At 58.4% G+C, this 85,787-nt stretch carries 80 protein-coding genes and 1 pseudogene; 47 read left to right on the forward strand and 34 right to left on the reverse strand.

The genetic code is table 11. From position 1 onward, the window contains the following. Positions 1-196 precede the first annotated feature (196 nt). Complete coding sequence (locus tag AACY31_RS21335; protein ID WP_339505052.1) at positions 197-2,986, forward strand: RHS repeat domain-containing protein; 2,790 nt, start codon at positions 197-199, stop codon at positions 2,984-2,986. Positions 2,987-3,069: 83 nt separating this feature from the next. Then, positions 3,070-3,426 carry a hypothetical protein gene (locus tag AACY31_RS21340; protein WP_339505054.1) on the forward strand — a complete coding sequence of 119 codons (357 nt, stop codon included), beginning with the start codon at positions 3,070-3,072 and terminating at the stop codon, positions 3,424-3,426. Between the two features lie 94 nt (positions 3,427-3,520). On the opposite strand, the gene AACY31_RS21345 is transcribed toward AACY31_RS21340, so the two are convergent. Further along, positions 3,521-4,228 carry an OmpA family protein gene (locus AACY31_RS21345; RefSeq protein WP_339478006.1) on the reverse strand — a complete coding sequence of 236 codons (708 nt, stop codon included), beginning with the start codon at positions 4,226-4,228 and terminating at the stop codon, positions 3,521-3,523. Between the two features lie 154 nt (positions 4,229-4,382). Further along, positions 4,383-5,558: an aspartate aminotransferase family protein gene (locus AACY31_RS21350; protein WP_339478004.1), complete on the reverse strand. Its 1,176-nt coding sequence runs from the start codon at positions 5,556-5,558 to the stop codon at positions 4,383-4,385. Between the two features lie 99 nt (positions 5,559-5,657). Between AACY31_RS21350 and AACY31_RS21355 the strand changes: the two genes are divergently transcribed. The 3 genes from AACY31_RS21355 (at position 5,658) to AACY31_RS21365 (ending at position 8,498) form a co-directional block, all read left to right on the forward strand. Next, entirely contained in the window at positions 5,658-6,575 is a 918-nt protein-coding gene (locus tag AACY31_RS21355) for a LysR family transcriptional regulator (RefSeq protein WP_339478002.1), read from the forward strand. Between the two features lie 100 nt (positions 6,576-6,675). Next, positions 6,676-7,689: a sensor domain-containing diguanylate cyclase gene (locus AACY31_RS21360; RefSeq protein ID WP_339478000.1), complete on the forward strand. Its 1,014-nt coding sequence runs from the start codon at positions 6,676-6,678 to the stop codon at positions 7,687-7,689. 104 nt (positions 7,690-7,793) lie between these two features. Further along, a complete protein-coding gene (locus AACY31_RS21365) occupies positions 7,794-8,498 on the forward strand; it encodes a hypothetical protein (RefSeq protein ID WP_339477998.1) in 705 nt (234 codons plus the stop codon). Positions 8,499-8,597: 99 nt separating this feature from the next. Here the strand turns inward: AACY31_RS21365 and cyoE are convergent, their stop codons facing one another. The 7 genes from cyoE to hmpA all read right to left on the reverse strand — a co-directional run bounded on the left by cyoE (position 8,598) and on the right by hmpA (position 16,280). After that, positions 8,598-9,485, reverse strand: a complete 888-nt coding sequence (gene cyoE, locus AACY31_RS21370) for a heme o synthase (protein WP_339477996.1) — start codon at positions 9,483-9,485, stop codon at positions 8,598-8,600. 11 nt (positions 9,486-9,496) lie between these two features. Next, positions 9,497-9,832: a cytochrome o ubiquinol oxidase subunit IV gene (gene cyoD, locus AACY31_RS21375; RefSeq protein ID WP_014340102.1), complete on the reverse strand. Its 336-nt coding sequence runs from the start codon at positions 9,830-9,832 to the stop codon at positions 9,497-9,499. Beyond that, on the reverse strand, positions 9,833-10,459 hold the full coding sequence (locus tag AACY31_RS21380; RefSeq protein WP_014340103.1) for a cytochrome o ubiquinol oxidase subunit III: 627 nt from the start codon (positions 10,457-10,459) through the stop codon (positions 9,833-9,835). It lies immediately after the preceding gene. A 3-nt stretch (positions 10,460-10,462) separates the two neighbouring features. Next, entirely contained in the window at positions 10,463-12,493 is a 2,031-nt protein-coding gene (gene cyoB / locus AACY31_RS21385) for a cytochrome o ubiquinol oxidase subunit I (RefSeq protein WP_339477991.1), read from the reverse strand. Positions 12,494-12,496: 3 nt separating this feature from the next. Continuing rightward, positions 12,497-13,444 (reverse strand): ubiquinol oxidase subunit II, encoded by a 948-nt coding sequence (cyoA, locus tag AACY31_RS21390; RefSeq protein WP_339477989.1) that lies wholly within the window; start codon positions 13,442-13,444, stop codon positions 12,497-12,499. A 775-nt stretch (positions 13,445-14,219) separates the two neighbouring features. Next, positions 14,220-14,729, reverse strand: coding sequence for a disulfide bond formation protein B (locus tag AACY31_RS21395; protein ID WP_339477987.1), 510 nt, complete (start codon positions 14,727-14,729; stop codon positions 14,220-14,222). Between the two features lie 369 nt (positions 14,730-15,098). Continuing rightward, on the reverse strand, positions 15,099-16,280 hold the full coding sequence (hmpA, locus tag AACY31_RS21400; protein WP_339477985.1) for an NO-inducible flavohemoprotein: 1,182 nt from the start codon (positions 16,278-16,280) through the stop codon (positions 15,099-15,101). A gap of 152 nt (positions 16,281-16,432) precedes the next feature. Here hmpA and norR point away from each other — a divergent pair, with 152 nt between their 5' ends. The 5 genes from norR (at position 16,433) to AACY31_RS21425 (ending at position 21,496) form a co-directional block, all read left to right on the forward strand. After that, positions 16,433-17,989, forward strand: a complete 1,557-nt coding sequence (gene norR, locus AACY31_RS21405) for a nitric oxide reductase transcriptional regulator NorR (protein WP_339492520.1) — start codon at positions 16,433-16,435, stop codon at positions 17,987-17,989. 159 nt (positions 17,990-18,148) lie between these two features. Further along, complete coding sequence (locus AACY31_RS21410; protein ID WP_339505055.1) at positions 18,149-19,051, forward strand: chemotaxis protein CheV; 903 nt, start codon at positions 18,149-18,151, stop codon at positions 19,049-19,051. 109 nt (positions 19,052-19,160) lie between these two features. Next, positions 19,161-19,487: a hypothetical protein gene (locus AACY31_RS21415; RefSeq protein WP_339477979.1), complete on the forward strand. Its 327-nt coding sequence runs from the start codon at positions 19,161-19,163 to the stop codon at positions 19,485-19,487. Between the two features lie 79 nt (positions 19,488-19,566). Beyond that, the gene (locus AACY31_RS21420) at positions 19,567-20,316 is read left to right on the forward strand and encodes a YkgJ family cysteine cluster protein (protein WP_339477977.1); all 750 of its coding nucleotides are present in this window, start codon (positions 19,567-19,569) and stop codon (positions 20,314-20,316) included. Between the two features lie 208 nt (positions 20,317-20,524). Continuing rightward, positions 20,525-21,496: a 2-hydroxyacid dehydrogenase gene (locus AACY31_RS21425; RefSeq protein WP_339477974.1), complete on the forward strand. Its 972-nt coding sequence runs from the start codon at positions 20,525-20,527 to the stop codon at positions 21,494-21,496. A 45-nt stretch (positions 21,497-21,541) separates the two neighbouring features. On the opposite strand, the gene AACY31_RS21430 is transcribed toward AACY31_RS21425, so the two are convergent. Further along, positions 21,542-22,444 (reverse strand): DMT family transporter, encoded by a 903-nt coding sequence (locus tag AACY31_RS21430; RefSeq protein ID WP_339492515.1) that lies wholly within the window; start codon positions 22,442-22,444, stop codon positions 21,542-21,544. Positions 22,445-22,581: 137 nt separating this feature from the next. On the opposite strand from AACY31_RS21430, the gene AACY31_RS21435 reads away from it, so the two are divergent. Further along, positions 22,582-23,457 (forward strand): AraC family transcriptional regulator, encoded by an 876-nt coding sequence (locus tag AACY31_RS21435; protein ID WP_339505057.1) that lies wholly within the window; start codon positions 22,582-22,584, stop codon positions 23,455-23,457. Between the two features lie 222 nt (positions 23,458-23,679). Here the strand turns inward: AACY31_RS21435 and AACY31_RS21440 are convergent, their stop codons facing one another. After that, a complete protein-coding gene (locus AACY31_RS21440; protein WP_339477967.1) occupies positions 23,680-24,090 on the reverse strand; it encodes an HPF/RaiA family ribosome-associated protein in 411 nt (136 codons plus the stop codon). Positions 24,091-24,597: 507 nt separating this feature from the next. On the opposite strand from AACY31_RS21440, the gene AACY31_RS21445 reads away from it, so the two are divergent. Then, complete coding sequence (locus tag AACY31_RS21445) at positions 24,598-24,915, forward strand: DUF3509 domain-containing protein (protein WP_339477964.1); 318 nt, start codon at positions 24,598-24,600, stop codon at positions 24,913-24,915. On the opposite strand, the gene AACY31_RS21450 is transcribed toward AACY31_RS21445, so the two are convergent. Then, positions 24,912-25,412, reverse strand: a complete 501-nt coding sequence (locus AACY31_RS21450; protein WP_047699631.1) for a phosphate-starvation-inducible protein PsiE — start codon at positions 25,410-25,412, stop codon at positions 24,912-24,914. The genes AACY31_RS21445 and AACY31_RS21450 overlap by 4 nt on opposite strands. A gap of 306 nt (positions 25,413-25,718) precedes the next feature. On the opposite strand from AACY31_RS21450, the gene AACY31_RS21455 reads away from it, so the two are divergent. Next, on the forward strand, positions 25,719-25,979 hold the full coding sequence (locus AACY31_RS21455) for a YebG family protein (protein ID WP_339477959.1): 261 nt from the start codon (positions 25,719-25,721) through the stop codon (positions 25,977-25,979). Between the two features lie 65 nt (positions 25,980-26,044). Here the strand turns inward: AACY31_RS21455 and AACY31_RS21460 are convergent, their stop codons facing one another. After that, positions 26,045-27,436, reverse strand: a complete 1,392-nt coding sequence (locus AACY31_RS21460; protein WP_058543599.1) for an aminotransferase-like domain-containing protein — start codon at positions 27,434-27,436, stop codon at positions 26,045-26,047. A gap of 342 nt (positions 27,437-27,778) precedes the next feature. Here AACY31_RS21460 and AACY31_RS21465 point away from each other — a divergent pair, with 342 nt between their 5' ends. From AACY31_RS21465 to glyA, 5 genes are all read left to right on the forward strand, one after another. After that, positions 27,779-28,984, forward strand: coding sequence for a benzoate/H(+) symporter BenE family transporter (locus AACY31_RS21465; protein ID WP_339492509.1), 1,206 nt, complete (start codon positions 27,779-27,781; stop codon positions 28,982-28,984). Then, positions 28,981-30,153 (forward strand): NAD(P)/FAD-dependent oxidoreductase, encoded by a 1,173-nt coding sequence (locus tag AACY31_RS21470; protein WP_339477950.1) that lies wholly within the window; start codon positions 28,981-28,983, stop codon positions 30,151-30,153. Before AACY31_RS21465 ends, AACY31_RS21470 begins: the two co-directional genes overlap by 4 nt. Before the next feature lie 29 nt (positions 30,154-30,182). Further along, the gene (locus tag AACY31_RS21475; protein ID WP_207280984.1) at positions 30,183-30,614 is read left to right on the forward strand and encodes a Rid family detoxifying hydrolase; all 432 of its coding nucleotides are present in this window, start codon (positions 30,183-30,185) and stop codon (positions 30,612-30,614) included. A gap of 94 nt (positions 30,615-30,708) precedes the next feature. After that, entirely contained in the window at positions 30,709-31,962 is a 1,254-nt protein-coding gene (thrC, locus tag AACY31_RS21480) for a threonine synthase (RefSeq protein ID WP_339477940.1), read from the forward strand. An 11-nt stretch (positions 31,963-31,973) separates the two neighbouring features. Further along, positions 31,974-33,212 (forward strand): serine hydroxymethyltransferase, encoded by a 1,239-nt coding sequence (gene glyA / locus AACY31_RS21485; RefSeq protein ID WP_339477938.1) that lies wholly within the window; start codon positions 31,974-31,976, stop codon positions 33,210-33,212. A 183-nt stretch (positions 33,213-33,395) separates the two neighbouring features. Here glyA and AACY31_RS21490 read toward each other — a convergent pair whose 3' ends face one another. Beyond that, positions 33,396-34,415 (reverse strand): Glu/Leu/Phe/Val dehydrogenase family protein, encoded by a 1,020-nt coding sequence (locus tag AACY31_RS21490; protein WP_339477934.1) that lies wholly within the window; start codon positions 34,413-34,415, stop codon positions 33,396-33,398. Between the two features lie 187 nt (positions 34,416-34,602). Here AACY31_RS21490 and AACY31_RS21495 point away from each other — a divergent pair, with 187 nt between their 5' ends. After that, positions 34,603-35,406 (forward strand): SirB1 family protein, encoded by an 804-nt coding sequence (locus AACY31_RS21495; protein WP_339477931.1) that lies wholly within the window; start codon positions 34,603-34,605, stop codon positions 35,404-35,406. Between the two features lie 139 nt (positions 35,407-35,545). On the opposite strand, the gene maiA is transcribed toward AACY31_RS21495, so the two are convergent. From maiA to hmgA, 3 genes are read right to left on the reverse strand one after another with little or no spacing between them, the layout of a single operon-like run. Further along, the gene (gene maiA, locus AACY31_RS21500; RefSeq protein WP_339477928.1) at positions 35,546-36,181 is read right to left on the reverse strand and encodes a maleylacetoacetate isomerase; all 636 of its coding nucleotides are present in this window, start codon (positions 36,179-36,181) and stop codon (positions 35,546-35,548) included. A 10-nt stretch (positions 36,182-36,191) separates the two neighbouring features. Continuing rightward, entirely contained in the window at positions 36,192-37,496 is a 1,305-nt protein-coding gene (gene fahA / locus AACY31_RS21505) for a fumarylacetoacetase (protein ID WP_339477925.1), read from the reverse strand. A gap of 3 nt (positions 37,497-37,499) precedes the next feature. After that, positions 37,500-38,804: a homogentisate 1,2-dioxygenase gene (hmgA, locus tag AACY31_RS21510; RefSeq protein ID WP_339477922.1), complete on the reverse strand. Its 1,305-nt coding sequence runs from the start codon at positions 38,802-38,804 to the stop codon at positions 37,500-37,502. Between the two features lie 151 nt (positions 38,805-38,955). On the opposite strand from hmgA, the gene AACY31_RS21515 reads away from it, so the two are divergent. Further along, on the forward strand, positions 38,956-39,777 hold the full coding sequence (locus AACY31_RS21515; RefSeq protein ID WP_339477919.1) for an IclR family transcriptional regulator: 822 nt from the start codon (positions 38,956-38,958) through the stop codon (positions 39,775-39,777). Here the strand turns inward: AACY31_RS21515 and AACY31_RS21520 are convergent. The 4 genes from AACY31_RS21520 to AACY31_RS21535 form a co-directional block, all read right to left on the reverse strand. After that, on the reverse strand, positions 39,742-40,443 hold the full coding sequence (locus AACY31_RS21520) for a hypothetical protein (RefSeq protein ID WP_339477917.1): 702 nt from the start codon (positions 40,441-40,443) through the stop codon (positions 39,742-39,744). The two genes, AACY31_RS21515 and AACY31_RS21520, sit on opposite strands and share 36 nt — an antisense overlap. A 129-nt stretch (positions 40,444-40,572) precedes the next feature. Further along, positions 40,573-43,125, reverse strand: a complete 2,553-nt coding sequence (locus AACY31_RS21525) for a helix-turn-helix transcriptional regulator (RefSeq protein WP_339505058.1) — start codon at positions 43,123-43,125, stop codon at positions 40,573-40,575. Positions 43,126-43,447: 322 nt separating this feature from the next. Beyond that, the gene (locus AACY31_RS21530) at positions 43,448-44,815 is read right to left on the reverse strand and encodes a DUF1329 domain-containing protein (protein WP_339477911.1); all 1,368 of its coding nucleotides are present in this window, start codon (positions 44,813-44,815) and stop codon (positions 43,448-43,450) included. Positions 44,816-44,837: 22 nt separating this feature from the next. Then, positions 44,838-46,631 carry a DUF1302 domain-containing protein gene (locus AACY31_RS21535; protein WP_339477908.1) on the reverse strand — a complete coding sequence of 598 codons (1,794 nt, stop codon included), beginning with the start codon at positions 46,629-46,631 and terminating at the stop codon, positions 44,838-44,840. A gap of 630 nt (positions 46,632-47,261) precedes the next feature. On the opposite strand from AACY31_RS21535, the gene AACY31_RS21540 reads away from it, so the two are divergent. The 4 genes from AACY31_RS21540 (at position 47,262) to AACY31_RS21555 (ending at position 50,673) form a co-directional block, all read left to right on the forward strand. After that, positions 47,262-47,708: a hypothetical protein gene (locus AACY31_RS21540; protein WP_339477906.1), complete on the forward strand. Its 447-nt coding sequence runs from the start codon at positions 47,262-47,264 to the stop codon at positions 47,706-47,708. A gap of 66 nt (positions 47,709-47,774) precedes the next feature. Next, positions 47,775-49,376, forward strand: a complete 1,602-nt coding sequence (locus tag AACY31_RS21545) for an S-type pyocin domain-containing protein (protein WP_339492504.1) — start codon at positions 47,775-47,777, stop codon at positions 49,374-49,376. Next, positions 49,373-49,639 carry a hypothetical protein gene (locus AACY31_RS21550; RefSeq protein ID WP_024616606.1) on the forward strand — a complete coding sequence of 89 codons (267 nt, stop codon included), beginning with the start codon at positions 49,373-49,375 and terminating at the stop codon, positions 49,637-49,639. The genes AACY31_RS21545 and AACY31_RS21550 overlap by 4 nt, the downstream gene beginning before the upstream one ends. 269 nt (positions 49,640-49,908) lie before the next feature. Continuing rightward, positions 49,909-50,673 (forward strand): N-acetylmuramoyl-L-alanine amidase, encoded by a 765-nt coding sequence (locus AACY31_RS21555; RefSeq protein ID WP_339478244.1) that lies wholly within the window; start codon positions 49,909-49,911, stop codon positions 50,671-50,673. Positions 50,674-50,717: 44 nt separating this feature from the next. Here AACY31_RS21555 and AACY31_RS21560 read toward each other — a convergent pair whose 3' ends face one another. The 4 genes from AACY31_RS21560 to AACY31_RS21575 all read right to left on the reverse strand — a co-directional run bounded on the left by AACY31_RS21560 (position 50,718) and on the right by AACY31_RS21575 (position 54,153). Further along, a complete protein-coding gene (locus AACY31_RS21560) occupies positions 50,718-51,629 on the reverse strand; it encodes an SDR family oxidoreductase (RefSeq protein ID WP_339477898.1) in 912 nt (303 codons plus the stop codon). A 246-nt stretch (positions 51,630-51,875) separates the two neighbouring features. After that, the gene (locus AACY31_RS21565; RefSeq protein WP_339477895.1) at positions 51,876-52,778 is read right to left on the reverse strand and encodes an alpha/beta fold hydrolase; all 903 of its coding nucleotides are present in this window, start codon (positions 52,776-52,778) and stop codon (positions 51,876-51,878) included. Next, complete coding sequence (locus AACY31_RS21570; RefSeq protein ID WP_339478243.1) at positions 52,778-53,536, reverse strand: class II aldolase/adducin family protein; 759 nt, start codon at positions 53,534-53,536, stop codon at positions 52,778-52,780. Before AACY31_RS21570 ends, AACY31_RS21565 begins: the two co-directional genes overlap by 1 nt. A 161-nt stretch (positions 53,537-53,697) precedes the next feature. After that, positions 53,698-54,153, reverse strand: a complete 456-nt coding sequence (locus AACY31_RS21575) for a flavodoxin (protein WP_339477893.1) — start codon at positions 54,151-54,153, stop codon at positions 53,698-53,700. 155 nt (positions 54,154-54,308) lie between these two features. Between AACY31_RS21575 and AACY31_RS21580 the strand changes: the two genes are divergently transcribed. Next, complete coding sequence (locus tag AACY31_RS21580) at positions 54,309-54,782, forward strand: PAS domain-containing protein (RefSeq protein WP_339492503.1); 474 nt, start codon at positions 54,309-54,311, stop codon at positions 54,780-54,782. A gap of 54 nt (positions 54,783-54,836) precedes the next feature. After that, positions 54,837-55,442, forward strand: a complete 606-nt coding sequence (locus AACY31_RS21585; protein WP_339477889.1) for a hypothetical protein — start codon at positions 54,837-54,839, stop codon at positions 55,440-55,442. Here the strand turns inward: AACY31_RS21585 and AACY31_RS21590 are convergent. Continuing rightward, on the reverse strand, positions 55,439-56,398 hold the full coding sequence (locus AACY31_RS21590) for a MerR family transcriptional regulator (protein ID WP_339477886.1): 960 nt from the start codon (positions 56,396-56,398) through the stop codon (positions 55,439-55,441). The two genes, AACY31_RS21585 and AACY31_RS21590, sit on opposite strands and share 4 nt — an antisense overlap. Before the next feature lie 222 nt (positions 56,399-56,620). Between AACY31_RS21590 and AACY31_RS21595 the strand changes: the two genes are divergently transcribed. The 8 genes from AACY31_RS21595 (at position 56,621) to AACY31_RS21630 (ending at position 62,280) form a co-directional block, all read left to right on the forward strand. Then, on the forward strand, positions 56,621-57,190 hold the full coding sequence (locus AACY31_RS21595) for an antibiotic biosynthesis monooxygenase (RefSeq protein WP_339505059.1): 570 nt from the start codon (positions 56,621-56,623) through the stop codon (positions 57,188-57,190). A gap of 209 nt (positions 57,191-57,399) precedes the next feature. Further along, positions 57,400-58,110, forward strand: coding sequence for a dihydromonapterin reductase (gene folM, locus AACY31_RS21600; RefSeq protein ID WP_339477880.1), 711 nt, complete (start codon positions 57,400-57,402; stop codon positions 58,108-58,110). Positions 58,111-58,130: 20 nt separating this feature from the next. Then, positions 58,131-58,691, forward strand: a complete 561-nt coding sequence (gene folE / locus AACY31_RS21605) for a GTP cyclohydrolase I FolE (RefSeq protein ID WP_003205453.1) — start codon at positions 58,131-58,133, stop codon at positions 58,689-58,691. Beyond that, positions 58,692-59,072 (forward strand): dihydroneopterin triphosphate 2'-epimerase, encoded by a 381-nt coding sequence (gene folX, locus AACY31_RS21610; RefSeq protein ID WP_014340149.1) that lies wholly within the window; start codon positions 58,692-58,694, stop codon positions 59,070-59,072. 97 nt (positions 59,073-59,169) lie between these two features. Continuing rightward, entirely contained in the window at positions 59,170-59,466 is a 297-nt protein-coding gene (locus tag AACY31_RS21615; RefSeq protein ID WP_003205454.1) for a DUF1244 domain-containing protein, read from the forward strand. Next, a complete protein-coding gene (locus AACY31_RS21620) occupies positions 59,459-59,797 on the forward strand; it encodes a HopJ type III effector protein (RefSeq protein ID WP_339477877.1) in 339 nt (112 codons plus the stop codon). The genes AACY31_RS21615 and AACY31_RS21620 overlap by 8 nt, the downstream gene beginning before the upstream one ends. 303 nt (positions 59,798-60,100) lie before the next feature. Further along, positions 60,101-61,351, forward strand: a complete 1,251-nt coding sequence (locus AACY31_RS21625) for a 2-aminoadipate transaminase (protein ID WP_339505061.1) — start codon at positions 60,101-60,103, stop codon at positions 61,349-61,351. A 242-nt stretch (positions 61,352-61,593) separates the two neighbouring features. Then, on the forward strand, positions 61,594-62,280 hold the full coding sequence (locus AACY31_RS21630; RefSeq protein WP_339477871.1) for a GntR family transcriptional regulator: 687 nt from the start codon (positions 61,594-61,596) through the stop codon (positions 62,278-62,280). On the opposite strand, the gene AACY31_RS21635 is transcribed toward AACY31_RS21630, so the two are convergent. Next, positions 62,262-63,338 (reverse strand): D-alanine--D-alanine ligase family protein, encoded by a 1,077-nt coding sequence (locus tag AACY31_RS21635; protein WP_339477868.1) that lies wholly within the window; start codon positions 63,336-63,338, stop codon positions 62,262-62,264. The two genes, AACY31_RS21630 and AACY31_RS21635, sit on opposite strands and share 19 nt — an antisense overlap. 110 nt (positions 63,339-63,448) lie before the next feature. Between AACY31_RS21635 and AACY31_RS21640 the strand changes: the two genes are divergently transcribed. From AACY31_RS21640 to AACY31_RS21670, 7 genes and pseudogenes are all read left to right on the forward strand, one after another. Continuing rightward, on the forward strand, positions 63,449-65,089 hold the full coding sequence (locus tag AACY31_RS21640) for a B12-binding domain/radical SAM domain-containing protein (protein WP_339477865.1): 1,641 nt from the start codon (positions 63,449-63,451) through the stop codon (positions 65,087-65,089). Further along, complete coding sequence (locus AACY31_RS21645; protein WP_339477863.1) at positions 65,076-66,254, forward strand: PLP-dependent transferase; 1,179 nt, start codon at positions 65,076-65,078, stop codon at positions 66,252-66,254. The genes AACY31_RS21640 and AACY31_RS21645 overlap by 14 nt, the downstream gene beginning before the upstream one ends. Positions 66,255-66,590: 336 nt before the next feature. Then, positions 66,591-67,469: an LPD16 domain-containing protein gene (locus tag AACY31_RS21650; protein ID WP_339477860.1), complete on the forward strand. Its 879-nt coding sequence runs from the start codon at positions 66,591-66,593 to the stop codon at positions 67,467-67,469. A gap of 9 nt (positions 67,470-67,478) precedes the next feature. Next, complete coding sequence (locus AACY31_RS21655; protein WP_339477858.1) at positions 67,479-68,642, forward strand: cysteine desulfurase family protein; 1,164 nt, start codon at positions 67,479-67,481, stop codon at positions 68,640-68,642. A gap of 4 nt (positions 68,643-68,646) precedes the next feature. Then, positions 68,647-69,579: a D-alanine--D-alanine ligase family protein gene (locus AACY31_RS21660; RefSeq protein ID WP_339505062.1), complete on the forward strand. Its 933-nt coding sequence runs from the start codon at positions 68,647-68,649 to the stop codon at positions 69,577-69,579. A 169-nt stretch (positions 69,580-69,748) separates the two neighbouring features. After that, on the forward strand, positions 69,749-70,600 hold the full coding sequence (locus AACY31_RS21665; protein ID WP_339505064.1) for a DMT family transporter: 852 nt from the start codon (positions 69,749-69,751) through the stop codon (positions 70,598-70,600). Then, positions 70,588-70,827: pseudogene (locus AACY31_RS21670) on the forward strand (aspartate aminotransferase family protein); the annotation flags it as partial. The gene AACY31_RS21665 and the pseudogene AACY31_RS21670, both read left to right, overlap by 13 nt. A 194-nt stretch (positions 70,828-71,021) precedes the next feature. Here AACY31_RS21670 and trxB read toward each other — a convergent pair. Further along, positions 71,022-71,984, reverse strand: a complete 963-nt coding sequence (gene trxB / locus AACY31_RS21675; protein WP_339477853.1) for a thioredoxin-disulfide reductase — start codon at positions 71,982-71,984, stop codon at positions 71,022-71,024. 310 nt (positions 71,985-72,294) lie between these two features. On the opposite strand from trxB, the gene cysZ reads away from it, so the two are divergent. Together cysZ and AACY31_RS21685 are read left to right on the forward strand one after the other, a co-directional pair. Continuing rightward, complete coding sequence (gene cysZ, locus AACY31_RS21680; protein WP_339477850.1) at positions 72,295-73,050, forward strand: sulfate transporter CysZ; 756 nt, start codon at positions 72,295-72,297, stop codon at positions 73,048-73,050. Positions 73,051-73,089: 39 nt separating this feature from the next. After that, positions 73,090-74,289 carry a glycosyltransferase family 4 protein gene (locus AACY31_RS21685; protein WP_339477847.1) on the forward strand — a complete coding sequence of 400 codons (1,200 nt, stop codon included), beginning with the start codon at positions 73,090-73,092 and terminating at the stop codon, positions 74,287-74,289. A gap of 118 nt (positions 74,290-74,407) precedes the next feature. Here AACY31_RS21685 and AACY31_RS21690 read toward each other — a convergent pair whose 3' ends face one another. From AACY31_RS21690 to AACY31_RS21700, 3 genes are all read right to left on the reverse strand, one after another. Then, complete coding sequence (locus AACY31_RS21690; RefSeq protein ID WP_339477845.1) at positions 74,408-75,511, reverse strand: NADH:flavin oxidoreductase; 1,104 nt, start codon at positions 75,509-75,511, stop codon at positions 74,408-74,410. A 337-nt stretch (positions 75,512-75,848) separates the two neighbouring features. Further along, a complete protein-coding gene (locus AACY31_RS21695; protein WP_339477843.1) occupies positions 75,849-76,331 on the reverse strand; it encodes a glutathione peroxidase in 483 nt (160 codons plus the stop codon). A gap of 121 nt (positions 76,332-76,452) precedes the next feature. Continuing rightward, a complete protein-coding gene (locus tag AACY31_RS21700) occupies positions 76,453-76,938 on the reverse strand; it encodes an FKBP-type peptidyl-prolyl cis-trans isomerase (protein WP_339477840.1) in 486 nt (161 codons plus the stop codon). Between AACY31_RS21700 and AACY31_RS21705 the strand changes: the two genes are divergently transcribed. The 3 genes from AACY31_RS21705 to AACY31_RS21715 are packed head-to-tail and all read left to right on the forward strand — an operon-like array spanning position 76,907 to position 80,314. Further along, a complete protein-coding gene (locus tag AACY31_RS21705; RefSeq protein ID WP_339477838.1) occupies positions 76,907-77,245 on the forward strand; it encodes a DUF3565 domain-containing protein in 339 nt (112 codons plus the stop codon). The genes AACY31_RS21700 and AACY31_RS21705 overlap by 32 nt on opposite strands. A 60-nt stretch (positions 77,246-77,305) precedes the next feature. Then, complete coding sequence (pta, locus tag AACY31_RS21710; protein ID WP_339477836.1) at positions 77,306-79,405, forward strand: phosphate acetyltransferase; 2,100 nt, start codon at positions 77,306-77,308, stop codon at positions 79,403-79,405. Continuing rightward, the gene (locus AACY31_RS21715; protein ID WP_339477833.1) at positions 79,406-80,314 is read left to right on the forward strand and encodes an acyltransferase; all 909 of its coding nucleotides are present in this window, start codon (positions 79,406-79,408) and stop codon (positions 80,312-80,314) included. Between the two features lie 92 nt (positions 80,315-80,406). Here the strand turns inward: AACY31_RS21715 and cysN are convergent, their stop codons facing one another. The 3 genes from cysN to AACY31_RS21730 all read right to left on the reverse strand — a co-directional run bounded on the left by cysN (position 80,407) and on the right by AACY31_RS21730 (position 84,261). After that, complete coding sequence (gene cysN / locus AACY31_RS21720) at positions 80,407-82,305, reverse strand: sulfate adenylyltransferase subunit CysN (protein WP_339477831.1); 1,899 nt, start codon at positions 82,303-82,305, stop codon at positions 80,407-80,409. Positions 82,306-82,314: 9 nt separating this feature from the next. Beyond that, positions 82,315-83,232, reverse strand: a complete 918-nt coding sequence (gene cysD, locus AACY31_RS21725) for a sulfate adenylyltransferase subunit CysD (RefSeq protein WP_003178041.1) — start codon at positions 83,230-83,232, stop codon at positions 82,315-82,317. Positions 83,233-83,502: 270 nt separating this feature from the next. Next, on the reverse strand, positions 83,503-84,261 hold the full coding sequence (locus tag AACY31_RS21730; RefSeq protein ID WP_339505063.1) for a Nif3-like dinuclear metal center hexameric protein: 759 nt from the start codon (positions 84,259-84,261) through the stop codon (positions 83,503-83,505). 104 nt (positions 84,262-84,365) lie between these two features. On the opposite strand from AACY31_RS21730, the gene algW reads away from it, so the two are divergent. Further along, positions 84,366-85,526, forward strand: a complete 1,161-nt coding sequence (gene algW, locus AACY31_RS21735) for a Do family serine endopeptidase AlgW (RefSeq protein WP_339477827.1) — start codon at positions 84,366-84,368, stop codon at positions 85,524-85,526. The last annotated feature ends 261 nt before the right edge of the window (positions 85,527-85,787 follow it).

Here is an 85,787-nt window from a genome sequence, read left to right on the forward strand (position 1 = left end):
GCATTGCGACCAGCAATTCTACGATCCGCTCGGGCGGCCTACGTTGACCGTGACGGCCATGGGGTATTGGCGGCGTCAGCGGTATTTGGGGTGGTATGGGATTTCGGAGGATGAGAACGATACGTTGGAAGAGTCCTCATTGGGGAATCCATCGAGTCTATTAGCTTCCTAGTTGAAGGTTAAAAGAGGTTTGAGCATGTCGAGGTTTACCGCCAGCATTCACGTCCACACACCTACCTTGGCCGTAGTGGATCCTCGCGGGCTCGATGTACGTTCAGTTGCTTACTACCGCTCCATCGAAACGGCGGCCCCCGAAGAACGAATCAACCGCAGCGCTCACGACGCAATCGGGCGCCTGGTCAAACAGTGGGATCCCAGGCTGTGGGCACTCAGTTCAAAAACCGCACCCGCCAATTCATCCAACCACTATTCGTTATCCGGCAAAGTACTGGGTTCGCTCAGCGTCGACGCCGGCGAACGTATCAGCCTGTTCGGCGACGGCGATCAGCTTGTTCAAAGCTGGGACAGCCGCGAGACTCAGCGGCGGATTGACTATGACGACCTGCTACGCCCGCTGGCCGTTTTTGAACAGGGCAAAGGCGAAGTCGCTCGCTGCACCGAGCGTTATGCATACGCCAACGCCAATGACGATTTCGCCGCCCACAACCAATGCGGGCAATTGATTCGACACGACGATCCAGCGGGCAGCCAAACCCTGGACGAATATGCCCTGACGGGCGGCGTCCTCAAGCAAACCCAGCGATTCCTGCGAGCGCTGGAACCACCGGATTGGCCATTTGGGTTGCCGGAGCGCGACGAACTCTTGGAACCCGTGGCGCAATCGGCAACCAGCGCGACGCGCTTCAACTCGCTGGGCGATGTGCTGGAGCAGATCGATGCCAAAGGCAATCGGCAACTGTTCGATTACACCGTCGATGGCCAGTTGTTCGCCAGCCATCTGCAACTGAGCGGTCAGGCCACGCCTCAAACGCTGGTCAGCGCCCTCGCCTACAACCCCTACGGCCAAGTCGAACAGGAAACCGCAGGTAACGGCGTAATCAGCACACTGAATTACCGTGCCGAGGACGGACGCCTGCTGCGATTACACGCCACCCGCAATGCCGACGAACCGCTGCAGGATCTTCGCTACGCCTACGACCCGGTGGGCAATGTGCTGAGCATCGAAGACGCTGCCCTGCCGGTTCGCTATTTCGCCAACCAGCGGGTTGAACCGATCAACCGTTATGACTACGACAGCCTTTATCAACTGATCAGGGCCACCGGCTGGGAGGCTGGCAGTGCCAACCGAGGGCCGCAATTCAACCGCTTCGACGATCCGGGCGCCGTCGCCAACTATGAGCAAACGTATCACTACGACGCGGGCGGTAATTTGCTAGAACTGATCCATGTCGGCCCGCAAAGCCACAGCCGCAAACTGACGGCGGCGCGCTACAGCAACCGCTGTCTCCCGGAACGGAACGGCCCGCCACCGACCGAAGACGAGATAGCCGCCGCATTTGACGGCAACGGCAACTTACTGGAGTTGCAACCGGGACAAGCGATGGCTTGGGATCTGCGCAATCAGTTGCGCGAGGTGCGGCCGGTTGAACGTGAAGGTTCCGAGGATGATCGCGAGCTGTATTTATACGGCAGCGATGGAATGCGACGGCGCAAAGTCCGCTCGATCCAAACCAATGCCCGCTCGCTGACTTCGGAAGTTCGTTATTTGCCGGACCTGGAAATTCGTACTCACGCAGGCAAGGGCGAAGTGTTGCAAGTGATCTGCGTACAGGCCGGACGCCGCGCGATGCAGGTACTACATTGGGAAAGGGTACCACCTGCCGGTATTTCCAACGATCAGTACCGCTACAACCTGACCGACCATCTGGGTTCCAGCAGCCTGGAATTGGATAGCGAGGCCGAGATAATCAGCCAGGAAACCTATCACCCATTCGGCGGCACGGCCTGGTTTGCCGGGCGCAGTGAAGTGGAAGCGAGTTACAAGACGGTGCGTTATTCAGCGAAAGAGCGGGATGCGACGGGGCTCTATTATTATGGGTTCAGGTATTACGCGGTGTGGTTGCAGCGGTGGGTTAATCCGGATCCGGCTGGTGGTGTGGATGGGCTGAACTTATTTTGTTTTATCTCGAACGCACCGATGAACTTTGTAGATGCACAGGGCCTTATAAAATTTCCAGCGGAGCTCATTACTTCTAACTCCGTCGGGCGCCTGCTTAATCAAGAACGATATGCCGAAGCCCTTGCTACCGCTCGTATTGAATCTACATCCGACGCATCAATAATCAATGCATGGGTTCATTCACTTATACCTCAGGTCGATCTGACATCGATGACTGTGCTCCAGTCTCGGGGTAACAATTCAATTTACCAAGCTGACTCCGATGTACAGGGAATACAATTTCTTGTTAAAAAAATGCAATCACCAAAAGAATCACAGAGTGAGGCTTTTGCTTATGAAGTAAGCGAGCGACTCGGCTTTCATTTCGTACCGCCAACTCAAGCGAAGGCGAAGTCAATGATCCAGCAGAGAGTTACGAACACCAGCACAAACACCAAAGAGCGACATGCATTACCCGAAAGAGCAAAACTCTTTTACTACTTGATCAATGAATTCGATGACAATTCTGGCAACCAGCTTTGGGATACCCAAGGAAACATCTATCTCATTGATCACGAATCAGCTTTTTCCGAAAAGAAAAATGCCACCTACAACTTGAACAACATTGAGCTTTCAGAAGTCTTTAACACCGAAACCTGGGAGAAGTTCAACAACACAACCATAAAAGACTGGAAAAATTTGTTAGCTGAAAAATTCTCTACACTTTCAAAATTGGAAACCAAAGCTTTCCTGGGTCGAATTACCGAGACACGCGCAGCAGTACAACAAAAAATTGACCATGACGTGTTTAGTTTCGGAACAAAACGCGGATATTTACAACGATTTTTCCAAAGTAACGCTGCCTGATGGCAAGAGCAATGAAGATGTGAGCGCATAGCGCTAGTTCCCTGTCATAGCTGCTTTGAAGAAGAGACGACACTGGATGTTCAGTGCCCCTCGGCGATGGCGATCAGCTTGTTCAGGCTTGGGACAGCCGCGAGACTCAGCGGCGGATTTACTATGACGACCTGCTACGCCCGCTGGCTGTTTTCGAACAAGGCAAAGGCGAAGCCGCTCGCTGCACCGAGCGTTATGCCGATGCCGATGCCGATGCCGATGATGATTTCGCGGCCCACAACCAATGCGGGCAATTGATCCGACACGACGATCCGGCAGGCACCCAGACCTTGGACGAATATGCCCTGACGGGTGGCGTCCTCGAGCAAACCCAGCGATTCCTGCAAGCGCTGAAATCACCGAATTGGCCACCCTCGTCAATGAAAGAGCTGCAAGGAAAACAAGCGTGACACCAGGACTAGATGAAGTGTCTAGTCCTGAAATAGGTTTACACCTTTTTCACCTACAGCCCATCGATCAAGGATACTGCTGATAAGTCTGGCCCTACTGCTGCGGTGCCTGGTACTGCTGCCCCGGAATCGCCTTGAGGTTGACCTCGACCCGACGGTTCTGTGCACGGCCATTGACGTCGGCGTTGCTCGCCACCGGGTTGTCCGGGCCGGCACCGCGGGCCGTCAGATTGGCGCCGCTGACACCCTGGGACGTCAGGTAGGTCGCCACGCTCTGGGCACGGCGCTGGGACAGGTCCATGTTGTGCTGGCGGCTGCCGGTGCTGTCGGTGTAGCCGACGATTTCGATCTGGTTCTGGTTGAACTCCCTGAGGGAGTTGGCCAGGTTGTTCAGCGGTTGGTAGAAGCTGGACGCGATGTTCGCCGAGTCGGTGGCGAAGGTGATGTTGCCCGGCATGATCAGTTTGATTTGGTCGCCCTGGCGCTGCACTTCAACGCCGGTATTGGCCATGCTGGCGCGCAGTTTCTTTTCCTGCTGGTCGGCGTAGTAGCCGTAGCCGGCCGCGGAAGCCCCCACCACCGCCGCACCGATCAACGCACCCTTACCGCGGTTATCGTGACTGATGGCCGCACCGGCCAACGCCCCAGCCAGTGCACCGAGTCCGCCGTACTTGGCGGTTTTACTCATGCCCGACGAATCGGTAGAGGCCTGGCCCTGGTTATCGTAGGGGTTAGGCGACGCACAGCCGGACAACAGGGCCACGGCAGTTGCGACAACGATCAAGCGACGCGAGGTGAACATGAAGATGCTCCTGGTTTTTCAGTCTGAATGCCAAAGTGTAGGCGATCGACTCTGGCAGGCGTTGGAACGCGGTAATCGTTAAAAATTCCGTCGCGCTGCGTCGCGCTTCGCCCGGCTGACCGATAAAAAAACCGTCCTCCGGGCGAACGCCCCCTCAACTCTGCGCCAGACAGCGGCTGACACCCCGGACAATCATCTCCACTTCCCGCCCATCGATCGTCAACGGCGGCAGCAGGCGGATGGTCTGGCCCCGGGTGATATTGATCAGCAGACCGTGGTCCTGGGCGGCGCGAAGGGCCAAGTCGCGGACCGGTTGCTTGAGTTCGATGCCAATCATCAACCCCTGGCCGCGAATCGCCAAGACATTCGGGTTGTCCGCCAACTCGGTGCGCAGTCGACTCAACAACTGTTCGCCCTGGTGCCTGGCATTGTCCACCAGCGCTTGTTGCTCAATGATGTCCAGCACCGTGCAGCCGACCCGACAGGCCAGCGGATTACCGCCAAAGGTACTGCCATGACTGCCTGGGGTAAACAGCTCGGCAGCCTTACCCCGTGCCAGGCAGGCCCCAATGGGCACGCCGTTGCCCAGGCCTTTGGCGAGGGTCATGACGTCCGGCACGATGCCCTCGTGCTGGAACGCGAACCATTGGCCGGTACGACCGATGCCCGTCTGGATCTCGTCGAGCATCAACAGCCACGCGCGCCGGCTGCACAGCTGCCGCAAGGCCTTGAGGTAACCCGCTGGGGCGAGCTGCACACCGCTCTCGCCCTGGATCGGTTCCACCAATACCGCGACGATGCGCTCGGCATGAGCCTGCCGGATCGCTTCCAGCGCGGCCAGATCGCCGAACGGCACCTTGATGAAATCCCCCGGCAATCGGTTGTAGCCCAGCCGCACGGACGGGCCGTCACTGGCGGACATTGTGCCCAAGGTGCGTCCATGGAAGGCATTGTCCATGACGACCACCAATGGCTGCTCAATGCCCTTGTGCCAGCCATAGAGGCGCGCCAGTTTCAGCGCGGTTTCGTTGGCCTCGGCGCCCGAGTTGTTGAAAAACGCCCGATCCAGCCCAGACAGTTGGGTGAGCTTTTGCGCCAGGCGTTGTTGCCAATCGATGCTGTACAGGTTGGACGTGTGCAACAGCAGGCCGGCCTGCTCGCTGATGGCGGCCACCAGCCGAGGGTGGGAGTGGCCGACATTGGTCACCGCCACGCCCGCCACCGCATCGAGGTACTCGCGGCCGTCCTGGTCCCACAAGCGCGTACCCAAGCCATGGGTGAAACTCAGCGCCAGAGGTTGGTAAGTGGTCATCAGGCAGGCAGCGGTCATGGCATCAAGCTCCATTGGGTTGGTTTTTTCCAGTATGGTTAGCCACCAAGGCTGGATAAACGCCGCTTTACTTCAATCATTTAAAAGCTGAGCTTGATAATGGATTTATTCCAGGCAATGACTGTTTACGTGAAGGTGGTAGAAACCGGAAGCCTGACGGCGGCGGCCCAGGCGTGCGAAATGTCCACCACCATGGTGGGCAATCATCTTCGTGCACTGGAGCAACGTCTCGGCGTGCGCCTGATCAACCGTACAACCCGGCGCCAGCGCCTGACCGAGTTCGGCTCGACCTACTATCAGCGTTGCCTGGAAGTGCTGGGGCTGGTGGCCGATTCCGAACGCTTGGCCGAACAGACCCAGGGCGAGCCCACCGGCACCCTGCGCATCACCGCGCCGCTGACCTTCGGCTCCGAACGCCTCGCGCCGGCGCTGGCCGAATTCAGCCGGCGCTTCGCCCAGGTCAAGCTCGACGTGGTGCTGACCAACCAGCGGCTGGACCTGCTCGAACATGGATTCGACGTCGCCATCCGACTCGGCAATCCCGACCCGAAACTGATTGCCCGTCCGTTGGTGGACTACACCCTGACCATCTGCGCCGCCCCTGCTTACCTGGCCCGGCGAGGCACGCCGGAAAAACCCGTCGACCTGCAACAGCACGATTGCCTGTCGTTCGCCTATTTGGCAGGAGATGACTGGCGCTTCGCCCAGGATCTCTGGCCGATCAACGGCCCGGAAGGCGAGATCAAGGTCCCGGTAAACGGACCGATGCTGATCAACAGCTCCTCGGGCCTGCATCGCGCCGCCCTGGCCGGGATGGGCGTGGTGATGCTGCCCGATGCGCTCGTGGCCCAGGACCTGAAGGATGGTCACCTGGTGGCGTTGTTGCAGGACTACCAGTTGCCCCATCGCCCGATGAGCCTGATGTACGCGCAGGATCGCTACCGTTTGCCGAAGCTGCGCAGTTTTGTCGAGTTTGCGCTGGAGAAATGGGGCAAACCCCAAACACCAGCCGAATGATGACGGGCGCCCCCCCCCCCGCTAGTGACCCCGCTCCCCATCAGCTACTCTTCCTCCTTGGGCGAGCATTTTGATATCAAGGCGGATTGAGGAAACGACGATGGGAGATGCCTCGAACATCGACATGCTGCGGTTCGACCTGTCCGATCTGGACGAAGGCGTACTGCACACCATCCTGGAACTGGTCAGCGATGGCATCTGGGACTGGAATGCCAACACCGGCTTCGTCTACCGCAACCCTGGCTGGTACACGATGCTTGGCTACCTGCCTCACTCGCTGGAAAACACCGTGCTGACCTGGGAGAGCGTCATCCACCCGGATGACTATCCACGGGTCATGGCGTTGTTCGACGACCACCTGGAACAACGATCCCACAGATACCAGGCCGAGTACCGTTGCCGCACGCGCGACGGGGGCTACATCTGGATTGAGGATCGCGGCCATGTGATCGCCCGTAACCCCGACGGCACGGTGGCGCGCATGATCGGCGCCCATCGCAGCGTCGATGACAAGAAGCGCCTGTTCGAGCAACTGGAACGACGCAACAAATCTCTGGAAGCCGTGATCGAAGAACGTACCCGCGAACTGTCCCGGGTCAACCATCAGTTGCAGATCCAGCTGGACGAAAACCGCAGGCTTGCCGAAACCGACGCCCTGACCCGGGTCGCCAACCGTTATCGTCTGGACCAGGCGCTGCCGCTGGCCTGTGAGCGCGCGCAGCGTTTTCGCGAGCCATTGTCACTGATCGCCATGGACGTCGACGATTTCAAGGACATCAATGATCGCTACGGCCACGCCTTCGGCGATGCGGCGCTGGTGCAAGTGGTGCAGAGCGTCAAGCGCTGCGAGCGCGACGGCGATTTGCTGGTGCGCTGGGGCGGTGACGAATTCATCATGATCCTGCCCAGCACCACCCTGGCCAACGCTCGCCTGCTGGCCGAGAGTATTCGTCGAGGCTTGTCCGACCTGCTGCCGGTGGGCGACTTCCAGATCACCATGAGCTTTGGCGTGGTGCAGCGATTCGAGGATGAACAGAAGACGGCATTGCTGCACCGGGCGGACCAGGCGCTGTATCGCTCCAAAATGTCGGGCAAGAATGTGATTTGTGAATGAGCTCCGACCGTGACAACACCGCCCGCGTCCAATAGATTAGGCGACCGGAAAAAAGCTCAATGCCTTTCTCGCCTCATCCCGCTAACAGAAGTAGTGAAATTTCAATGTCCGATTCCAACACCGCTGAATCCGTAGTCACCCTGTCGTCCAAAGCGGAATACGAAAACTCCATCAATCTTTCACAGCATCTGCCCCAGGCCAAAACCATCAGCGAAATGGTCCTTGATGCGTTCCAGTCGAACCGCGAAAGCGACCAGATCCGCGAACTGCGCAATGCCATCCGCCAGGCTCACGATGCGTTCGACGACGACAAAGCCTACGAACTGATGGGCCAGCTCAAACAACTCAAGGACGCCGAAGCCGCCGATTTCGCAGCCCTGGAAGACCTGAGCAGCCGCTTCCCGATCAGCCGTATCCTCTCCAGCTACAAGGATGACCCGTCGTTTCAGGAAGTGGTCTATGGCCTGGCCCTGAAAGTGCTGAACCAGACCCACCAAGCCATCAGCAACCCGAGCGGCAGCAAGGGCAAGGCCTCGCGGGCCAAGAAGGAAGCCGAAGTGTTTGTCATCAGCAAGGATGGCATCAGCGTCACCCTGCCCCTGCGCACACCACGCTCCAAGCCGAACGTTGACCGCCAGGCCTTCGAGTTCCTGGGTTTCAACTTCGTAGGCGAAGGCGACGAAGCCGAGCTGGAAAGCGAAACCTTCCTGGACAATGACGGCACCGAACAACCGGCCACCCGCAAAGGCATCGTCGCCGCGTTGCAACAGCAGAAAGCCTTCGACGGCTACAGCATCGCCCAGCAATAAGCCCACGTTGAGTTTCCCCTTGTGGGAGCCCGAAGTAATACCCAAGAAAAAGCCCCGCACTTCTCTCGAAGGCGGGGCTTTTTTTACAGCGTCTGAAGCTTAAGGCGCGTAAGTCAGCAGCAGCTCACTCGGCACTTTGAAGTCCAGGGACATCATGACGCTCAGGGCGGTAATGGTGAAGATCGAAAACACGAACAACTTGCGTGCCCAGACCCTGTCATCCACCGCCTTGTAGCCGGTCCAGGCCATGTACAGCCAGTACATGCCCATGGCAGCGGCGACGGCGAGGTAGCTCATGCCGGCATAGCCGCTGAAGGTCAGCATCAAGGTCGCCACGAGGAAGGCCAGGATGTAGAGCAGGATGTGCTTCTTGGCCACGCGGATGCCGCGCTTGACCGGCAGCACCGGAATCGAGGCCGCCAGGTAGTCGTTGAAACGGAAGATCGCGATGGCATAGGAATGCGGCATCTGCCACAGGCTGAACATCACCAGCAGCGTCAGCGCCGCCATGTCGAAGCGGTTGCTCACCGCTACGTAGCCGATCACTGGCGGCATCGCCCCCGACAGGCTGCCCACCAGCGTGCCGTGGACCGACTTGCGCTTGAGGTACAGGCTGTAGAGGCCGACGTAGATGACAAAACCGATCACCGCGAACAACGCCGCCAACGGGTTGGCCACCCAGTACAGCAGCGCCACGCCGGCCACGCCCAGCACCGTGGCGAATGCCAGGGCCAGTTGCACCGGAATCAGGCCCTGGACCAGCGCCCGATTCTTGGTGCGTTCCATCTTGATATCGATGTCACGGTCGATGCAATTGTTGAACACGCAACCGGACGCCACCACCAGGGAAGTGCCGATCATCGCCGCCAGGAAGATGGCCAGATCGACATGCCCTTTCGAGGCCAGGAAAAACCCGCCTGCCACAGAAAGCACGTTACCGAAAATGATCCCCGGTTTGGTGATTTGGATAAAGTGCTTCAGGGACATCCGGACTTTCCTCAGTGCGCCATCATGTTGGTGTGGATGCTGAACATGATCCACAACGACAGGCCAACCAGCAGGACAATCACGATCGCGGCAAAGACAAATGCGACCACGTTGTTACGTTGGGCGGCGGAGCGGTCCAGGTGCAGGAAGTACACCAGGTGCACCAGTACCTGGACCACGGCGAAGATCAGGATGATCCACAGGGTCAGGCTCTTGGGCAGCGACGGGTACATCACCAGGCCGAACGGGATGACGGTCAGGATCACCGACAGGATGAAGCCGATGGCGTAGGACTTGACGCTGCCGTGGCCGGCGTCATGGCCATCATGGGAATGTGCGTTAGCCATTTACAGGGTCCCCATCAGATAAACAACGGTGAATACGCAGATCCACACCACGTCCAGGAAGTGCCAGAACAGGCTCAGGCAGCTCAGGCGCGTCTTGTTGGTGGCAGTCAGGCCGTTTTTATGGACCTGGTACATCATGATCGCCATCCAGATCAGGCCGCTGGTCACGTGCAGGCCGTGGGTGCCGACCAGGGTGAAGAACCCGGACAGGAAGCCGCTGCGGCTTGGACCGTAGCCTTCGGCGATCAGGATATGGAACTCGTTGATCTCCATGGCGATAAAGCCGGCGCCCAGCAGGAAGGTCATGGCCAACCAGCCCAGCACCTGGGTTTTCTTGCCCTTGAACAACGCCAGCATGGCGAAGCCGTAGGTGATCGAGCTGAACAGCAGCAGCGCGGTTTCGCCCAGTACGTACGGCAGTTCAAAGATGTCGTGGCCCGACGGGCCACCGGCAACGTTGTTTACCAGCACCGCGTACACCGCGAAGATCGACGCAAACAGAATGCAGTCGGTCATCAGGTAGAGCCAGAAACCGAATACGGTCATCTCGCCCGAGTCGTGGTGATGGTCATCGTGCCCATGGTCATGACCATGGGCGTGTCCAACAGTGGTCACTAAATTCGACATGGTTTAAGCCTGTTCCAACGAGGTTTCAACACGGGTGGCGGTGGCGGGGACTTTCCCGGCCGCTACTAGGCGCTTGTGCTGCTCGGCTTCGATGCGCTCGATGACATCCACCGGCACCATGTAACCCTGATCGTCACGGGCGGCATGGATAGTGAAGTACACGACAGTGCCAACCAGGCTGGCGATGGCCAGCCACCAGATGTGCCAGATCATTGCGAAACCGAACACGGTCAGCAGCGCGCCCATGACCACACCGGTAGCGGTGTTGTTGGGCATGTGGATCGGCTCGTACTTGGCCGGAGCCTGGTACGCAGTGCCGGCTTCCTTGGCTTCGGTGAACGGGTCGATGACGTCTGCTTTGGGCAGCACCGCGAAGTTGTAGAACGGCGGTGGCGAAGAGGTCGACCATTCCAGGGTATGGGCATTCCACGGGTCGCCGTGTTCGCATATGTTCTCTGGCTTGTTGCGATCGCGCACGCTGACGTACAACTGGATCAGCTGGCAGGCGATACCAACAGCGATCATCACCGCACCGAACATGGCGACGTACAGGTACGGCACCCACTCAGGGTTGGTGGTGGCGTTCAAGCGACGGGTCATGCCCATGAAGCCCAGTGCATAGAGCGGCATGAACGCGACGAAGAAGCCCGAGATCCAGAACCAGAACGCTGCCTTGCCCCAACCTTCGTGCAGCTTGAAGCCGAACGCTTTCGGGAAGTAGAAGGCGAAACCGGCGATGTAGCCAAACACCGCACCGCCGATGATCACGTTGTGGAAGTGTGCGATCACGAACAGGCTGTTGTGCAACACGAAGTCAGCACCTGGAATGGCCAGCAGTACGCCGGTCATGCCGCCGATGGCGAAGGTCACCATGAAGCCCAGGGTCCACAGCACGTGGCTGGTGAAACGCAGGCGGCCCTGGTAGATGGTGAACAGCCAGTTGAACAGCTTCACACCCGTCGGGATCGAGATCAGCATGGTCGCCAGGCCGAAGAAGGCGTTGACGCTGGCACCCGAGCCCATGGTGAAGAAGTGGTGCAGCCAGACCATGAAGCCCAGCACCGAGATCGCGCCGCTGGCGTAGATCATCGAGTGGTGGCCGAACAGTTTCTTGCCGGAGAAGGTCGAGATGACTTCGGAGAAAATCCCGAACGCCGGCAGGATCAGGATGTACACCTCGGGGTGACCCCAGGCCCAGAACAGGTTGACGTACATCATCGGATTTCCACCCAGTTCATTGGTGAAAATGTGGAAATCCATGTAACGGTCAAGCGTCAGCAGGGCCAGGGTAGCGGTCAGGATCGGGAACGAAGCGACGATCAGGACGTTGGCCCAGGTGCAGGTCCAGGTGAAGATCGGCATGTCCATCAGCTTCATGCCCGGGGTACGCATTTTCAGCACGGTGGCGAGGAAGTTGACCCCCGTCAGCGTTGTCCCCAATCCAGATAGCTGTAGCGCCCAGATGTAGTAGTCCATGCCCACGCCCGGACTGTATTGCAGACCCGACAGCGGTGGATAGGCAACCCAGCCGGTCTTGGCGAATTCGCCAACGCCCAGGGACAGGTTGATCAGCACCACGCCGGACACCAGCAGCCAGAAGCTCAGGGAGTTCAGGAACGGATAGGCAACGTCACGCGCGCCGATCTGCAGCGGCACTGCAAGGTTCATCAGGCCGGTGAAGAATGGCATCGCCATGAAGATGATCATGATCACACCGTGGGCGGTGAAGATCTGGTCATAGTGTTCAGGCGGCAGGTAGCCAGGCGAACCCTCGGTGGCCATGGCCAGCTGGGTACGCATCATGATGGCGTCGGCAAAACCGCGCAGCAGCATGACCATGGCGACGATGATGTACATCACGCCGATTTTCTTGTGGTCGACCGACGTCAGCCATTCGGTCCACAGGTAGGTCCACTTCTTGAAGTAAGTGATCCCCGCGAACAGCGTCAGACCACCGAGCGCGATGATGGCGAGGGTCACCATGACAATCGGCTCGTGGAACGGGATCGCTTCCCAACTTAATTTACCAAACATCGTTTACTCCTCTGCCCCGGCAGCTGAATGCGAACTCATGTCCATCCCTTCCATGTTGTGGGCCACTTCCTTTTCGCTCTTCTCGTGGTGCATCGGCTTGCCCGGATTCATCCCTTCATACTTGTCGATGATGGTCTGGAACAGGTTTGGCGTAACCGACGAGTAGAGTTCGACTGGGTTGTTCTGGCTCGGTTTGGAAAGGGCTTCGTATTCAGCTTTTTCAAGCTGTTTAGGTGCCTTCTTCACATCGTTGACCCAGGTGTCGAAATCTTCCTGGGTCGTGGCGATTGCTTTGAACTTCATGCCGGTAAAACCCGCGCCGCTGTAGTTGGCGGAGATACCGTCGAGTTCGGCATTCTGGTTGGCGATCAGGTGCAGCTTGGTCTGCATGCCCGCCATCGCGTAGATCTGGCCGCCCAGGCCCGGGATGAAGAACGAGTTCATCACGGTGTCGGAAGTGACCTTGAAGTTGATCGGCGTATGCGCCGGGAACACGATCTTGTTGACCGTCGCAATGCCTTGTTCCGGATAGATGAACAGCCACTTCCAGTCCATGGAGACCACTTCAATGGTGATCGGCTTGACGTCGGAATCCAGCGGACGATACGGGTCCAGGGCGTGGGTCGACTTGTAGGTGATGTAACCCAGGGCAATGATGATCAGCACCGGAATGGTCCACACCGCCACTTCGATCTTGGTCGAATGCGACCACTTCGGCGTGTAGGTAGCCTGGGTATTGGTTGCGCGGTACTTCCAGGCGAACAGGAAGGTCATGACGATGACCGGCACAACGACCAGCAACATCAGCAGCGTAGCGGTGATGATCAGGTTTCGTTCATCCAGGCCGACCTGGCCCTTGGGATCGAGCAAGGTCATGTTGCAGCCTCCCAGCAGCAACGTGCCGAGCAGCGGCAACAAGCCTAGTAATCGGGGGTACCTGTTTTTACTCATCTCACGACCTCTAAAGCAGCTTGCGCAATGCAGTTGGGTTTTGATCGCCAACACTTCACCCTGCCAAGGGTTGGCATTTTCTTGGATTGAATAAGGGCTGCCCGTCAAACGTCAGCGGCTGTTCGACACATCCTGGGCCAGCAGTGAGTTCTTATTCGTTGGTCAAAGGCCTAGTTCAAGCCCAATTCCATTTGGTGCGGGTAGTTGGAGGCACCGACACCTGGGGTCGCATGGGGCGCTGGCGCCCTTCGACCACTCTCGTGCTCAAGCTTGAGCCGGGTCGGAAATTCGGTGCGGGCGATTGTAGTGAGGTGAGGCGCTGTAGACCATGTCTCATCTCGAAATAATTTTTATCCAATCCGGCAACAATCTTTCGCAGATATTGCAACAAGCCAGCATGTTATCGAAATTAATTCTCAACAAGAACCCCAAAAAACGTAAGGCTACTATGCCCGATTTAGACAGCTCGAGAGGATCACGAAGAGGTTATTTGCCCGGCAAGCGCCCAGTTTTCGGGGGCTCTGGCGCCCGACGCCTCGCTGTTAAAAATGCCTGCTGCAGCCGATACACATTTTGCGAAACCAGGCAGCTTTTTGTTATAGGAAGGAGCGTTTAATCGCCCTCGCAAAGGCTGAGCGCCTCAAGATATGTGACAACATGTCGCACATTGTCGCAGGCTATTCTTGCCTCGGATCAAGGACGGTCCGGCTCAAGAGTGAAACGCAAAACGCCCCGGCTCTCCAGAAGAGAAACCGGGGCGTTTCATGACGGTGCCTCAGCGAATCTGTTTGCGGTTACGTGACACCAGCAACGGCACCAGCACCACCGTCAAGACGAAGGCCACCAGCGCCCACTGCGCCAGGGACAGACCCAGGATCGGTGGGTAGGGGGTGGAGCAAAAGCCATCGACCTGGAACCCCAACGGAAATATCTTCGCCAACGGCAGGTCATCGACTATCGGTTGCAACACGTCGATGCCGCAACTGACCGCGGGGAAGAACTGGGTGTAGACGTGATGCCCTGCCACACCAGCACCGACCAGGGCGCTGAGCACCACCAGGCCTTCGAAGATCGTCAGGCTGCCGCGGGTGCGCATGGCCGCACCGATGAAGGCGAAGATCGCGATCAACAACAGCGCATAGCGTTGCAAGATACACAGCGGGCACGGCGCCTCACCGAGGGCCACTTGCATGTACAGCGCGCCGCCGATCAGCGCCAGGCAGATCAGCCCCAGCAGCACCAGATAGCGCCGCTCACGGCCTAACCGCATCATTTCCTCACTCATTGCGTTTCCCTTTATCTGCATGGATCGACGCGCGGCACGGCGACACTCGGGCGCGCGCTCGGATGCCCAAAGTCTACACGCAGACCATGACAGTGAACGAGCAGCGGGCGTCGACATTGAAAGGGAAATAGACCGCTAGAAGGTTAAGCGCCGATTAATTCTGGCAGGTGGACAGGGATGAACCTGCCGCCGCCTTCGCGAGCAAGCCCGCTCCCACACTGGAATCGGTGGTGAACACACATTTTGTGTCTGACGCAGATCCAATGTGTGAGGCTTGCTCGCGAAAGCGGTGGGTCAGTTTGCATTGGGGCTGAATGTGTCGACGTCTTCGCGATGAGGCCAACCCGGTTTCCCGGGTTGGCAGCGACCTTATTCCAGCGCCGCCGCCGGCCCGAAGAACTCGTAACGGCTCTGCTGGTCCGGCACGCCCAAAGCCTTGAGGTGGCGCTTGACCGCGCCCATGAACCCCTTCGGCCCGAGGAAATAGGCGTCCAGGTCACGTTGCTGTGGCAGCCATTGCGCCAGTTGCTCCTGGCTCAACAGCCCCACCTTGTCGGCCGCCGGGCTCAAGCCGTCGTCTTCGTCGTAGCAGTAAAAGCGCTTGAGCTGTGGATGCCGATTGGCCAGGTCGTCGATCCAGTCGCGGAACGCATGGGCACGGCCGTTGCGCGCGCAGTGAATGAAATGCACCGGCCGCTCGGTTTGCAGCGCCGCCTGCAACATGGCCAGGGTCGGGGTGATGCCGACGCCACCACTGATCAGCACCAGCGGCTTGTCGCTGGCAGTCAGGTAGAAATCCCCGGACGGCGGGAACAACTGGATGCGGCTGCCAACGTCAAAATGATGATGCAGGTGATTGGACACGCGCCCGCCCGGTTCGCGCTTGACGCTGATGCGGTATTGACCGTTGTCCGCCAGGGCCGACAGTGAATAGTTACGGCGCACTTCCTCGCCATCGAGCATGAGCGTCATGCCGATGTACTGGCCCGGCTCGGCCAGCAGAATCGGCCCCTTGTCCGCCGGTTCAAAGTAAAACGAGGTGATCTCCGAGCTTTCCTGCACTTTGGCCGCCAGGATGAATTCACGCTCGCCACGCCAGCCACCCGGCGCCTCGGCCTTCTTGTCGTACATGCCCGCTTCGGCGCCGATCAGGATATCGGCCAACTGGTTGTAGGCTGCGCCCCACGCCGCAATCACTTCGGGCGTGGCGATCTCTGCGCCCAGCACTTCGGCGATTGCCCGCAGCAGGCACGAACCGACAATCGGGTAATGTTCCGGCAGGATCTGCAGGGCAACGTGCTTGTTGACGATCTTCGCCACCAGGTCACCCAATTGATCGAGTTGGTCAATGTGCCGCGCATACATCAACACACCGTTGGCCAAGGCCCGCGGTTGATCGCCACTGGCCTGGTGAGCCTGGTTGAACAATGGGCGCACCTGAGGGTATTCGGACAGCATCATGCGATAGAAGTGAGTGATCAGCGCCTCCCCCCCGCTTTCAAGCAACGGAACGGTGGAGCGAATGATGGCGCGTTCTTCTCGACTGAGCATAGGGTGACTCCTGGCGTATGACCGATAACAGCTAGGCAAGCCTTATCAGTTTCCATGCCATAATTTTTTTTCTTAAATATCATCAAGTTAAAAACACAATAGTCATAAAGACACGGTCCGCTTTATAGTCATCAAGACTACATGGAGTCATTATGACCGCAACCGCCCTGCTGACCTCCCTGCTGCCACTGGTGGCCGATCTGTCCCGCGAACTGCCTGAAGGCGAACGTTATCGTCGCCTGCTCGGCACTTTGCGAACCCTGCTGCCCTGCGATGCAGCAGCGTTGTTGCGCCTGGACGGCGACTGCCTGGTGCCACTCGCCGTGGATGGCCTGAGCACCGATACACTAGGCCGGCGATTCCGGGTCAGTGAGCACCCGCGCTTCGAAGTGCTGCTGGCCAACCCACAGCCCACCCGCTTCGCCGCCGACAGCGGCCTGCCGGATCCGTACGATGGGCTGGTCGAGGGGCTCGCCGAGCATCTGGAAGTTCACGACTGCATGGGCTGCCCGCTGTTCGTCGACGAACGGCCCTGGGGCCTGCTGACCCTGGATTCGCTGGACCCGGAGCGCTTCGAGCCCATCGACCTCAGTGCCTTGCAAGCCTTCGCCAGCCTCGCCGCCGCCACGGTCAGCGCCGCCGAGCGCATCGAGCGCCTGGCCTTGAAGGCCGAGGATGAGCACCGCCGCGCCGAGGTCTATCGCCAGGCCAGCGACCAACAATCTCGCGACATGGTTGGCCAGAGCAAAGTCCACAAGCGCTTGGTGGAAGAGATTGCACTGGTGGGCGGCAGCGACCTGACAGTACTGATCACCGGCGAAACCGGTGTGGGCAAGGAACTGGTCGCCCGGGCCATCCATGCCGCGTCAAAACGCGCCGAGCAGCCACTCATCAGCCTCAACTGTGCCGCCCTGCCCGATACGCTGGTGGAAAGTGAACTCTTCGGCCATGTACGGGGCGCCTTCACTGGGGCCACGAACGATCGGCGCGGCAAGTTCGAACTGGCCGACGGCGGCACCCTGTTCCTCGACGAAGTGGGTGAATTGTCCCTGACCGTCCAGGCCAAGTTGCTGCGAGTACTGCAAAGCGGTCAACTGCAACGCCTGGGCTCGGACAAAGAACACCGGGTCGATGTGCGCCTGATCGCAGCCACCAATCGCGACCTTGCCGAAGAAGTGCGCAACGGTCGTTATCGGGCCGATGTCTACCATCGCTTGAGTGTGTATCCGCTGCTGGTGCCGGCGCTGCGTGACCGCGGACGGGACGTGCTGCTGCTCAGCGGTTTTTTCCTGGAACACAATCGCTCGCGCATGGGCCTGGGCAGCCTGCGCATGACCAGCGACGCCCAGGCCGCACTGCTGGCCTACGACTGGCCGGGCAATGTGCGCGAACTGGAACACCTGATCGGCCGTAGCGCCTTGAAGGCCTTGGGTCGGTGCCCGGTGCGACCGAAAATCCTCAGCCTCAGCGCCCAGGACCTGGATTTGCCCCAAGCGCCTGTGGATAACCCCGCACCTTCGTCCATCAGCCCAGCACCGACGGCGGAGGGCGTAACGGGGGACTTGCGCGAAGCGGTGGACACGTTCCAACGCAAGCTGATCGCAGCCTGCCTGGAGCGTCACCAACACAACTGGGCCAGCGCCGCCCGGGAGCTGGGCTTGGACCGAGCCAACCTGGGGCGGATGGCCCGACGGTTGGGGCTGAAATAGAAACCTGTGGGTTGGGGCACTCAAAGGAGATTGACCGGGTGAATTGGGTTGCCGATGGCTTTCGCCCTAAAGCCTGTCCCCGACGAGTCGATAACCCAATATCAAAAGCTGTTTTGGCGATCGGTATGCTCGCCCCACCTTTTTCCACAGAAGGTTTTTATGTCCTCCAACAAAGGCCGCGCAGATTCACTTTCGCTTCTGCTGTTTACCTTGCGCAGCGGCAAGCTGATGGCAATCAACCTGCTCAAGGTCAGTGAAATCATTCCCTGCCCAACGTTGACCAAGCTGCCGGAGTCGCATCCGCACGTCAAAGGCATCGCCACCCTGCGCGGGGCATCGTTGTCGGTGATCGACCTGAGCCGTGCCATTGGCGAGCGCCCGCTGGAGGATCCGGACGGTGGCTGCCTGATCGTCACTGACGTCAGCCGCTCCAAACAGGGCTTGCATGTGCAAGCGGTGAGCAAGATCGTGCATTGCCTGACCACCGACATCAAACCACCGCCCTACGGCTCCGGCGGTGTGCGTTCGTACATCACCGGCGTGACCTCGGTGGACGGCACGCTGGTGCAGGTACTGGACATCGAAAAGGTCATCCACGGCATCGCACCGGCACAGATCGAAACCGCGCCGACCGAACTGAGCATGGAAGACGCCGAGGTACTGGGCAACGCACGGATCCTGGTGGTCGACGACAGCCAGGTCGCGCTACAGCAATCGGTGCACACCCTGCGCAACCTCGGCCTGCAATGCCACACCGCCCGCAGCGCCAAGGAAGCCATCGAATGCCTGCTGGACCTGCAAGGCACGGCCGAACAGATCAACCTGATCGTCTCGGACATCGAGATGTCGGAGATGGACGGGTACGCCCTCACCCGGACCCTGCGCGAAACACCGGACTTCGCCCACCTCTACGTGTTGCTGCACACCTCGCTGGACAGCGCCATGAACAGCGAAAAAGCCCGACTGGCCGGCGCCAACGGCGTGCTCACCAAGTTCTCCTCACCAGAACTGACCAAATGCCTGATCACAGCGGCCAAAGCCGTTGCCGAGCAAGGACGCTGAGCCATATCGGTTGATCGCTTCGGCGCTTCGGCGCTTCAGCGCGGGAGCGATCATCGTCCGACAACCTCAGGCATACTCTTGTCCTGGCTTCCCGGAACAAGGCTCCCTGATGAAAATCCGCATACTGACTCTCCTCGGCCTCACCGTCCTGGCCTCCCAGGCCCATGCCTCAAGCCCGGACGCCTGGACCGCCCACGACAAAGCCGTGCTGGCCAGTTGCATCAAGGCCAGCGGCTTGAAGCGTGCTGAGCCGGTGGGTAGCGCCGCTCAGTTCGACGACCGAGTCGGCTACACCGCGCTATTGCTGCAAGGCCAATACCCACAGAAACACATGAAAGAGGCGATCGGCACCGAGTTGTGCCTCTACCGCAAGAAAACCAAAACCGCCTACGTGACCGAGTGGGACTCGATCCGCCCGGCCGCTACCGACCGGTGAGTGGCGCATAATTTGCTTCGCACGGTCCATCACGGCGTTTTTCTGTCGCCGTCCCCAGCTTTCTGTGACCGGGCACTCAATGAACACAACGTTTTCCTGTGTAGGGTGCGGCAAATGCTGCACCGATCACCATGTTCCCCTGACCCTCGACGAGGCCCGGATGTGGGCGGACGACGGCGGCCAGGTGATTGTCCTGGTAGAAGCCTTCCTGCCCAACGGCCTCGGCCTGCCGGCGGCGCAGCGCGAGCATGCCGAGCGCCGTTCGGCGGTGGTCCACAGCGGCAGCACCGAGGCCCTTGTCGCAATCACTTTTGCCGCCTACAACGTCGGCCGTTGCCGGAACCTTGACGAAGAAAATCTGTGCCGTATCTATGAGCGCCGCCCCTTGGTGTGCCGCATCTATCCGATGGAAATCAACCCGCACATTCCCCTCAATATCGCCATCAAGGAATGCCCTCCAGAGTCGTGGGAAACCGGGCCGCAACTGATACTCGGCGGTGAACTGGTCGACCAGGAACTGGTCCGGTTGATCGAACGCTCACGCCAGGCCGACCGTGAAGAGATCGCCATCAAGGACCGCATCTGCGCCGCCCTGGGCATCCGCACCACCGCGCTCAAGGGCGACGGGTTCACCGCGTACCTGCCACAGATGAACGCATTCGTGGCCGCCCTCGATCAGGTACGCCTGCAACCTGCGCAACAGCACGCCAGTGAATGGCAGTTCCATCTGTCTGGCGATGATGTGGCCAGCCAGGTATTGGCCTGCGGCGCGCGGGTCGTCACAGAAGCGCCGGTCAATTACGCCTTTATTTCCCTGCGGGCGGCGTAGATATCCAAAGGATGAAGTAGAGCCCCTGTGGGAGCGAGCCTGCTCGCGATAGCGATCTATCAGCCTCTTCTATGTGACTGATGTAACGCCATCGCGAGCAGGCTCGCACACAAGGGATTTGCAGCGCTCAGTCGCTTTCCCCTCTCGCCCAACCCTGGCCAGGAATGTTAGCGTGCTTGGTATCTTCTCCCCCGATGAGCCTTGCACGATGAAAAAAACCGTACTTGCCTTCAGCCGTATCACGCCCAAGATGGTCGAGCGCCTGCAACAGGACTTCGACGTGATCGTGCCGAGCCCGTCCAGGGGCGATATCAACGCACAGTTCAACGAAGCCCTGCCCCACGCCCACGGGCTGATCGGGGTCGGTCGCAAGCTCGGGCGCGAGCAACTGCAAAGCGCTGCGAACCTGCAAGTGGTGTCCAGTGTGTCGGTGGGTTACGACAACTATGACCTGGCCTACTTCAATGAGCGCGGGATCATGCTCACCAACACCCCCGACGTACTCACCGAAAGCACCGCCGACCTGGCCTTCGCCCTGCTGATGAGCAGCGCCAGGCGCGTGGCAGAATTGGACGCCTGGACCAAGGCTGGCCAATGGCAGGCGACGGTCGGCCCGCAACTGTTCGGCAGCGATGTACATGGCAAGACGCTGGGTATCGTCGGCATGGGCAACATCGGCGCGGCCATTGCCCGGCGTGGCCGGCTGGGGTTCAACATGCCGGTCCTCTACAGCGGCAACAGCCGCAAGACTGAACTGGAAAACCAATTGGGCGCACAATTTCGCGAACTGGACACGTTGCTGGCCGAAGCGGACTTCGTCTGCCTCGTCGTGCCATTGAGCGAGAAGACCCGCCATCTGATCGGCCAGCGTGAACTGGGCCTGATGAAACCGAGCGCCATCCTGGTCAACATTTCCCGTGGCCCGGTGGTGGATGAACCGGCACTGATCGAAGCCCTGCAGAACAATCGCATCCGCGGTGCCGGGCTAGATGTCTACGAGAAAGAACCGCTGGTCCAATCGCCGCTGTTCCAACTGAAAAACGCCGTCACCCTGCCCCATATCGGCTCGGCCACCCACGAAACCCGTGCCGCCATGGCCGATCTTGCTGTGGATAACCTGCGCAGCGCATTGCTGGGCGAGCGACCGCAGAACCTGGTCAACCCGCAAGTCTGGAAGTAAACCCTTAGGCCGGTCCGCCTCAGCGGGCCGGCCAACACGGTCATTTCAACGTGCGCCCAAGGCGGCCTTCATGGGCTGTGGCCGGGGTTTGCGAAACACCAGCACGTTACCCAGCATCACCAACACCAGCCCCACCAATGCCGGCGCCGTCCACTGGTAGCCCTCGGCAAACGCCGACACGTTCAACGCCACCACCGGGAACAACACGGTGCAATACGCCGCCCGCTCCGGCCCCATGCGCCCCACCAGCGTCAGATAGGCCGTAAAGCCGATCACCGAACCCGGGATCACCAGGTACAACAGCGAGCCAATGTAGCGCGTGTTCCATTCCATATCGAACGGGATGCCTTTGAATGCACACCACACCGCCAGCATCGCCGCGCCATAAGCCATGCCCCAGGCATTGGTGGTCAACGGCTTGAGGCCGGCCTTCTGTTGCAGGCTCGACAGCATGTTGCCTGCCGAGAAACACAAGGTGCCCAGCAACGCCAGCGCCAAGCCAAGCAAGGTTTGCGGGCTGGCACTATGGCCGGCCAGTTCCGGCCAGAACAGCAGCGCCAGCCCCAGCAGCCCCAGGGCGCCCCCCAACAGCACGTTACGGGCAATCCGCTGACCGAAGAACACGCGGGCATTGAGGGCGTTCCAGAGCGTGGCGGTGGAAAACACCACAGCGACCAACCCACTGGGAATCCACTGGCTGGCGGTCAGGAAGCACATGAAATTGATACAGAACAGACACAGGCCCTGGGCAACGCAAATCAAATGACCGCGCCGATTCATCACCTGCAAGCGCCGGCTGAGCAAGAGCATCGCAAACAGAATCAGGGCCGCAAGGCCGAAGCGATAGACAATCGACACGGGGATGGCGACGACGCCCAACTGCAGTTTCAGGGCAATCCAGGTGGTGCCCCAGATGAGCACGGTAAGCAGGTACAACGAGAGGTTCATGGTAGCGGCTCCTGACAATGACGCTCAGTGTCCCGCGGCCATTGACCCGGCGCTTGCGTAAACTTGCGGTTTTGTCGACAGACAAGGCTGGCATGGATCGACCGACAGGGTAGGATGCAAGCGTTGGAGAACCGATCATGTCCACACTGCAAACCCTGCAAGTCTTTCAAGCCCTCAACAGCTCGCCCAATGCTCGTCTGGAGCACAGCGCCGAGCTCGGGGACGGCTTGGCGGCCGCTTTGTGGAGCAATCACCACGACGCCCAGGACTACGAGGCGCCGACCCACCACACGTTGTCATGCTACATCGCTGGCGGCACCGGTACGTTTCGCCGCGAACGGCCCGACACCACGGGGGGACCGGACAAACTCTGCATCCTGCCGGCCGGGCATGAGTCAGCCTGGGTCATCAACGGCGAGATTCGCCTCGCCCACCTGTATTTCAGCGCTGAACAATTTGCCCTGGGGTGCGTCACGCTGCTGGACTGCGAGCCCCGGCAGGTGCAGCTGCACGAGGAGACATTCCTCGACGACCCGCGACAGGCACAGCGTTTTCGCCAGTTGATCGCGCTGAACTGGGACGAACCCGGTGAGCGCCTACTGACCACCAGCCTGGCCCATGAATTGCTCAATCACCTGCTGCTCAGCCAGGTGGGCCAGCGTCAGGGGCTTCGCCTCAAAGGTGGCCTGGCCGCTCATCAGCGGCGGTTGCTGGTGGATTACGTCGACAGTCACTTGGCCGATGCCATCAGCCTCGGACAATTGGCCGCGCTGTGTGCGTTGTCCGAATACCACTTCGCGCGGATGTTCCGCGAAAGCTTCGGGCTGCCTCCTCATCAATATGTACTGGCTAGACGCTTGACCTGCGCGCGGCACTTGCTGCGCACCACCCCGCAACCGCTGGGCGACGTGGCACTGGCCTGCGGATTTGCCAGCGCCAGCCACTTCACCAATCGTTTCCGCCAAGCCCTGGGGGCGACGCCAGGGGAGTATCGGCAGGCGTTTTTGCGCTAGCGAACGGTACTGTCCCCCAAATCCCCCTGTGGGGCTTGCTCGCGACGGCGTCATTACATTCAACCACTTTCAGGCTGACCCACCGCTTTCGCGAGCAAGCCCGCTCCCACAGGAGAATGCGATCAATGCAGGTGGGCTTGCTTGCCACACTGGACCGATAAAAACAAAACGGGCCTGCGATTGCAGGCCCGTTTTTCAGTCGCAAGTGAAACGAACGAGGTTTCAGCCGTGAAGCGCGGCCCGTTCGTTTTCCAGGAATTCCTCTTCCAGCATCGCATCGGCCAACGCTACGGATTCAGTCGACGTCGAAGCGACGGCGCGCTTGTCGCGCAGTTTGCCGAACAAATGCTCCAGGGAATTTTCAAGTTTGGTGGCCGCGCCTTCGATCGCCAGTTCCAGCGATTCGGCCCTATGCGTCACGGAAATGGGCTGATGGCCCTTCGGCCGCGCTTCAAGCTGGCAACGCAGATCATGGGGACCTGGCTTGTCGCCGTTCTCATCCCGCAGATGAACCTCGACCCGTGTCAGGTCCTCTTCATAACGTTCGAGCGTGCTTTCGATGGTAGTACGTACCCACTCCTCCAGTCGGATGCTGCTTTGAATATGGTTATCGCTGTTGACTTGGATTTGCATAGTTCATCCCTTATTTCAGCTAGCTCGCCGGGGGCCATCGACGTTGATGCAACGGCCCCTTGAATACAGAGTCGGGCTGGCGGAAGAACAATTCAAGCCCTAAAAAAAGATAAATATTCATATGCAAATAAAGCCAGACAACGGACAAAAGCGCTGTTAATGTCGGGAGTTTACCCGTCCTGTCACCCCCACCGCCAATCACCTCCCCTCTTGCACCGTCAGCGAACATCGGCAGGTTATTGCCCCGAAACGGGCAGCGGCCCATGGCCGCATTCCAGAGCGTTCGGCGCCCAGCCTTCGTGATCATTGTCCGACAGTTTTTCCGGCATGCCGCTTGCTAACTCCCTGTAGGGGCTGGCGCAGGCTGCGATTTCTGATCTTGAGGCCTGCCTGGCCCCGCAGTCTTGAGATGAACACGATCATGGAATGGCCGATGGTCCGGTGTTGCGAACTAATCCCGATCACGGCCGGTCAACAACTGCACGTTCAATCAGGCGGTGACGCATCATGGACAACCCTTTTCAGATCATTACCGACGCCTTTGCGCCGCATTATCAAATCAACCTGAGCATCCAGGGCCTGGACGGCAGCATCATGCTGACCCTGTCCAATAGTGGGCGCATCGTCGCCAAACGCATGATCAGCACCCAGCAGCGCAACGACCCGGAGCGACTCAAACGCCTGGTGCAAAGCATTCAATTCGGTATTGCCATCGAGCAAGGCCACAGCGCCGTGGCCATCCTCGAAGCCATGACCGGCGGGAACAGCATCAAGCTGCCACCACCGCACACACAGGGACCGGCGCCCTCTGCCGCCGGGATCTAGATTTCTCCTTTCTCCACCTCGGCATGCTCGCTGGAACCCGCGCCAACCTTGCGGTGAGGGTGCTCGATCTTAACCGAGGGGAACTGCGACGAAGCGTAGCGCACCACCAGGATCGAAAACGCCAGCAGCAGGATGCCACCGCACAAGTAGATGATCCCCAGGTCTGGCGGGCTGTGATGGGAAACGTTGGAAATCAGCAGTCGCGTCAGCGCCGTGATCGCCACGTAGATCAGAAATCGCACCGGCATGTGGTTGGTCTTGAAGTAGATCCCGACCATCGCCCCCAATTCCAGGTAGATGAACAGCAGCAAAATGTCATCGATCTTGATGTGTCCCGCTTCGATCATCTGCAAAAATTCCATTACCGCCGCCCAGGCGGTCACCGCACCGATGGCGAACAGGGCCAGGTAATGGAAGGTCTCGACAAACAGGTTGCCCAGGGACTCGGCCAGTTGATGGACGTTCTGGCGCAGGTTCTCGGCCCAGTTGATTTTCACGATGTGGTTTCCTTAGGTCGGCTCGACCGGATGATGCGGGTTGGACGTGACGGTTGTTCTGCATGCAGAAAAAAGGCCAGCGCCTGAGGGTGAGATAGCGATAGGCCGGTATCTGGCACTTTTATGATATTCATGCCGCCTTATCGAGAGCACGCGCTACCCCCACACAAGCTTTGCTCTCACAGACCGAAACCGGTCTACATTAAAAAGCCACTATCCAAAGCAACAGGATTGGCTTATCCTTTTGCCTGTATATAAATACAGTGGTCACAAAGACAACCAATGTGAAGGCATGTGAGGTGGTGAATGGCCGTCGAAGTGGTATACCGCAGCAGCCGAGATCTGGAGCGCTTGTTCATGGATAAAGCCGAAGCTGACCGTCATGACAAAATGCTGGAACTCGCCGAATTGCTGGCAGAGGTGTTGCAAAAAGCCGTTCCATCGCTGAGCGAACAACAGGTCGAGGAAGCCGGGATCTACATGGCGAAGAATCGTGATGTGTTCGCCAAGGCGTTCAAGAGCCAGCCGGACGCCTTGTCCGAACTGCTCAATCCGTCGGACGGATGACCAAAAAGATCGCAGCCTTCGGCAGCGCCTACACCGCGTAGGAGCTGCCGAAGGCTGCGATCTTTTTAGTAATAACGGCGCGGGTCTGAATCGATCAGGCTGGCCAACTTGGTCAGGGCGAAACGCAGTTCGTCCTGGCTGGTAGGGGACATCAACACCAGCCGTACGCACCGGGTGGTCCCTGAGCGCTCAGCCTGGAACTGGGTGCCGCTGAGCACCAATACGCCGTTGGCCCGGGCAAGCATGGTGAACTCATCGCTGGTCCAAGGCTCCGGCAACGTCAACCAGACATGATAGGAATATGGCTGGGTCTTGAGCTCGAAATTGGCAAAGATTTCCCGGGCGATCGCTTGTCGCCCCGCCGCCTCGTTGCGCTGGATGCGAATCAGTTTCTTGTCCAGGCCTTCGGTAATCACATTGCTGGCCAACTGCGCGGTCAATGGCGACGGCATCCAGACACTGCTGCGCACCATCGAGGTCAGGCGCGACAGCAGTTTCGGCGGGCTGTAGATATAACCGACACGAAGCGCCGGCATGACCGATTTCGACAGACTGGTCAGGTACACCGAACGGTCCGGCGCAAAGGCCGACAGTGGCTTGATCGACGGATCGGTGGCCAGGAAGCCATAGATGTCATCGTCCAGGATAATGAAGTCGAACTCCTCGGCAAGCGCGGCGATCTGGGCCCGACGTTTCTGCGACATGATCGCCGCCGTCGGGTTCTGGCAGGTCGCCACGCAGACCAGCATCGCCGGCTTCTCTCTCAGGCACAGTTCGCGCAATGCTTCGGGAATGATGCCTTCGTCATCCATTGGCACGCCACGCAGGCGACGCTCAAGGCCGTGGGCCAGAGAAATGATGCCCGGGTAGCAAAGCGCTTCGCAGAGCACCAGGTCACCGGCGTTGGTCAGGGCACTCATCGCGACCATCAAGCCATGCTGGGCCCCTGCGGTAATCACCACTTGCTGCCATTGCGCGTCGGGCAATGAATGACGCAACCATTGCGCCCCTGCTTCGCGATGCGCCGGGTGACCGCCATCCGGCGCGTAATCCAGTGCGCGAGCGAAATCGGTGCTCTTGGCCATGCCCACCAGCGCGCCACGCAACCAGTACTCCAAGGTTTCGCTGTAGGGCTTGATGATCGAAAGATCGAGCAGTTCGGATTGCCCCAGGTTCAGCGGCGCGGCAGCACTGTTGCTGGCCGGCAGTTCCAGCTGTTTCTGGTTGAGCACGTAGGTACCACGCCCCACTTCCCCCTGCACCAACCGACGCCGATGAGCCTCGCTATAGGCCCGGCTAATGGTGCCCGGCGTGACATTCAAGGTGGTGGCCAGCTCCCGCAAGGTCGGCAGGCGATCGCCCTCGTTCAGCACGCCGTTGTTGATATCGCGCGCCAACGCATCGGCAATCGACAAATACATCGGTTGGCTGAACTCGCTTAGCTGGGGAACCCACATGAATGATCACTGCCCATCGTAGAAATGATGAATATCCGAGCATATCACATGGAGGTTAGGCAACTAATAATTCGACACAATCAAGCATTTTAATTGATTGATGCGATTATTGAATCGTTTCCCAATACGATGCGAAAAAAATTTCACAACAAAGAATTTTTATATAAATCAAATATTTAATGATAAAAAATCGTAAAAACGACCCGTCATCGCAGGAAAATATCTCGTAACAATCCCGCTTCCTATTGAATCAACTCAATTCATTCAAATACACTGATTCCGAATCGAAGCAATCGACTCAATCATTCACTGCGCGCTCCTGTCGCGCCAAGTCGAGACATCATGGACTCATTCAGAAAGGATCTATCCCTGTCGGCGGTCATCGCGGGCTTCATCGCCGTGATCATTTCCTACGCCGGCCCGCTCATCATCGTGTTCCAGGCAGCCAAGGAAGCGCACCTGCCCAACGACGTGGTGTCTTCATGGATCTGGGCCATTTCCATCGGCAGCGGGATTACCGGCCTGCTACTGAGCTGGCGCCTGCGTGTTCCGGTCATCACCGCGTGGTCGACACCGGGAGCAGCGTTACTGGTGTCGATGCTGCCCACCGTGACCCTGCCCCAGGCCATCGGTGCCTATGTGGTGGCGTCAGTGATCATCGCGCTGGTCGGTCTGTCCGGTGCGTTCGACAAACTGATGAGCCGCCTGCCCAAGGCCATTGCCGCCGCCATGCTCGCCGGGATCCTGTTCCGCTTTGGTGCCGAACTGTTCACGTCGATCAAACTGCAGCCAGCACTGGTGTTGGCGATGATCGCGGCGTACCTGGTCTTCAAGCGCTTTTCGCCACGCTACGCAATCCTGTCGGTGCTGATCATCGGTTGCGCAGTGGCCGCCTCGTTCGGTGAACTCAACAGCACCTCGATCACCATCGCCGTGGCCCAGCCGGTCTTCATCGCCCCTGAATGGAGCTGGCACGCAATCATCAACATCGGCCTGCCGCTGGCGCTGGTGACCTTGACCGGCCAGTACGTGCCAGGCATGGCCGTGTTGCGCACCTCAGGCTACAACACGCCGGCACGCTCGATCATTTCGGTCACTGCGATTGGCTCCATCCTGATGGCCCCGTTCGGTTCCCACGGTTTGAACCTGGCGGCCATTACCGCAGCGATCTGCACCGGCCGCGAAGCCCACGAGGACCGCGACAAACGCTACATGGCCGGGATCGCCTGCGGGGTGTTCTACATTCTGATGGGTACCTTTGGCGCCACCCTGGCCTCGGTGTTCTCCGCACTGCCGAAAGAACTGATCGCATCCCTCGCCGGCCTCGCCTTGTTTGGCGCAATCAGTGCCGGGCTGACCGGTGCCATGGCTGACGAGAAACAACGCGAAGCGGCACTGATCACCTTCCTGGTAACGGCTTCGGGCATGAGTTTCCTCGGCCTGGCCGCCGCGTTCTGGGGCTTGATCTTCGGTCTCGTGGCGCACTTCGTGCTGACCTACACCCGCGAACGCAAAGCCGTCGTTATCACCGAGGGCAGCCGACCATGACCGCTCGTTACGACTTCATTGTGGTCGGTGGCGGCATCGCCGGCGTGTCTGGCGCCTATGAATTGGCCGCCCATGGCAGCGTCTGCCTGCTCGAACAGGAACAGCAACTGGCCTATCACACCACCGGGCGTTCAGCCGCCATTTCGATGGAAAGCTACGGCAACCAACAGATCCGCTCACTGACCTGCGCGTCCCGGCGCTTTTTCGAGAATCCACCCGAGGGCCTGGCCGAGCATCCGCTATGGGCGCCCCGGGGCGCGCTGATCGTGGCCCAGTCGGCACGGGTGGACAAACTCAAAGCGCGTTTCAGCGCCGTCTTGGGCCAAGTGCCCACGGCCCAGTTGCTCGACGACAAGCAAGTACAGGAGCTGGTCCCCTACCTCGCCGAAGGCGCCTGGAGCGCCGGGATCTACGAGCCCAGCGCCTTCGACCTGGATGTGCACGGCATTCACGGCGCCTACCTCGGTGGGCTGCGGGCCCGCGGCGGCGTGATCAAGCGTGAGACCGAAGTGCTGCGTGGCGAATATCGCGACGGGCACTGGCGCTTGCACACCCAGGACGGCCAGCAATTGCAAGCAGCCATCGTGGTCAACGCCGCCGGTGCCTGGGCCGATGAATTCGCCGTGCGCTGCGGCGTGCCCAAGGTCGGTGTCCGACCGTTGCGGCGCACCGTGCTGGCGGTCGACCCACAATGCGACGTGCACCACACCCCCTATCTGGGCACGGTGGATGAGGACATTTTCATCAAGCCTGAAGCCGGTCGGCTGATCGTTTCCCCCTGCGATGAAAGCCCTTCGTTGCCCTGTGACGCACTGCCGGAAGAGCTTGACCTGGCCATCACCATGGATCGCCTGCAAAACACCACGCGCCTGCGCCCACGCTCGATCATCAATAAATGGGCGGGCCTGCGAACCTTCGTCGCCGACCGCTCGCCGGTACTCGGCCAGGACCCGCAGCAAGAGAGCTTTATCTGGCTCGCCGCCCTCGGCGGCTACGGCATTCAGGCCGCACCCGCCATTGCACGCTTGTGCAGCCACGCGGCGCTGGGCATCGCCATGCCGGACGACCTGGCGGCGCTGCAACTCAACTACCAGCATTTTTCCCCGGCTCGTTGCCGTGACGAGGAATTTTCCAGCCTGGCCGTCAAGCAGGTTGCCGATTTGCACTAACCCCCATCCACTTAACAAGGAACGTCACCATGCAAACCACCGCTCAAATCCAATCCGCCGCCAAACCTTTCCTGGGCGAAGAGAACGTGATTTTCACCGACAAGGCGCCACTGCCGCTGGGTACCTATTCCCAGGGCATCAAGGTCAGCCACGGGCAGACCATCTACCTGTCGGCGCAGACTCCGGTTTCGGCGCTGAACAACGAAGTGCTGGCCAAGGATTTCGAAGGCCAATTGCGCCAGACCCTCGACAACCTGGTGCAAATGGCCGAAGCGGCAGGTGGCACCCTGGCGAACGTGGTTAAGGTCACGGCGTTCATCACTGACTTGAGTGAGTTCCCGACCCTCAACCGCGTCATGGAAGAGTACTTCACCAAGCCCTACCCAGCCCGCACCACCGCCGGCGCCAGTGCACTGGCACGCAACACCCTGGTTGCCATCGACGCCATCATGGTGATCTGAAACACCTTCCGCCAGCGGAGTGCCCGTCGGTCCGGTGAGCTGGACCGACGTTGGCAAGGAAAGCACCAGCACAGCGTACTTTCAGAGGGTGACCATGAAAAATTCGTACAGAGAGTATGTATTGCAGTGCCTGGTTTGCGATCGAAGCTACCAGCCCCATGAGGTCAGCTACTACTGCCCTCATTGCAAAATCGATGGCGCCCTGGACGCGCTTTACGATTACCCCACACTCAAGCGCGAATGGTCCCGAGACAGCCTGGCCCGTGACCACATCCGTGGCATGTGGCGCTATGACCGCTTGATGCCGTTGAGCTCGACGCAGTTCATTCCACCGTTACTGGTGGGCAATACGCCGCTGTACTCGCGCCCGGAACTGCTCGGCAAAGGTGCCCGGATCAAAGTCTTCGTAAAAGACGAATCGCGGCAACCGACCGGGTCGTTGAAGGATCGCGCCAGCGCCCTGGCGGTGGCCCACGCCATGCAATCCGGTGCGCGCACCGTGGCGGTGGCCAGCACTGGCAATGCCGCTTCGGCATTGGCTGGGATGAGCGCCAGCCTGGGCTTGCACAACGTCATTTACCTGCCCAGGAGCGCACCCCGCGAAAAGCTCGCGCAGATGCAGGGCTATGGCGCCGAGATCGTGCTGGTCGACGGGCAATATGACGAAGCCTTCGAGCAATGTCTCAACGCCTGCGAAGAGCACGGCTGGTACAACCGCACCACCGGGATCAACTCGTACATGAGCGAAGGCAAGAAAACCGTGGCCTTCGAGATGTGCGAACAACTTAATTGGCAAGTGCCGGACCTGGTGTTTGTGCCCGTCGGCAATGGCTGCATCCTGGGCTCGGTCTACAAAGGCTTTTTCGACTTGCTGCAATTGGGCTGGATCGAACGCATCCCACGCCTGATCGGCGTGCAGGCCGAGCACAGCAACTTCATGTACCGCGCCTGGGGCAACGACCGCTCGATGCAGAAAACCGAACGCCGTCCCCCCACCAGCCTGGCCAGCAGCATCAATGTGGCACTGCCGCGTGATCGCCTCAAGGCCATGCGTGCGGTCACTGCCAGCGGCGGTGAGTTCATCTGTGTCAGCGACCCGAGCATTGTCGCCGCCGCCTCGAGACTGGCCGCCAGCACCGGCGTGTTCCCAGAAGCCGGTGCCGCCAGCGCCTTCGCCGGTCTGCTCAAGTACGCCGAAACACACCCCGACACGCCGCAAACCGCCGTGATCCTGATCACCGGCAGCGGTTTGAAAGACACCTCCATTTTTCTATCCGACTCGACCAAAAACCAGCCACGGGTGTTGCCGCATCACGTGACTGCGCCGCTGGCCGAGGCGCTTATCTAAGGAATCACACCATGAGCCTGCAAAATTTCGACCCCACCATTGCCCGCCTGATCGACCGCGAGCGCAACCGCCAGGAAACCCACCTGGAGCTGATCGCTTCGGAAAACTATGTCAGCGAAGAAGTGCTCCAGGCCCAGGGTTCCGTGCTCACCAACAAATACGCCGAAGGCTATCCGGGCAAGCGTTACTATGGCGGCTGCAAGGTCGTTGATGAAATCGAGAACCTGGCCATCGAACGCGCTCGCAAGCTGTTCAACTGCGAATACGTCAACGTGCAGCCGCACTCCGGCTCCCAGGCCAACCAGGCGGTTTTCCTGGCAGTACTTGAACCCGGCGACACCATCCTGGGCATGTCCCTGGCCCATGGCGGCCACCTGACCCACGGCGCCTCGGTGAACTTTTCCGGCAAGATCTACCGGGCATTCTCCTATGGCCTGGACACAGAAACCGAAACCCTCGATTACGAAGAAATGGAAGCCCTGGCCAGAGAACACCGGCCAAAGATGATCATCGCCGGGGCCTCGGCCTATTCGCGGACCATCGACTTCCAGCGCTTTCGCACAATCTGCGATGAAATCGGCGCCTACCTGATGGTGGACATGGCGCACTACGCCGGGCTGATCGCTGCCGGCGTGTACCCGTCGCCGGTGGGGATTGCCGACTTCATCACCTCCACCACCCACAAGACCTTGCGCGGCCCGCGCGGCGGTCTGATCCTGGCCAAGGCGCAATATGGCGCCCTGCTCGACAAGACGATTTTCCCGGTGTACCAGGGCGGCCCGCTGATGCACGTCATCGCCGCCAAGGCCGTGGCGTTCAACGAAGCCTTGGGCGATGGGTTCAAGCATTACCAGCAGCGGGTGATCGACAACGCCCGCGTCATGGCCGACGTCCTGACCCGACGCGGCTTGCGGGTGGTGTCCGGCGGTACCGACTGCCACATGTTCCTGCTCGATCTGCGCTCGATGAACATCACCGGCAAAGACGCCGAAGCGCTGCTGGAAAGTGCCCATATCACCTTGAACAAAAACGCGATCCCCAATGATCCGCAAAAACCGGCCATCACCAGCGGCATTCGCATCGGCACGCCAGCACTGACCACACGCGGCTTTGGCGAAGCGGAATGTGCCGAAGTGGCGAACTTGATCGCCGACCTGCTGGAACAGCCGGACAACGCAGCACGCCTGGACAACACCCGGCGCCGAGTGATGCATTTGTGCGAATGCTTTCCGGTGTACCTGTTGAGGTAGGCAGCGGCACACTGTAGGAGCTGGTGAAGGCTGCGATCTTTTGATCTTTTGATCTTTTGATCTTTCGATCTTTCGCTTGAGACTCAAGCGTCAGGGGAAAGATCGCAGCCTCGTTGCACTCGACAGCTCCTACACAGCTTCTGCGCAGCCCGGCAGGGGCAAGCTTTGGGCACTGTTTGATTTTCAGCGGTACAACAAACGCTCCGCCAGCTCATCTGCCACCCGGGCCGGTGAGCGCTTCTCCGCCTGGGCGTGGGCGAAAACTTCCGTGAGCCGGGCACCGATCTTCGACAAATGCGCGGTGATCGTCGACAGTTCTTCGCCGCGATGCTTCAGCGCAACGTAGATCAGGCCACCAGAGTTGATCACATAGTCCGGCGCATAGAGAATTCCACGCCTTTCCAACTGATCGGCCACCTGCAGATTGCTCAACTGATTATGGGCCGAGCCAGCAACGGCCGAGCAGCGCAGTTGCGCCACGCTTTGGCTGTTGAGTACCCCACCCAGCCCGCAAGGAGCAAGGATGTCGCAGGGGGTGCTGAGCAACGCGTCGTTGGCGATCGGGTGGGCGCCCAGTTGCTCCATGGCCAATTGCACCTTGCCAGAGTCGATGTCGCTGACCAGCAACTCGGCACCCGCCGCGTGCAGTTGTTCGGCCAGGGCATAACCGACATTGCCCAGGCCCTGGATCGCCACCCGCAGGCTTTCGAGGTTATCGCTGCCAAGGCGGGCCATGGCGGTGGCACGGATGCCGGCAAAGACCCCCATTGCTGCGTGGGGCGCGGGGTCTCCCGAGGCGGTGGTGCTGGTGACATGGCGAGTCTGCTGGGCGATGCAATCCATGTCGGCCACTGACGTGCCGCTGTCGATGGCCGTGATATAGCGACCGTCCAACTGCTCGATACAGCGACCAAAGGCTTCGAACAACGCAGCCCGACTCTCGACATGGGCCGGGCGCATGATCACCGCCACCCCGCCACCCACGGGCAAACCCGCCAGCGCCGCCTTGTAGCTCATGCCTTGGGCCAGGCGCACAGCATCGACCACGGCACTTTCGTCGTCGGGGTAGGCAAGATAACGACAGCCCCCCAGGGCAGGCCCCGGACGACTGCAATGAATGGCAATCACCGCCTTCAACCCGGTTGCCGGGTCTACGCTTAGGTGCAGCGATTCAAGGCGGGAGCTTTGCATGAGAGCAAACATCGAAAGGCTCCCGAATCACTTTTGTTTGTTTCGCCAGTATAGGCGCGCAGTCGAAATTTGCTGGAGCACGCAGGAATAAGTGACCGGGGTGGTCAGTCTTTTTCGGCATAACCTGTTACAGCCTCAGTCCGAGACTGGACGAAAATCCATGGCAGGGCTAAAACGGGAGCATAGCCCGGAGAGTTTGATGAAACCGCGCCAAGCCTTTTTTGATTGTCTGCACCGCTCACCACCGGCGCTGTTCGAAGCGGCGCTGTGGATCGCTGCCGAACATGATCGCGACGTCGACGTCCCGGCCTTGCTGAAGGATTTCAAGGAGCTGCAACAGCGAGTCAGCCATGGCCTGCCGATGCTGCCTGTCAGCGAACTGGGCCAACCCTTGCTGCGACGGCTCAATGACTTGGGCTTCGCCCAGGACGACTTCACGCCTCTGCGGCCACGTGCGGCGTTGTTGGACAAAGTCCTGGCACGCAAACGCGGGCAGCCCCTGGCCCTCGGGCTGATTGCCCTGGAACTGGCCCGAGGCTTGGAAATTCCGATGGTCGGTGTCAATTTCCCCGGGCATTTCCTGTTGAAGGTACCCGGCGCCGATCACCTGCTCGATCCGTGCGGCGGCCGCCGGTTGTACCCCAATGACTGCCGGGACCTGCTACAGCGCCAATACGGCGCGAACATACCGCTCAAGGCTGAGCACCTGCTCAACACCGAACCGATGCAGATGCTGCAGCGTCTGTCACGCAACCTGCGTCAACTGCATCTGGCGAACGACGATTATATCGCAGCCCTGATCGACGCCGAACGGGTGCTGGAACTGGGTAACGCCAGCGCTGCCGACTACCTGGCCCGCGCCAGCCTGTATCAGCGACTCGATTGCCCCAACGCCGAACGCTTCGACCTGGAGCATGCCCTGATGCTCAGCGACGATCCGATCCAACGGATCCGGCTGACGGAGCGGCTGGGGCATTTGCCGCCGAATTCAATTGTGCATTGAGCGGTCGTGAGGCTGCACATTTTTGTCGACGATTGAATCGCCATGGCGAGCTTGCTCGCGATGAGGCAAGCCTCACCATCATTGTGCCTGCCCCATTGCGATCGTGAGCAGGCTCCCCACAGGGATAAGAGACCCGCCCTTATGGAGTATCCGGCTGATTCGCCGGGTGCGCCTGCTGGAACGCCGCCTGCCCAGCCGCCAATGCCGCCACGCGACGGACCCGCGGATACGCCAGCAACGAAATATTGAATCGCTCGGCGGCGTACACCTGCGGAATCAGGTACACGTCCGCCAGCCCCGGCACTGCACCGAAGCAATAGCCGTCGTCGCCAATCAACTGCTCCACCGCTGCCAATCCCTGGCTGATCCAATGCCCGATCCACTCCGTCACCTGCGTTTCATCGTGGCCCCACTGCCGCAGTTTGTTGAGCACGCTGACGTTGTGCAGGGGGTGAATATCGCAACCGATCAGCGCGGCGACGCCACGCTCATGGGCGCGCACCGCCAGGTCTTCGCTGAGCAGCGGCACCTGGGGATAGCGCTCCTCCAGGTATTCGATGATGGCGGGCGATTGCACCAACAACGCACCCTCATCAGTGCGCAACGCTGGCACCCGGCCCTGGGGATTGATCGCCTGGTAGGAGGGTTGGCGATGCTCGCCCCCCGCCGGTGCGATCAGGTTGACTGGCAGCGCCTGGTAATCCAGGCCTTTGAGCGCCAGCGCAATACGCACCCGATAGGACGAGGTGGAGCGATAGTAGGTATAGAGTTCCATGCCCTGCCCCTCAACGCGCCGGCAGGATCTTGCCCCGGCACTCGCCGAAGCCGATGGACGCCGAACCCTCGCGGCGGCAACGGGCCCGCAAGATGATTTCGTCACCGTCCTCGAGGAATCGACGCACTTCGCCAGACGCCAGTTCGATCGGTTTTTTACCGCCGTCGGTGATTTCCAGCAGGCTGCCGAATTGATGGTTTTCAGGGCCCGACAAGGTGCCCGAGCCGAACAGGTCGCCGGCCTGCAACAGGCAACCGTTGACGCTGTGGTGCGCAACCATCTGCGCCACGGTCCAGTACATGTATTGGGTGTTGCTCAGGGTCAGGCGCAGGGCCGGTAGGTTTTGCTCGCTCATGGCCTCGGTCAGCAACAGGACTTCCAGTTCGATGTCGAAGGCACCGCCGGCCTGGTCACGCTTGTCCAGCAGATACGGCAGCGGTTGCGGATCGCCTTGCGGGCGCGCCGGTTGCGGGCGACGGAACGGCTCCAGGGCTTCAGCCGTCACCACCCACGGCGAAACACTGGTCAGGAAACTCTTCGACAGAAATGGCCCCAAGGGCTGGTATTCCCACGCCTGGATATCCCGGGCAGACCAGTCGTTGAGCAGGCAGAACCCGCCAATGTGCTCGGCGGCATCGCCGATGGGGATCGGTTCACCCAGGGCATTGCCCTTGCCGATCCAGATGCCCAGCTCCAGCTCATAGTCCAGTCGCGCACACGGGCCAAAGGTCGGCTCGGTCTGACCGGCTGGCAAAGTCTGGCCCTTGGGACGGCGTACGTCGGTGCCGGACGGGCGAATGGTCGAGGCGCGGCCGTGGTAACCGATGGGGACGTATTTGTAGTTGGGCAGCAACGGATTGTCCGGACGGAACAGCTTGCCGACATTCTGCGCGTGCTCGATACCGACGTAGAAGTCGGTGTAGTCGTTGATCCTGGCCGGCAGGTGCATTTGGCAGTCGGCAGCGAGGAGCAACAGTTTCGCGCCCTGGGCTTCGACCTTGCAGCGCAGGGGGCTGTCCTCGCGCAGCAGTTCCAGCAGTCGTTCACGCAGGGCAACCCGGGCGCCGCGGCCCAGGTCGAAAAAGCCATTCAACTGACCGTCGGCCATGGCCTCGACAGCTTGGCGTGCCGCGCCGTCAAACAAGCCCGCGTGCAGCGCCGCCTGCAGATCGAAAATCCGCTCGCCAATCGCCACGCCACTGCGCAGGGCACCGCCATCGACACTGAAGATGCCCAATGGCAGGTTCTGCAACGGGAAGTCCGCATGGCCATTGGCACTGGCGACCCAGCTACGGGCAGGGGAAAGTTGAGTCATGGGTTATCTCCGGGTCGGGTCGAACGTGACAGGCAGCGAGGCCCAACATGCATCGTAGTCGGTTTGCAGTTGCGGGCAATCCAGGGCGAAACGGCTTGGACGCAGCACCTGGCTGGTCTCGAACATGAACGCCATGGTGTTGTCGATTTTCGCCGGCTGAAGATTGGCGTTGATCGCCTTGGTACAGGTTTCGCCGTCCGGGCCATGGGCACTCATGCAGTTGTGCAAGGACACGCCGCCCGGCAGGAAACCTTCGGCCTTGGCATCGTAGGCGCCTTGGATCAGGCCCATGAATTCGTTCATCAGGTTGCGGTGGAACCACGGTGGACGGAAGGTATTCTGCGCCACCATCCAGCGAGGCGGGAAAATCACGAAATCGAGGTTGGCCAGGCCGTGGACGCTGGTGGGCGAGGTCAACACGGTGAAAATCGACGGGTCCGGGTGATCGAAGCTGACCGTGCCAATGGTGTTGAAACGGCGCAGATCATATTTATACGGCACGTTGTTGCCGTGCCAGGCCACCACGTCGAGGGGCGAATGATCCAGCTCGCATCCCCACAACTCACCGAGGAATTTTTGCACCAGCGTGGTCGGTTGCGCGAGGTTCTCGTAATGGGCGACCGGCGTCAGGAAGTCCCGCGGGTTCGCCAGGCCATTGCTGCCGATTGGCCCGAGGTCCGGCAGGCGCAACGGCGCGCCATGGTTTTCGGCGAGGTAACCACGGGCCTGCGGGTCGAGCAGTTCAATGCGAAATTTCAGGCCCCGGGGCAGCACGACGATTTCCAGCGGTGCCAGTTCCAGCACGCCCAGCTCGGTGGCGATCCGCAGCCGTCCCAGTTGCGGCACGATCAGCCACTCACCGTCGGCATTGAAAAACACCCGCTCCATGGAGCGGTTGGCCCGGTACTGATAAAGGCTGATGCCGGCCGGTTTGTCCGCACCAGCATTGGCCGCCATGCACACCAGTCCGTCGATGAAATCAGTGGGGGCGGCGGGGATCTCCAGCGGGTTCCAACGCAGGCGATTGGGCGTGACTTGGCCCAATGGGCCGCCCGCCAATTGCCGTTCGAGCTTGGTGAAGGCCGGGTGATTGGCCGACGGCCGGATTCGATACATCCAGGTACGCCGCGCTTCGCTGCGAGCCATGGTGAACGCCGTGCCGGAGAACAACTCGGCATAAAGACCGTACGGGGCTTTCTGCGGCGAGTTCTGGCCGACGGGCAAGGCGCCGGGCAATGCCTCGCTGGCAAATTCGTTGCCAAAGCCTGATTGGTAAGCCAGGCCCGACGCTGTGGAATCGAGGTTCATGGAGCCTCCTGGAATGCGGCCCGCCACTCACCTGAGTGGTTGAGGCGCACCGGGTTATTTTTATCGTAATTTGATTACGCATAACGTAATTTGCTCGACGGCGACCGTCAAGCTATAAAGACGCCCATTCGCCTCTGGACCCAGCGCCTCCATGGAAACCCCGCTCAGCAACGGTAAACAGAAAGTCCGCTCGGCCGAAGTCGGCACCGACATCCTCAAGGCCCTGGCCGAGTTGTCGCCCTCCACGTCGCTGTCGCGGCTGGCCGAACACGTGCAAATGCCGGCGAGCAAGGTTCATCGGTATCTGCAGGCGTTGATCGCCAGCGGGTTCGCCGAGCAGAACGCCGCCACCAACCACTACGGCCTGGGCCGCGAGGCCCTACGCGTAGGCCTGGCAGCGCTCAACGGCATGGACGTGCTGCAAGTGGCCGCCCTGCCCCTGGCCGAATTGCGCGACGACTTGAACGAAACCTGCTTCCTGGCGGTGTGGGGCAACCATGGCGCGACCGTGGTACGCATCGAACCCGCCGTGCGGGCCGTGACCGTGGTGACGCAACTGGGCTCGGTATTGCCACTGCTCAGTTCGTCCACGGGGCTGGTGTTCAGCGCTTATCTGCCAGAGCGCGAGACCATCGGCTTGCGCGAGCAGGAAGTGCAAGGCACCGAGCACCACGCCCTCGCCGACGATCGCGCTTATGCCGCGTTGTGCGAACAGATTCGCCGTCGCGGCCTGCACCATGTGCATGGCTTGCTGATGCCGGGCGTGGATGCCTTGTCCGCCCCGGTATTCAATGCCGTCGGCGAGGTGAAAGCGGTGATGACCATCGTCGGTCCGACCTCGCTGTTCCACGCCGACGAAAACGGCCCGGCGGCGCAACGCCTATTGGCAGCGACCCGGGCCGTGAGTTGGCGGATGGGGTATGCAGCGGGTCCAGGATCAGCCCAGGAAGTCCGGGACAATTTTGATCAGTAAATCATTGAGGTGAGCGGGGGCGAGCAGCGGATGGAGATGACGATCTTCGCCGCTGAAGGCAACCCTATAAATACCCTGGTGATCGCCTTGGCAGTGATAGGGAATTTCATTATTGCTGAGATGGCCCAGTAAATAGTCGACCAGCGACTCAGAAGAAGACACCACTCGCTCGCCGGTGTCATAGGTTACAAAACCCGTGACGTAGACTGTATCCAGATTGACCTCGAGCAAATGCACTTTCAATGCGCCATGAACGTCCTCAGCGGACAATGGCATGATGGAACGCCAGGATAAATCCATTGAAGGTTTTTCGGTCAGGCTGGTGACAATGTTCCCTACGATTTTTTCAAACGTTATTAAACTTAGCGCCTTGATACGGTCTTGCGTGGCAAAGGAATAACGCTTGCTGAAAATGTTACTGACGCCTTGCGTATAGTGGGGCATCTGTTGTTTTTCAACCCAGGCCAGCGCCTCATCGAACAGGGTTTCGGACGACCCCACTTCAGGATTCGGAAAAGCGGCCAATGTATTCAGGTAAGTGCTGGACGGGCTGACGCCCAGTGCTTCCAGATAACGTCCCAACAGCACCTGCACGGCAAAATCCACGCGAGTATTCTTCAATGCGAGCAGTTTTTCAGAGTAAGAAGAAAATAACTGAGTATTCATAAACATCCTTGTCATGTCATGGTCGAACTTCCTGTTCGAACCGTCGACTCAGTTATACATCAGCCAACCCCATCATAGTAAAAAGACAAATGTAAGAACGCGTAAAGATGACCACCTGTTATTTTCAACCTAGCTCATCATCCCCATGACTTTTGCCTTCGCGACCGCTTGAGTACGCCGTTGCACCCCCAACTTGCTATGTATACGACGCGCATGGGTTTTTACGGTGTGCAACGATATGAACAACTGTTCGGCAATTTGTTGGTTTGAATGACCTTGTGCAATCAACTCCAGCACTTCAAGTTCCCGGTGACTGAGCAAGGTCTCTTCGGCGCCAGCCGCCGACGGTTCGATGGGCTCGACCGATTGCGTCCCCCGCAACAGCTCAGGTTGGCGCAAACGCAACTCACGCAATGCCTGCTGCGCCCGATAACAGGCAACTCGCTTGAGCCCCTCTTGCAGGAGCGTGTGAACCTGGCAACGATCGCGGGACAACCAGATCACTTCAACCCGCGCCAGCTGCAATTCGGTTTCCAGCCCATGCATTTCCAACTGCTGCGCCTGAGCGATCATTGCCTCCAGGCGAGCCCGCGGGTCCCGCTCCAGATGCAGGTAGACCTCGGCCAGCACCAGCAAATATTCCAGGCGCGGAATCAACTCCAGTGTCGCAGGCGGCGCGTGCTTGGCCTGCGGCCCGCGAAAATGCCGCAACACGCGGCTCAGGGCTTCATGGGCCAGCTCCGGGCGCCCTTGCTGCAACCAGAACTGACAGCTGGTTTGCAGCAACACACCGCGGTACACCGTGTCAGGGATGTGCCGCTGCTGCATGATCCGCTCGGCATCGCGCAGTTGCATGAACGCCTCACCGTAGTCGCCTTGATTGGCGGCCAGGGTCGCTTTACCGAGAAAGCCATAGAGCACTTGCTTGTCCTGGCTAAGCAGGCCGCTTTCCAGGCCGGTTTGAAACTGCTCAGTGGCCAACTCGTCAAACCCCATGCGCAATGCCAGGCGCCCACGCCGCAGGGCAATACGTCCCGACAACGCCGAAAAAACCTGGCCTGGCTGATCGAGCAATGCCTGGACTGCGCTCAACAGATGATCGGCCCGATGGGGAGCCCCACGCTGCTCCAGTACTTGGGCGTGATCCAACTCCAGCAGCCCTTCAAACACCAGCGAGCCATGGGCCCGCGCCAGGCATAACGCCTGCCGGTTGATCCAGTGGGCGCAAGCCAGTTCCCCCTTGAGCAACGCTTGCTGCGTCAGCCCTGACAGGCACAGCAGTCGTAAGGCCCAGGCTTCTGGTTCCAGGCTGGCCTGGGCCTGGAGGAAATGCTCGCGTGCCGGCTCGCCATCGCCCGAGAGGTGCAACAGCCACCCCCGCAAGACCAGCCAGCGCGCCAACACCTGGCGCTGCCGGCAAGCCTGAGGTTGCGGCACAAACCTGGCCAATTGTTCGATGCACGCCGAAGCCTGATCGAAGCGCCCGGCGAACAGCAGGGCCGCAGTCACCAACCCGACCGATTGCGGCGTGCCGAACATCAACGCTTCACCTTGTTGGTCATGCAGCTTCAGCAACAGCACCACGTTGTTGCGCTGCAATACGTGCTCGAAGTTCAGGTGCTGCAAAAAGCTGACGGCGTTCTCAAACTCTTCAGCCAACATGGCTTGCTCGAATGCCATCTGCCAGTCCTGCTCGGCGGCGAACCACTGGCAGGCTCGCCGATGCCAGGAGCGCCCCTGCGGCCAGGGTTCTTCACGTACCAGCCGGGCCAGGGCCGGGAAGATTTGCAACCAGTCCGACGTCTGCTCCCATGGTTCGATGAAACATCCCAGTTCCACCAACAAGGGCAAACACTGCGCGCCCACGGTGTCGCCGAACAGGTGCTCGCACAACCGGGCATTGAAGCGCGGCAGATGCGCCAGCACACGCCAGGCCTGCGCCAGGTCCGGGGTCAGCGTACTGAACAGTTCGTACTCCAGGTAGTCGACCAGGGTCCCCGGCCGTCCCGGCGTTACATGACTGCGCGCCCATTCGCAACGCTCAAGCAGCGTGATGCGCACCCCGGCACACCAGCCGCCACTGCGCTGAATCACCTCGCGGGCAGTACGGGCGGCCTGCGGGGCGGGCAGATGACGCAGCAATGGCAGGACATCGTCGCAGGTGAAGAACAACGCCTGCGCATCGAACTCGTGCAGCTCGTCATCGAGCAACAGCCGCGGCCAGTTGCAATGGGGACGGCGACGGCCGTTGAGCCACAGGTGCAACGCCGGACTGCTGGTGTTCAACAGACGGTCTAGCAATTGGTCCAGTTCGGGATTTGGCACCCGGCAGTAATCATCCAGGAACAACCAAGTGGGTGTCTGCAAACGCGCTAGGTGGGCCAGCAGTCCCGCTTCATCCAACATCGGCAGCCCGAGGGTCTGGGCCAGGCGCTCACACATTTGCACCGCGCTCAGCGCCGCGCCCCCCAGTGGCACCCAATGCAGCTGACACCCGTCGGGCGCCTGCAGGAAGCACTCGGCGAACAACGCACTCTTGCCGCCGCCCGCTGGCGCACAGAGCAGTTTTACCCGCGCGTCGCAAGTCAGCAGCGGCTCGCTCAGGGACCGTCGCGGCACGTGCGTCGAGGACAGGCGAGGCAGCAACCCTGGGCGGTCCGGACACGGCGTCATGGCGGTCATGAGTGAAGTTCCTGTTTATTGTTATCTCACCACCCTAGTCCTGTGTCGCCAAGCTTTGGAGAAGTATTCAGCGCGCTGATTGGCGCCCATAAAAAACGACCGGCAGGAGCGCTGCCGGTCGTCAACAAATCTCAAGCCAGAGCTTGCTTCCGCTGGCCGTAGGAGCTGCCGGAGGCTGCGATCTTTTGAACTTTTGATCTTTCGCTTTAGATGCAAGTGTCTTTGGAAAGATCGCAGCCTCGTTGCACTCGACAGCTCCTACACAGCTCCTACACAGTTCCTACATCCCAGCAGGGCCAAGCGCCCTCGCTGGGGGGCCTCACTATCGAACCCCAGTCGAACGCAGCGCTGCCGGTGTGTAGTCGGCGGCCCTGGCTTCGAAGCCGTACTCGTAGCTGTGTTTCTCTTCGTTCTTCATGCCCAGCGCGATGTAGCGGCCGGCAATGATGTCGTAGAGCGCCTCAAGGGTGTAGCCCGGGTTCTGATGGTCGTAGTAGAACTGGGCATGACCTTCGGCCACCCGCCACAGTTGGCCGCGACCGTCGTAATGATCCACCAGCGCCGCCTGCCAGCTGTCCTCGTCGAAGTACATGTGGCGCTTGGCATAGATGTGCCGCTCGCTCGGCTTGACCGTGCCGACCACTTCCCAGACCCGGTGCAATTCATAGCGAGTCAGGTCCTGATTGATGTGGCCGGCCTTGATCACATCGTCGTACTTGAGGCTTGGCGAATCGAGCTTGTAGCTGTTGTACGGGATGTACATTTCCTTCTTGCCGATCAACTTCCAGTCGTAGCGGTCCGGCGCACCGGAAAACAGGTCGAAGTTGTCGGAGGTGCGCAACCCGTCGGCGGCGGTGCCCGGGCCGTCGTACGCCACTTGCGGGGCGCGGCGCACGCGGCGCTGGCCGGCGTTGTAGATCCAGGCCAGGCGCGGCTCCTTCACCTGATCGAGGGTTTCATGCACCAACAGCACGTTGCCGGCCAGGCGCGCCGGGGCGGTGACCGACTGCTTGAAATACGTCAGCACGTTGCTGGCCTTTTCCGGGTTGACATCCTTGATCAGGAACGGCACGGCGATTTCTTCTTCGAAACGGATCGGCGTGAAGCTGCCATTGGTCTGCGGGGTGGCCTGGATGATGATACGTCGCAGATTGCCACCATGATAGCGGGTGACGTGATTCCACAGCACTTCCACGCCGCTCTTGGGAATCGGGAACGCGTAGTAGCGGTTACCGGTGAAATTGGCCAGGCCATTGCCGTCGTTGATCGCGTTCACGTTGAGGGCGCTACGCTTGGCCGACTCGTAGATTTCCGGCGGCAGGCCCACGCTGCGGTGGGTCGGATAGACCGGGATCTTGTAGGTTTGCGGGTAGCGCTTGAACATCGCGACCTGACCTTCGGACAGCTTGTCCTTGTACTTGTCCACGGTGGCGGCGGTGATGGTGAACAGCGGTTTTTCGTTGGCGAACGGGTCGGCCAAAAAGCCCTTGCTGTCCACGGCGCCGGCGTTTTTCGGGATGCCGCCGGTCCAGGCCGGAATCGAACCATCGGCATTGCCGGCTTTTTCCGCGCCCAATGGCGTAAGGCTGGTGCCCAGTTTGTTCGCTTCCTCCGGCGAAACCGCCGCCATCACGTTCACGGCCAGCAGGCTCAAGGCCAGGGCACCGCATTGCAGGATCATCTTGCGCATTGGGTTTTCCTTGTCAGCCAGATCAGAAGTTCACGCCGAAGCTCAACGCGAGGAAGTCGCGGTCTTCGAGAACGTTGTAATCGCCGCCAAAAAAGTCGGTGTAGCTCAGGCTGGCGGTGTAGGTGTTGCGGTAGTCGGCATCGACACCGACGCTGATAGCCTTGGCGCCTTCGTTGAACAAGCCGTTGGGACCGTAGCCGGCCACATCATGAGACCAGGAAACGTTGGGCTTGAAGTTCACGCCACCGATCACGTTCGCGTAGTCGAGAATCGCCCGGGCGCGATACCCCCAGGAAGTCGAGGTAACGAAGCCATCGGTGGCGCCATTGAACCCGTATTGGCCATAGACCGAATCGCGGCCGTAACGCAGTTTGTCCTTGGACTCCAGCCCGCCGACGTGCACCACCGCCGCCTCACCCACCAGCGTCAAGCGTTCGGCGCCCAGTACCTGATCGACAAAATGCGTCAGGGTGCTCTGGACCTGGGTGATTTCCTTGCGCCGGTAGCCGGTGTTGTCCGCCCCGGCCGAGGTCGCGATGGGTGAAGCCGCGCCACCGGCAATCGGGTTGAGCAGCGCCAGGGTCAAGTCGTTGGTGTTGAGCTGTACCGGCGCATTGGGGCGATAACTGATTTCCCCGGTCCATGCGGTGCCGGTGGGCAGCGTGGTGGCGAAACTGGCACCGTACAGGCGAATGTCTTCGGGGTATTCAAGGTAATACTGGCCGCGTCCCAGCATGACGCTTTGCGCCAGGCCCGCACCGCTGCCGGGGGCCAGGCCCTCGGCAATCGCGACCATTCCCGGCAACGCCGACAACGTCGAGAACCCCGCCGTGGTGGTCCCGACGGTAGGCGTGCGGCTGTGGTAATTCATGAAGTACAGGCCGTACTCAGTGTCATCGCCGAGCCAGCGCAACGCCGTGCCCCACTGGCCCGAGTCGCGGGCGTCGCGGTCACCGCCGCGGGGGATGATCACCCCTTCGCTGGACACCTGGATGCCCTGGCCGAATGCCTCGGTCAAGGGCACGAACGGCGCAATCGCCGGGCTGCCCACGGTGTAGCCACTGGTGCAACCATCGGCCACCACATCGTTGCCGAAGAACGTGCCACAGTTATCCACAACCGTCTGGTCCCACTCCAACTGGTAGAAACCTTCGATGGTGAGCTTGTCGGTCAGACCCTGGGACGCGAACAGCATGTTCACCGGGATCAGGCCTTCCTTGATCTCCGCACCGGGGCGACGGAACGCGGACACGTCCACCGGGTTGATGCTGTTGATGGAGTTGCCGATGAAGGTACTTTCCCCCCAACTGACCACCTGCTTGCCGGCGCGCACCGTGCCCGGCAAATCGGCGATGGAATAGTTGTGATAGACGAAGGCATCAAGAATCTGCGCCCCTGAGGACTTGGCGCCTTCCTTGCGATTGCTGTCGCTGATGTCCTTGAACGGACGGCTTTCGTCCTTGAGTTCGAAGTCATACCAGTACTTGCCGCGCACAAACACGCCGGTATCACCGTACTTGAGTTCGAGGTCGTGCAGGCCTTTGAAGATTTTGGAAAAGGTCTCGCCTTTCTTGAAATTCAGCCGTCCATCATCACCCGTGGAGGATTGGCCCCGACCGCCGTTGACCGTGCCGATGAAATCCTTGTCTGCATCGCGCATGCCCCAGCTCGCGCCCACGGACAGCGAAGAGTCGAACTGACCCTCGATCTCGCCAATGTTGAATGAAACGGCCTGCGCCTGGGCACAGCAACCCATGGCCACCGCAACGGCCAGCGCCTGCGGATTGAAGATGGCGCGCATTGTTATTGTTGTCATGCGTCTTCCCCGGTGAGTGACAGAGGCTTCACCCTACTGCCGCACGCCATGGGCGATAAGCGCACCAAGGAGGTATTCGCGTTGTACCTAAAAAGGATTACTGCCCATGCGGGGCGGGCCTCTGCGTCGAGCATCGACGGACTGGATGATGGGTTATCAGCCGCGCGCATATTCATCACAGCCCTCGCGACTGTTGCGGCCCCCGTAACGGTGCATGTCCGAATCCAGGCTGTTTCCCGAAGCACTCGATCCTTATGCTGGCGGGGCTTTCAGGGCAACGGGCCTGCAAGCCCAAGCCGCCACGGCATCCCTCACGCCTGGCGCACCGTCCTTCGGATGGATTGGCGCATCGATCCATCATCCCGTGTTGACCGACGTTGATTTGTAGCTCCTTTGCAACGTCATGTTTAGGCCGCTGCTTTTTGCAGCGGCCTTTTTTATGTGGGGTTATTTCTCAGGTGAAATTTCTCGATTCCTACAACACCCTAGGAATCTCTCACCTGTCCGGCTTATGTGATCGAATTTATAGTCTTCTTCGTTGCCTGGATGGCGACTGACATAAGTAGTCATGAATGATGGCAAATACTGAATACATGACGATATCACCACGTCAATCGAAAGGGATTCGATATGCAGCAAGAGAAAAATATTCTCGTAAATAGAGGCATACCCCGTACACCTTCGTCATCTTCTGGATTCGGATTTAGCGCCAGGGGAGTGTCAGGTCCCGACCACGCCGATCGCGCCTATGACGCAGTTTATTATGCTTTTGAGTGGCTGAATGACAGCAATGAATCTGTTGAAGAATGCTTTAAAAAAAACATTAAAAACATCACTTATATAATCGAAGCCGAGCTCGTAAAAGCAAGATTAGCGGTTCGGGGCACGACACCACTTAAAATCGACGCTCTCGACATTGAGTTACGCGCACTTAAGCTGCAACTATCCAAAGCAAGGACAGATCATCAACAACAAATAAAAATTGCCAATCTTTATTATGGCTACGATCCACTTACCCACAAAGCCCGACACCCTTCCTATGGAGGTTTCGAACTCCACGGTCGTCGCGGCGGGTAAAGGGGTTATTACAAAGCAATAGCTGAATAGAATGTCTCTTACGCAGCAGCTTACCAGGCAAAGTTCTTGGCTGAGCAGATAAAGCTGTTGGATATTCGCTTAGCCACACAGAACAAAGCCATTGACAACGCCAAGGCAAAAGCGGCGGCCGCGGCAAAAGCCACTGCCCAAGCAAAGGCCCAGGCCGAAGCCAAACGTGCGGCCGCCGAGAGAGCACGCAAGGCAGCCGAAGCCGAGACTAAACGCGCAGCTGAAGAACGAGCGCGGCTGGCGGCAGAGGCGCGACGTCTGGCCGAAGAACAAACACGGCTGGCGGCAGAGGCTAAACGCCTGGCCGAAGAACAAACACGGCTGGCAGCAGAGGCACAGCGCCTGGCAGCGGCTGCGAAAGCCGCAGCTCAGGCAAAAGCCCAAGCTGAAGCCAAACGCCTGGCTGCGGAGGAGACACGCAAGGCAACCGAAGCCGAAATCCGACGCACGGCCGAGGTACAAGCCCTGCGCCAAGCCCTGTCTGGTCGCTCATTCCCCATGCTGGGCGCGGCAGCCGGCGCCGGTCCGGTATTCGCCATCGCTGGCAGCACCTTAGCCACAAGCCCGGCAACGACCCTAGCCATCCAGGCTGCGCTACGAACCGCGATCACCATGGTTGTCGAGTCGGCCTCCGTAGTAGCCGCGCCAGCTTTGGCAGGGTTTGCGGCACTGTTTTATTCGTCCGAACTGGGCAACGGTGACCTCTACGCCTTGAGCGTCCCGCTTTCGGAGCTCATACCGGACAAATCCGACAATTTGCACGCCATCGCAGCAGCCCAGGGTGAGATCAACCTGCCTCTCGCCATTGGTTCCAGAACAATGGGCAACAAAACAGAGTATGTCGTAACGACCACTCACAGTGCGCCGACGTTATCCAAAGCATACGTACAGTTCGCCACGCTTGATTCACTGGGTAATTTTTACCGTTCCATAAGTCCGGACGCCGCGTCTAGCAATATTATCTGGACGCCCATAGTGAAGCCGAATGGCGCGTCTACATCGCTGCCCGCCAGCGTGCCGAACACGGTCCCTTACACCGGCGCAACCCCGGAGGCGGTCGCTGGACGAATCGATACGCACCCGGAGTTTGATCTCTACAGTTTTGGCGGCTTCGTTACGGTGTTCCCGCCCGAGTCGGGCATTCCACCGATCTATACCGTCATTAACAGCCCTTATGAGGGCGCCACTGCCAAAGGTGAGCACAGTGGACGTGATTTCAATCCAGAGCAGGCCGGTGGGCCTATTCTGGAATTGGATTGGGGGACCGCGACCGTCACTCAACAAGGTTTGGAAGCGGTAAAACTACATATCTCACGGCTTAATCAATCCGATGCGAATGACGTGATGGTCAAACGGCTTGAAAACATTCTGAGTGGCAATATCGATATCACCGATACAGATCGACGGTACTACACTCATGAAATGAGAGAACTCGAAAGATTTCGATCCCTTGGGTTGGCTGATGACTTTTCGCCCGAGCCAGGCTCGCCAGTTTGGAACAATGCCCATACCGCAACGCTCGAAGACTTTAAAGTCCGCGATCACGAATCACTACTTTATACTCCGGAGGCCTTAGCAAAAGCAGACCTACAGGACGAAAGAGATTATCAGAAGTTTTTGAAGGAGATGTCGCAATGAGCACTGTCGAGCAAATAGTTAAGAACGAGCCTTTGGAAGAGATCGTCACTGTCTTTGCGTTACTGAAGCCCCATCGTCAGTTGGACATGCTGATCAGGCGCCACAATCGTGAGCTCATACAACACGGCGAACTTGAAAAAACCTATAAAAACCTGTTCGAGGCGGGAATATTGACTGGTGGTGAAAAAGGTTTGTGCGCCAAAGGGCCAAACTGGAAAGCACCGAAATTCGTACTGGAAAAGAGGTACACTGAATCTAGTTGATCCAACTAGACATCACGCAGCGGCTCATCAAAAAAATCTTTACCCCTAAACCTTCTAAAATTCCGCATAGCCGCTGCACAGTTTGCAGCGGCTATTGGACATCGCCTTACGCATCTTAACGCTCATCCAATAGACTTAATCCCATTCATCAAAACGCCCGTTCCTACAACAAAGCCAGAATCCAACTACGCGCACATAAAAAATCCACTGTTACGCTGAAATCAATCGCAGTATTTCGCTTCGATTTATTGACCAGTGAGTTACAGAGAATGCAAATAAACAATACAAGCTATCGCTCAAAAAAAGGCTATAACAGCCGCGTTCGCTTTTTAGTCTTTCATTACACCGCCGGCAACTTCGCGTCGTCCATCAATGTACTGACAGGCCCATCGGTCAGCGCCCATTACCTGATTCCCGACTTTAGCGACCCCACCTATTTGAAAACAGGTTTCAGGGAACCGCAGATTTTCAACCTGGTGGACGAAACCCAGCGGGCCTGGCATGCAGGAGTGAGCAGTTGGGGTAATCGCAGCAACCTGAACGACACCTCGATTGGCGTTGAAATCGTCAATCTCGCCACGGATAACCAGGGGCAGTTCACCTTCCCGCCTTATACGCCCGAGCAAATCGAGGCGATCGAATACCTGGCGTTGAACATACTCAAGCGCTATCCGGACATCAGCCCGATCAATGTGGTGGGGCATTCGGACATTGCGGCCGGGCGAAAGAGTGATCCTGGTCCGATGTTCCCTTGGCACGCGTTGTATCTCAAGGGGATCGGCGCCTGGTTCGATGACACTACTCAAAAGACTTTTTTGCAGGCTTACCAAGCCAACGGAATCCCGCTTCGCGAACAATTGCTCGCACTGTTCAAAAAATATGGCTATGACACCTCGGCGGCCACGACAAGTGCTGGCTTCCAGCGCCTGGTGCGGGCTTTCCAGTTGCACTTTCGTCCGGCCAGATATGACGGAGTGATGGACATCGAGACCGCCGCGAACCTGGCGGCCCTAGTGAAAAAATACTTTCCATGAGCACGGTTACCGCGACTGACGGCAACCGGCCCGGGCAATGAAACCTAAATGGCGTGGCGTTGCAGGTTCGCCATCATTTCTTTCAAGGCTTCCAGGTTGTCATTCGGGTGTACCGCATCCTGGAAATCGCAGATCTGCTGCCAATGGGCGGCGACGTCTTCGGGCGAAAAGCCTTTGCGTGGATCGAAACCCGCGCCCAGGCTGCGTTCCCAGCGCACCTTGCCCATCCAGCCGCCGCCCACTTCGAACAGGCCGGAGGTTTCCTGGCAATTCTCACTGGCCAGGTACACCACCAACGGGCTGACGAGTTCGGGCTTGAGTTGTTCGAATACCTGCGGTGGGATCAGGCCTTCGGTCATGCGGGTGCCGCCGGTGGGGGCGATGGCATTGACCAGGATGTTGTTCTTACGGCCTTCGATGGCCAGGGTCCGCGTCAGGCCATAAAGGCCAAGCTTGGCCATGCCGTAGTTGGCTTGGCCGAAGTTGCCGTAGATGCCGGAGGTGGAAGCGGTGAAGATCACCCGCCCATAGTTTTGCTCGCGCAGGTGCGGCCAGGCGGCGCGGGTCACCTTGTAGGCGCCCTCGACGTGGACGCGGTAGACCAGGTCCCAATCGGCGTCGTCCATTTTGTGGAACGTCTTGTCCCGCAGGATCCCGGCGTTGTTGACCACCACATCGACGCGACCGAACGCGTCGAGGGCATTTTGTACCAGCTTGTCGCCATCGGTCACCGAGTCGTGGTTGGCCTCGGCGATGCCGCCCGCCTCGCGGATTTCGGCGACCACCCGGTCTGCTGCCGAGGCGTTGGCCCCTTCCCCTTGGGCCGAGCCGCCAAGGTCGTTGACCAGCACTTTCGCGCCTTGCCTGGCGAACAGCAGCGCATGGGCGCGTCCCAGGCCACCGCCGGCTCCCGTGACGATCACGACTTTATCTTCGAAGCGCACAGACTCACTCATGGCAGAACTCCAGCAGGCGGACAGGACAATGGGCACGAGTGTCCGGCACAAGTCGGCCGGTCACAATCAACACGGTTGCAAGTGAATGGTGAACGATAAGGTGAGGGGATGATGCAGGCCCAAGCCGCAGCGGCCCATTCGATTTGCCTGTTGGCAGAAGCACCGCTTTCGCGAGCAGGCTCGCTGCCACATGGTTTGGGGTTGTCGTCAATCCTGTGGGAGCGGGCTTGCTCCCACAGGGTGTCGTCATGAACAGGCCATTTGTCTGCGCGGTGCGACGATGGCTTCGCGAAACGCCAGGTAATGCTTGAGCACCTGCACCGGTGCCTCGGTGTGAGGGTAATGACCGATGTCGGGCAGCAACACCGTGTCTGGGTTTGGAATCAGAGCCTCGTAGCGCGCCACCATGTGTTCACCGGAAATCGGGTCGACTGCGCCATCGATCACCCGCAACGGCACGTCGCCACGTTGCATCGCCTGTACCCAACGATCACGCTGCACATGACGTTCGGGAATATAGGCAATGAGCTTGTGCATGATCCGCGGACCACGATGGGCTTCTACCAGGCTCCAGAAATCATCCAGTTCGCTTTCAGTCGGGCCGGTCCCAGGGCCGAAAATCTGCCGAAAGCTACTGACCAGGCTTTCCCGGGAGAACGCTCGCCCCAGCAGCCACCCCAGGGGGCTGAGCAAGAGTTTCTGGGCCCAGACCGGACGGTGGGTTTCCGGGAACAGGCCGCCATTGAGAAAAACGCAACTGGCAAGCTGGATGCGCGCTTCGTAATGCCGCGCCAGCAGCTCCTGGGCCACGCTGTCGCCGTAATCGTGGGCCAACACATGCAACGCGCCCCGCACATTCAGGTGCGCCAGCAAGGCCTGCTGCAAATCGGCCTGCTCCAGCAGGCTGTAGACGTGATCCGTCGGTTTGGCGGAGTCGCCGAAACCGAGCATGTCACAGGCGATCACCCGGTAGCGTTGCGCCAACGGTTGCCACAGGTAATGCCAATCCCAACTGGCGGTGGGGAAACCGTGGATCAGCAGCAGCGGCTCGCCCTGCCCCGCCACCCAGTAACGGATGGCATGACCACGGAACATGAAGACCTGGCTGCGCTGGCGCCAGATACGCAGGGGAATCTGGGCCAGGGGCATCAACTGCTATACCCGGTGTCTTGTTGATCGAGCTTGCGCAACAACGCCGGCCAGGCCAACGCGCCGCCCATGCCCTGCGCGCTTTTGGTCACCCCGGCGATCATCGCCCGGGCGCCAGCCAGGATCTGTGGCTTGATGGCAATCAGTTCGGCCCCGCCGTTCTGCGCAAGGACCTGGATGTCGCAGGCCCGTTGAAAGGTGAACATCATCAGGAAGGTATCGGCGATGGTCCCGCCGCAGGTCAGTAAGCCATGGTTGTGCAGCATCAGGAAGTTGCTCTCGCCCAGGTCCGCCTGCAAGCGAGCCTTTTCTTCGTGATTCAAGGCCACCCCTTCGTAGGCGTGATAGGCCAGGCTCGACAGCACGAACAGCGATTGCTGGCTGATCGGTAGCACTCCCTGCTTCTGGGCCGATACCGCCACGCCAGCGGCGGTGTGGGTGTGCAACACACAGGCCACATCATCGCGCACCTCATGCACCGCGCTGTGGATGGTGTAGCCGGCCGGATTGATCTCGTAGGGGCTGTCCATCAACTTGTTGCCGGCCTGATCGACCTTGACCAGGCTCGAGGCGGTGATTTCATGAAACATCATCCCGAACGGGTTGATCAGGAAATCCTCGGTACCGGGAACCTTCGCGGAAATATGGGTGAAGATCAGGTCATCCCAACCATGCAGCGCAACAAGCCGATAACAGGCGGCAAGGTCCACCCGGGTTTGCCACTCGGGCGCACTGATCTGATCCTTGATGCTGAGCATCGTGTGAAGGGGCGCTACGCTCACGGCTCTGACCTCTGGTTTCTTGTTATATGTCTCGTTCGAAAACGTCGTACGCAAGAAAATCAGTCTAGTCAGCTCTTTCAGGGGCGGTAGTTGCGTTGGCAGCCAGCTTACTGGCCGAACGAGTCAGCCCATCCGCTTCAAGGGCGCAACATGTCGATCAACTCAGCAAGCCATGGCTCGGCGTCGGTTTCCGGCGTGACGCTTTCGCTGGCATCCAGACGCAGCATCGGCAGCACCTCACGTACGCCCAATTCGACGAACAGCTCGCACATCTGCTCGCCACCGGCGCAGAAGGTGTCCCCATAGCTGGCATCGCCCAGACCGATCACAGCGCCAGGCAAACCGCGCAAGAACCCGGGCAACTGGTCGCGGATGACCGAATACAACGGCATCAAATTGTCCGGCAACTCACCCATACCGGTCGTAGAAGTCACTGCCAGCACGGCCTCTGGCGCGAATGCCTGCACATCCGCCAGGGTCGCACGAGGGTCGTGCCAAGTTTCGAAGCCTGCCTCGCGAAGCAGTTTGGCGGCGTGCCGGGCGACTTCTTCGGCGGTGCCATACACCGAGCCGGAAAGGATGGCGACTTTCATCAATCTGATCCTGAACCTGAAAAAAAGAGTCGGGATAGTAACAGTTGCACCTGTCAGGCTGCGAATGGCTCTCATCAGCCCTAATAGCCAGTGGACAGCCTATCGATTTCTTTTAGAATGCAGATTCAACAAGGACGTTTCAAAGGGCTATCTCCATGATCAACGCTCAACTGATGCAACTGGTCATCAATGCTTCGAACGACGGGATTGTCATCGCCGAAAAAGAAGGTGATGACAACATCCTGATCTACGTGAACCCGGCCTTCGAACAATTGACCGGCTATCACCGCGACGAAATCCTTTATCAGGATTGCCGGTTCCTGCAATCAGGGGATCGGGACCAAGCCTCTCTGGGACCCATTCGCCAAGCCCTGCAAGAGGGCGGTGGCTGTCGTGAGGTGTTGCGCAACTACCGTAAGGACGGCACGCCGTTCTGGAATGAGCTGTCCTTGTCCACAGTCAAAAACCAGGCTGACGGACATACCTATTTCGTGGGTGTGCAAAAAGACGTCACGACTCAGGTCAAGGCTCAACACCGCGTCGCACAGCTGGAAAAGGAGCTGGCCGACGCGCGGGAGACAATTGCCCGACTCGAAGCGACGAACGGTTCAAACAAACCCACGAATTAATGGTCAGTCACTACAATCACCAGTGAACACGTAAATTATCATTTCGAGCAGATCATGCAGCGCGATGCCCTCCTGACGCAGGATGAACTGGATTTCATCCGGACCATGCAACACAACCCGCAGTTGAACGAGCGGGATGTCACGTCGAGCTTGCTGGTAAACGGCGGGTCGCAGATCCGTGACTTGCTGACACGCCTAGCGGCAAATGAGCAGGTTACGCTGCAAGCCAACTTCGAAAACCAGCAAATGACCTTTCCGCTGCATCTGGTGGAAGACGAATTCCATGCGATGCATCTGCGCTTGGGTGTGCCGAGCATCTATGAGGATGGACCGAAGATACGCCCATGGCGCCTGACGCTCGAAGAATCGGTGGCGTTGGAAAATATCAAGGGTCAGCCGGGACCGCTGTGGGTCCACGAAGTCTCCTGCAAAGGCGTATTGCTGGAGAACCGCAGTCGGGCCAAACCACCGAAGCAGTTTGCCTTGTGGTTCAGCCCATCAGGCTACGAGAGAATTTCGTTGCGAGGCACCTTTGAACGGGAAACCGATCGTGGTTTGTTCGCCTACCACCTGAGCCAGAATGATCAGGACGAGACGGAGCGCCTGCGCCAGTACATCCTGCAGCAACATCGCCTGACCCATCCTTCCATGCATCTCTAGGTGTCGAGGTTGCCTGCCAGAAATTGACGCAGGCGCTGGCGCATCACTGTCCCCTCATTCCCCAGGCAACCGATCGACGATCCAACCAGGCTCTCCTGTGCCAGATCGGATGCATCACCGGCCAGCATCAACGGGCAATCCAGGCTCATTGCCAATTTGCCCAGGCGCTTGGGCAAATCCGGGACCGGCGCATGATTGGAAACCAGCACCAATGCCAGCGGCTGGATCTTCTGGCACACCAGGGTCAGCTCGTTGAATGGCAGGCCGATCGACAGCGCCCTGACGCCCACATCCGCCTTGGAGAGGAACAGCGCCGCGACCAGCAACTCCAGCTCACGGCATTGGCCGGCAATGGCGCAGACCAGGACACGCGGCGCCCCAGCTTCGCGCTTGAGCAAAAGCCGCTGGATGATGCGCGAACGCAGGAACCCATCGAAAAACACCCATTCGCTGATTTGCCCGAACTCTGGCTGGCGATACAGCATTTGTCGCCAGAGCGGCATCAGGATGTCCTGGAATACGACCGACACGGTGTAGGTGGAAAAGACCTGCCCATAGACGCGATCCAGTTCGACATCGTCGAAGTTGCCAATCGCGTCCGCCACCTGTTGCTGCCACCGCGCGTGATCGGCCCTGACCAGATCGGACGAGATCAGCGTGGAGACCGGTTGCACCGACTCGGTTTTCGCCAGGATCTTTCCCACTTTGCTGACGGCCACTCCACGCTCTATCCAAGCCAGGATACTGCGCACCCTTTCAACATCGCTCAACGAGTACAGGCGATGCCCGCTTTCGGTGCGGGTAGGCTGGATTAAACCGTAGCGCCGCTCCCAAGCGCGCAGGGTCACGGGATTCACACCGGTCAGGCGCGCGACTTCGCGAATGGGAAACAGATCTTCCCGCACCAAGGCACCTGACGCCTGGAAAATGAAGTCATCTTCTGTGATTACACTCATTTTGGCAGACAATTCCGACTGGCAAATTGGATCCTAGTTTACCCCGCCCAGGACATGTCATAACAAGGATAAACGTATTCGATGGGCGATTTTGTTGTTTACGCCCAATCAGGAATAATCCTTGCCTGCTTTTTGGCGACCAGACGCTACCCACCACCCCCGGGGGCGTCCCCCCGCGAACCTCCTACCCGGAGTGCCGCGCCTGTCTTACGGAGATACATAATGTCTACCTCACCCGTCACCCTGATGGTTGCCCGCCGCGTCGCCAATGGACGCTATCAGGATCTGATCGCCTGGTTGCGCGAAGGCGAACAACTGGCAACCGACTTTCCCGGCTACCTGGGTTCCGGCGTACTCGCGCCACCGCCCCAGGACGATGAATTCCAGATCATCTTCCGCTTTGCCGACGAGCAGACGCTGCACGCCTGGGAGCACTCAGCCTCCCGCACGGCCTGGCTGGGACGGGGCAGCGATCTGTTTGCCCATCCCACCGAACACCGGGTGCGCGGCATCGATGGCTGGTTCGGCGCGGTCGGTCAGCGTCCGCCACGCTGGAAACAGGCCGTGGCCATCTGGCTGGCGTTCTTTCCCGTCTCGTTGTTGTTCAATTTCCTGTTGGGACCGCTGCTGGGCGAACTGGACCTGTTGAGCCGCGTGTTCGTCAGCACGCTGCTCCTGACGCCACTGATGGTCTACCTGTTTATCCCGATGTCGACCCATCTGCTGGCGAACTGGCTCAACGACACGTCGCAGCGAACGTTGCCGGCCAAGCCGTTCACACAGAATCGGTGATGCTGCCAGCCTTGGCAGCGGTCTCTGTGGGAGCGAGCCTGCTCGCGATAGCGGTGTGTCAGGCGATATTGGTGTTGGCTGACCCAGCACATCGCGAGCAGGCTCGCACACAGTGGAATACGGCGATATATCCGCTGGATTAGCCATCAATAGGTACACACTACCCGTCGCTGTTATAGTTTTGCTCTTGCCGTGAACCGAGTCGTCCTATGTCCAGCGCCAACGCTCCGATCCTGATCACTGGCGCAGCCCAGCGCGTCGGCCTGCATTGCGCGCGGCGATTGCTGGAAGACGGGCAACCGGTGATCGCGACCTATCGCACCGAACGCCCAGGCGTGCAGACGTTGCGAGACCTGGGCGCGGTCGTGCTGTTTGCCGACTTCTCCAGCGAAGCTGGGGTCCTGGCCTTTATCGAACAACTCAAGCAGCACACCGACCGCCTGCGGGCTATCGTGCACAACGCCTCGGCCTGGCTGGCCGAGGGCCCGGGCAGCGAAGCGGCGGCCTTCAACGCCATGTTCGGCGTGCACATGCTTGCGCCTTACCTGATCAACCTGCACTGCGCCGAACTGCTGCAGCGTTCAACCCCGGCGGACATCGTGCACATCAGCGATGACGTGACCCGCAAGGGCAGCGCCCGGCATATCGCCTATTGCGCCACCAAGGCCGGCCTGGAAAGCCTGACCCTGTCGTTCGCGGCGAAGTTCGCCCCGGCGATCAAGGTCAACGGCATCGCCCCTGCCCTGCTACTGTTCAACCCCGAAGATGACGCGGCTTACCGCGCCAAGGCCCTGGCCAAGTCCGCGCTGGGTATAGAACCTGGCAGCGAAGTGATCTACCAGAGCCTGCGTTATCTGCTGGACAACCCTTATGTCACCGGCACGACCCTGACCGTCAACGGCGGGCGGCACGTCAAATAGCCTTGTTTCGAGGATGCACCATGACGCTATCCCTGCCCCAGAACTACCGCGAGATCCTTATAGGCCTGGGGGAAAACCCCGAGCGCGAGGGTCTGCTCGATACCCCGGTCCGTGCCGCCAAGGCCATGCAGTACCTCTGCCATGGTTATGAACAAAGCGTCGAGCAGATCGTCAACGGCGCGTTGTTCGCCTCTGACAGCGATGAAATGGTGATCGTCGCCGACATCGAACTCTATTCACTCTGCGAACATCACCTGTTGCCCTTCATCGGCAAGGCCCATGTGGCTTATATTCCTACGGGCAAGGTCCTGGGGCTGTCGAAAATCGCCCGGTTGGTGGACATGTTCGCCCGCCGCCTGCAAATTCAGGAGAACCTGACCCGGCAAATCGCCGACGCGGTGCAGCAGGTCACCCAGGCCGCCGGCGTGGCGGTGGTGATCGAGGCCCAGCACATGTGCATGATGATGCGCGGTGTCGAAAAACAGAACTCGACCATGAACACCTCGGTGATGCTCGGCGCCTTTCGCGACTCCAGCACCACGCGCCAGGAGTTCCTGCAATTGATTCGACGGAGCAATTAAATGCCACAACTTCAGCCAGCCATGGCACGCATCAAGGTCAAGGACCTGCGCCTGCGCACCTTCATCGGCATCAACGAGGATGAAATCCTCAACAAGCAGGATGTGTTGATCAACCTGACCATCCTCTACGCCGCCCAGGAAGCGGTGCGCGACAACGACATCGACCACGCGCTGAACTACCGCACCATCACCAAGGCGATCATCGCCCACGTGGAAGGCAACCGCTTCGCCCTGCTCGAACGCCTGACCCAGGAATTGCTCGACCTGGTCATGGCCAACGAATCGGTGCTGTACGCCGAGGTCGAAGTCGACAAGCCCCACGCCTTGCGATTTGCCGAGTCGGTGTCGATTACCCTTGCGGCAAGCCGGGCGGCTTCGTAGCCGCTACTGGCTTCAAGCGGTAAACTTCAAGCCTGATCAACGCCATCCAATTTGCAGCTTGAAGCTCGCCGCTTGCAGCTGCCCGTCAGGAAACACCATGAACGACCAACAACGCCTCGAACTCGAAGCCGCCGCTTTCCGTCGGTTGGTTGCCCACCTGGACAGCCGCAAGGATGTGCAGAACATCGACCTGATGAACCTCGCCGGCTTCTGCCGCAACTGCCTGTCCAAGTGGTACAAGGCCGCCGCCGATGAACGCCAGGTCGAGGTCAGCCTCGATGACGCCCGCGAAGTGGTCTACGGCATGCCGTACGCCGAGTGGAAAGCCCAATACCAGAAAGAAGCCAGCGCCGAACAACAAGCGGCGTTCGCCAAAGGAAAACCCGATGCTTGACCTTGCTACCCTGCGTACCCGCCTCAAGAGCGGCGAACATGCCTTCGCCGACACCCTGGCCTTTATCGCCGCCGGCTACGACTACCAGCCCCAGGCCTTCAACAACGGTGGTGTGCAAAACGCCGCCGGGCAGAACGAAGGCTCGTGCAAGACCCTGGGCCTGGCACTGCTCGAAGGCTTGAGCGATGAAGAGGCGCTCCTGGCGTTCGGCGAACATTACCGTTCGGTGCTGGCCACGCCTGAAGGCAGCGATCACGGCAATATCCGCGCGCTGATGGCCCATGGGCTGGCCGGTGTGACGTTCGAGGCACAGCCGCTGCAACGGCGCTGATCGACCTGCTTTTTGTGGCGAGGGCTCCCGCAGGACTCTGTAGGAGCTGGCAAAGCCTGCGATCTCTTGATCTTTCACTTGAGACTCAAGTGTACGGGCAAAGATCGCAGCCTCGCTTCGCTCGACAGCTCCTACAAGCCCAGCGGGAGCAAGCTCCCTCGCCACGGGCTGCACACCCCAAATAAGCGGCACCTCACCACATCCCAACTTTTAAGATTGACCCGGCCACTTTATTTCGTTTGCCGGCCCCCTCTGCTCGCGGCTTAGATAACGCAAATTTCTCCATCGTCCGAGCCGTCATCCATGAGCAGCGAAACCATCAGCCAATCGATCTCCATCGTACATCCCATCAGCCTCAGCCACGGCAAGAATGCCGAGGCCTGGGATACCGACGGTAAACGCTACATCGATTTCGTCGGCGGCATCGGTGTGTTGAACCTCGGCCATTGCCATCCGCGCATTGTCGAGGCAATCCGTGAACAGGCCACCCGGCTGACGCACTACGCATTCAATGCCGCGCCCCACGCCCCCTACATTGAATTGATTGAGCGTCTGGCGGCGTTTGTCCCGGTGGATTATCCGGTCAGCGGCATGCTCACCAACAGCGGCGCCGAGGCGGCGGAGAATGCCTTGAAGATCGTACGCGGCGCCACGGGCCGTACCGCCGTGATCGCGTTTGATGGCGCCTTTCACGGCCGCACCCTGGCGACCCTCAACCTCAACGGCAAGGTCGCGCCTTACAAGCAGAAAGTCGGCGTACTGCCCGGGCCGGTGTATCACCTGCCGTACCCCAGCAAGGACAACGGCGTCACCGGCGAAGAAGCCTTGAAGGCCATGGAGCGGCTGTTCAGCGTCGAGATCGACGTGAATGACGTGGCCTGTTTCATTGTCGAACCGGTGCAGGGCGAAGCCGGCTTCCTGGCGATGGACGTGCCCTTCGCCCAGGCCCTGCGACAGTTCTGCAACGACAAGGGCATTGTGCTGATCATCGATGAGATCCAGTCCGGCTTCGGCCGCACCGGCCAGCGTTTTGCCTTCTCCCGGTTGGGCATCGAGCCTGACTTGGTCCTGCTAGGCAAAAGCATCGCTGGCGGCGTGCCCCTGGGGGGAGTGATGGGACGCAAGGCGCTGCTGGACAACCTGCCCAAGGGCGGCCTCGGTGGCACCTACTCAGGCAACCCCATCGCCTGCGCCGCCGCCCTGGCGACCCTGGATGAAATGACCGACGCCAACCTGCACGCCTGGGGCTCGCAACAGGAGGAGGCGATCGTCAGCCGCTACCAATCCTGGCGCAACCGTGGGCTGACGCCCTACCTCGGCCGCCTGACCGGCGTCGGCGCGATGCGCGGCATCGAGCTGACCCACGCCGACGGCACCCCGGCCTCGGCACAACTGACGCAACTGCTGGCCCTGGCGCGGGAATCGGGCTTGCTGCTGATGCCCAGCGGAAAATCGCGGCATATCGTGCGGCTGCTCGCGCCGTTGACGACCGAGCCGGCCCTGTTGGAAGAGGGGTTGGATATTCTGGAAGCGTGCCTGGCGAAGCTGGCCTGAAAATCAGAACGCTGAGAGTTGAAGCGATGACTAATTAAGAAATTTCCGCCGCGAGTAGGCGAATTTATAATTTTGCGGCAATTGCCGTAACCTTCGAAACTTATTTCATAGATCGCAAATGGTCGCATGTATGCGGGCTCTTTGTGTTTCTTATGAAGGCCCACCGAGGCATTAAAATTTGAGCCCTGTAGGAAAAATCTGATACCTTAATAGCCTTTCGTACAGCTGATTCGGAGGTCCTGTTGACTGGCTCACTTGATAGCTTTGTTGTTCCAGATAAGCATCGCTACAAGACCGCAATGTCTTTCGTGGTAGACGTGCTGCGACAGGGCGTCTTAACGGGTGCTATCGCCGAAGGTACCCCGTTACGACAGGACGATCTCGCAGCTAAATTTGGCCTCAGCCGAATGCCGATACGAGATGCAATTCGGCAGTTGGAAGCTGAAGGACTAGTCGTCTATGAGCCCCATAAGGGGGCTACCGTTGCAACTATGACCATTGATGACATCGTCGAAATTTACGACATGCGCATTATGGCCGAATGCACCGCGTTGAAGCTCGCATTTGGGAGTATTAAAGGAGAGCGAATTGCCGAGCTTAACAGTATTATCCAAGACATGGAGACGGCTGATCTTGATCAGTTCAGGGCTTTGAACCAACAATTTTTTGCTGTGCTATTTCAGCCAGTTCAACGCCCAAGACTCCATTCCTTAATAAAGTCCCTCCACGATTCGGTTGAGCGTTATTTGCAATTTATCTTAATAGACCTTGATCATCAGACACAGTCTGTACGGGAATATAAAATGCTCACTGATGCCTGCGCAGCAGGCGACCAGATCGGAGCTGTAAAAGCTCTAAAGAGCCATCTTTCCAACGCCCAAAAGACAGTCGTGTCTTTTTTAAAGTCGCGTCAAACATCTTCACCATAATGAAAAACAGAGCGGGCGGGCCCTACTGCGTTGTCCAAAATCTTCTCTATTAAACAAGTTAGGGAATAACCGGAGTGGCCAAACATTTGCGGATACATACTTACATCCGTAAAGCCAGGAAGGCTATTAGCTTCATTGAGAATTATTTCCTCATCTTCGGTTAAAAAAAAGTCGATTCTTGCGAAAGAACTAAGACCGAGACACTTAAAAGCACGTTTCGAGAGCTCCTGGATAGTCATTTTAGTTTTCTCACTTAACACAGCGGGGATACACAGCCGCGCCCCATTTTTATCTGCATATTTGGCGACGTAATCATAATAAATGTGAGGACCGAGGGGAATTATTTCGCCTGGTTCCGAAGCTATAAACTTGCCGTCGACTTGAAGAATACCGCACTCGATCTCGCGACCGCGTATCTCAGTTTCCAAAAGAACTTTAGCATCAAGATTTGCCGCTTCTGCGAAGGCAAGTTCATATTCATCTGCATTGACAATACGTTGTACTCCGATGGACGACCCCTGCGATGCTGGCTTGACATATATGCTACCGCCTAGTTTGGCAACAACCTCATGCCATGGCGGCATCCGCTGCTCACATGCAATGTAAGGAGTAATGGCAATACCCTCGGCTCTCAATAAACGCTTGGTAATATCCTTGTCCATCGCGATAGCAGACCCCAACGTAGACGATCCAACGCACCGCAAATTCGACATAGCAGCCAAGCCCTGTATCGTTCCATCCTCACCCCACGGGCCATGCAAGGCGGGAAACAGCAGATCAAGCTTGACCTCGCACACCTCACCCGAGCGCGCGTCCTCATAAAATATTATGGGGTATCCAAGCCTCATTGAAACGACAGGTGCCGAACCGTCCACAGCCTTCGGAAAAGAATCAGAAACGTTGTGATAACGCCAGATTCCCGACCTGTCTATGCCGATGCAATGCACCTCGCAACCAAGCTCCAGCAACGCCCCATAGATCCTCTTTGCGGATAGCAACGATACGTCATGCTCAGGGCTCCTGCCCCCAAACACTAGTCCTAGAGCCATTGCAGTCATAACATATCCTCCTTGGTTTATTGGCCATTGTATCCAATATCCATTTCATGACAACATCCCCTGATTGGTTCCGAGGCTATGAGGGCCTTGGAAGGCTTTTGGGGAACGCCATGGAACAGCGACCTGTAAAAGAAGACCTACAACTCAGCCGACGGTCTCCGCCGTCTTCCACAGCCCTTTATCCACAGCCCCGGATTCGAGCGCTTGCAGTTTCCGCTCCTGATTGGATCAGCGGGACCAAATCCGAACATGCACTCAACAGCACCGATCCCGCCAGCCTATTCAATGCTTGCCGCTACGCTGCAAATTTGGCACAGAAAAAAACTGGATCTTGGGCGGACAGTAATTGGGCGGTTTCTCGGAAAGAAATAAGAAAGTACTTCCTTCTCATGTACTCTCTCGATGATATGGACCGATTCGAGACACTTATCTTATCAATACGACCCAATCTTCTACTACTCGGAACTATGACCCTCTGTATGCCCGGAGCGATCGAGTGCGCCAAATTAGCCAAGAGACTATTAGGAGACGATATATTAATTGTACTTGGCGGCCGACATATCACAGAAACAATATACTTAGAGAGCGAACGCACACGTACTCCTTCGGCGGTTCGTCACCACAGCGCCTCTCCTGGAAGATTAATGAGAGAGGGCCGGATCCCTCCCATATTCGACATAATTATATCGGGAGAAGCAGAACAAATCATCGCAGAGATTGGTATTGCCTTTTGTAACTCACTCCCAGGTCGACCTACCTCAGTTGCCGACAGCATCCAGCCTGGGGTACCGGGATTATGGATCGCTGATTTTCCTAGGCTCAATCGTACACTGGTAAGCAGCGGTGTTCGATTGTCCTATGACGAGATCCCGTCCATAGTAAACATTTTTGGGGTAACAGCGTCCTTTGATATATTTAAAGGGCGGATGACCTCACACATTTTTAGCGATACCGGACCGGGTTGTGTATATGACTGTAACTTTTGCAGTGAGCGACGTAGCATAACGGGAAGTATTCAAGATATTAAAGGCGCGCCGCGCCGGGTGTATCGCCAGCTTAAAGACTCGGTCTCTATAATCGCTCAGGACCACCCAGGCAAAGGAGCCAGCGCCTTTGTTGAGGACTCAATTTTCCTAAGTGGGAGTCCATTAGCAATTAGTCAGCTTTGCGAACTTCTTGAGTATGAACCTCTCGATATCGTATTTGGAGGACAATTTACTATCGATCAAGTCGTCCGTCGAAAAAAATTAATCGCGCGCCTAAATAAAAACGGTTTGCAATATATATTCATCGGTCTCGAAACCTTTGATCCAGAAGAAATCGGTGGAATGAACAAAGATCTTGATAAACAATCAGGCTCTTGGCAAAACCGTTTTGCAAGCGCACTGAGTTTTCTTATCGAGACCAAGATATCTTGTGGTTGCGCGCTTCTATTTGGTTTAGGTGAGAGCCATTTAAGTCGAATCGCTCTGCTTGAGACGCTGATCGAGTACAAAAAGAAAACTGGAGAACCGAAAATAATCAGCGCGAACTGGGCGGTTCAGCATCCATTAAGGAATTGCCCTGAAAGCGAAGGAGAGGACTATTTACGATGGGGCACACCGAAAGGCCCTTTATTAAGCGCATTTCATCGTTTCGGAGAAGCCTCACTCGAATACCCCCTTTCGGGAGTCGCGCCAGTCGTGCTAGCTGAAGTAGAAGATATCCTCTCTCTGCTTAATGAATTCGAGTCAAACCATGAAAAAATCTAATTCGACTGCCCTTGCTCAAATAGGTCTATTCCCTTTAGGGAATGTGCAATCGACCACTACACCAGCTATAAATACCACAACATTTACCGTTAGAAGTCTTTCTGAACTCGCCCCCATCAACAATTCAAGCTTAATCAAAATCCGCAACAAACTTTTCTCGAAACTTTATTATGGAGGTGTCGACACTCCGACAACCCGCCAGCTTTCTCTAAAAATTGCAAAAATAGAAAAAGGCAAATTTGCTTTACTTGCCCCGTCTGGCCAAAGTGCGATTCACTTACTCATTGCAGCAAGGGCATTACCCGGCGATCACATACTAATTTGCGACACTGTAACTTATTCGACACAATGGCTTCTAGACCAACATTTCGCAGCGATTGGGATTGAGGTGGAGTATTTTGAACCAAGCGAAGCCTCTTCACTCTCCTCCCGTTTAAAGTCGAATACAAAAATAGTATTTTGGGAGTCCCCCGGAGCGTTTACCTATGAGCTTGTAGACGGAAGGGCAGTGGTAGAAGCATGTAAAAATCATTCGGCTTTTACAGTAGTTGATAACACTTGGGCTGCGTCTACGTTTTATCATCCGCTGGAAATAGGTGTTGATGCCACTCTAATTTCAATGACTAAATCCCATGCAGCTGTGAATGGTATTTCATTAGGCGCGATTGTCACTAACCATCAAGATTTTTTTGAAAGCGTCAAGGCAGTGGCTGCGCTTCTTGGCAGTCATGTAAGCTCAGAAACTTGTGCTAGCGCGCTCTATTCAATGAGCACCTTGAGCGCACGGCTATCGCTTCAAATGTCCACCACCCGCTACATAATAGATGTCCTTACTGGACTACCAGCTATTAAGCGCGTCCTACACCCTACAGTACCAAACGACCAAGATAATTTGTTCAACCGGGATTACAGCGGTTTCAACAGTCTCATATCAATAGAATTCGCATGCCATTACGAGGAAGTAATCACCCGCATTGACCGTCTGAGGGTTATCAAAGTCGGATATGGATGGGGGGGCACAATCAGCCTTGTTAGTCCTTTCAACCCTGCCGAGTGGAGGTCTGCGAAACGCCTTGATTTACGAAGTAGCTACGCACGCATCTATTTAGGGCTGGAAGACGCTCACGACATCGAAATGGACCTCAGAAACGCCTTTGGCCCTTAGTTCCCGCTGATATGGCCAAGACAGCCTGAGGTCAAGCGGAGACGACAGATTCCTGCGCATGCTTCGTCTCAGTGTTCAATTTTTCCGGCCCTGCCGTAGCGCTTTCGACTGAAAGCAAGCCGTCCTGAGGGCCCTCATCTCATCCTGGCCTGAAGGGATTCTCTTCATGCAAATTGCACGGTTACGTTTGACGATTTCAAACCGGTAGACTACGCTGGATTTTGTATCCAATATCCAACAATACTCTGAGAAGTTAAGCTCAAGAGAATAATAATGACTGCTGATGGCAAGCATAGATTTCCCAGCAAACTCTAATTATTGACATGGACTAGCCGGATGAAAAAAATCAATGAAAAGGAAATAACTGTTTACAACGAAAAATCCCTGCTAGACGAACTTTTTATATTGATGAATGACCTTGCTTTTAGCGAGGTCGTAGTTGTCGCCGGCCATTTCATGTTGTTTTATGATCCGAGCAACATGCGACTTATACCGGGTATCTTTGAAGACGTCGAAAACAAAGCACTCAGAGAGCAGATCAAAAAGCGCGTAGGTATATTTCCATCCTACACATGGGACTTGGGCATTCGGGTTGGCGAGCATTATCTATCAACACCCAATCGCACTGCAAAGCTACTTCTTTTAATTAACGACTGGCAATACGTGCCCGACAGCGGTACCGCGAGTGATTACCGACGAGATTTTTATGAGGGGTTCGAAGAACTTCCGACTAATTTCAGATCACGATTGAAAGAATCGAAAGTTATTTCAGAAAAAAATATATTCTCGAGCCAGAGGAATCCCTATGCTTTTCCGGAAACCTGGTTAAAAAATCGCTTTCAGAATGAGGCGACCCGCCTAGTCAAGGCGGGCAAATTACAAAAGCGCTTTCTTACAGATAAGCCTGGCATGTCGGAAATATCTTTTACCGATACACTGGGAAATTCCCTACCGCTAATCAGCTGTGGAATGACAGGTTGCGCTGGAGAAATTACCGAGATGATCTCAGAAGTCTACAAAGCTGGGGGACGCTTACTAATAATATTTGCTCCCGCAGAATGCCACGCTCCCATTCGTACTGGTGTAGAAATTGCTCTATCAATTTATGAGCTAACCAATATTAAAGTTGTTGTAGTAGATCTGGGGGGCAATGGCGAGATGACCCATAAAGATATCTATGACAGGGGCGTCAGTATAGTCTCCTACGAAGCGTAAGGAATACTTATGTCGAACCCATACGACACCATCATATATTTAGATGCAGCAGCGACAACAAAATGCGCAGATGATGTTGTGGCGGCAATGATTGAATTGAGTTCAAACCATTACGGAAATCCATCGTCTCCCCACACCATGGGTAGATACGCCAGACGTGCAATCGTCGAGGCTACGCTTAGCATTTCACGCTTGCTGGGTTGTACTAGCGAAGAGTTAACTCTCACGTCCGGAGCGACAGAAAGCAATAATATTGTAGTACTAGGAATCGCGGAGCCAGATAGAGGCCAAAATATCGTTGTCTGCCCAATCGATCACAAATCTATCTTAGCTGCCGCAAGCGAATCCGAGAGGCGTGGCGTGGAGGTGCGTCTTATGAAGGTGAATAAGCACGGCCGAATTGACTTAGACCATCTTGCCCAAATTGTGGATGACAATACTGCACTTGTTACTCTAGCTTACGTTAACTCAGAGCTTGGTACGTTACAGGATCTTTCAAAGATAACTCATCTACTAAAAGGCAAATCAGCCATTTTCCATGTTGACGCATCCCAAGCTGCTGGAAAGCTACGTTTAAATGTCCAAGATCTGAAAATTGATTGCATGTCTTTATCTGCGCATAAGATATGCGGCCCCAAAGGCATCGGTGCCCTATATGTTTCGCACTCATCAATATCGCGACTGCGCCCGTTAACATTTGGAGGAGGGCAATACTGCCTTCGCAGCGGTACCCTACCCGCGCAGCTAGTAGTGGGATTCGGTCTCGCGGCGAAGCGCATTAACTCTTGCGACCTCAAAAGTCAATGGAAGGAGGCGGACAAGAGACGGAGTATTATTATTGAAACTCTACAGCAGCATAACATCCATTTCAAACTGAACTCTCCGACTGATTGCTCCGTGCCACATATTTTAAATATATATTTCCCAGGTATACGCTCGGAGACAGTTATCCATGGTTTACCAAACGTATGTATTTCTTCAGGATCCGCCTGTAATTCACAGAGCATGAAGCCTTCATATGTTTTAACTCAAGTTGGGCACGATCAGGAGCGGGCAAATTGTTCCATCCGCATATCTTTTACTTCTGACATGGAAATTGATCAGTTGACCCAAGGCGCCAAACTTATCGCTGAAAAAGTATTTAGTCTACAACAGCTAAAAGCATGGAGTTAAGCTAATGCCTAGAGAGAACATAGCAATAGTCACCGGCGGAGACTCTTCTGAGAGAGAAGTATCTTTGGAAACTTGCGATTACGTATCAAGAACCCTTCATCAAATGAACATTGACTGTTCAACTTTCATTATTTCCAGCTACAAAGATTTTATAGCTCTACCTTTTTCCGACTTTACCCGCGTATTTCTCGCTCTACATGGAGGGTTCGGTGAAAATGGTATGGCTCAGGCCTATCTAAGAGGTCTCGGCATTCCTCACAACGGACCTTCACCGCAAGCAAGCGCAATTTGCATGGACAAGCTTCTAACTAAACATATTGCTAAAGGGCTGGGTATAAAGGTGCCCGATTATCTATTTTTCCCTAATGACCAGCCTATTTCTTTCGAGCTAGCTAAAAGACGTTTTGGAAGTCGTTTCATTGTGAAACCTAATGGAGGTGGATGCAGCATTGGCGTCTCGCTGATAAACGACGAAGCCCAGTTTGACCAGGCTGTAAAACTAGCATCTTCTTATCAACAAGGAATTTTGTTAGAAGAATTTATCAGCGGCCAGGAGCTATCCGTCTCATACTTTTATGGAGGGATGTTACCAACACTCGCGGTCGGATTCACTACAGACTTTTTTTCGTACGAGGCTAAGTTCGAATCCAATGAAACAAAATCATGGTTTATTGAGCTCACTGAACCGTTACAAAGAAAAATAGATAGCGATGGGGTAATTTTTGCCAAATCATTGGGGCTAGATTACTACCGAGCAGATGTAATTATTAATAACGAAACCCCTTATCTCATCGAAATAAATACTCTTCCAGGCCTGACCTCACATAGCTTATTCCCCAAAGCCTGTGCTCGCAACAACATAGCACCGCAGGAATTAATTTCAAAATTAAACAATTTGAACTTTTGCACGACCATCTGCCCTCATACAGGAAGCTAATTACATATCTGCACAAACAGTAAAGTTGTACAATAAAAAAATAAGCTATCAAAAACAAAGCATTTCATGCTGGCTCTTTTGCTTTGTATCGAAGCAAAAAATAAAATGGATTTATATGGCTTTCCCATCTAAGGGTGAACGGTGTTCGACATCCGCACGCGGCGTGACAATGATGGCAGTGGCTGCAGTTTTGGCTCCGTTCCCCGATGCTTTAGCCAAAATCCTTACTGAAGACTTCGGTATAACCGCGGTTGGGATTGCGTTGACACGTTTCGGTCTTCAAAGCTTAACGATGTTTCCACTCATCCTTGCGCTCAATGGCCGTAAGGCCTTGATTATAAAAAATCCCGGATTGAATTTTCTGCGCGGAGTGTTGCTAGCAGTTGCCAGCATCACTTTTTTTGCGGCTTTAAAGGTCATGCCCTTAGCAGATGCGGTTGCTATTTTTTTTATTCAGCCGGTTATTGGAGTCCTTCTCGGCATCATTGTTTTACGCGAAAAACCTACCCAAAACTGTATCACAGCCATCTTAGCGGGTCTCTGCGGAACAATATTAATTATTCGACCTAACTTCATTGCTGCGGGCATCCTGGCCATCCTGCCTATTATTTGCGCGCTCTGCTTTACTATTTACCTCATTCTCGGCAAATACCTTTCCAAAGAAAACTCCTCACTAATCGTGCACTTTCACACTGGTTTGGGAGCGACATTTTTTATAGGACTGGGCATTCTCGTTGAAAACCTAATCAATCCTTCTGAGATCCAGTTAACTGCGTACTTAAACTCATCCACTTGGGTTTATCTAGTGTTAATAGGGCTAAGCTCAAGCCTGATTCACCTCCTATATATAATGGCATATCGTTTAGCGCCGGTAAGCACGTTAGCTCCTATTAGCTATATAGAAATAGTTTCGGCGACTGGATTCGGCATCGTGTTTTTTGCACACATTCCAGATCCGCTGCAAATTCTTGGAATGGCTATTATAGCCGCCTCAGGACTTATACTTTTATGGGCCGCCTGACCGGCGTCGGCGCGATGCGCGGCATCGAACTCGCCCATCCCGACGGCAGCCCGGCCTCGGCACAACTGACGCAACTGCTGGCCCTGGCACGGGAATCGGGCTTGCTGCTGATGCCCAGCGGAAAATCGCGGCACATCATTCGACTGCTGGCGCCGTTGACGACCGAGCCGGCCGTGTTGGAAGAGGGGTTGGATATTCTGGAGGCATGCCTGGCGAAGCTGGCCTGAAATACAATGCGCCTGACCACACAAAACCTTGTGGGAGCGAGCCTGCTCGCGATAGCGGTATATCTGTCAACATCGATACTGGCTGGTCTGACGCCATCGCGAGCAGGCTCGCTCCCACAAGGGTTTCCCGCAGGATGTATTAATACCCACCCATTAAAAAACCGGCCGAAGCCGGTTTTTTTGTGCCCGCTGAATCAGAACGAAGCGTTCTGCAGGCCATCGAGGTAGCGCTCGGTGTCCAAGGCTGCCATGCAACCGGCACCGGCCGAGGTGATCGCCTGGCGGTAGACGTGGTCGGCCACGTCACCGGCCGCGAAGATACCTTCGACGCTGGTGGCAGTGGCGTTGCCGTCGCGGCCGCCCTTGACCACCAGGTAGCCGTCCTTGAGTTCCAGCTGGCCTTCGAACAGCGAGGTGTTCGGGGTGTGGCCGATGGCGATGAAGACGCCGTCAACCTTGATCTCGTCGAAGCTGCCGTCGTTGTTCTTCAGGCGAGCACCGGTCACGCCCATGTTGTCGCCCAGCACTTCGTCCAGGGTCGCGTTGAGCTTGAGGATGATCTTGCCTTCGGCGACGCGGGCATTGAGCTTGTCGATCAGGATCTTCTCGGCGCGGAAGGTTTCACGACGGTGGATCAAGGTGACCGTGCTGGCGATATTGGCCAGGTACAGCGCTTCCTCGACCGCGGTGTTGCCGCCACCGACCACCGCCACTGGCTTGTTGCGGTAGAAGAAGCCGTCGCAGGTGGCGCAGGCCGAAACACCTTTGCCCATGAAGGTTTCTTCCGACGGCAGGCCCAGGTAACGAGCGCTGGCGCCGGTAGCGATGATCAGGGCATCGCAGGTGTAGGTCGCGCTGTCGCCGGTCAGGGTGTATGGCTTGGCGGCGAAATCCACGGCATTGATGTGATCGAAAACGATCTCGGTCTCGAAGCGCTCGGCGTGCTCTTTCATTCGCTCCATCAACACTGGGCCGGTCAGCCCGTGGACGTCGCCCGGCCAGTTGTCGACTTCGGTGGTGGTGGTCAATTGACCGCCGGCTTGCATGCCGGTAATCAGCAACGGCTTGAGGTTGGCACGGGCGGCATAAACCGCAGCGCTGTAACCGGCAGGGCCGGAACCGAGAATAATCACTCGCGAATGACGCACTTCAGACATGACCTACTCCTGTTGACCGGACCTGGCGGGCCGGAACGCCGGGTGAGCGGCGCAAATAAAAAGGGACTGTTGCCGCACTTGGGGAAGGCTTTGGTCCGACAGTCCTGAAAAGAATGGGTGCAGCGTATCGAGGGAGCGAAGATTAAGGAAATACGGTTTAACAATCCAGCTCATAGGTGAGCTCTATCCCCGGCGGCCCCATCGATAGGCGCCTTCGCCTCAAGAAACGTTGTTACACGCCATGTCGCCGCTTTCCCGGGCGGGGCAAAGCCGGTAAGGTCGGCGCGTTCACCTTCGCTCGGAGCCGCCTATGCCTGCCCCCGCCCTGTCCGGCCCGCAATATTTGCGAGAAGGCCTCAATCTGGTCTTGAGCCCGGGCCTGCGCCTGTTCGTACTCTTGCCCCTGGCGATCAACCTGGTCCTGTTCGTCGGATTGATTTACCTGGCCGGCCATCAGTTCAGCCTGTGGGTCGATACCCTGATGCCGTCCCTGCCAGAGTCGCTGAGTTTCCTCAGCTATGTGCTCTGGCCACTGTTCGTGGTGCTCGTCGTGCTGATGGTGTTTTTCACCTTCACCATGCTCGCCAACATCATCGCAGCACCGTTCAACGGCTTTCTCGCGGAAAAAGTCGAAGTGGTCATCCGTGGCACCGACGACTTCCCGACCTTCAGTTGGGCCGAGTTGATCGCCATGATCCCGCGGACCCTCGGCCGGGAAGCGCGCAAGCTCGGCTATTTCCTGCCTCGCGCCCTGGGGCTGTTCCTGCTGTCGTTCATCCCTGTGGTCAATCTGGTGGCGGCACCGCTGTGGCTGCTGTTCGGCATGTGGATGATGGCGATCCAGTACATCGACTACCCGGCGGACAACCACAAGCTAGGCTGGAACGAAATGCTCGCCTGGCTGCGGGAAAAACGCTGGCAGAGCCTGGGCTTTGGCGCCAGCGTGTACCTGGTGCTGCTGATCCCGGTGGTGAACATCCTGATGATGCCGGCAGCGGTGGCCGGGGCAACGTTGTTCTGGGTCCGTGAGCAAGGCGCCGAGACCGCGGTGGCCCGGCAGGGCTGAGCTGTCACAAATCCATCATCCTGGCGTCACAATGACGAAATGGCCCCGGTCGACACTGGGGTCATGACCACACCCCTGCACATTACCCTGATCACCGAAACCTTCCCGCCGGAAATCAATGGCGTGGCCAATACCCTGGGCCGCCTGTACGACGGCCTGCGCGCCCGTGGGCATCAGGTCGAGCTGATACGGCCTCGCCAGGCCGACGAGCAACGCCAGGCCAGTGACGACCAGTTGCTGCTGTGCCGGGGCTGGCCGTTACCGGGCTATCCGGGTTTGCAGTGGGGCCAGGCGTCGATGCACAAGCTGCTCAGACGCTGGAAACGCCATCGTCCGGACGTGCTCTACATCGCCACAGAAGGGCCGCTGGGTTTGTCGGCACTGCGCGCGGCACGACGCTTGGGTATTTCAGTGGTCAGCGGCTTCCACACCAATTTCCAGCAATACACCCAGCAGTACGGCCTCGGGCTGTTGAGCCGCGTGCTCACTCATTACCTGCGCTGGTTTCACAATCGCTCCAGCCTGACCCTGGTGCCCAGCGTCAGCCAGCGCCTGGAACTGGAGCGACGACATTTCGAGCGCGTGGCGCTGCTGTCTCGCGGCGTGGACAGCCAACTGTTTCATCCGGTCAAGCGCTCGGCGAGCCTGCGCGAAGCATGGGGCCTGGGCGACGATGACATCGCAGTGCTTCATGTCGGCCGCCTGGCCCCGGAGAAGAACCTCGGGTTGCTCAAGCGCAGTTTCGACACGCTGTGCAACGCTTTTCCGGATCGACGGCTGAAGCTGGTGGTGGTCGGCGACGGCCCGCAGCGCTCCGCGCTGGAGCAGGCACTGCCCGAGGCGATCTTCTGCGGCTCGCAACGCGGCGAGGCCCTGGCCAGCCATTTTGCTTGCGGGGATGTGTTTGTCTTTCCGAGCCTGACCGAAACCTTCGGCAATGTGGTGTTGGAGGCGCTGGCGTCCGGTCTGGGCGTGGTGGCCTACGATCAGGCTGCAGCAGCCCAACATATTCGCCACGGCTATAACGGCGTGCTGGCAATGCCGGGGGATGAAGAGGCGTTCTGCGATGCGGCCCGTTGGCTGCTGGAGCAGCGCGAGACCTTGCGTTGCGTGCGGCTCAATGCGCGCCAGCATGCCAGTCGCCAAGGCTGGGCGTCGGTGATCGAGCAATTCGAGGCGCAGTTGCGCGGGGTTTGCCAGGTCGATTCGTCGCTGCCCCAGGCCGTGTCGCCACGCTGAAAAGCATCGCGGGCAAGCCTTGCTCCCACATTAGTCTCCCGTGAACACATCATGCGTGAACGACTGACAACTCTGTGGGAGCAAGGCTTGCCCGCGATGAGGCCCTACAAGGCGCCGCTTAAACCAATGTCATCAACGCCTCGCGACTGAACGGCAAGATCTCCTGCTCCCGCCCTTCACGGACTTTTTGCGCCCAGTCCGGGTCCACCAACAGCGCACGCCCCACCGCCACCAGGTCGAACTCATCGTTGTTCAAACGCTCCAGCAGCTTTTCCAGGCTGGCCGGTTGCGCGACCTTGTCGGTGTTGACCATGAACTGCAGGAACTCGCCATCCAGGCCGACGCTGCCCACGGTGATGGTGGGCTTGCCGGTGAGCTTGCGGGTCCAGCCCGCCAGGTTCAGCTCGGAGCCTTCGAACTCTGGCTCCCAGAAGCGTCGCGTCGAACAGTGGAAAATATCCACACCCGCTTCGGACAACGGCTTGAGGAATTCGCCCAAGGCTTCAGGGGTCTGCACCAAGCGCGCGGCGTAGTCCTGCTGCTTCCATTGGGAAAAACGGAAAATGATCGGGAAGCCCTCACCCACCGCCGCGCGCACGGCGCGAATCAATTCGATCGCAAAGCGCGAGCGGTTGGCCAGGCTGCCGCCGTAACCGTCGGTGCGTTGATTACTGCCTTCCCAGAAGAACTGGTCCACCAGGTAACCGTGCGCGCCGTGGATCTCCACCCCGTCCATGCCGATGATCTTGGCGTCTTTTGCCGCTTGGGCGAAGGCGGCGATGACGTCGTTTATGTCCGACTGGGTCATGCCGTGGACCATCACCTGACCGTCCTTGAGCTTTTCGCTCGGGCCATAGCCGGGCACGCTGGCGTCCGGCTCGGTGCCGATGCGGCGCACACTGCCCACATGCCACAGCTGTGGAACGATCTTGCCGCCTTCGGCATGCACCGCATCCACCACTTTCTTCCAGCCGGCCAGCGCGGCGTCGCCATAGAAATGCGGCACGTTCGGGTAGCCGTTGGAAGCCTTGTGCCCCACCGTCGTGCCCTCGGTGATGATCAGGCCGACCCCGGCCGCCGCACGGCGACGGTAATACTCGATGACCTTGGCATTGGGCACGCCGCCCGGCGAAAAGGAACGGGTCATCGGCGCCATCACCACCCGGGTCGGTAACTCGAACGCGCCGAGGTGGAAGGGTTTGAACAGGGCTTTTGCAGGCATGGGGCACTCCACGGGACGCAGTCACAGGTCGGATATGACGATGATAATATGGAGCCTGGTGTGTGCTGGGTAGCACTATTGATGTGAATGATTAGGGATCAAAAGGAAGCTACAAGGAACTGCGTAGGATCTGTGTAGGAGCTGCGTAGGAGCTGCGTAGGAGCTGCGTAGGAGCTGCGTAGGAGCTGCGTAGGAGCTGCGTAGGAGCTGCGTAGGAGCTGCGTAGGAGCTGTCGAGTGCAACGAGGCTGCGATCTTCCCCCTGACACCTGAGCCTCAAACGAAAGATCAAAAAATCGCAGCCTTCGGCAGCTCCTACATCTGAAAATTCTGGGGGATCAAGCCAACGCTTTTTCAATCGCCTGGATCACGACAGGATCATCCGGCACCGTACGCGGTGAGAAACGCGCCAGCACCCGGCCGTCCTTGCCGAGCAGGAATTTTTCGAAGTTCCAGGTAATGTCCCCGGGAAACTCTGCCCCCTCGCCCGCCAGCAGACGGTACAACTGGTGACGATCATGACCGTTCACGTCCAGCTTGCTGGACAGCGGGAACGTCACGCCGTAGTTGAGGCTGCAAAAATCCTGGATGTCCTGTTCGGTCCCCGGTTCCTGCCCGGCGAACTGATTGCAGGGCAAGCCCAGTACGCTGAACCCCTTGGCCTTGTATTGCTGATAGAGATTTTCCAGCGCCGCGTACTGAGGCGTCAGGCCACATTTGGAGGCGACGTTGACCACCAGCACGACTTGCCCCTTGAATGGCGCCAGAGCAAGCTCCTGACCATCCAGGGCTTTGAGTTTAAGGTCGTGGAAAGCACTCATGACGAACTCCAGGTTTGCGGATCTTTTCGAAACAGCCATGGGTGATGCTAACAGCAACCGACTAAAAAGGCGCCGTATGGCGCCTTTCCAGTTCACTGGTCATTTGAGCGTAGCGCACAAATCAGTGGTGATGGCCGCCTTCGCCATGGACGTGACCATGGGCAATTTCTTCCTGGCTGGCGTCACGAATGTCGACGATCTTGACCTTGAAGTTCAAGCGCTGGCCAGCCAACGGGTGGTTGCCGTCAACGGTGACATCGTCGCCATCCAGGTCGCGAATGGTGACGATCTGCATCTGGCCATCGGGTGCCGAGGCGTGGAACTGCATGCCCACTTCCAACTCATCGACGCCTTCGAACATGCTGCGGCTCAGGGTGCTGACCAGTTCGGCGGAGTACTCGCCATAGGCGTCTTCCGGCTCGACGGTAACGTTCAGGTCGTCACCGACCGTTTTGCCTTCCAGGGCTTTTTCCAAGCCCGGAATGATGTTGCCTGCGCCATGCAGGTAGACCAGCGGAGCGCCGCCGGCAGAGCTGTCGATGACCTCACCAGCGTCGTTGGTCAGGGTATAGTCGATGGAGACAGCCTTATTGGCGGCGATCAGCATGGGGCGAGACCTTTTGCATAAGAATGAAGAACGGACAAGTCTAAACAAGGATTTGCCCGAAAGCGAACGGAACCCGGACAAACGGCCCTACTCGAACAGACCGACGGTCACCGGTTTCCATCAGGACGAAGATGGGCACTGGGTGGCCGAGCTGTCCTGCGGCCATACCCAGCATCTGCGTCACCAGCCACCATGGCAGTCCCGGGCGTGGGTACTGGACCCGGCGCAACGCATTGAAAAAATAGGTCAGCCCTTTGACTGCGGCTGGTGCGCACAGGCCCCGGTTAGCGATAACCTTAACGACTGAATTTGACGGTAGACGGCCAGTCATAGGCCGCGCCTTGCCATGCACCTCCAGGGAATCCGCATGCAAACTTTTTTTATCGCGCCCACCGATTTTGGTGTGGGCCTGACCTCCATCAGCCTCGGGCTGGTGCGTACCCTTGAACGGGCCGGGCTGAAAGTCGGCTTCTTCAAACCCATTGCCCAGCCTCACCCCGGCGACACCGGGCCAGAACGCTCCACCGAGTTGGTGGCCCGCACCCATGGCCTCAAGCCGCCGCAGCCCCTGGGCCTGGCGCACGTCGAGCGCATGCTCGGCGACGGCCAGCTCGATGAGCTGCTGGAAGAAATCATCACCCTTTACCAGCAAGCGGCCATCGGCAAGGACGTGCTGGTCGTCGAAGGCATGGTCCCGACCCGCAACGCCAGCTATGCCGCGCGGGTCAACCTGCACCTGGCCAAGAGCCTGGACGCCGAGGTCATCCTGGTGTCGGCGCCGGAAAACGAAGTGCTGACCGAACTGTCTGGCCGGGTAGAACTGCAGGCGCAGTTGTTTGGCGGGCCAAAGGACCCGAAAGTCCTCGGGGTGATCCTGAACAAGGTTCGCACCGACGAAAGCATGGAGGCGTTTTCCGCGCGGCTCAAGGAGCACTCGCCCTTGCTGCGCAGCGGCGATTTCCGCCTCCTCGGTTGCATCCCGTTTCGCCCCGAACTCAACGCCCCGCGCACCCGTGACGTGGCCGACCTGATGGGCGCGCAGGTGCTCAATGCCGGCGACTACGAAACCCGGCGCATGAGCAACATCATCATTTGCGCCCGCACCATGCGCAACACCGTGGAACTGCTCAAGCCCGGCGTGCTGGTGGTGACCCCCGGTGATCGCGACGACATCATCCTGGCCGTGAGCCTGGCAGCGATCAACGGCGTGCCGCTGGCCGGCCTGCTGCTGACCAGCGACACCCTGCCCGACCCGCGTATCATGGACTTGTGTCGCGGCGCCTTGCAGGCGGGGCTGCCGGTACTGTCGGTGAGCACCGGCTCCTATGACACCGCCAACCTGCTCAACGGCCTGAACAAGGAAATCCCCATCGATGACCGTGAACGTGCGGAGATCATCACCGATTTTGTCGCCAGCCACCTCGACGCCAGATGGTTGCACCAGCGCTGCGGCACACCACGGGAAATGCGCCTGTCGCCAGCGGTGTTCCGCTATCAGTTGATCCAACGCGCCCAGGCCGCCAACAAACGCATCGTGCTGCCCGAAGGCAGCGAACCGTTGACCGTCCAGGCCGCCGCCATTTGCCAGGCCCGGGGCATTGCCCGCTGCGTGTTGCTGGCCAAACCGGCTGACGTCGAAGCGGTAGCCCGCGCCCAAGGCATCGAACTGCCGCCGGGGCTGGAGATCCTCGATCCGGATTCGATTCGCGAGCGCTATGTCGAACCCATGGTGAGGTTGCGCAAGAGCAAGAGCCTGAACGCGCCGATGGCCGAGCAGCAATTGGAAGACACCGTGGTCATCGGCACCATGATGCTGGCCCTGGACGAAGTGGACGGGCTGGTATCGGGACTCATCCACTCCACCGCCAACACCATCCGTCCGGCCCTGCAACTGATCAAGACCGCGCCAGGGTGCTCGCTGGTGTCCTCGGTGTTTTTCATGCTGTTTCCCGAAGAAGTGCTGGTCTACGGCGACTGCGTGATGAACCCGCACCCCAGCGCTGCGGAGCTGGCGGAAATTGCCCTGCAAAGTGCCGACTCGGCCGCCGCTTTCGGCATCACGCCACGGGTGGCGATGCTCAGTTACTCCAGCGACGAATCGGCCAGTGGCGAAGAAGTGGAAAAAGTTCGCGAAGCCACCCTGCTGGCCCACGAGGCCCAGCACGGCCTGCTGATCGATGGTCCGCTGCAATACGACGCTGCCGCCAACGAAACCGTGGCACGGCAATTGGCGCCCAACAGCCAGGTGGCCGGCCGGGCGACGGTGTTCATCTTCCCGGACCTCAACACCGGCAACACGACCCACAAGGCCGTGCAGCGCAGCGCCGATTGCGTCAGCCTCGGGCCGATGCTGCAAGGCTTGCGCAAACCGGTGAATGACTTGCCACGCGGCGCCCAGGTCGACGACATCGTGTACACCATCGCCCTGACCGCGATCCAAGCCGCCAACCGACCTTTGGATATTTAAATGCTGGACTTCTTGCCTGCTCCTTTGCGCGGCGTCATTGCCTCGCTGCTGTTGGCGCTGAACACCATCGCCTGCTGCACGCCGCTGTTCATCGTGGCGATTTTCAAGCTGTTGCTGCCCTTCCCCACCGCCCAGCGCTTCACCAACTGGTTGATGGGCCACATCCACGAAGCCTGGATCAGCAACAACAAGGCCTGGATGAACCTGCTGCGTCGTACCCGCTGGCACCTCAGCGGCCTGGAGGGTCTGGACTACCAGCATTCGTACCTGATCACCAGTAACCACCAGAGCTGGGTCGACATCATGGTGTTGCAGTACGTGCTGAACCGGCGCATCCGGCCGTTGAAGTTCTTTCTCAAGCAGGAACTGATCTGGGTACCGGTGATCGGCTTGGCCTGGTGGGCGCTGGGGTTCCCGTTCATGAAGCGCTACTCCAAGGCTTACCTGGAAAAGCATCCGGAAAAGAAAGGCAAGGACCTGGAAACCACCCGCAAGACCTGCGCGAAGTTTCGCGACAACCCCGTGGGAATTTTCAATTTTGTCGAAGGCACGCGCTTCACCGAAGGCAAACATGCCCAGCAGCAGTCACCGTTTCGCCACCTGCTCAAGCCCAAGGCCGGGGGCATCGCGTTTGTGCTCGATGCCATGGGTGAGCAACTGGAGTCGATCATCAACGTGACCATTCATTATCCGGGCGGTCACCCGGGGTATTGGGATTTGCTCTGCGGCAACGTTGGGGAGGTGGTGGTGCATTTCCAGGCGCTGAAGATCCCACCGCAGTTCATTGGCAAGAACTACGATCAGGACGGTGTGTATCGCCTGGAGTTCCAGGGCTGGATCAACCAGTTGTGGCAGGACAAGGATGCGTTGCTTGCGCAGATGCATCGGGAGTATCCAAACCACCACTAACTTCCCATTGTGGGAGCGGGGTGTTCCATAGAGGAGTGAAAAAGCCCGCAGATGATCACTCATCGGCGGGCTTTTTGTTACAGCGGCTGGCCTTAGATCGCCCCACGCTTGCGCAGCAGATCCAGCACCTGCTTGACGCTCTCTTCCAGTGTCAGCGACTGGGTGTCGATCACCAGGTCGGCATCCAACGGCACGTCATACGGGAAGGATTCGCCTGGGATATTGTCGCCGGCGGCAGCATACAACCCTTGCGGATCACGCTGGGCACACACCGTTGGCGAGGCCTGGACGTAGACCGTCAGCAGACGCTCCTTGCCGATCAGTGCCTTGGCCTGTTCGCGGCCTTCGGCATCCGGGGCGACAAACGCGGCGAGGGTCAGCAGGCCGGCTTCGTTGAACTGACGGGCGACGTGAGCCGCACGGCGCCAGTTCTCGGTACGCCCGGCGCGATCCTGCGGCAAGCCCTTGTTCAGGTCATGACGCAGGTTCTGGCCATCGAGGACAAAGACCGCACGGCCCGAGTCGAACAACTTGCGCTCAACCGCATAGGCCAGCGTGCTTTTGCCAGCGCCCGACAGGCCACTGAACAAGACCGTGGCCGGCTGCTGGCCGAAGCGCTGGGCGCGTTCTTCCACCGACACATGGGCCAGTTTGCCGTGGTGCGTGCTGCTGCCATGAACCAGCGGCTGGGCGACGATCATGCCGGCACCGACCGTGCCGTTGGTCAGGCGATCGATGACGATGAACGCGCCGGTGGTGCGGTTGCTCTCGTAACCGTCCAGGGCGATCGGCGCATCCAGGGCGATTTTCACTTGGCCGATTTCGTTGAGCTGCAACGCGCTGGCCGGACCTTCTTCAAGGGTGTTCACATCCACCTTGTTGACGATGCTGGAAATCGAGCCCGGCACGTAGCTGGTGGCACGCTTGATGTCGTATTTCTTGCCCGGCAGCATCGGCTCTTCGGCCATCCACACCAGCATCGCTTCGAAGCTGTCGGTGACCGGCGGCACGTTGTCGGCATGCACCAGCAGGTCGCCACGGGAGATGTCGATCTCGTCTTCCATGGTCAGCGTTACCGCCTGACCAGGACCTGCATGTTCCAGCTCGCCTTCGAAGGTGACGATGGATTTCACGCGGCTGCTCTTGCCCGACGGCAGCACCACCACTTCGTCGCCCTTGTGCACGATGCCGCTGGCGAGGGTACCGGCGAAACCGCGGAAGTTCAGGTTCGGACGGTTGACGTACTGCACGGGGAAACGCAGATCGGTGAAGTTACGGTCGCCCGCCACTTCCACGGTCTCGAGAATCTCCATCAGCGACTGACCGGTGTACCACGGCGAACGCTCGGACTTGTTCACCACGTTGTCGCCCTTGAGGGCGGACATCGGCACGAAGTGCATGCTGGTGGGCTTCATCTTCAAGCCTTCGGCGAACTGCAGGTAGTCGGCCTTGATCGACTCGAACACGCCCTGGTCGAAGTCCTTGAGGTCCATCTTGTTGATGGCCACGACGATGTGCTTGATGCCCAGCAACGAGGCGATGAAGCTGTGGCGACGGGTCTGGGTCTGCACGCCGTAGCGGGCATCCACCAGGATGATCGCCAGGTCACAGGTGGAGGCACCGGTGGCCATGTTGCGGGTGTACTGCTCATGGCCGGGGGTATCGGCGATGATGAATTTACGCTTGGCGGTGGAGAAATAGCGGTACGCGACATCGATGGTGATGCCTTGCTCGCGCTCGGCCTGCAGACCGTCGACCAGCAACGCCAGGTCGATATCGTCACCGGTGGTGCCGACTTTCTTCGAATCGCGGGTGATGGCTTCCAGGTGATCTTCGTAGATCATCTTGGAGTCGTGCAGCAGGCGCCCGATCAGGGTGCTCTTGCCGTCGTCGACGTTACCGCAGGTCAAAAAGCGCAGCAGCTCTTTACGCTCGTGCTGGCCCAGGTAGGCGAGGATGTCCTCGCTGATCAAATCAGATTGATGCGACATGACAGCCCCTTAGAAATAACCTTGACGTTTTTTATCTTCCATCGAGCCTGCGCCATCGTGGTCGATGACCCGGCCCTGGCGCTCGGAAGTTCGCGTCAGGAGCATTTCCTGGATGATGTCCGTCAGGCTTTCGGCCTCGGACTCCACCGCGCCCGTCAACGGGTAGCAGCCAAGAGTACGGAAACGCACTTTCTTTTTGACGATACGGGCTTTGTCTTCGTCGGACAGGTGCTCGAGGATGCGCTCGTCGTCGATCATGATCAGCGTGCCGTTCTTCTCGATCACTTCACGCTCGGCGGCAAAGTACAGCGGCACGATCGGGATGCCTTCGAGGTAGATGTACTGCCAGATGTCCAGCTCGGTCCAGTTCGACAGCGGGAACACGCGGATCGACTCGCCCTTGTTGACCTTGCCGTTGTAGACGTTCCACAGCTCCGGGCGCTGGTTCTTCGGGTCCCAACGGTGCTTGCTGTCGCGGAACGAGTACACGCGCTCTTTGGCGCGGGACTTCTCTTCATCGCGACGGGCACCGCCAAAGGCGGCGTCGAAACCATATTTATCCAAGGCCTGCTTGAGGCCTTCGGTCTTCATGATATCGGTGTGCTTGGCACTGCCGTGGGTGAATGGGTTGATGCCCTGCGCCACGCCGTCCGGGTTCACATGGGTGATCAGGTCCAGGCCCAGTTCTTCGACCATGCGGTCACGGAACTTGTACATTTCCTGGAATTTCCAGCGGGTGTCGACGTGCATCACCGGAAACGGCAGCTTGCCAGGGAAGAACGCCTTGCGTGCCAGGTGCAGCATCACGGCGGAGTCTTTACCGATGGAGTACAGCATCACCGGGTTATCGAACTCGGCGGCCACCTCGCGGATGATGTGGATGCTTTCCGCCTCCAGCTGTTTCAGATGCGTCAGTTTGTCGACCATGGCTACTCACGAAAACATTCTTATGAACGGCCAGCGGGCCGTGTTCGAGCGGGGAATCCTAGCACAGCGACCTCTTCTAATCAGGGCGCCAACTAGATCGAAACAGCATATGGATATGCCTGCCGGTTCGGGCGTTGCAGTGGACTCTGTGGAAGGCAGTGAACCCTGTGGAAGCAAAGCTTGCTCGCGATAGCGGCGTTGCATGTGCCGACGTCATCGCGAGCAAGCTATGCCCCCACCGGCTCGCTCCCACAAGGGTTCATCAGTGAATCAAATGGGATTCGGGCAATCGATGAAGATGTGCTCCAGGGCAAAGCGTCGCGCCAGGTAGTCACCCAGCGCCTGGACGCCATAGCGTTCGGTCGCATGATGCCCGGCGGCGATGAAGCTGATGCCATTTTCCCGCGCACTGTGGAACGTCTGCTCAGACGCCTCGCCGCTGAGGAACAGGTCGACGCCGGCCAGCACCGCCTGATCGATATAGCCCTGGCCGCCACCGGTGCACCAGCCGACCCGGCGGATCATCTGCTCGCCTTCGATCAGCAAGGGCTCACGGCCCAGGGTTTGCTGGACCTTGCGCGCGAAATCCCGCGCCGTCATCGGTTCGGACAGGGAGCCGACCAGGCCGACAATCTTGGGGTTGTCCGGATCCAGCGGCCCCTCGACGGTGATGTCCAACTGGCGGGCCAATTGCACGTTGTTGCCCACCTCAGGGTGCAGGTCCAACGGCAAGTGATAGGCCAACAGGCTGATGTCATGCTTGAGCAACGTCTTGAGGCGACGCTGTTTCATGCCGGTGATGCAAGGGTTTTCGCCCTTCCAGAAATAACCGTGATGCACCAGCACCAGGTCGGCCTCGGCCTCGACGGCAGCGTCAAGCAAGGCCTGGCTGGCGGTGACGCCACTGACAATACGCATCACCTGGGGCGCGCCTTCGACCTGCAGCCCGTTGGGGCAGTAATCGGTAATCCGGCTGCTGGCCAGGTAACGCTCCGCTTCTTCAACCAGGGTGTTCAGGGCTACGGCCATGAAAAGACTCCTAAATATCCCGTTCAGAGGCGCGCGCGGCCTCGTATAATGCGCGACATTATGGGCGGTCTCATACCGCCTGCAACCTTTGTAGGACGTGCTTAATGCTCAAGGCGCTGCGTTTCTCCGGCTGGCCGCTATTGGCCGGCGTGCTTGTCGCTCTACTGATTATCCAGCGTTACCCGGAATGGGTTGGCCTGCCGAGCCTCGACGTCAACTTGCAGCAGGCGCCGCAAACCAAGGCGGTGCAACAGGGGCCGGTGTCCTATGCCGATGCCGTGACCACCGCCGCGCCGGCGGTGGTGAACCTGTACACCACCAAGGTCATCAACAAACCCAACTATCCGTTGTTCGAAGACCCGCAATTCCGGCGCTTCTTCGGCGATAACTCGCCCAAGCAGAAGCGCATGGAGTCGAGCCTGGGGTCGGGTGTGATCATGAGCCCGGAAGGCTATATCCTCACCAACAACCATGTCACCAGCGGTGCCGACCAGATCGTGGTGGCCCTCAAGGACGGCCGCGAAACCCTGGCACGGGTGATTGGCAGCGACCCGGAAACCGACCTCGCGGTGCTGAAGATCGACCTCAAGAACCTGCCGGCCATCACCATCGGTCGCTCCGACAGCATCCGCATCGGCGACGTGACCCTGGCCATCGGCAACCCGTTCGGCGTCGGCCAGACCGTGACCATGGGCATCATCAGCGCCACCGGGCGCAATCAGTTGGGCCTGAACAACTACGAGGATTTCATCCAGACCGACGCCGCGATCAACCCCGGCAACTCCGGCGGCGCGCTGGTGGATGCCAACGGTAACCTGACGGGGATCAACACGGCGATATTCTCCAAGTCCGGCGGCAGCCAAGGCATCGGTTTCGCCATTCCGGTGAAGCTGGCGATGGAAGTAATGAAGTCGATCATCGAACACGGCCAGGTGATTCGCGGCTGGCTGGGCATTGAAGTCCAGCCGCTGACCCAGGAACTGGCGGAGTCCTTCGGCTTGTCCGGGCGGCCCGGCATCGTGGTGGCGGGGATTTTCCGCGACGGCCCGGCGCAAAAGGCCGGCCTGCAACTGGGCGATGTGATCCTGAGCATCGATGGCGAACCGGCCGGCGATGGCCGCCGCTCGATGAACCAGGTGGCGCGGATCAAGCCCACCGACAAGGTGACGATCCAGGTCATGCGCAACGGCAAGGAACTCAAGCTGACCGCCGAAATCGGCCTGCGCCCACCGCCGGCGCCGGTGGTGCTCAAGCAAGAGCAGTAAGCCGCCTCAAGCCTTCCGGGAGTTTGCTCCCGCTGGGCTCTGTAGGAGCTGCCGAAGGCTGCGATCTTTTGATCTTTTGATCTTTTGCTTGAGACTCAAGTGTCTGGGGAAAGATCGCAGCCTCGTTGCACTCGACAGCTCCTTGTATCTCGACTATCGCTCCGACAGAAGCGATAGTTCTCGACTGATCATCGAGGGAGGGACTTGGAAGCCGTACAGCTCCTTAGGCTTTTTGCCTGTGATGTAGATAGTGCTCCAGCC

This window comes from Pseudomonas sp. RL_105y_Pfl2_101, from assembly GCF_963970585.1.
Classification (GTDB): Bacteria; Pseudomonadota; Gammaproteobacteria; order Pseudomonadales; family Pseudomonadaceae; genus Aquipseudomonas.

Coding starts and splice junctions, on each gene's coding strand:
- AACY31_RS21335 (WP_339505052.1), top strand. CDS start 197: ATGTCGAGGTTTACCGCCAGCATTCACGTCCACACACCTACCTTGGCC.
- AACY31_RS21345 (WP_339478006.1), bottom strand. CDS start 4,228: ATGTTCACCTCGCGTCGCTTGATCGTTGTCGCAACTGCCGTGGCCCTG.
- AACY31_RS21350 (WP_339478004.1), bottom strand. CDS start 5,558: ATGACCGCTGCCTGCCTGATGACCACTTACCAACCTCTGGCGCTGAGT.
- AACY31_RS21355 (WP_339478002.1), top strand. CDS start 5,658: ATGGATTTATTCCAGGCAATGACTGTTTACGTGAAGGTGGTAGAAACC.
- AACY31_RS21360 (WP_339478000.1), top strand. CDS start 6,676: ATGGGAGATGCCTCGAACATCGACATGCTGCGGTTCGACCTGTCCGAT.
- AACY31_RS21365 (WP_339477998.1), top strand. CDS start 7,794: ATGTCCGATTCCAACACCGCTGAATCCGTAGTCACCCTGTCGTCCAAA.
- cyoE (WP_339477996.1), bottom strand. CDS start 9,485: ATGTCCCTGAAGCACTTTATCCAAATCACCAAACCGGGGATCATTTTC.
- cyoD (WP_014340102.1), bottom strand. CDS start 9,832: ATGGCTAACGCACATTCCCATGATGGCCATGACGCCGGCCACGGCAGC.
- AACY31_RS21380 (WP_014340103.1), bottom strand. CDS start 10,459: ATGTCGAATTTAGTGACCACTGTTGGACACGCCCATGGTCATGACCAT.
- cyoB (WP_339477991.1), bottom strand. CDS start 12,493: ATGTTTGGTAAATTAAGTTGGGAAGCGATCCCGTTCCACGAGCCGATT.
- cyoA (WP_339477989.1), bottom strand. CDS start 13,444: ATGAGTAAAAACAGGTACCCCCGATTACTAGGCTTGTTGCCGCTGCTC.
- AACY31_RS21395 (WP_339477987.1), bottom strand. CDS start 14,729: ATGAGTGAGGAAATGATGCGGTTAGGCCGTGAGCGGCGCTATCTGGTG.
- hmpA (WP_339477985.1), bottom strand. CDS start 16,280: ATGCTCAGTCGAGAAGAACGCGCCATCATTCGCTCCACCGTTCCGTTG.
- norR (WP_339492520.1), top strand. CDS start 16,433: ATGACCGCAACCGCCCTGCTGACCTCCCTGCTGCCACTGGTGGCCGAT.
- AACY31_RS21410 (WP_339505055.1), top strand. CDS start 18,149: ATGTCCTCCAACAAAGGCCGCGCAGATTCACTTTCGCTTCTGCTGTTT.
- AACY31_RS21415 (WP_339477979.1), top strand. CDS start 19,161: ATGAAAATCCGCATACTGACTCTCCTCGGCCTCACCGTCCTGGCCTCC.
- AACY31_RS21420 (WP_339477977.1), top strand. CDS start 19,567: ATGAACACAACGTTTTCCTGTGTAGGGTGCGGCAAATGCTGCACCGAT.
- AACY31_RS21425 (WP_339477974.1), top strand. CDS start 20,525: ATGAAAAAAACCGTACTTGCCTTCAGCCGTATCACGCCCAAGATGGTC.
- AACY31_RS21430 (WP_339492515.1), bottom strand. CDS start 22,444: ATGAACCTCTCGTTGTACCTGCTTACCGTGCTCATCTGGGGCACCACC.
- AACY31_RS21435 (WP_339505057.1), top strand. CDS start 22,582: ATGTCCACACTGCAAACCCTGCAAGTCTTTCAAGCCCTCAACAGCTCG.
- AACY31_RS21440 (WP_339477967.1), bottom strand. CDS start 24,090: ATGCAAATCCAAGTCAACAGCGATAACCATATTCAAAGCAGCATCCGA.
- AACY31_RS21445 (WP_339477964.1), top strand. CDS start 24,598: ATGGACAACCCTTTTCAGATCATTACCGACGCCTTTGCGCCGCATTAT.
- AACY31_RS21455 (WP_339477959.1), top strand. CDS start 25,719: ATGGCCGTCGAAGTGGTATACCGCAGCAGCCGAGATCTGGAGCGCTTG.
- AACY31_RS21460 (WP_058543599.1), bottom strand. CDS start 27,436: ATGTGGGTTCCCCAGCTAAGCGAGTTCAGCCAACCGATGTATTTGTCG.
- AACY31_RS21465 (WP_339492509.1), top strand. CDS start 27,779: ATGGACTCATTCAGAAAGGATCTATCCCTGTCGGCGGTCATCGCGGGC.
- AACY31_RS21470 (WP_339477950.1), top strand. CDS start 28,981: ATGACCGCTCGTTACGACTTCATTGTGGTCGGTGGCGGCATCGCCGGC.
- AACY31_RS21475 (WP_207280984.1), top strand. CDS start 30,183: ATGCAAACCACCGCTCAAATCCAATCCGCCGCCAAACCTTTCCTGGGC.
- thrC (WP_339477940.1), top strand. CDS start 30,709: ATGAAAAATTCGTACAGAGAGTATGTATTGCAGTGCCTGGTTTGCGAT.
- glyA (WP_339477938.1), top strand. CDS start 31,974: ATGAGCCTGCAAAATTTCGACCCCACCATTGCCCGCCTGATCGACCGC.
- AACY31_RS21490 (WP_339477934.1), bottom strand. CDS start 34,415: ATGTTTGCTCTCATGCAAAGCTCCCGCCTTGAATCGCTGCACCTAAGC.
- AACY31_RS21495 (WP_339477931.1), top strand. CDS start 34,603: ATGAAACCGCGCCAAGCCTTTTTTGATTGTCTGCACCGCTCACCACCG.
- maiA (WP_339477928.1), bottom strand. CDS start 36,181: ATGGAACTCTATACCTACTATCGCTCCACCTCGTCCTATCGGGTGCGT.
- fahA (WP_339477925.1), bottom strand. CDS start 37,496: ATGACTCAACTTTCCCCTGCCCGTAGCTGGGTCGCCAGTGCCAATGGC.
- hmgA (WP_339477922.1), bottom strand. CDS start 38,804: ATGAACCTCGATTCCACAGCGTCGGGCCTGGCTTACCAATCAGGCTTT.
- AACY31_RS21515 (WP_339477919.1), top strand. CDS start 38,956: ATGGAAACCCCGCTCAGCAACGGTAAACAGAAAGTCCGCTCGGCCGAA.
- AACY31_RS21520 (WP_339477917.1), bottom strand. CDS start 40,443: ATGAATACTCAGTTATTTTCTTCTTACTCTGAAAAACTGCTCGCATTG.
- AACY31_RS21525 (WP_339505058.1), bottom strand. CDS start 43,125: ATGACCGCCATGACGCCGTGTCCGGACCGCCCAGGGTTGCTGCCTCGC.
- AACY31_RS21530 (WP_339477911.1), bottom strand. CDS start 44,815: ATGCGCAAGATGATCCTGCAATGCGGTGCCCTGGCCTTGAGCCTGCTG.
- AACY31_RS21535 (WP_339477908.1), bottom strand. CDS start 46,631: ATGACAACAATAACAATGCGCGCCATCTTCAATCCGCAGGCGCTGGCC.
- AACY31_RS21540 (WP_339477906.1), top strand. CDS start 47,262: ATGCAGCAAGAGAAAAATATTCTCGTAAATAGAGGCATACCCCGTACA.
- AACY31_RS21550 (WP_024616606.1), top strand. CDS start 49,373: ATGAGCACTGTCGAGCAAATAGTTAAGAACGAGCCTTTGGAAGAGATC.
- AACY31_RS21555 (WP_339478244.1), top strand. CDS start 49,909: ATGCAAATAAACAATACAAGCTATCGCTCAAAAAAAGGCTATAACAGC.
- AACY31_RS21560 (WP_339477898.1), bottom strand. CDS start 51,629: ATGAGTGAGTCTGTGCGCTTCGAAGATAAAGTCGTGATCGTCACGGGA.
- AACY31_RS21565 (WP_339477895.1), bottom strand. CDS start 52,778: ATGCCCCTGGCCCAGATTCCCCTGCGTATCTGGCGCCAGCGCAGCCAG.
- AACY31_RS21570 (WP_339478243.1), bottom strand. CDS start 53,536: ATGCTCAGCATCAAGGATCAGATCAGTGCGCCCGAGTGGCAAACCCGG.
- AACY31_RS21575 (WP_339477893.1), bottom strand. CDS start 54,153: ATGAAAGTCGCCATCCTTTCCGGCTCGGTGTATGGCACCGCCGAAGAA.
- AACY31_RS21580 (WP_339492503.1), top strand. CDS start 54,309: ATGATCAACGCTCAACTGATGCAACTGGTCATCAATGCTTCGAACGAC.
- AACY31_RS21585 (WP_339477889.1), top strand. CDS start 54,837: ATGCAGCGCGATGCCCTCCTGACGCAGGATGAACTGGATTTCATCCGG.
- AACY31_RS21590 (WP_339477886.1), bottom strand. CDS start 56,398: ATGAGTGTAATCACAGAAGATGACTTCATTTTCCAGGCGTCAGGTGCC.
- AACY31_RS21595 (WP_339505059.1), top strand. CDS start 56,621: ATGTCTACCTCACCCGTCACCCTGATGGTTGCCCGCCGCGTCGCCAAT.
- folM (WP_339477880.1), top strand. CDS start 57,400: ATGTCCAGCGCCAACGCTCCGATCCTGATCACTGGCGCAGCCCAGCGC.
- folE (WP_003205453.1), top strand. CDS start 58,131: ATGACGCTATCCCTGCCCCAGAACTACCGCGAGATCCTTATAGGCCTG.
- folX (WP_014340149.1), top strand. CDS start 58,692: ATGCCACAACTTCAGCCAGCCATGGCACGCATCAAGGTCAAGGACCTG.
- AACY31_RS21615 (WP_003205454.1), top strand. CDS start 59,170: ATGAACGACCAACAACGCCTCGAACTCGAAGCCGCCGCTTTCCGTCGG.
- AACY31_RS21620 (WP_339477877.1), top strand. CDS start 59,459: ATGCTTGACCTTGCTACCCTGCGTACCCGCCTCAAGAGCGGCGAACAT.
- AACY31_RS21625 (WP_339505061.1), top strand. CDS start 60,101: ATGAGCAGCGAAACCATCAGCCAATCGATCTCCATCGTACATCCCATC.
- AACY31_RS21635 (WP_339477868.1), bottom strand. CDS start 63,338: ATGACTGCAATGGCTCTAGGACTAGTGTTTGGGGGCAGGAGCCCTGAG.
- AACY31_RS21640 (WP_339477865.1), top strand. CDS start 63,449: ATGGAACAGCGACCTGTAAAAGAAGACCTACAACTCAGCCGACGGTCT.
- AACY31_RS21645 (WP_339477863.1), top strand. CDS start 65,076: ATGAAAAAATCTAATTCGACTGCCCTTGCTCAAATAGGTCTATTCCCT.
- AACY31_RS21650 (WP_339477860.1), top strand. CDS start 66,591: ATGAAAAAAATCAATGAAAAGGAAATAACTGTTTACAACGAAAAATCC.
- AACY31_RS21655 (WP_339477858.1), top strand. CDS start 67,479: ATGTCGAACCCATACGACACCATCATATATTTAGATGCAGCAGCGACA.
- AACY31_RS21660 (WP_339505062.1), top strand. CDS start 68,647: ATGCCTAGAGAGAACATAGCAATAGTCACCGGCGGAGACTCTTCTGAG.
- AACY31_RS21665 (WP_339505064.1), top strand. CDS start 69,749: ATGATGGCAGTGGCTGCAGTTTTGGCTCCGTTCCCCGATGCTTTAGCC.
- trxB (WP_339477853.1), bottom strand. CDS start 71,984: ATGTCTGAAGTGCGTCATTCGCGAGTGATTATTCTCGGTTCCGGCCCT.
- cysZ (WP_339477850.1), top strand. CDS start 72,295: ATGCCTGCCCCCGCCCTGTCCGGCCCGCAATATTTGCGAGAAGGCCTC.
- AACY31_RS21685 (WP_339477847.1), top strand. CDS start 73,090: ATGGCCCCGGTCGACACTGGGGTCATGACCACACCCCTGCACATTACC.
- AACY31_RS21690 (WP_339477845.1), bottom strand. CDS start 75,511: ATGCCTGCAAAAGCCCTGTTCAAACCCTTCCACCTCGGCGCGTTCGAG.
- AACY31_RS21695 (WP_339477843.1), bottom strand. CDS start 76,331: ATGAGTGCTTTCCACGACCTTAAACTCAAAGCCCTGGATGGTCAGGAG.
- AACY31_RS21705 (WP_339477838.1), top strand. CDS start 76,907: ATGGAGACAGCCTTATTGGCGGCGATCAGCATGGGGCGAGACCTTTTG.
- AACY31_RS21700 (WP_339477840.1), bottom strand. CDS start 76,938: ATGCTGATCGCCGCCAATAAGGCTGTCTCCATCGACTATACCCTGACC.
- pta (WP_339477836.1), top strand. CDS start 77,306: ATGCAAACTTTTTTTATCGCGCCCACCGATTTTGGTGTGGGCCTGACC.
- AACY31_RS21715 (WP_339477833.1), top strand. CDS start 79,406: ATGCTGGACTTCTTGCCTGCTCCTTTGCGCGGCGTCATTGCCTCGCTG.
- cysN (WP_339477831.1), bottom strand. CDS start 82,305: ATGTCGCATCAATCTGATTTGATCAGCGAGGACATCCTCGCCTACCTG.
- cysD (WP_003178041.1), bottom strand. CDS start 83,232: ATGGTCGACAAACTGACGCATCTGAAACAGCTGGAGGCGGAAAGCATC.
- AACY31_RS21730 (WP_339505063.1), bottom strand. CDS start 84,261: ATGGCCGTAGCCCTGAACACCCTGGTTGAAGAAGCGGAGCGTTACCTG.
- algW (WP_339477827.1), top strand. CDS start 84,366: ATGCTCAAGGCGCTGCGTTTCTCCGGCTGGCCGCTATTGGCCGGCGTG.